We start from the raw sequence: 115,343 nt of genomic DNA, 5'->3' as shown, positions 1-115,343 counted from the left end.
GCAAAGACGCCGATCGTCCAGATGAGCCAGGCGCGGGGAGCAGTCACTCCTCAATTATGCCCGCCAACGGTTCAAAGCTGATTTATTGAGGCGAGTCTTTACGCGCCAGATATGCCTCCACAGCCGCTCCGATGTCCTCGGCGTTGGGCAGTTCGTCGTTCTCATCGGCGAGCAACGAACGCCGGACGATGCCCTCGGATTTTTCGTCGTACCGGGCCTCCAGGTTGGCGACTACAGCCTGCACTTCCTCGGAGGCTTCAATCTGCTCCGCAATCTGCCGGCCTACTTCCCGGCCGGCTTCCCGAAGCCGGTCAGTGGGAAGCATTAGGGATGTGGCCGCGCCAAGGTACTCCAGCCCTGCCACCGCCGCTGGAGGATATTCGGCCTCAGCCAGATAGTGGGGCACGTGAATGACATAGCCAGCAACATGGCGTTCAGCCTCGGTGAGCCGGAGTTCAAGGATATGGCCAATGGCGGCGGGGACTTCGACCGTTGGCTTCCAGCTCGAGATACCTTCGATGAGCTCGGGCCGGTTGCCGTGAACGGTTACTCCCACCGGGCGCGTATGCGGTACGGGCATGGGAATGGAGTGAATCCAAGTCACCAGGTTGACGTCGAGTTTCTCCACGATTCCCACGACGGCACGGGAGAATCGCTCCCACTGCAAGTCGGGTTCGAAGCCGGCGAGCAGCAGGAAGGGCTGGCCCAGGCCGTCCGTGAGCTTGTAGAGCGCCAGCTTGGGTGCCTGATAGTCCTGCAAATGGTCTTCGACGAAGCTGATGTGGGGGCGCCGTGAGCGATAGTCGATGAGCTGGTCGGCGTCGAACATGGCTACCACTTCAGCGTCGAGTTGGTCCAGGAGTTCCGCGTTGATCTGCCTGACTACATGACCGGCATCGGCAAAGCCCGTGAAACCCATGACCATATTCAGCCCCCGCAGTTCCGGGCTGTGGAAAATCTCGATGTTGCTCGCATAGAGCGCCTCGGGGTCCAGGAGGGAGCCGGATATCCGTTCAAACACGGCATGTTCCTTTCGCAGTGGCAAAGTTCGGTGCCCCCATGCACCCCTGGTCATGGCGTCGCTAACGCCATGATTGCGGTGTGGGGACTCTGTGTCTCTTTGTACAACGCTGCACGTCCAGTAGGCATTCCTGCCCTTGGTGTGCCGCAGCTCTCATTTAATTGCTGTCAGCAGCCTGCGAGAGACTACGATCGAAACGGGCCGACGTCCTTTTGCGACGCTTGACCTGAAGACCAAGGCCGCCGTCGGAACAGGACGTCGGGCGCGTACCGGGGCAGGCCCGCCAAACATGCGGCCCCGCCATGCAATGCAGAGAGAAGTGAGGAAACATCCTCGTGGTCAAGACTACTGACATCATCCTCGGCGTCATCGCCAAGGACCTGAAAAAGTCACCCAGCGACGCACTTGTGATCGGAGTTGCCCAGGGCTCAGACGGACCAGTGCTGCTGGAAAACCCGCTGAGTGCCAAGGCCGCCGAATCCGTGGAGGGGTCACTGAAGCTCCTTGGAGTCTCGGGTGCGCCCGACCAAGCGCACCGCCTTCCGGGTTTGCCGGAAACGGGCTCAGGGATCCTGGTCCTGGCAGGCGTGGGCAAATTGTCCGAGGACGGCACCATCCCTGAAGAAGCGCTGCGCCGGGCAGCCGGGTCCGCCGTCAGGCAACTTGCCGGAGTCCCCTCAGTGACGTTGGCGTTCCCGACGACGTCCGTCACCGACGTCGCCGCAGTCGCCGAAGGTGCCGCCATGGGCGCCTATTCCTACACCGAACACCGTTCCAGCAAGGACGGGCTCAAGGATCCGGTTGCCAAGGTTCTGATCGTCACCGGCGTTGACGCCAAAGCTGCCCAACCTGCACTTGACCGGGCAACAGTCGTGGGCAGGGCCGTCAACGCAACGCGTACGCTCGTGAACCAGCCGCCCAGCCACTTGTACCCCGAGTCATTCGCCGAATCTGCCAAGGAACTCGCAAAGGGTCTTCCCGTAAAGGTGACGGTCTGGGACGAAAAGCGCCTGGAAAAGGAGGGCTTTGGCGGCATCCTCGGCGTTGGCAAGGGTTCAACCCGTCAGCCCCGCCTGGTCAAGGTCGAATATGCTCCGGCAAAGGCCACCCGGAAGATCGCGCTCGTTGGCAAGGGCATTACCTTCGACACCGGCGGTATCTCCATTAAGCCCGCCCTCGGCATGGGCGACATGAAGAGCGATATGGCGGGCGCCGCCGTCGTTCTTAATACTGTCCTTGCCATCGCCTCCCTCGGCCTGCCTATCAAGGCAACCGCTTGGCTTTGCATTGCGGAGAACATGCCGTCCGGCGCCGCCCAGCGACCCGCTGACGTCCTTACTGTCTATGGCGGAAAGACAGTCGAGGTCCTGAACACCGATGCCGAGGGCCGCCTGGTCATGGCCGATGGCTTGGTGGCCGCGAGCTTGGAAAAGCCGGACGCAATCATCGACGTCGCAACACTCACAGGTGCCCAGCTCATCGCACTCGGATTGCGCACGGCAGGAGTGATGGGTTCCGATTCGGTGACGGCAGCGTTGAAGTCCGCCGCTGACAGGGCCGGCGAGCTTGTCTGGCCGATGCCGCTCCCTGAGGAACTGCGTCCCAGCTTGGACTCCCAGGTTGCGGACCTTGCCAACATTGGCGAGCGTAACGGCGGAATGATGACAGCCGCCGTCTTCCTGCGTGAATTCGTGGGCAAGAACGGCGACGGCCAGCAGATCCCCTGGGCCCACGTCGATATTGCCGGCCCATCCTTCAACAACGGCAGCCCCTACGGGTACACGCCGAAGCAAGGAACCGGATGCACAGTCCGTACCTTGGTGGCCTACGCAGAGGATCTGTTGGCAGCCTCCGCGTAAGTAACCCACTCCACTGCGGTTGCAACGGGCAGTGCGGGTAGAGCGGATGCGTCCGCGCTACCCGCACAACCCCGGAATTATGCGGCGTGTAGCGCTGTGTCACAAGTGAACGTGAGTCTGGACACAAGCGCTCCACAAACGCCCGTGGAGGGTGGAGCATGGGTAGGTGGTTCGCTAAGGTGAACTCGATAGTCACAAATGCAAGAGAACTTAGGTGCTGGCATAATCACGGCAGAACAAGTTCCAAAGACCCGATGACACGCAGTCCCGTGTCATCATTCACGCGAGGGAGCGTTTTAGTGGCCGATCAGGCAACTGCGCAAGAATTCGACATCCTGGTACTCGGTGGCGGCAGCGGCGGCTACGCCACCGCTTTGCGGGCCGTACAGCTTGGGTTCACCGTTGGCCTTGTGGAAAAGGCAAAGCTCGGCGGAACCTGCCTGCACAATGGCTGTATCCCCACCAAGGCACTCCTGCACTCGGCTGAACTGGCCGATCACGCACGCGATTCCGCCAAGTACGGCGTGAACGTCACGCTCGACGGCATCGACATGTCTGCCGTGAACGCGTACAAGGACGGCATTATTGCCGGCAAGTTCAAGGGCCTCCAGGGACTCATCAAGTCCAAGGGCATCACCGTCATCGAGGGTGAAGGCAAGCTTCAGGGCAACAACACCATCGTCGTGAACGGCACCGCGTACACGGGCAAGAACATTGTCCTGGCAACCGGTTCGTACTCGCGCTCCCTCCCGGGCCTGGAAATCGGCGGCAGGGTCATTACCTCTGACCAGGCCCTCACCATGGACTACATTCCCAAGAGTGCGATCGTCCTGGGTGGCGGCGTCATCGGCGTCGAATTCGCTTCCGTTTGGAAGTCCTTCGGCGTGGACGTCACCATCATCGAAGGCCTGCCCTCCCTGGTTCCCAACGAGGATGCCTCCATCGTCAAGAACCTGGAACGCGCCTTCAAGAAGCGCGGCATCAAGTTCACCACCGGCATCTTCTTCCAGGGCGTGGAACAGAACGACGACGGCGTCAAAGTCACCCTTGTGGACGGCCAGACTTTCGAAGCCGAGCTCCTGCTCGTGGCAGTCGGACGTGGTCCGGTCACTGCCAACCTCGGTTACGAAGAAGCAGGTCTCACCATCGACCGCGGCTTCGTTATTACCAACGAGCGCCTCCACACCGGTGTTGGCAACATCTATGCAGTCGGCGACATCGTCCCCGGCGTCCAGCTCGCACACCGCGGCTACCAGCAGGGCATCTTCGTGGCCGAGGAAATCGCCGGCCTGAACCCAGCGATCGTCGAAGACATCAACATCCCCAAGGTCACCTACTGCGAACCTGAAATCGCAACGGTCGGCTACACCGAAAAGGCCGCCAAGGAAAAGTTCGGCGACGACCAGGTACAGACCCAGGAATACAACCTTGCCGGCAACGGCAAGAGTTCCATCCTCGGTACCGGTGGCATCGTGAAGCTCGTTCGCCAAAAGGATGGCCCCGTCGTCGGCATCCACATGATCGGCTCCCGCATGGGTGAGCAGATCGGTGAAGCCCAGCTCATCGTGAACTGGGAAGCCTACCCCGAGGACGTGGCCCAGCTGGTCCACGCCCACCCCACCCAGAACGAAAGCCTGGGCGAAGCCCACCTCGCCCTCGCGGGCAAGCCGCTCCACGGCTAAGTCTTTACCCAAGACAAACGGATGGGGTGCATGCGGCGGAATCTGCCGCATGCACCCTGCCCGGACCAGCAGAATTCATCCGCACAAAAGATCAATAAGGAGAACGGGGACGACATGTCTGAATCCGTTAACTTGCCCGCCCTCGGTGAGAGTGTCACCGAAGGAACCGTCACCCGCTGGCTCAAGCAGGTTGGTGACCGGGTAGAGATCGACGAGCCGTTGCTCGAGGTTTCCACCGACAAAGTAGACACCGAAATCCCTTCTCCGATCGCTGGCGTCATCGAAGAAATCCTCGTCGCTGAAGACGAGACTGCAGAGGTTGGCGCCCCCTTGGTACGCATCGGCGACGGCTCCGGCTCCGCCGCACCGGCTACTGAGGAAGCACCCGCCGCTCAGGAAGCACCCGCTGCTGCCGAGCAGACTGCTCCCGCAGAAGAGGCTCCCGCTGCCCCAGCTGCTGAGGAACCCCAGGCTGAAGCTCCTGCCGCTTCCGGTGGCGAAGGCCACGAAGTAACCCTCCCCGCCTTGGGCGAGAGCGTTACCGAAGGCACCGTCACCCGCTGGCTCAAGGCTGTCGGTGACACCGTGGAGGTGGATGAGCCGCTTCTTGAGGTTTCCACAGACAAGGTCGATACCGAGATTCCCTCCCCGGTTGCAGGCACCCTGCAGGAAATCCGCGTCAACGAAGACGAAACCGCCGAAGTTGGATCGGTTCTGGCTGTTATCGGCTCCGGCGCGGCAGCCCCCGCCGCTGCTCCGGCTCCCGCGGCTCCTGCCGCTGAAGCTCCGGCCGCTCCTGCCGCTGAAGCTCCGGCCGCACCGGCACCTGCTGCCGCACCCGCTGCTGCAGCACCTGCCGCTACGCCGGCACCTGCTGCTACACCTGCTCCGGCTGCTGCCGCACCGGCTCCCGCTGCTGCACCGGCAGAAGCCGGCTCGTCTTCCGAGTCCGGTTACGTCACTCCCCTGGTGCGCAAGCTGGCAAACCAGCAGGGCGTTGACATCGCATCTGTGTCCGGCACCGGCGTCGGTGGCCGCATCCGCAAGCAGGATGTCCTTGCCGCTGCCGAAGCCAAGCAAGCCGCAGCTGCGCCGGCCGCAGCGCCTGCTGCAGCTCCTGCCGCCAAGTCCGCAGCACCCGTTGTTGCTTCCTCCCTGCGAGGCACCACCGAAAAAGCTCCGCGTATCCGTCAGGTCATCGCACGCCGCATGCGCGAGTCGCTGGAAGTCTCCACCCAGCTGACCCAGGTGCACGAGGTCGACATGACCAAGATCGCCAAGCTCCGCCTCAAGGCCAAGAACTCGTTCCAGGCCCAGAACGGCGTGAAGTTGACGTTCCTCCCGTTCATTGCCAAGGCTGTGGCGGAAGCACTGAAGCAGCACCCCAAGCTGAACGCTGCCTACGACGAATCCAAGCAGGAAATCACCTACCACAACGCCGAACACCTGGCGATTGCGGTAGACACCGACAAGGGCCTGCTGGTTCCGGTCATCTCCGACGCCGGAAACCTCAACCTCGCAGGCCTCGCAGGCAAGATCGCTGACGTCGCAGGACGCACCCGTGATGGAAAGATCGGCCCGGATGAGCTGTCCGGCGGTACGTTCAGCATCACCAACATCGGTTCTGTTGGCGCCCTGTTCGACACCCCGATCATCAACCAGCCGCAGGTCGGCATCCTGGGTACGGGCGCAATCGTCAAGCGCGCGGTCGTGGTGGCCGACGAAAACGGCGACGATTCGATTGCCATCCGCTCCATGATGTACCTGTCCCTCACGTACGACCACCGTCTGGTGGACGGCGCGGACGCTGGCCGCTTCCTCCAGACCCTCAAGGCCCGCCTTGAGGAAGGTGCTTTCGAAGCAGATCTTGGTCTCTAAGCCCAAGCGTTAGCAGGGACCCTCCTCACCGAGGGCGCTCTGGTCAACCAGGCGGGGCAGGCTCCGGGGAAACCCGGTAGCCTGCCCCGCTTCGTTGTTGTCCCAGACCGTTTTGTCCGCCGCGCTGTTTGCCTGCCTAAGCGTGGCTTTGCTACGGGACGTAGAAGCAACTGGATAAGCTGGGGCCATGAGTATTCTCTTCAGCATCCTTGTGTTCTTGCACATCGTCGGCGCAGCCATGATTGTGGGCTACTGGATCGCCACCATCAAGACGCCTACCGTCCACCCCCGCCAGCGGGATGGCGCATTCCTTCAGCTGCTCACGGGCATTGCCATGATGGGCCTCCTGCCACTGATGCCGGATGCCCATCCCAACTACTTCAAGCTCGGTATAAAGTTCGCCATCGGCGTGGCTGTTGCTGTTCTGGCCGTCATCGGCTCCCGCAAGGTCAAGAAGGGCGAGCCAGTCTCCACCGGTCTCGCTCACGGCGTTGGCGGACTGGCCTTGGTGAACATCGCCATCGCAACACTCTGGAACTGAAAGTACGCGGAAGCAGCCCATCCGCCTTTGCCGGGCGGGTAGGCTGCTTCCTTCAAGGCAAGCCAGGGGTCACAATCCACTGACAGCGGAATGACAGTGCAGCGCAGCGCGCAAATCCATAGGATTGATCCCGGTGGCATCCGGCGATGGCTGGTTGCCGACGCACAAACGACCCCAAGGAGTGGACATGGCAGCAACACGCACCGCACACACGGTTTGGAACGGCAACCTGATCGAGGGCGCTGGCAACACGACGCTGGATAGCTCAGGCTTGGGCACCTTCGATGTCACTTGGAAGGCACGCACCGAGCAGTCCGGTGGCAAGACAAGCCCGGAAGAACTGATCGCTGCAGCGCACTCCGCGTGCTTCTCCATGGCCTTCAGCAACGAGCTTGCACAGGCGGGCTTTACCCCTGAAGAAATCCAGACCAAGGCCGACGTGACCTTCGTCCCCGGCACCGGTATCACTGGCAGCCACCTGACGATGACCGCCAGGATCCCCGGCATTTCCGAAGAGGATTTCCGCCGTATCTCCGAAGCGGCAAAGACCGGTTGCCCTGTTTCCGGCGCGCTGGCCAGCATCGACATCACGCTGGACGCAACGCTGGCCTCGTAGCGTCGGGCACCGCTTCACAGCACTAAGACAGCATCAAAGCAAAGGCCCCGCTGCCTCTCCCGTCAGGGAAGGCCGCGGGGCCTTTCGCTCGTTCCCAGCTCAGCGCACTGGAACTACGCAAAGTTGGCGCTGGGCTGCTAGCCCTGTTGCGGACGCGCGGGCAACGGCGCGGGCCGCACCTGGCGGTAGCCTTCACGCAACGGCGGGCGGTCCGTAGGTAGCTCCTGGATCATCTCCTTGAGGGCACCAATGCCATACTCGAGTTGCGGGTCGCTGCCTGCTGCATAGGCATGCGGGGGGAAGAGCACCTCGATATCCGGCTCCACGCCACGGTTTTCAACATCCCAGCCGATCCCACCGCCAAACCACGTGGCGTAGCGGGGCTGCGTCACCCCGGTACCGTCGGCCAGCGCAAAGCGGTTGTCAATCCCCACAACGCCACCCCAAGTCCTTACGCCAATGACCGGGCCAATGCCCCTCAGTTTGGATACTTGGGTGATGATGTCGCCATCTGATCCAGCAAATTCATCTGCCAGGATAATCACTGGACCCCGGGGAGCATGGTGCGGATAAGTCCGCGGCTTCTCGCCACGCGGCATACTCCACCCAGTGACCTTCCGGCCAATAAGCTCGGCCACGAGCTGTGAAGTGTGGCCCCCACGGTTGCGCCGTACGTCTACGATCAACCCGTCCAACGCGGTTTCCGTATCGAGGTCACGATGCAGCTGTGCCCAACCATTGGCCATCATGTCAGGGATATGCAGGTAGCCGAACTTACCGCCGGATGCCTCCCGTACTGTGCGCCGGTTGGCCCGGACCCAGTCCTGGTAGCGCAACCGCTCCTCGTCCCGGATGGGGACAACGGCAACGCGGCGCTGGGCACCCGCAGCTGCGCCATGTCCTGGGCCATTCAAGAGTGTCAATTCAACGGTTCGTCCCGCTGCACCCACCAATTGCATGGCAGGCGTCAGCGCCGCGGAAAGCTCGACGCCGTCAATCGCCAGGAGGACGTCGCCCACCTTGGCATCCGCGCCCGGACGCGTTAAGGGCGAGGTTGCAAGAGGATCGGAAGACTCGCCAGCCAGGATTCTGGTGATCTCCCAGCCTTTGCTGCCGAGCTGAAACTCAGCGCCAAGCCTGCCTTGACCATTGCGGCCAGGTTCAGTCACAGCTGCGGGCCGCACATAGGCATGCGAGGTTCCCAGTTCGCCGTGGATCTCCCACAACAGGTCCACGAGGTCGTCATGGGACCCCAACCGGTCCACGATCGGACGGTAGCGTTTGTAGACGGAATCCCAGTCCTGGCCAGCCATGTCCGGCGCCCAGAAGAAGTCCCTCTGCAAGCGCCATGCTTCATCAAAGGCCTGCCCCCAGGCAGCCACGGGATCCAGGATCACGCGGATCCTGTTGAGGTCCACTTTGACCAGTTCCCCGGATTCCTCGTCCACCTTGCGGTCTGACGGGACTGACATGATCTGCTTATCAAGGACATAGACAACCCTCTTGCGATCACCTGACAACCGGTAGCTGTCCACAGCAGCGACGAGGGTGGTTTCCTTGCGCTTGGCAAGGTCAAAGCGCACCAGGGCGGGGGCTGTCTTCTTATCCTGCAGAGTGCCCTTTCCTTCGCCGGTGACACCGGAAAGCTCAGTATCGAGCCACAGCAGCGCCCCGTCACCGGCAGCAAGTCCGGAGTAGTTTCCCTGTGGCACGGGAACAGTGATGACGCGGTGTGCCAAGCCTTCCGCGTCCACGCGCACAACTGGCGCGTCGCCGTCGTCGTGCTTTGCCGTTGTGGCTTGTACGTCCTCAAGGGTGTCCACGGACGGCCCAAAAGGAGACGGCGTGTCAGCGGCAAGAGCCAGCAGGTACGGCTTGATGGGGCTTGGGAAGGAAAGGTCGAACGAATGGCCGTCATAGACGGGATCGAAGCTCCTGTTGGACAGGAACGCCAGGAACTTCCCGTCGGGGGTGAATCGGGGTGATTCATCGCAGAAGCGTCCGTCGGTGGCATCGATGATGCCGGTGTCGGATGCCGAAGGCCTTGCCAGGCGAAGTTTGCTTCGGGAACCGAAGGACGTCACCGGCTCGGACCAAGCAAGCCACTGCGAATCAGCAGACCACGACAATTGATCCACGCTGCCTTCGCCGATACTGACCAAACGAGTCAATGCCCCGGAGACAGTGTCAGCTACGAAAACGTCTCCAAAAGCCGTGCCGATGGCCAGCCAACGGCCATCGGGGCTGGCCTCCAGCGCGCTCGTCCTTGTTGGTGCAGGGAACTCCAGACGGAGATCGTCCGCTTGGTCTTCCCGTGTGGCTGCGACCGGTACCGCCGTTTCCCCCACGGTGTCTGGTGAGGGGTCCGCATGGGCGGCTTCATCAGAGGGTTCGTCCGCCTGGCCTATATTCACCGATTGGTTGGCTGGCTGGTTTGCGGCGGAACCTTGCCCCAGGACGTTGGCTGCAGAGACCGGCTTAGGAAGACCGTCGGCATCACTTGAAACAACAGCGGGTTCCACGGCCTTCGGCACCTCAACAACTCCGGACAAGCGCGCGGCGATGCGCTTGACGTACAAAGCCTCCACTCCCCCGTGGTCGGCCACGTAGGCGATCCGACCATCCGTCAACGGACGCGGAAGGCGGGCCCGGACGCCCGGCGTCGCTTCGGCCACCCGCGATGGGCCGTCCTTATGGCGAAGCCAATGGATGGTGCCATGTGCCTCTACCGCACTGGCTGTTCCTGCAACGTTCGGAAATACGTCGCCCAAATGCTCAGATGCTTTCAGTGGGGCGGGACGCCGCGCCGGTGATGCAGAACCGAGCGTGATCTCCAGCTTCACAGCTTCAGCATCGGCATCGGCATCGAGCGAGGGCAGGATCCAGAGCTCACCGGCCGATTCGAAGATAATCCGCTGGCCGTCCGTGCTGGCGTGCCGAACATAGAAATCCTCATGGTCCGTGTGGCGGCGCAGTCCTGAACCATCAGTAAGAACGGAGTAGAGGTTTCCGTAGCCTTCGTGGTCTGAAAGGAAGGCGATGCGCCCCTTGACCCATAGCGGGTCAGTCAGGTTGCCCTCAATTTCGGGGATCAAGCGTTCGAACTCACCATTGCCGTCTGCGTCGATCCACAACTTTCCGGCAGTGCCACCCCGGTAGCGCTTCCACCAAGCCGGTTCCCGGGAAAGAACACTCGCCAGGACAACGGGCTTCTCGTCACCGATTTCTGGTCCGAAGGCAACGCCCTCCACCGGTCCGAAAGGAAGTTCGACGGCGGCACCTCCCTCCAAGGGAAGGCTATAGGCGTACGTGTGGCGGCTCTCGGACTGCTGGAACGCGCTGGTCACCAGAACGTTTCCAGCAGGCGTGAAACCCTTGACCCGGGTTGTGGTGTGTCCAAAATAGCTCAGCTGCTTATACCCGCCACCGTCGACGTCCGCGGTGACAACCTCCGGTGAGGTACCAACAACAGCAGTCCACACGAGCCGCTTGCCATCGGGAGTGAAGCGTGGGTTCCTTGCCGGCATTTGCTGGGACGAAACACGCCAGGCCCGGCCGCCTGAGACGGGGGCGATCCAGATGTCATCTTCGGCCACGAACGTGACCAATTCGCCATGCACATGCGGGAAACGGAGGTAGCTGGAGGAGGTCATTGTTCGATCATAGTCAAGAGGCACGGTGTCAAGAGGCACCCGCCCCGCGCTTCGCACGCTGTTTCTGACTCATGCGTGGGTCGTGATGAGATGAGTCATGCGAATCGTAATGTCCGGAGCCTCAGGGATGATCGGGACGGCATTGTCGGAGCACTTGAAAAGTGCAGGTGACGACGTCATCCGGCTGGTGCGGCGGCCTGCAAAGACTGACGACGAAAGGACATGGGATCCAGCCGCGGGAGACTTGGACGAGGCTGTCCTGGAAGGCGCGGACGCTGTGGTGAACTTGTCCGGCGCCGGCATAGGCGACCGCCCCTGGACCAGGCGCAGAATTGCTGTCCTTCGTGACTCGCGCCTTCAGACCACCCGGACGCTGACTGCGGCCATGCGTCGCCTTGGCCAGCCGAAGTTGTCCTTCGTCAGTCAGTCAGCGTCCGGCTACTACGGCGCCTCCCGGCAAGGCCTCCTCCGCGAGGACTCGGGTCCAGGTGCGGGAGTGCTGGGCCCGCTATGCGTCGAATGGGAGCAAACTGCCAGGACCGCTCCATCCAGCGTGCGGGTGGTGATACCCCGGACCGGAGTTGTCCTCAGCACTTCTGGCGGTGCGCTCGGACCGTTGCTTCCGCTGCTCAAGGTTGGGCTGGGTGGACCCTTCGGAAATGGGCGGCAATTCTGGCCGTGGATCACCCTTGCCGACGAAGCCGCTGCCCTGGCCTTCCTCGTCAAGTCCGATCTGGAAGGTGCGGTCAATGTATGCGCCCCGGAAAGCGCAGACGTCAGCACGATCGTCGAGCGGCTTGCGAAAGCGTTCCACCGCCCAGCCTTCGTACGAATCCCACGGCCCGCCCTTCGACTTGTCCTTGGCCAGCTTGCTGACGAACTGGTCCTGGCGAACCAAAGAATGGAGCCGGTAAAGCTTGCCGCCGCTGGATTTCACTGGCAACACCCCGGGCTCGATGAAGCCATGGAGTGGCTGACGGACAGCCCTTCCAGCTGAACCGTTCCGAACCCCCAGACGGCCACACCCACGTCAAGGAAAGTCTCTGACATGACCCCTAACCGGGACCGAGAATCTCCGAGATGCTCCACTGCCCTGCCAACCTGACAAGGACGAGACGCAACTGTTGGGCCTCCCCGGCGGGCTGGGACTTCACCAAACGATCCGACCGGTCGCGCTCCTCGTAGCCGGAGGTCGTTGCAGTCAGGGCAACGACCGCGCGATCAACCTCGTGGGGGCCCAGCACCGATACACTGCTCAAGCTGGTGGTGAGTCCGGCAAAGTGGATACCCTCAGCCCCTAACTGCTGCTTCAACGTCTCATCCGCCGCTTGGGCAGGTGAGCCTGCTGCGTTGACGTTTGCAAGCAATTCAAGACGATCCAGCCCCAGCGCCATATCGCGCACGGCCGATAACGCGTGCACGGCGATTATCGGATCCTCAGAGCGGAGCGCCTCCAAGTGCGTGTCCGGAATGGGCTGGTCGGCTTGGGGAGCTTGGATCGCTGTCCCGGAAATTACTACGGACGTCGAACCCGACGCGGGCTCTTGGACTCCCAGCCAGAAGGCCCACCCAACCGCACCAACCGACACTCCCGCAGCCACCAGCAAGCCGACCCGAATGGCTATACGTGGCCCACGCTGCGGTTTCCTTTTTCGCGTTCGCCGTTCGGGACGCGGAGTCATTACTGTCCGCAAGGGCCGGAGCCGCAAGACAGCCGAAGCCAATGGACTCCTGCGCTGAGGTCGTCCCCCGGCCTGCCGCCGCGTAAGCAGCTCCGGAATCACCGAGGAATGGACGGACCCAGCCAAATCCACAGGCTGTGCCGCAGCGCTGCGATAAACAGCTGTTCCCAGCTCCCGGGCGGTGGGACGCGCCCGGGGATCAGGATCCAGTCCCGCTTCAAGGGCAGCGGCGAGCCCTTTGGGGACATCGGGGACCAAGAGAGGCAGTGGTGGACGGTGCTTGGCGATCTCCGGCGCCATGCCCGTCAAGCAATACCACCCAAGCGCCGCCAGCGAATAGACGTCCCGTTCCGGCTGCAAGGCTTCTCTGGCTCCATCACCAGGGCCGCCCTGGGCGGAAACAGAAGTATCAACAAAGCCGTCGGTGCCGACGTCGAGGCTTTGATTCTCCTCCCCCACAACGCCAGCCACGCCAAGATCCGTCACCAGAGGCTTACCTTGTGCCGTAAACAGCACGTTGCCTGGGGAAATATCCCCATGGGCCGTTCCCTGGGCATGCAGGTAAGCCAAGACCTGGGCAACAGGGGTCAGTACCGTGACAGTTTCCCCGACGCTCAGCTGACGTCGCGCCTTCACCAGGTTCGTAAGGGAACCTCCTGCCGCGAAATCCATCACCAAGCCCAAACTGCCCCGTGCTTCGCCACCCAGTTCCACCACATCATGAATCCGGATGAGGTGTTCGTGCCTAAGCGCCGACAGGATCCGAACCTCGCGGAGGGCAGTTTCACGATTGGCTCCCCGCTGGCTGCGCTGATCCCCCTGGAGCGCGCCTGTGACGCATTTGATGGCGAAGCGGGCACCGTCCTTGTCCCTGCTGGCGAGCCAGACCGCCGAGGACCCACCACTGCCCAGGTGGCGTGATGGCGTGTATCCCGGTATGCGCGGGACCGACGTGGCAGGAGCATCCGTAGTTTCCATATCCAAGGTCTACCGGATGATCCGATTTCCCGCAGAAGTTATCCACAGGTAGCTGCGGGTTGCGGCGCAGGAAAGCTACGCCGACGGATGCGACTGAGAGGTTCACCACAAAATCATGGTGAGTGACCTGCTGGGTCTAAGCTTGAACCCATGACTCTTGAGTTTTCACAGCTGGGTCTTGCCCCGGATTTCGTTGATTACGTGCAGGGCTGGGACCTACAGCGCGAGATCCACAACAAAGTTGTTGCCGGCGAGAAGAACAGCACCGTCCTCCTCCTTGAGCACTCCGCCGTCTACACGGCTGGCAAGCTCACCGAAGACCACGAACGGCCCTTTGACGGTACCCCCGTGGTCGCCGTGGATCGTGGCGGCAAGTTAACGTGGCACGGCCCGGGACAACTCATCGCCTATCCGATCCTCAAGCTCAAGAACCGCGCGGGAATCCGGGACTACGTCGAGCGGCTCGAAGCAACCATGATCGCCGTCATGACGGACTATGGAATCCCGGCAGTCACCGTGAAAGGCCGGGCAGGCGTATGGATCCTCGCCGATGACAAGGGTCCGGACCGGAAGATTGCCGCGATCGGCATCCGCGTCCTTGACGGTGTCACCATGCATGGTGTCGCCATCAACTGCAGCAATGACCTCGCGCCGTACGCGCAGATTATCGCGTGCGGAATCACCGACGCCAGCGTCACCACCATGTCGCTGGAGACTGGCCGGACCATCAACCCGGCAGACATCGTTGACCGCTTCGTGGAAGAGTTCCGCAAGCATGAAGAAGCACTCGTTTCCACCCCAGAAGGAGCACTCCAGTGACCCTGGCACCTGAAGGCCGTAAGTTGCTGCGCGTTGAGCAGCGTAATTCGGCTGTCCCGGTTGAACGCAAGCCCGAGTGGATCAAGGCCAAGGTCCAGATGGGGCCGGAGTTCGTCGGGTTGAAGAACCTGGTGAAGAAGGAAGGCCTGCACACGGTCTGTGAGGAAGCCGGCTGCCCGAACATTTTCGAGTGCTGGGAAGACAAGGAAGCGACGTTCCTGATCGGCGGGTCCGAATGCACCCGGCGATGTGATTTCTGCCAGATCGATACCGGCAAACCCTCCCCGGTGGACATGTTCGAACCCACCAAGGTGGCCCGGTCCGTGCAGGCCATGCAGCTGCGCTACGCCACCGTCACCGGGGTGGCCCGTGATGACCTGGCCGATGAAGGTGTCTGGCTGTACGCCGAAACGGTCCGCAAGATCCACGAACTGAACCCGGGCACCGGGGTGGAGCTGTTGATCCCGGACTTCTCCGGCAAACCCGAATACATCGCCGCGATCTGCGATTCCCGGCCCGAGGTGTTCGCGCACAACGTCGAGACCGTGCCCAGGATCTTCAAGCGGATCCGACCGGCGTTCCGGTACGAACGCTCCCTGGATGTCATCACCCAGGGCCGGGACCTGGGCATGGTGACCAAGTCCAACCTGATCCTGGGCATGGGCGAAACCCGCGAGGAAATCTCCGAAGCCCTGCGGGACCTGCACGCGGCCGGGTGTGATTTGATCACGATCACCCAGTACCTGCGCCCCTCCGAACGGCACCTTCCCGTGGACCGGTGGGTCAAGCCCCAGGAATTCGTGGACCTGCAGCACGAGGCCGAGGAAATCGGGTTCCTCGGTGTCATGTCCGGGCCCCTGGTGCGATCCTCGTACCGGGCGGGGCGCTTGTGGGCCACCGCGATGCGCAAGAAGGGCTGGGAAATCCCCGCCGCCCTGGCCCACATCGAGTCCTCCGGCACCACCCGCCAGGAAGCCTCCACCATCCTCGCCGCCCACGCCTGAACCCAGGTCGGCAAACACTTCACCAGCAACACCATGAAGCAGTACCGAAAGGGCCGGATGCCAAGCGTAATGGCGTCCGGTCCTTCGACGTACATCACGTAGAATTAAGGCACTATGGCGAATTCCTCTGATTCCAGCAAATCGACCCCCTCGGCCGACGCCCCCAAGCGTGGGCTGTTCCAGCGCAAGCCCAAGGAAGCCAAGGCCAAGAAGCCGAGCCAGCTGAAGCAGATCGCTGAAGTCTTCAAGATGACGCGGCGCAATGATCCCCAGGTCGTGTGGATCATGCTGCTGGCATTCCTGGCGGTAGTTGCCGTGGCCTTCCTTATCGGCTACCTCTTGGAAAACTGGGTTACCGGTCTCATCATCGGTATTCCGCTGGGTCTCCTGGCCGCCGTCTTCATCCTCTCCCGTCGCGCAGAGAAGGCTGCCTTCGCGCAGATCGAGAACCAGCCTGGTGCATCCGGCGCGGCCCTCGGTACCCTACGTCGCGGCTGGGTCACCCAGGATCAGCCTGTAGCGGTTAACCCGCGCACCCAGGACGCCGTGTTCATGGCAATTGGTCGTCCCGGCGTCGTTTTGGTCAGCGAAGGTCCCACGCATCGTGTCAAGCCGTTGGTGGAAGCCGAGCGCAAGCGCCTCTCGCGCATCCTGCCCAACGTCACCATCCACGTCCTCGAATCCGGTCGCGGCGAGGGCCAGGTGCCATTGAACAAACTCGCCAAGACCATGGGCAAGATGAAGAACGAACTCACCAAGGTGGAGGTCAACGCTGTTTCCAAGCGCATCAACTCCCTTGGTACCCGCCTGCCGATCCCCAAGGGCATTGACCCCTATAAGGCGCGTCCGGACCGCAAGGCTGCACGCGGACGCTGATTGTCCCTAGGCGCTTGAATGCACCAACGAAAAACCGCCCCTCTCCCGAAGGAGACGGGGCGGTTTTTTATTGGTGTTTGCTAGCTTATGGGGGTGGGCCCAACCGGTGAGGAATGAAGACGCTACATCCGGATGAGGATCGTGTTCATGGCTTTATCGTGAAGTCCGCGCTGGTCCGGATCAAAGATGACTGCGGGGATGACCAGGCACAGGAGCAAGGTACGCACAACCGCGGCAAGCGGGCCTGCGGGGCCTCCCCCCAAGCGGACCACATGAATGCCGGCAATCCTGTGGCCGATGCTGTAGCCGAGGGTGCCGATCAGCAAGATCTGCTCCGCGGCAAAAATTCCGAGCGTTGCCCACTGGTTGCCGCCAAAAGCGAAATTGCTAATGACAAGTGCAATCGTCCAGTCGATCACTATGCCTAGGATTCGTCGCCCAGCCCGCGCCATGGAGCCTGGTCCGGACTCAGGAAGGCCGAGTCTCTCACCCGGATATTTGGAGATGCCGGACGTGTCCGGCCCGCTCAGCCAGGAGCCTATGTCTTTTCGATCAACCACCCTCCAAGCCTAACGGCTTGCGGACGGACAGACCGACGACGAAGGCCACCTTTCATGCCTGCCCTTGCGCATGTATGGCGCCAAAGTGTTCGCCCACTGGACCCGCGTGGACCTGACACCGGAAAGCCGACTACCGTTTACACAACAGATCATTCTGTAACCTGCCCGAAACAATACTGACACTCCCGGGAAATCCCATCTCCCTAAGGTGGTATGAGTTGCTAGCCACCGCGGCAAGGGGAATTTTTTGTGTCTCCGGGCCTCCGGCATGGGCTGGCTCACGCGGCCTTCCGGGCCTGTTACTTGATATGCATAAGGAGCATAGATGTTCAAGACTGCGGACGAAGTCCTCAAGTTCATCAAAGACGAAGACGTCAAATTCGTCGATATCCGCTTCACCGACCTTCCGGGCGTCCAGCAGCACTTCAACGTGCCGGCGAAGAGCGTAGACCTCGACTTCTTCGTGAACGGTCAGCTCTTCGACGGATCCTCCATCCGCGGCTTCCAGGGCATCGCTGAGTCCGACATGCAGCTCATCCCGGATGTGACCTCGGCATTCATCGACACATTCCGCATTGAGAAGACGCTTGCGCTGAACTTCTCCATCGTGAACCCCCGCACTGGCGATCCTTACCACCGCGACCCCCGTGGCGTAGCCGAGAAGGCTGAAGCTTACCTGGCCTCCACCGGTATCGCAGACACCGCGTTCTTTGCTCCCGAGGCCGAGTTCTTCGTCTTCGACAACATCCAGTACCAGTCCTCCCCGCAGGGCAGCTTCTACAAGATCGACTCCGAAGAAGCCCACTGGAACACCGGCCGCAAGGAAGAGGGCGGAAACCTCGGCTACAAGACCCCCGTCAAGGGCGGCTACTTCCCGGTTTCCCCCACGGACAAGCAGGCTGACCTCCGCGACGCCATGTGCGTTGAACTGGACAAGGCCGGCCTCGAGGTCGAGCGCTCCCACCACGAAGTTGGCTCCGCCGGCCAGGCAGAGATCAACTACAAGTTCACCACGCTGACTGCAGCTGCTGACGATCTCCAGAAGTTCAAGTACGTCATCAAGAACACCGCAGACGCATGGGGCAAGTCCGTAACCTTCATGCCGAAGCCAGTCTTCGGTGACAACGGCTCGGGCATGCACTGCCACCAGTCGCTGTGGAGCAACGGCGACCCCCTGTTCTACGACGAAAAGGGCTACGCTGGCCTCTCCGACACCGCCCGCTGGTACATCGGTGGCCTGCTGAAGCACTCCTCCGCAGTCCTCGCCTTCACCAACCCGACGGTCAACTCGTACCGCCGCCTGGTCAAGGGCTTCGAAGCTCCGGTCAACATGGTCTACTCGCAGGGCAACCGTTCTGCTGGTATCCGTATCCCGATCACGGGCTCCAACCCGAAGGCCAAGCGCATCGAATTCCGCGCTCCGGACCCCTCGTCCAACCCGTACCTGGCCTTCGCTGCCCAGCTGATGGCCGGCATTGACGGCATCCGCAACCGCATCGAACCCCCGGCTCCCATCGACAAGGACCTCTACGAGCTCCCGGCCGAGGAAGCCAAGGACATCCCCAAGGCTCCTGGTTCCCTCGAAGAAGCCCTCGAGGCCCTGCGCGAGGACAACGAGTTCCTGCAGGCTGGCGGCGTCTTCACCCAGGACCTGATCGACACCTGGATCGAGTACAAGTACGAGAACGAGATCCGTCCGCTGTCACTGCGCCCGAACCCGTACGAGTTCGAGCTCTACTACGGCGTCTAGCAACACCGGCGGCTAAGCAAGGTTTAGCCGCAGGGAGTCCATAGAGATTCCGAAATAAGGAGGGTCGGCAACAGGTTTTAAAACCTGTTGCCGGCCCTCCTTTATTGCTGCCGCTGCTTACTACTCGGATTCTTTGCCCTGATCCCGGTCGCGGATGTTCTTTCCGAACTCGTCCAGTTTTTCCCTGACGGCCTTTGCGGCATCAGCAAGACCTTTTTCGGCTGTGCTCAGAGGATCCAATTGGAGGTACACGTCCCGATCAATAGGGAGGTCATACTCATCCTTCAGATGCGTACCGCCGGAGACGCCATCAAGCGATAGGTACACAAGGGCCTCAGTTCTTGCGATGCCCGCAATCGTCCCAAAGACAACAGTGAAATCATTGGGCTGAAAGCTTATGGACTGGCCCACATGGCGGCGATCCAACTCTCCAGCAGGAATAGCCTTCTCAAACGAACTTCCGTTGTATTCCATGTACTTCTCCTAAGCATCGAGAGTAGTTACGGAACCGAGTCTATAAGGCTTTTCAACGGACGAACCAGCACCTTGTCTATGGTCTTTAGTGCCTGGTTTTCGGGACTTCTCCAGGTTGGTGGGGGGCTGCGCAGTCCGCGCAAAACACCCGATCGGTTTCTTCACCGCAGCACTGACAGCGGTGAACCAGTGCCGCTTGTTCAATCACATAGGTTGTCATAGCAAATATCGTGCCTATCAGGGGCAGGTCAGGGCACGAGTAGTGTGTACTCGTTTTTTACCCTTCCGGCACAGCCAACTACTTGGTTCTGGAGGGGCCCAGCCCCTCCGGGGCACCAGCAGCCAACAGTGAATGGCCCTGAGCTCCCCCATCATCTTGCCGCCATTCGGCGTCAGCAAAAGTGGCGAAACAGCGGCGGCAAACATAAACGTCGCCGCGGCCATGCCGGGAGGACCAGTGCGGCCCGGCCTGCTCGCAGCGAAAGCACAACGCATCTGAGAAGGCTGCACCCTCTGAATCCCGACTGACTGTCACGCGAGAATCCTAAGGGACAGCAGGCCCGGACGAACAGACCCAGGCCAGGCCGGGTTCCTGTCGCCCGGTATAGTGCTACTGCTTCCCGTACTTCTTATGTACCGCCTGCTTTGTGACCCCGAGGCAAAGTGCGATTGCCTCCCACGACAAACCGGCCTGCCTGGCTGCACGTACAAGGGAAGCCTCGGCCCTGCCAACTTCCTTGTGAAGTTCAGCTACGGCATACAGCGCTTCCGCAGGCCCCATGCCGTCCATCGATCCAACAAGTGTCTTCATTCTGTCCACCTCCATGGCGTCAACCATAGTTGACGCCCTGGAGTGGCGTCAACGATCGTTGACGACAGCTCCCCGGGGACCAAGCGTGAGCATCCTCAAAAAGCCTTGTACATGATGCGCTGCGGGCCCGAGTTGCCGCCGAGGTACCGTCCGCAGTCAACGAAGCCGGCCTTTGCATAAGCTGCAAGACCCGCAGGGTTGCGCTCGTTAACAGAAAGCACGACGCCGGCCTGGCCGCCACCCTGCCTCGCCGTCAACTTGCGAGCCTCCTCCACGGCAGCCTTGGCCGCCAGCACACCGAGGCCGCGGCCCTGGCTTTTCGAGTCGATGAGGAAACCCCTGAGAAGCCATGCGGACTCGTCGTCCGGCCATCCTGCAAGGCGCGCCGCTCCCCATTGGAGTGTCAGGACGCCCACGCCCTCCCCGTTGGCCTCGATCACATAGGGAGAGCGGGATTCTTCTTCAAGACTGATCAGCATCATACGAAGCGGGTCGCCGACGAAGTCAGTTTGATCAGCCGCCAAGGCCATTTCCGCCACCGCGCCCAGTTGGATGGCGCGCGCGTCATCGTCCAGCATTTTGAGCGGTATAAGCCAAACGCTCGCCAACGCAGTACGATCCCGAGGGAAGACGTTCAGCTCCGGGTCATCATCGGGCATTCCAGGCCTCAATTACCGTAGAACTCTTTTTCGAAGACAGCCCGGGCACGCCGGCTCAGGCGCAGGTAGTCCTCCTCGAACTGTCCTGCGGCTCCAGGCTCGTAACCACACCAGCGCGCCACAGCTTCAAGATCCCTCCGCGACGATGGAAGTACGTCCGATGCCCGGCCTGTCACGATGACGTTCGCCGAGCGGATGCGGCTGGCGAGCTTCCACGCCTCACGTAAGAGTCCGGCGTCGTCCTTGCCAACAAGCCCAAGGTCCTCGGCCGCGGCAAGCGCCTCCAGCGTGGACGTAGTGCGCAACGCAGGCTGCTTGCCCGCGTGCTGCAACTGGATGAGCTGGACAAGCCATTCAACATCGCTTAATCCACCGCGGCCAAGCTTCACATGGCGGGCCGGATCAGCGCCTCGAGGCAGCCGCTCCGATTCCACGCGGGCCTTGATGCGCCTGATCTCCCTGACATCCTGTTCGGCGAGCTCAGCCGGGTAGCGGATGGGATCAATAAGCCGAAGGAAGTCCGCTGCCAAGTCGTCTGAACCGGCCATGGGACGCGCCCGCAGCAACGCCTGCGCTTCCCATATCAGTGACCACCGGCGGTAGTACTCGGCATAGGAATCCAAAGACCGGACCATGGCGCCGTTCTTGCCTTCGGGCCGCAGGTCTGCGTCCACCATCAACACCCGCTCGGCCATGATGGCGGGCTTGAGCGGCTGGGTGAGAAGGCTGGAGACTTTGGCGACTATCGCGGTCGCCTGCTCCTGCGCTTCCTCATCGCTGAATCCAGGCCGGGCGCGGTGAACATACATGACGTCAGCGTCTGAGCCGTAACCGATCTCGCGGCCACCCTGCCGGCCCATGGCCACCACCAGAACCTCCGTTTTCAGAGGATCGGACTGGGTAGCGATTGCTTCAGCCACGTGAAGGGCTCCGAGCACGGCAGCCCGGTCTGTTTCGGCCAACGCCAGTCCCACGGCGTCTTGGTCAAGCAAACCGGCACTATCGGCAATCGCGGTCCGCAGAATCTCCCGGCGACGGATCAACCGGATGAGGCGCATGGCACTCTCCGGATCCGGATGCCGGGACAATTTAGACCGGATTTCCTGCCATTGCGCCTCAAAGGGGATGGGAGCCAGGTCCTTGTCGCTGCCAAGCCACGCCACGGACTCCGGTGAGACTTCCAGGAGGTCCGAAATGAGCCGTGAATTGGCCAGTACCTGGCAGAGGCGTTCGGCTGCCGCCTGGGAATCACGAAGCATCCCCAAATACCAGTGCGTGGTGCCCAACGCTTCGCTGACCCGTCGGAAGGCAAGGAGCCCGGCGTCGGGATCCACGCCTTCGGCAAGCCAGCCAAGAAGAATGGGCAACAGTTGCCGCTGCAGTGCCGCACGTCGGCTTACACCGGCAGTCAGCGCCTCAATGTGACGCATTGCGCCCTGGGGATCGAGGTAGCCGAGGGCGGCAAGACGGCCCTGGGCTGCTTCCGGGCTCAGCTTGGCGTCTTCGCTGCTGAGTTTCGCGGCGGTATTGAGCAGCGGCCGGTAGAAAATTCGCTCGTGCAGTTCCCGAACGGACCGTTTGGTTTTCTGCCAGGTCGCCATTAGCTGGTCAGGATGGGGGCGCTCAAGCGAGAAGGGCCCCAGGACAGCCTTCGCCAATACCCGCTGGGCATCCTCCGCCACGGGCATGAGGTGCGTCCGGCGCAACTGGAACAATTGAATCCGGTGCTCCAGAAGCCGAAGATAACGGTACGCGTTGTCGAAACCGGCGGCATCGGCACGTCCGATGTAGCCGCCGGCGGACAATGCCGCGATGGCCGAGGTGGTGTCGCGGCAGCGAAGAGACTCGTCCGACTTGCCGTGAACCAGCTGCAACAACTGGACGGTGAATTCGACGTCGCGCAGCCCGCCACGCCCAAGTTTGATCTGCCGCTGTTCCTCGGCAGCCGGAATGTAATCCGTGACCCGGCGCCTCATGGCCTGGACGGACTCGACGAAGCCATCACGGCCAGCAGATGCCCACACGAGTGGCTCGACGGCCTTTTCATATCGTTGGCCCAGCTCGCGGTCGCCAGCAATCGTCCGGGCCTTCAGCAGCGCCTGGAATTCCCAGCTCTCAGCCCACCGGGCGTAGTAGCTCAGGTGCGAGGGCAGCGTCCGCACCAGGGGCCCTGACTTTCCTTCCGGGCGAAGGTTGGGATCTACTTCCCACAAACCCGGTTCAGGTGCCGACGAGGAAATCGCCCGCGAGATGCCGGACGCCAAGGCGGTGCCGATCGTCGCGGCGCGGGCGTCGTCCAGATCCTCTGCCTCGATGACGTAAATGACATCGACGTCGGAAATGTAGTTCAGCTCGCGGGCACCACATTTGCCCATGCCAATGACTGCGAGCCCGACGTCGGCAACCTCCGAGGCGTCGAACTGGGCAGCCGCCTCGGCCCGGGAAACGGCAAGGGCAGCTTCAATGGCGGCCCCAGCGAGGTCTGCAAGCTCTGCACCCACGGCGGGCATGAAGTCTTGCGGCGACGCAGCGCAGAGGTCCTTGATGGCAAGCTCTGTTAGCCCGCGGCGGTAGGCCGTCCGCAGGGCCGCGTACGCCGGAAGCCCCGTCAACCCAGCCACTGGACGCTGCGCACCGGGCTCGGCCTTGACCGAACGAAGAAGCAGGGACCTGAGCTCTTCGCTTGATGCCGGGAGTGGCTCCGGGCTAACCCGGACATTAAAAACGTCCAGATGCTCCGGCCTGCGCATGAGGAACTCACCCAGCGCCTCCGATGCCCCCAACAGCCGGTACAGGGATTCGCTCGTGTCCGGGTCAGCGCCAGCCAACTTTTTGAGGCCGGGGTTCTTCTCAATCAGCCGGACAAGTGATTGCAACGCGGTATCCGGGCTCGCCGCCAAGGAGAGCCCGGCGAACAAGGCGTCCTGTTCGATGCCTTCAAGTTCCGGGGCAGCAAGAAAACGCTCACCCTTTTCCAGGTCACTGAATCCGGCTGAGATGAGCCGACGTGCAAGGCTCATTGGCCCTGCCTACAGAATGCCGAGGTTGCGCTGCAGCTCGTACGGCGTGACCTGGAGGCGGTAGTCCTGCCATTCCGCGCGCTTGTTGCGCAGGAAGTGTTCGAAGACCTGCTCGCCCAGGATCTGGGCCACCAGCTCCGATTCCTCCATGGCACGGATGGCATCGTGGAGGCTGGCCGGCAGCGGAGCGTGGCCCATGGCTTTGCGCTCTGCGGAGGTCAGCGACCAAACGTCATCTTCGGCAGCTGCCGGAAGTTCGTAACCTTCCTCGATACCCTTCAAACCGGCGCCCAAAAGGACGGCATAGGCAAGGTACGGGTTGGTTGCGGAGTCGATGCCGCGGTACTCGATGCGCGCCGACTGGCCCTTGCCGGGCTTGTACAACGGCACACGCACCAACGCGGAGCGGTTGTTGTGGCCCCAGCTCAGATAGCTCGGTGCCTCACCGCCGCCCCAGAGCCGCTTATAGGAGTTCACGAACTGATTGGTGACTGCGGTGAATTCAGGAGCGTGCTTGAGGATACCGGCAATGAATTGGCGGGCAGTCTTGGACAGCTGGAACTCGGCGCCGGCTTCGAAGAATGCGTTGGTGTCCCCCTCGAAGAGCGAGAAGTGTGTGTGCATTCCGGAGCCCGGGTGGTCCGTAAACGGCTTGGGCATGAACGTGGCATACGTCCCCTGCTGCAGGGCAACTTCCTTGATGACCGTGCGGAAGGTCATGATGTTGTCCGCAGTCTGCAGGGCATCCGCGTAGCGAAGGTCAATCTCGTTCTGGCCCGGCCCGCCCTCGTGGTGGCTGAACTCCACCGAGATACCCACCGATTCCAGCATAGTCACCGCGGTGCGTCGGAAGTCCTGCGCAACACCACCAGGGACGTGGTCGAAGTAGCCGCCCTCGTCAACCGGGACGGGCGCACCATTGGGGCCAAGCTCCTTTGACTTCAGCAGGTAGAACTCGATTTCAGGGTGCGTGTAGCAGGTGAATCCCATATCCGCGGCCTTGGCAAGGGTCCGCTTGAGGACGTTTCGGGGATCTGCTGCTGAGGGTTCCCCGTCCGGCGTCAAGACATCACAGAACATCCGGGACGTTTGTTCGGTCTCACCGCGCCAAGGAAGGATCTGGAAGGTTGAGGGGTCAGGCTGTGCCAGCATGTCCGACTCAAAAACCCGGGCAAGGCCCTCGATCGCTGAGCCATCGAATCCCAGGCCCTCTTCGAAGGCACCTTCAACTTCTGCCGGAGCCAGAGCCACGGACTTCAGTGAACCCACGACGTCGGTGAACCACAAGCGTACGAAGCGCACGTCACGCTCTTCGATCGTCCGCAGAACGAACTCTTGCTGGCGGTCCATAGGGCCTCTTTTCCGGTTCGGTGTCCATGCCGCAGTTCCCAGTCATTGAAGCCACGGCAGCTCAGACTTCACTCTACTAAGCATTCGGTGGGAATGCCGCCGCAGTAGCTGCGCGTAACACAGCGTTTACAAACGTGACCCTTGGCACACTGCTGGCAGGCGTCGTCGGCACGGCTTAGGCTCTATCCATGGCCCCAAGCAACCTTCCTGAGTCCACCACGCCCGCCGAAGTCCCCGCGCCCTACGGCAACGGTCCCGCGGCGGCCGCCCAGGCACCGTCAGTTGGCGCCAAGAAGCAGGTCAGCAGGGTGCGCATCCATCATCTTCAGCAGGCCAAGGATAACGGCGAGCACTTCGCTATGCTCACCGCCTACGAGCAATACACTGCTGAGATCTTCGACCAAGCCGGGATCGAAGTCCTCCTGGTGGGCGATTCCGCCTCAAACAACGTCTTCGGCAACGAGACCAGCCTTCCCGTCACAGTGGACGAGTTGCTGCCTCTGTGCCGGGCGGTGAGCCGTTCAGCCAAGCGCGCCCTGGTGCTGGCTGACCTGCCGTTTGGCAGCTACGAGGTTTCAACTGAGCAGGCGGTCGCCACCGGCGTCCGTTTCCTCAAGGAAGGATTGGCCCACGCGGTCAAAATCGAGGGCTCTGCCTACTATGCGGAGACTGTGAAGGCCATGGTCCAGGCCGGCATTCCTGTCATGGCCCACATTGGATTCACTCCCCAGAGTGAACATTCCCTGGGTGGCTACCGGGTCCAAGGCAGGGGCGATGACGCCCAGCGGCTCATCGATGACGCTGTGGCCTTACAGGACGCAGGCGCTTTCAGCGTCCTCATGGAGATGGTGCCCGCAGATACTGCTGCTGCCGTCGATGCCGCGCTGCGCGTACCGACTGTAGGCATCGGAGCCGGCAAGAGCACCACGGGCCAAGTGCTGGTCTGGCAGGACATGGCCGGACTGCGAGGGGGCAAGATGGCGAAGTTCGTCAAGCAGTATGCAGACCTTCGCACGACGCTCACGGATGCCGCCGCGGCCTTTGGAGCGGACGTCAGATCGGGAGAATTTCCCGGACCTGAGCATTCCTTCTAGCTACGTCCTGGCGACCTAGTCATCGTCCTGGGCGTCCCAGGCATCGTTGCGTTGCTTGACCTTTTCCAGCGCGTGCTCTGCTTCTTCCCTGGTCTTGTAAGGGCCAATCAGCTGTGTCCAATCGGACATGGCGTCCTCTTCGATCTCATGCGTCTTGACGTTGTACCAGTACTCCGTCACGTTTCCTCCTCGTCCCGGTTGCCCTCAAACGCGTAACGTTGGCGGAGTCACGTGGGCCCAGCCGCGCTTTGTTACTTGCGTCTCTTGTGTGCCTTATATGATCAATCTATGCCTTCTCTTGCTTCGACCGCACCCATCGGCACGCTCACTCCGGGAATCATCAGCCCTGAACGGCCCGTCCCGGCGTCGATCCCCCGCCCCGAGTACGTCGGCAAGAAGGCACCCAGCAAGTTCACCGGCTCCGAAGTGAAGTCAGCGGAGACCATCGAGAAGATCCGTATCGCCAGCAGGATCGCTGCCCAGGCCATCGTTGAAGTTGGCAAGCACATCCAGCCCGGCGTGACGACGGACCAGTTGGACAAGATTGGCCATGAGTTCCTTGTGGACCACAATGCCTACCCCTCCACGCTGGGCTACCGGGGCTTCCCGAAGTCCCTCTGCTCTTCCCTCAATGAAGTTATCTGCCACGGCATCCCCGATTCCACGGTGGTTCAGGATGGGGACATCCTGAACATTGACATCACCGCTTTCATCGGCGGAGTCCATGGGGATACCAATTACACTTTCCTGGTTGGCGACGTGGACGAGGAATCCCGTTTGCTGGTTGAGCGTACGCAGGAGTCGCTCAACCGGGCCATCAAGGCCGTGGCCCCCGGCCGCGAAATCAACGTAATCGGTCGCGCGATCCAGTCCTACGCCAAGCGCTTCGGCTATGGCGTGGTTCGGGATTTCACTGGCCACGGTGTTGGTGAGGCGTTCCACACAGGCCTCATCATTCCGCATTACGACGCAGCCCCGGCGTACAACACCGTGATCGAGGCAGGCATGGTCTTCACCATCGAACCCATGCTGACCCTTGGCACCATCGAATGGGATATGTGGTCCGACGACTGGACGGTTGTTACCAGGGACCACAAGCGCACGGCCCAATTCGAGCACACCCTGCTGGTCACCGAGACCGGCGCGGAAATCCTGACCCTTCCCTAGCTTTCCGGAAGGTCAACCGCAGCCCCGGGCGGCTGCGCCATGCCCACCCCTCCTGCCATGATCGGAATTGCATTGTCCAAGAAGGATGAGAAGACCCACAAGAACGCGCCGCTGATCGGAATCGACATCGGCGGCACGGGCATCAAAGGCGGCATCGTCGACCTCAAGAAGGGCAAGCTGATCGGCGAACGCTTTCGCGTTCCCACGCCACAGCCCGCCACTCCCGAGGCAGTAGCCGAAGTTGTGGCAGAGATCGTCAAAGAACTTTCCAGCCGCCCCGACGCCCCTGCCGCGGATTCCCCCGTGGGTGTCACCTTCCCGGGAATCATTCAGCACGGTGTGGTCAACTCTGCCGCAAATGTGGACAAGTCCTGGCTGGGCACCGACATCGACAAGAAGTTCACTGACCGTTTAGGCCGCCCCGTCGAGGTCATCAACGATGCCGACGCCGCAGGTCTCGCAGAGGCCCGCTATGGCGCAGGCGAGGGCGTGGACGGCACCGTCCTGGTCATCACGCTCGGGACCGGCATCGGCTCCGCCTTCATCTTCAACGGCCAATTGGTGCCCAACGCCGAGCTCGGTCACCTTGAGGTTGACGGATTCGACGCCGAAACCAAGGCGTCAGCCGTGGCCCGCGAACGCGATGGCTTGAGCTGGGACGAGTACGGCGTCCTGCTCAACCGCTACCTGCAGCACGTCGAGTTCCTGTTCTCCCCGGAACTTTTCATTATCGGCGGCGGCATCTCCAAGCGCTCGGATGAATATTTCCCGCACCTGCAATTGCGCACCGAAATTGTCACCGCCAAGTTGAAGAACGACGCCGGCATCGTGGGCGCTGCCCTTGAGGTCGCTCTGCACCACAAGCTAGCCAAGTAGCTGAAGTTGCCTGTGGACTACGACGCCATGCCCGGAATCGCGATCGTCACGGGTGCCAGCCGCGGAATTGGCGCGGCAGTTGCAAACGCGGCGGCACGTTCCGGGTATGGCGTAGTGGTCAACTACTCGTTGGACGCCGAGGGTGCTGATGCAGTGGTTGAGGACATCCACGCGCAGGGAGGTAGGGCGCTGGCCGTGCAGGCCGACGTCAGCCAGCCCGCCGACGTCGGGCGCTTGTTCGATGCTGCCGCAGCTTGGGGGCCATTAACAGCCGTCATCAACAATGCGGCCATTACGGGCAACCGGATCGGAACACTGGCAGAGGTGCCTGCCGAGACCGTGCAGCGCGTCATGGACGTGAACGTGGCAGGCATGATTTTCATGTGCCAGGAAGCGGTCCGAAGACTCTCTACCGACCACGGCGGTCCGGGTGGTTCGATCATCAACATTTCCTCGACCGCAACAAAGGCCGGTTCCCCCGGGACATGGGTTCACTACGCGGCGTCGAAAGGTGCGGTGGACGTTTTGACGGTGGGCCTGGCCGCGGAAGTGGCAAAGCAGGGCATTCGTGTCAACGCTGTGGCTCCCGGCAGTACCAACACCGGACTCCACGCAGCCGCAGGAATGCCCGACCGCGTAGAACGGCTCAATCCAACCATTCCCATGGGCCGGGGGGCTGAACCTGAAGAGGTGGCGGCGGCTGTGATGTGGTTAATGTCCGGCGAGGCCGGCTACATTACTGGAGCAGTCCTCCCGGTGTCCGGCGGCCGCTAAAGCTGGCTTTTCTCGGAGCCTTTGGCTTCCTTGGCCCCGGCTTTGGCGTGGGCCTCGGCCTCATGCCGCAGCAAGGATATTGCGGATTCGAAGTCTTCGAGCGACTCGAATGCTTGATAGACGCTGGCAAACCGCAGGTACGCCACCTCATCCAGTTTCCGCAGGGGACCGAGAATGGCAAGGCCTACTTCGTGGGCATCGATTTCAGCGGCACCCGAAGAGCGGATGTTCTCCTCGACTTCCTGCGCCAGCATGGCCAGATCGTCTTCGGTGACGGGGCGGCCCTGGCACGCTTTCCGCACACCGCTGATGACTTTGATGCGGCTGAACGGCTCCCCGACTCCCGAACGCTTGATGACGGACAGGCTGGTGGTTTCCACCGTGGTGAAGCGTCGCCCGCATTCAGGGCATTGCCGGCGGCGCCGGATGGAAGTTCCGTCGTCAGCCATGCGGCTATCAACGACGCGCGAGTCAGGATTCCGGCAGAACGGACAGTACACGCTGGGCCTCCCCTGATCAGTTCCGGCCCGCGTTACACCGGCAGGGTGCCGGAAACGCAAAGGTGCCGGAAGATTCTCTTCCGGCACCAGTTTACGTTCGATGACACCGTAATGACAAGCTTGTAATTACTACATGTAGTGGTAATGACCCGTATATGTAGTGGTCAGGTCCCGTTTAGCCTGTGAGGGTTCCGATGTCAGCTTCGTCCGCTGAAGCGGATCCTGACCGCATCCCCATGTCCTGGAAGGTCCTCAGCTCCGGCCAAACTCACGATGTGGCCACTGACTTGCTCCAGAGCCGTACGGTTGTAGTTGATGACCTGCACTGCGCGCAAGAAGGTGGTGACGTTCAGTCCCGAGGAGAAGGCAGCGGTACCGCTGGTGGGCAACACGTGGTTGGATCCTGCACAATAGTCGCCGAGGCTCACGGGGCTGTAGTCCCCCACGAAAATGGCGCCCGCGTTGCGGATCCGCGCCGCCACGGCCGGTGCGTCCGCCGTCATGATCTCAAGGTGCTCTGCGGCGTAGGCATTGCACACCGCAATCCCCTGCTCCAGGTCATCCACCAGCACCACACCCGATTGCGGACCGGAGAGTGCCTCAAGGACGCGTGCGCTGTGCTTCGTGGCGGCTGCTTGCCGTGCCAATTCACCCACGACGGCGTCCGCCAGGTCAGCGGAGTCCGTCACCAGGACAGAGGCGGCCTTGGGATCGTGCTCGGCCTGGCTAATGAGATCGGCAGCCACCAGTGCGGACTGGGCAGTGGAATCGGCCAGGATAGCGATCTCGGTAGTTCCTGCCTCGGAGTCGATGCCAACGACTCCCTTCACCAGCCTCTTGGCAGTGGCGACGAAAATATTGCCAGGTCCCGTGACGAGATCCACAGGCTCGATAGGAGATACTCCCTCCGAACCGGGGACGCCGTAGGCAAACGAAATGATCGCCTGGGCACCGCCAATCGCGTAGACCTCATCGATTCCCAGCAGCGCTGCCGCCGCGAGGATGGTGGGGTGCGGAAGTCCGCCGAAGTCCTTTTGAGGCGGCGAAGCCAAGGCGATGGATTCGACACCTGCAGCAACGGCGGGAACGACGTTCATGATCACCGAGGAGGCCAGGGGCGCGAGACCACCCGGGACATACAGCCCAACACGCCCCACGGGAATCCAGTTCTGGCTGACAACCGCGCCAGCAGCCAAAGCGACGTCAACATTGGCTGGACGCTGCTGATCGGCAAACTGCCTGGCCCGGCTGATCGACTCTTCCAACGCGGCGCGGACACTGGGATCAATGTCAGCCAAGGCCTTGGCAAGCGCCTCGGCCGGTACCCGCGGGTGGGACTGTTCAACGCCGTCGAAGTTCCTTGCAAGTTCGGTCAGAGCGGCAAAACCGCGGCTGCGAACGGCTCCCATAATGTCCAGGACCCTCTGTTCCGCATCTGCCATCGTCTGATGCTTCGCCCTGGGTACAGCAGCGCGCAGCTCAGCCAGCGAGAGGTGGCGGCCGCGGAAATCGATACTGCGGAAATTCAAGGATGCAGCGGCAGGGGCGGAGGTATCCGAAGAAGTGGTCACCCGGCTATTTTACGGGCTTCCTGGAAAGAACCCCGAACAGCGCCAGTACGAACGTCACGAACGCGATAGCGCCGGGCCACAAGACGAGGACGGCGTAGGAGCGAAGAGTGAAACCGTAGTCGGCACCCAGGGAAGGGTCCGGAGCGGGTCCCCATAGCTGCGCTGCAACCAAGCCAACCGCCCAGGCAATCGCTGCGGCGGCCGCGCCCCCTGCCAGTGCCAACGCCAACCGCCTGCCGGCCCCCGCCCCCTGGAGCTTTCCGTCGAGCACAAGGCCGGTGACACACCCGGCCACCAACATCAGCCCGGCAAGGACCAAGTCGCGCGGCAACCATGAATCAGGGTTTGCAGGATTTGCGAGTTCGGGGTTGCCCGAGACCACGTTTCCCCCGCCCGGCGCCAGGATCCACCAGAGAATGCCCATGACTACCCCCGCTGCCGCGGGTAGGACAAGCCACAGGGAGTCCCGCGAACGCCAAGGAGTTGCGGCGTCGGGCTGGATTTCCGCGGGAACGTGCACAGTGGGCTGAGTCATGGAACTCACATTAACAAAGGTTCACGTGTGCCCATTAAAATGGAGAAGTGGGGCACAGGGAGGAATACCCTGAGAGGAAGACGCCCCCGACCCCAGTTCCAGGAGATTCATCAACGTGGCAAGTGAACTATCCGGCTTCGAAAAGACGTTCAGGGAAATGTTCCGCCGCCATGCCGCCGGGGTGGCCATCATCACAGCCAACCTCAATGGCAAGCCCTTCGGCTTCACTGCCACCTCCGTTGCATCCCTGTCCGCCGAACCGCCACGTTTCACCTTCAACATGGCCCGAAGCTCAAGTTCCTGGCCGGCCATCGCCAATGCCAACTACATTGGCGTGCACATGCTCGGACTGGAGAACCAGGCGCTGGCAGATCGCTTCGCGAAGACGCGGGACCGCTTCGAGGGTGACCACTGGGAGCCAGGTCCGTTCGACGTGCCCATTCTCAAGGACGTGGCAGGTTGGCTGGTGGGAAAGATCCAGATGCGGTTGTCGTTTGAGAACAACGCTGTGGTGGTCGTGGAAGTCGTGGACGGCCAGGTGGGCGACGACGGCGCTCCCCTGCTCTATCACGGTGGCGGTTACAGCCAGCCGAGGCCCCTGGACTACGAAATCTAGCCTTCTCCAGGGGATTCCGGCCCTTCCAGTGCGCTAATTATCCAGGCAGGCCGGACCCAGCAGGACTTTCAGGTCGCCAAAGAGCGATGGGCTGGGGTTGACCCGCATGTGCACGGGAAGCCCCATGACCTCAACTTTGGTGTCCCCCATGAGCTTGAGCCGGACCTCGGAGTTGCCCCGATGCGTCCGCAGCACATCCCGAAGGTCAGTAACCACTGCTTCGGTGGCCTTGAACGTTGGAATAGTGATCACCACCGGCCCGTTCACACTCTCACTGAGGTCCGGCACCGAGAGTTCCATGCAGTTCAGCGTCACGGCTCCGTCGTCCCTGCGCTGCAGGCGGCCCTTGACCACCACGATCAGGTCTTCAGCCAGGACGGAGGCGATGGGCCCGTACACCTGGCCGAAGAACATGACCTCCATGGAGCCGCCCAGGTCTTCAATCTCGGCACGGGCGTAGGCGTTGCCACTGGCCTTGGCGATCCTGCGGCTCAACGAGGTGATCATGCCCGCGATGGTGACTATCGCGCCGTCGTGCGGTCCGTCTTCGGCGATGATCGAGGTAATGGACTGCTCGGCATGCTGGCTGAGGACGCCTTCCAAGCCCTGCAAGGGATGATCCGAAACATACAGGCCCAGCATGTCGCGCTCGAAGGACAGCTTGTCCTTCTTCTCCCATTCAGGAAGGTCCGGAATTTCCGTAGTCAGCGAAGCTTCAGGTTCCTGGTCCTCGAAGCCGGCGAAGAGATCGAACTGGCCGATTGCCTCGTTGCGCTTGAGGGTGATGACGGAGTCGATGGCCTCTTCGTGGATCATGGCCAAAGCACGGCGATGGTGTCCCAGTGAGTCGAAGGCGCCGGCCTTGATCAAGGATTCGATCGTGCGCTTGTTGCAGACCACTGCAGGGACCTTCATCAGGAAGTCCTTGAAGGAGGTGTAGCTGCCTTCGGTGGTCCGCGCAGAGACCATGGCTTCCACCACGTTAACGCCGACGTTTCGGATGGCCCCCATACCGAAGCGGATGTCCGTTCCCACAGGAGTGAAGTTCAACGAGGATTCATTGACGTCCGGCGGAAGAACGGTAATGCCCATCCGGCGGCACTCGTTGAGGTAGATAGCCGATTTGTCCTTGTCGTCACCGACGGACGTGAGCAGGGCAGCCATGTACTCGGGCGCATAATGGGCCTTCAAGTAGGCAGTCCAGTAAGAAATGACCCCGTAGGCGGCCGAGTGCGCTTTATTGAACGCGTAGTCGGAGAACGGAAGCAGAATATCCCAGAGCGTCTTAACGGCGGCCATGGAGTAGCCGTTGTCCTGCATACCTTGGGAGAAGCCGGCGAACTGCTTGTCCAGCTCCGACTTCTTCTTCTTGCCCATGGCACGGCGAAGGATATCGGCTTGGCCCAGCGAGTAGCCGGCAAGCTTTTGCGCCACCGCCATAACCTGTTCCTGGTACACGATCAGGCCGAATGTCCCGCCCAGGATTTCCTTGAGCGGTTCTTCCAACTCCGGGTGGATGGGAATTACTTCCTGGATCCCGTTTTTGCGCAGGGCGTAGTCGGTGTGGGCGTTGGCGCCCATGGGTCCAGGCCGGTACAACGCGAGAACTGCGGAGATGTCTTCAAAGTTGTCAGGCTTCATGAGCTTGAGGAGGGACCGCATGGGTCCACCATCGAGCTGGAACACGCCCAAGGTGTCACCGCGCGCCAGGAGCTCGTACGACGCAGCATCGTCGAGTTCCAGGTTTTCCAGGTCCAGTTCAATGCCGCGGTTCATCTTGATGTTTTCCAGGGCATCCGAAATGATCGTCAGGTTTCGAAGGCCCAGGAAGTCCATCTTGATCAGGCCGAGGCCTTCGGACGTCGGATAATCGAACTGGGTGATGACCTGGCCGTCCTGGAAACGGCGCATGATAGGGATGACATCAATGATGGGATCCGAGGACATGATGACGCCGGCCGCGTGCACGCCCCACTGGCGCTTCAGTCCCTCAATACCCAGCGCGGTCTCGAAGACTTTGGCGGCCTCGGGATCCGTGGCGATCAGCTGGCGGAAATCTCCTGCCTCGCTGTAGCGCTTGGACTCGGGGTTTTGGATATCTGCTAGCGGGATGTCCTTGGCCATGACGGCGGGCGGGAGCGCCTTGGTCAGCTGCTCTCCCATGCTGAACGGGTAGCCAAGCACGCGGGAGGAGTCCTTGAGCGCCTGCTTGGTTTTGATGGTTCCATACGTGACGATCATCGCCACGCGCTCGTCGCCGTACTTCTTGGTGACATAGTCGATCACCTCGGAGCGGCGGCGGTCATCGAAGTCGACGTCGAAGTCAGGCATCGAGACACGGTCCGGGTTGAGGAAGCGTTCGAAGATCAGGCCGTGCTGGAGCGGATCAAGGTCAGTAATACGCATGGCGTAGGCCACCATGGAGCCTGCACCGGAACCACGCCCCGGACCAACACGGATCCCGTTGTTCTTGGCCCAGTTGATGAAGTCGGCGACCACCAGGAAGTACCCGGGGAAGCCCATGGAGGTGATGACCCCGAGCTCGTAGTCAGCCTGCTTGCGCACCTTGTCCGGCACGCCCTGCGGATAGCGGTAGGCCAGCCCTTTGTCCACTTCCTTGACCAGCCAGGAGGTTTCGTCCTCGCCCGGCGGGCAAGGAAAGCGCGGCATGTAGTTGGCGTCGGTGTTGAAGGACACCTCACAGCGTTCTGCAATGAGCAGCGTGTTATCGCAAGCATCCGGGTGGTCGCGGAAAAGCTCACGCATTTCCTGCGGGGATTTCAGGTAATAGCCGCTGCCGGAGAAGGCAAAACGGGACCCGCCATTATCGTAGGTGGGCTCAAGGAGTGTGGAACCGGACTGAATGGCCAGCAGTGCCTCGTGGGCCTTGGCATCGTGCTCGTGTGTGTAATGGAGGTCGTTGGTGGCTACCAACGGAAGGTTCAGGTCCTTGGCCAGCCGCAGGAGGTCCCCTGTGACACGGCGTTCAATGTCCAGGCCGTGGTCCATCAGTTCGCAGAAATAGTTCTCCGCACCAAAGATGTCCCTGAACTCTGCCGCGGCCTCCAGCGCTTCGCGGTACTGGCCAAGCCGAAGGCGTGTCTGGACTTCACCGGACGGGCAGCCCGTCGTGGCAATGAGCCCCTCGGAGTACGTATTGAGCAGTTCCCGATCCAGGCGGGGCCACTTGCCGAAGACGGAATCCAACGAAGCAATGGACGAAGCCCGGAACAGGTTCCGCATGCCCACGTTGTTGTAGCTCAAGAGCGTCATGTGGGTGTAGGAACCACCACCTGAGACATCGTCTTTGCGCTGGCTCTCATCTCCCCAGCGGACGCGTTCCTTGTCACCCCGGGCCGTACCAGGGGTTACGTAGGCTTCTACGCCGATGATCGGCTTGATGCCCTTGTCCGTGGCCTTGCGCCAAAAATCGAAGGCACCAAAGAGGTAGCCGTGATCAGTGGTGGCCAGGGCGGGCATCCCCAGGCGTTCGGTTTCATCGAACAGCTCACCCAGCCTGGCCGCTCCATCCAGCATGGAGTATTCGGTGTGGGTGTGCAGGTGGACGAACGAATCATTGCTGGAAGTCACCACGACAGTCTACCGTCCCGCCCCTGACAAAATGCGGAACCCTTGGAGCGGGCTGGCTCCGAGGGATTGCCTAGGCTGAGCCCGTGGCCAGCAGGTCCAAGGCGTACTGAAGGTCCGCTGGGTAGTCGCTGGTGACTTCCACCCACTCGCCCGTCCGCGGGTGCGTGAAGCCCAGTTGCCGTGCATGAAGCCACTGCCGGGTCAGTCCCAGGTTTGCCGCGAGGCGGGGATCAGCACCGTAGGTGAGATCGCCTGCGCAAGGGTGCCGCAACGCAGAGAAGTGGACTCTGATCTGGTGCGTCCGGCCCGTTTCCAGGTGCACCTCAACCAACGTAGCTTTACCAAAGGCTTCCAAGACCTCGTAGTGGGTCACCGACGGCCGGCCATCTTCGATAACCGCAAAGCGCCAGTCGTGGCCAGGGTGGCGGCCGATCGGGGCATCAATAGTGCCCTCAAGCGGATCCGGAAGTCCTTGGACAACCGCGTGGTAGACCTTGTCCACCGTGCGCTCCTTGAACGCCCTTTTCAGGACTGTGTAGGCATGCTCCGTCTTCGCCACAACCATCACGCCGGAAGTGCCGACGTCGAGCCTGTGGACGATGCCCGCACGCTCGGGTGCTCCCGACGTCGAGATCCGGTAGCCGGCTCCAGCGAGGCCGCCGACCACCGTGGGTCCCACCCAACCAGGCGATGGATGCGCCGCCACTCCCACTGGTTTATCGATGACAACGAATTCCTCGTCATCCAGCAGGATCTTCAGGCCTTCCACAACTTCCTCCACGACTTCCAGGGGATCCGGCCGCTCGGGAACCGTGACGTCCAACACCGCGCCCGCAACGAGCTTAGCTGACTTGCCGAGAGCCGTACCGCCGCTGGTGACGTTGCCTTCGGCAATAAGCAGCGCCGCAGCCGAACGGGAAATGTCGAGCAACCGTGCAAGCCCGGCGTCAGCGCGCGCGCCTGCAAGGTCCTCAGGCACCACAACCGGCTCACTCACCGACGATCTCCTCGCTGGAGCCCGGAGCCGGCTTGGCTGGCTTCTTCGGTGATGCCACTTGCCGGGTGCCATCCATGCCCACCCCGCGCAGGGTCAGCAGGCAAATGATGACAACGCCGGACACCACAGCTGAGTCGGCGATGTTGAAGATCGCAAAGTTCGGTACCTGGATGAAATCCACTACATGGCCCATGGCGAAGGACGGTTCACGGAACAAGCGGTCGGTCAGGTTGCCCAATGCACCGCCGAGCAGCAACCCCAGCGACAATGCCCACCAAGCGGAGCCGAGTCGCCGCAACTGGAAAAGGATGGCAACGGACACCCCGGCCATGACGATCGTGAAGATCCAAGTGACGTTCTCACCAATGGAAAAAGCTGCCCCTGAATTCCGGATGTAGTACCAGTGCAGCAGTGGTGGCAGCACTGGAATGCGCTCACCTTCTGACATGGTGCTGGTCACCCAGAGCTTGGTGAGCTGATCAAAGGCATAGGCAAAAACTGCAAAGCCGGCAAAGAGCCACAGCATTGCAGGACGCCATTTCCGGACGGGAAGTTCCGGCAGCGATGCGTCGTCGGTGAGGTCGTCAGTCATAATGCTTTCGTTCGTGGAGCGTTGCGGGCTGCTGGCAGGGTGTTAACAGCAAAAGCCGGTGGCGGAGGAGTCCCCAGCCACCGGCTTTCAGAATACTTGCTAAACGTCAGCGGTTGCTTCGCCGACCTCAGGGGCAGCGACGGAACCACGGGCGTCGAGGTCGCGCAGCTGGCCCTCGATGTATGCCTTCAGGCGTGAGCGGTAGTCACGTTCGAAGCCACGGAGCTGCTCAACCTTGCGCTCCAGGACCGAACGCTGCTGCTCAAGGGCGCCAAGGATCTTACGGGACTTCTCCTGGGCGTCGTTGACCAGGCTGGAAGCCTCGATCTGCGCCTCGGCGATAATCTTTTCCTTCTGCTGTGCACCGTCGGCAACGTGTTTGTCGTGCATCTGCTGCGCCATGGCCAGCAGGCCTGCAGCGGACTCAGCGGTAGGCGTAACACCATTGCTGGGGGCCGGTGCCTTGGCGGCGGCAGCCGCAGCGGCCTGCTCGGCTTCCTTCTTCTTGGCAGCCTCAGCAGCCTTCGCTTCGGCTTCCGCCTTGGCCTCGGCTTCCTTGTCCACCTTGGCCGGAGCCGGAACCTTCTCGACGACCGGAGCCGCAGCAGTTGCCGCGGGCACAGCCGAGCCAGCTTCGCCGAGCTTCTTACGAAGTTCGTCGTTCTCCTGGTTCAGGCGGCGCAGTTCAACCACGATCTCGTCGAGGAAGTCATCTACCTCGTCCTGGTCGTAGCCTTCGCGGAACTTGGTCGGCTGAAAGCGCTTGTTGACAACGTCTTCTGGCGTCAAAGCCATCTGGTCACCTCGTTGGTCTAGTTAGTCAGTAGGCCTTCCGGCCGTTCAAAACTACGGTACCTAAATATCATCTGGTTCCTCCAATTCAACACCATCGTGTTGAATTGGAGAATTTGCGGCCTTCGGACCCTCACGACCCCCCCCGGTTCCGCGGTACAGCCTCACCGCGCAGCTACGCCAGGCCGCTGCTCACCGCCATGGCAATACTCACGGCGATAATCAGGATCAGGAAGCCCAGGTCCAAGGAGATTCCACCCAGTTGCAGTGGCGGTATCAACCTGCGAAGCCTCCTCAGGGGCGGGTCCGTCACAGAGTAGACAACATGGGCTGTTACCAACGCCACACCGCGGGGCCGCCATTGTCGGGCGAACATCTGGACCCATTCGAAGATCAGCCTGATGATAAGGGCAATGAAAAACAGCAACAACACAATATAGATAAGGCCGAAAACAATGCCCACGAGTTAGCTCAGATCTCCCACTTGTTCCGGAATGCCGATCAGTCCCTGCTCTTAAAAAGCCGATCGGTCCTTACTATTGCAACACAGATGCCAGGCAGGTTGACCCGCCTGGCATCCTCGTAGCGATGGTTCTTAGCTCTGGTTGAAGAAGCTGGCCTGCGTTTCGCTGGCCTTCTTGTCGTCCCCGATGACTTCAACATACGACGGCGACAACAGGAAGACCTTATTGGTTACCCTCTCGATGCTGCCATGGAGGCCAAAGACCAACCCGGCCGAGAAGTCCACCAGACGCTTGGCATCTGCCTCGCCCATGTCGGTAACGTTCATGATCACGGGAATGCCATCCCGGAAGCTCTCGCCAATGATCTTGGCGTCGTTGTAAGAACGCGGATGAACTGTGGTGATCTGCCTCAAGCCCGAGGCATCTTCGCGGCTCGACGCCGCACGCTTAATGGGTGTCACGGGTGCGCGGTATTCCTCTTCGGCGTCAACAGTGGGCATTTCACGGACAACTTCCCGGACGGGTGCAGGCGCTCGGCGCTCTTCCCGGTCCTGTGCCTGGGGGCGTTCTTCGTCGTGGTGCGCGACGGCCTGCTCAGATTCGTAGTGTTCATCGCCGTCGGCGAGCCCAAGATAGATCATTGTCTTGCGCAGAGCGCCAGCCATGGTGCACTCCTATCGTTTCTGCAGTAGGCGGGCCGCCATGACTTGACATATTGGAACCCCGGCCCGTCATTCCAATACTTTGACGCTACCCCACGGCCGGACGCGAACCGAGAATATCGGAGCCAATTCTCAGGTGTGTCGCCCCAAACTTGATAGCCGCCTCAAGGTCCTGGCTCATCCCCGCCGATACCCCTGAAGCCTCCGGATGATTGGCGCGGACTTCCGCGGAAACAACCGCAAGTCGTTCAAAGGCCGCTTCAGGATCGGCGCCCAGCGGGGCCACGGCCATCACGCCAGCAAGCTTCAGTCCGGGCGAGGAAGCGATCTTTGCCGCCAGGGATTCCACTTCCGAGGGGCGGGCACCACCGCGGTGCGCCCCGGCGTCGTCGTCCAAACTCACTTGGATGTAGCACTCAAGGTCATGGCGCCCAGTGAGGTCCTTTTCACGGGCGACAGCCTTTTCAAGTGCCTCGATCACCTGGGGACGATCTACTGACTGCACCGAGTAGGCGTATTTAGCCACTGATTTCGCTTTTTTGCTCTGCAACTGGCCTATGAAGTGCCAGCGGACGTCCAGATCCGCGAGTTCGGCGCTTTTGCCTGCAGCCTCCTGGTCCCGGTTCTCGCCGAAATCCCGGACGCCCAGCGTAGACAGTCGCCGGACATCAGCTGCCGGGTGGAACTTGGTCACGACGATCAGTCCTGGCAGATCCACACGTCCCGCCGCAGCCGTCGCCGCGGAAATCCGTGCCTGAACAACCTCAAGCCGCCGGGCGAGTTCAGTGGTGCGGGCGTCCGAAGCTGCAACGCCGGACAGGGCGTCGTCGTGTCCAAGGCTAGTCATGCGTCCACACCAAACCTGCGAATCGCCCCGTACGGGAATCCCGCCGGTGGGAAAAAAGGGACTCATTTTCCAAGGTGCATTCCCCGGAGTACTCAACGGTGACGCCAGCTTCGGCCAGCTGGGCACGAACACCGGCAGGAAGGTCCAATGCCGGCGTTCCCCACGACGTGCTCGACCAGGCAGCAGGTGCCACCGCGGCAACTTCGTCGCGAAGCTGCTCGGGAACCTCATAGCAGGAGCCACAAATAGAAGGCCCCAGCCAGGCACTGATATTCACGGCACCGAGTGTGCGCATCTCGTTGACGGTTGCGGGAACAACGGCCGAAGCGACGCCCGGACGTCCTGCGTGCGCGACAGCGATGATGGGACCGCGATCGCCTGCATCTCCAACGAGGACCACGGGAACACAGTCAGCCACCATGACGGACAATGGCTGGGCAGCTTGGTTGCCCGAAGGCGTTGAAACCATTGCATCCGCAGTGGGACCGGGACCGTAGCTCGAAATAAGCGCGACCTCATTGCCATGAACCTGGTCCATGTACTGAAAGCTACGATTGCCCAGATTTGCGGCATCGTCCAACCGGGCACGACGCGCGGTCACATCGCCGGGGTTGTCCCCCACATGCAGGGCCAGGTTCCCGGCGCCTGTGTCCGTGAAGGCAACAGAAACGCCGGGCTGTACTTCATTGCGCCACCAAAACACCGGATATCGACTCTCAATGCCCGCTTACTTCAGGAAATCGGGAACGTCGAGGTCATCCGAGCGACTGCCCGACAGGTCCGGCTCCACAACGGCTGGAAGGTCGACGTCGAAGCCTGAGTCCGCGGGAAGCGCCGACGGACGCTGCTGGCCCCAGTTGCTCAGCCCTGCGGCGCCGATGCCTGCAGTTGCATGCTGCGGCGCGTTTGCGTTGGACGGAGCCGTGCTTGGCGCAGCAGGACGCTCGGCAGGCACGGGGTTCTGCGCGGGACGCGACTGGTCCATGGACGGTGAGGTTGCCTTGACGTCGTCGAATCCGGCGGCAATGACAGTGACACGGGCTTCGTCGCCGAGGGCGTCGTCGATGACCGCACCGAAGATGATGTTCGCCTCCGGGTGCGCCACTTCCTGCACCAAGCGGGCCGCCTCGTTGATTTCGAACAGGCCGAGGTCTGAACCACCCTGGATGGAGAGCAGCACGCCATGCGCGCCGTCGATGGAGGCCTCCAGGAGGGGCGAGGCGATGGCCAGCTCGGCAGCCTTCACTGCGCGGTCTTCGCCACGGGCGGATCCGATACCCATGAGGGCGGAGCCGGCACCCTGCATGACGGACTTGACGTCGGCGAAGTCGAGGTTGATGAGGCCCGGGGTGGTGATGAGGTCCGTAATGCCCTGGACACCGGAAAGCAGTACTTGGTCAGCTGAGCGGAAAGCGTCCAGGACGGAGACGTTGCGATCGCTGATGGACAGGAGTCGGTCGTTGGGGATGACGATCAGAGTATCGACTTCATCACGCAGGGCGTCGATACCGGCTTCGGCGGAGCCAGCACGACGGCGGCCCTCGAAAGTGAAGGGGCGGGTCACCACGCCGATGGTCAGCGCACCCAGGGAGCGGGCGATGCGCGCGACAACAGGGGCTCCACCGGTGCCGGTGCCACCACCTTCGCCGGCCGTCACGAAGACCATGTCAGCGCCGCGGAGAACTTCTTCGATCTCGTCGGCGTGGTCTTCAGCGGCCTGCTTGCCGACCTCGGGGTTGGCTCCGGCGCCAAGGCCGCGCGTAAGCTCACGACCGACGTCGAGCTTGACGTCGGCGTCGCTCATGAGGAGCGCTTGCGCGTCAGTGTTGATGGCAATGAACTCGACGCCCCGGAGGCCGACCTCGATCATGCGGTTGACTGCGTTCACGCCACCGCCGCCGATGCCGACGACCTTGATGACGGCCAAGTAATTCTGCGGTGCTGCCACGTTTCGTGCCCCTTGCTTGTGTCCTATAGCGAAACTGATCGAGTCCAACTTGAATCCTTGGACCTTAACCCTCTAGTTGAAGGTTATAGTTATGTCAAGTAACTCTACTGCGACGGTATTTCCTCCGCTTCGGACATGCAATGACCGCTTGCGCGTGTCGCTTGATTGTCGCGAAATAAGGTCACCGAGGCCCGCAGGTTACGTGCTCAATGCTCTTTATTTGGTGAATGGATGCCGGGGCACGCTGACGTCGTAGACGTTCACGGGAACTTTGGGATCCGGCGGCATCTTCAATAGTGCCTCAAGCGCCTTCGCCTTCAGTTCCTTGTCCTCGGCATTGCCCCACACTACCGTCTTTCCGTCCACCAGTTTTAGCTCAACGGCATCAGGAGACGCAGCAGATGCGGTGGACATCCTGGCGAGCACATCGGCCGGCAAAGTGTTCAGGACAGCTGCAATTGCTTTGAACAACCCAGTGTTGGTGGCACCTGCGCCGGCGTCGATCAGGGGCAGCGCCACCGCTGACTGATCCTGCGTGGCTCCGAGCTGAACTCCATCTACATCCACCATCACGAATGAGTCGCCTTGCTTCAACAGGGCCACGGGTACGCGCTCATTGACGTGCACCAGCAATTCCGACGGCGGCCTTGCCTCCACAGTTGCCGAACGCACCTGGACCAGGGGCTTCAGGAGCTCATTGACTTCCTGCTCGCTCACCTGCGGCAGCGGCTTGCCCTCCATTCCTGACAAGGCCTTCTGCACGTCCTCAGGAGTCAGCAGCTTGGTGCCGTCCACTGTGATGGTGCAGACCGCGAGCACGGGCGAATAGATGGCACCCGCTATGAGCACCGCGACGACAGCCGTAACGATGGAGAGCGTCCACAGCAAGAGCCTGCGCTTGCGTTTGCCCTTCGGCTCCGGAAAGGCAATGACATTGTCCGCGCTGTTTTTTGGGGAAGGCTCAACGGACCGCTGGGCGGTGATGACGCTTTCCGTGGAACCACCGGCCGGACGGCCCTTATTCTCCCGACCGGAGTCTGCGGCGGGCTTGAAGGTTGGCTTGCGGGTGCTAGCCACCCAACGCCTCCACAATCACCGGGCCGTAAGCAGTGACATCGCCGGCTCCCACGGTCAGCACTATGTCACCCTCACCAGCGGCCGCCACAATAGCTTCCACAGCTTCGTCACCGGAGACCAGCCGCCCTTGGGAGAGCCGGTCAGCAATCAACGAACTGGTGACGCCGGGGATGGGGTCTTCACGGGCAGGGTAGATGTCCAGGACCAGCGCCGTGTCAGCAGCATCCAGAGCCGATGCAAACTCCGCAGCGAATTCCCGAGTCCGGGAAAACAAATGCGGTTGGAAGAGAACGTGGACCTTGTTGCCGCCAGCCACAGAACGGGCAGCGGACAGGGCGGCACGCACTTCGGTTGGGTGATGGGCGTAGTCGTCGTACACACGCACACCCCTCCCCTGCCCTTTGAGTTCAAAGCGCCGGGACGCGCCGGTGAAGTGTCCAAGCGCCGTAGCCGCCGTCACTGGCGCCACGCCAAGCTCCAGGGCGACGGCGAACGCGGCAGCGGCATTCAGCGCGTTGTGCCTTCCGGGGACCTGCAGGTTCAAGGTATAGCTGGCTCCATCAACCGCTACCGACACATCACCCGGACCGCCGTCGCCTAGGCGGATATCGGCGTCGTCGCCTGTCCCGTACGTCAGCACACGCGTGGTTCCCTTGGCGGCCGTCCGCTCCGCCAACGCGCGGGCGCCCGCGTCGTCCGCACATGCCAGGAGGAGTCCGTGGGGCGGCAGGAGCGCTGCGAAGTTATCGAACGAGGCGAAAACAGCTTCAGCGGTTCCATAGTGGTCCAGATGGTCCGCTTCCACATTGGTGACGACGGCGATCAGTGGACGGTAGTTGAGGAACGAGCCATCCGACTCGTCCGCTTCAGCCACGAAGATGTCCGAGGATCCGTGGTCCGCGTTGACTCCCAGCGCCGGGACGTTGGCGCCAATGGCGAACGAGGGATCCAGTCCTGCTTCCTTGAGCAGGACCGCAACCATGGAGGTGGTGGTGGACTTGCCGTGCGTACCGGCGATGGTGACCACCCTGTGGCCGTCCATGGTCGCAGCGAGTGCCTCGGAACGGTGCAGCACGGGCAAACCGGCCTGACGTGCCGCAGACAACTCAGGATTGTCCGCACGGATTGCGGAGCCGGCAACAACAGTCTGGGCGTCCCCCAGATTGCCGGAGTCGTATCCCACGGCAATACGGGCACCTGCTGTAGCCAGGTCATGCATGACCGGAAGGTCCTTGGCGTCAGTACCACTCACGGGAACACCGCGGGCCACCATGATCCGGGCGATGGCAGACATTCCCACCCCGCCGATGCCGATGAAATGTACTCGTCCGAGGGACTCAAGTGGTGCAATCGGGTGCGTCATGCGGCTACCGCTTCCAAGACAAGATCAGCCATGCGCTGATCGGCGTTTCTGATGCCAAGGGCCTCGGACCTGCGGGCCATTTCGTCCAGCCTGCCGCGATCCGATACGAGTGGAATGAGTTCTTCCTTGAGCCATTCCGGGGTGAATTCTTTGTCCAGGACCATCAGCGCTCCGCCAGCCTCCACCAGGGCAGCTGCATTAAGGGCTTGCTCACCATTGCCGATGGGCAAGGGCACGAACACCGCAGGAACCCCTACAGCTGCCACTTCGCTGACCGTTGCGGCTCCGGCCCGGGCGAGCAGGATGTCTGCAGCGGCGTAGACATCCTCCATTCGATCCACGTACTCCACCTGCCGGTACCCGTCAGAGGCGAGGAGTCCGCCGTCGTTATCCAGAACAGCCTTGCCGGTACCGGTGATATGCAGTGTCTGGATCCCCGCAGCTGCCAGCGCGGGCAAGGCAGCAGCCACAGAACGGTTGATGCTTAGTGCTCCGGAGGACCCACCAGTCACGATCAAGGCAGGACGGTCCGGATTGAGGCCCAGCGAAGCCTTGGCAGCAGGCGCGGCCATAGAGCGGTCCAGCCCTGAGATAGCGCGACGCATCGGCATTCCCACGTGGCGGGCGCCGCGCAGGCGCGTACCGGCAAACGCCACGGCAACATGGCGGCTGAACCGTGCACCCACGCGGTTTGCGAGCCCCGCCTTCATGTTGGCCTCATGGATCACGATGGGCGTACCGCGCCTGCGGGCCGCCAGGTACATGGGAGTGCAGACGTAGCCGCCCACACCCACCAGGACATCGGCCCGGGCCTCATCAAGGATTCGTTCCGCTTGCTTGACGGCGCCCCGCAAGCGCCCCGGCAGCTTCAGGAGATCAAGGGACGGTTTTCGTGGCAACGGGACGCGGTCAATAGTGGCGAGCTCGTATCCGGCCGCCGGGACAAGCCTGGTTTCCAAGCCCGACGGCGTGCCGACAGCCAGGATGGCAGCTTCCGGACGCTTTTCCTTGATTGCATCCGCGATGGCCAGCAAGGGACTGACATGGCCGGCCGTGCCACCGCCTGCAAGCACGACGGACAACGGCTTGGACGCATGGGGGGAATCTGAAGTCATGAAGTGCTATTTACGCTTTCGTGCGGTCTTGGACAAACGACGCGGCAAGAGCCGGGGACGCTGCTGTGGTGGCAACTGTCCGCGGGCCAAGGACAACACTACGCCCACGCCGCACAGCGACATCACCAAGGCCGAGCCACCTGCAGATATGAAAGGCAGCGGGACACCGATCACTGGAAGCAGCTGGGTCACCACTGCCATGTTCATGCTTGCCTGTCCCAGGAGCCACACCATAATGCCACCAGCGAGCGTGCGCTGGAACGGATCGGTCTGCCGGACAACGACGCGGAAAATGGCGATGCCAAGGATAGCGAACAAGACCAGGACCACAAGGGTGCCCACCAGTCCCAGTTCCTCGCCGATGATGGCAAAGATGAAGTCGTTGTGGGCCTCAGGAAGCCAGTTGTACTTTTGCCGGCTCTGTCCCAGCCCAAGTCCGGTCCAACTGCCCTGCGCCAGCCCATACATGCCGTTGGTGGACTGATAGGTGAAGTCGGAATCTGCGGTGCAGGAATCCCCTGCCATGCCCAGCCAGGCTGTCACCCGGCAGATCCGGTTTGGACTGATGATTGTCATGGCTGTAGCGCCAAGGGCGCCGGCGACGCCCGCAATTGCCAGCATCTTCGTGGGAACCCCGGCAAAGTACAACCCCGCGGCCACAATGGCCATGACAACGATTGCGGTGCCCAGGTCGTTGCCCACGAGGATCAGCCCAAGGACCAGGCCAGCCCCTGGGACCACCGGTATGATCACGTGCATCCAGCGATGCAGGTACTTCTCCTTGCGTGCCAGGACCGCCGCTATCCAAACACAAAGAACCAGCTTCGAAATTTCCGAGGGCTGGATGCTGATGCCGCCGATGTCGATCCAGTTCTGGTTGCCCAAGGTGCTGCGACCGAAAACCTGCACAAGTACCAGCAAGACCACAACGGCACCGAGTCCCCACCAGGACAGCCTCTTCATCCAGCTGACGTTGGTCCGGGAGATCAGGTACATCGCCACAAGTCCAACGACGCCAAACATCGCCTGCTTCAATGCATCGGCGTACGGAGACTTACCTTCGGAGATCGCCTCCACACTGGAAGCAGAGAGCACCATCATCACACCGATTGCGGTGAGGGCCAGGGCGCATCCAAGAATGAGGTAGTACGTGGAGCTGTTGGGCGCTTTGCTCTTGCCCTCCAGGCCTTCCCAGAAGGAGCGGACGTGGCCCCGAAGCCGGGCTGGTTTCTTGTGGGCAGCCGGCGAAGCCTCGGCTCCGACGTCCCCGGAAGCCTTGCCGCGGCTGCGGGTGGGCGTGCTGACCATTGTTACTCCTCGGTGGTCTTTGCCTGCCCTTCCACGAGCTCGCGTACTGCCTGGACGAAAGCGTCGCCACGGTGAGCGTAGGAAGAGAACTGATCCATGGATGCAGCCGCTGGAGCCATGAGCACGGTGTCACCTGGCTCCGCCACGCTGGCCGCTGCCCTCACAGCCTGGGCCATGATGGTCTCACCAAAAATCGGCGAGGAGGCGTTCCCGTCTGCGGTCTGCACACTTTCAGTGTCGCCCTTGGGCTGGGCTATCACGGGGACATCCGGTGCGTGTCGCTGGAGGGACGCTTCCAAGGCCTCCGTGTCAGTACCGATGAGCACTACGGACTTCAAGCGGGGAGCGTGTTCCTTGACGAGGTCATCGTAATTGACGCCCTTGGAGAGCCCCCCTGCGATCCACACCACATTGTGGAAAGCTGAAAGAGCGGCCGACGCAGCGTGGGGGTTGGTGGCCTTTGAATCGTTGATCCACAGCACGTCGTCCTGTTTGGCCACGAGCTGGATACGGTGCGCACCGGGCAGATAGTTAACCAGGCCCTGCTTCACGGAGGCAGGGTCAACCCTATAGGCACGGACGAGGGCCGCGGCGGCCAAGGCATTGGCCACCATGTGGCGAGGTGCCACTGGCCCAAGATCGGCAATGGACGCGAGTTCGGCGGCTGAGTTTTTCCGCTCTTCGATAAACGCGCGGTCAACCAGCAATCCGTCCACGACGCCCAGCATGCTGATGCCAGGGGTGTTCGTGGTGAATCCGACCGCGCGGCAGCCTTCAACGACGTCCGCGTTCTCTACCATGCGTTCGGTTTCAATTTGATCGGCGTTGTAGATGGCAGCCTTCTGCGTGTTCTCGTAGACCTTCGCTTTATCGGCAAGGTACGACGCGTACGAGCCATGCCAGTCCACGTGGTCCTCGGCGACGTTCAGGCATACGCTGGCCACCGGTGACAACGAATGGCTCCAATGCAACTGGAAGCTTGAGAGTTCCACCGCAAAAGCGTCGTACTCCACCGGATCCCTGAGCGCGTCAAGGATGGGCGTACCCACGTTGCCCACGGCAATGGCTTTGAGTCCGGCCGCCTGCAGCATGGACTCGGTCATCCCCACCGTGGTGGTCTTACCGTTGGTGCCGGTGATGGTGAGCCAATCAGCGGTCTTCCGGCCGGCCCGTTCGCGGACGCGCCACGCCAATTCGACGTCGCCCCATACGGGAATGTGCTTGCGTTTGGCAGCGGCCAGCAGGGCTTGGTCCGGGCGCCAACCCGGCGAGGTCACAATGAGCTCCGGCTTCTCGCCGTCAATGAGGGGAAGGAGCTTCACGGCCTCTTCGCCCAGAAGCACATCCACTGCACCCACGATTTTCAAAGTGTCGGCCTGCGCCTTTGCTTTCGCCGTGGTCGAGGCATCCACCACCACAACTTTTGCACCGAGTTCGATAAGGGTGTCAGCGGCAGCAAAACCGGACACGCCAATTCCGGTCACCACCACCCGCAAGCCACGCCAATCAGCATCCCAGCTGGTGAGATCCTTCAGGCGGTCGTTGGCCGACGGCGCGCTCTCCTGGCTTGCGTTCACAGCAGCACCACCCATTCAGCGTAGAAGATTCCAAGGCCTGCGGCCACGAAAAGCCCGGCAAGGATCCAGAAGCGGACAACAACCGTGACCTCTGCCCAACCCTTCAGTTCGAAGTGATGTTGCAGTGGGGCCATCTTGAAGACCCGTTTGCCACCTGACAGTTTGAAGAAACCCACCTGGATGATGACGGAAAGGGTGATCAGGACGAACAAACCACCGATGAAGGCCAGCAAAAGTTCCGTGCGGGACAGGATGGCAAACGCCGCGACAGCGCCTCCGATTGCCAGGGAACCAGTGTCTCCCATGAAGATCTTGGCCGGCGATGTATTCCACCAGAGGAAGCCCACCAAAGCAGCGCTCAGGATAGCCGCCAGGAGCGCCAGGTCCATGGGGTCGCGTACTTGATAACAGCCGCTGCCCGCCTCACGGGGCGAACCACAGGCCTGGTTGTTCTGCCAGATCCCCATGATCGTGTACGCGCCGAACACCATGATGGATGCTCCCGACGCTAGGCCATCCAGGCCGTCTGTGAGGTTCACGCCGTTGGTAGCCGCCGTGATGATGAGGTTGGACCAAACGACAAAAAGAATTGCGCCCAGGATGGTCCCACCGAAAGCAAGATCAAGCCAGGGGATGTCACGGACGAGGGAAATCTGCGTGGAAGCCGGACGGAGCCCGTCCTCGTTGGGAAACTGCAGCACCAGAACGGCAAAAATGATGCCAACGGCGGCTTGCAGGATCAGCTTGGCGCGGGCGTTCAGGCCCAAACTGCGCTTGTTGGAAATCTTGATGTAGTCATCCAGGAAGCCAACGAATCCCATGCCTACCATGAGGAACAGCAGAAGCAGCCCGGATGCGGAGGGTCCCGCGGACCGTGGATTCATCATCCACATGATCAAGTGGGTCACGAAATAGCTGATCAGAACCGCGGCAACAACCACGGTTCCGCCCATGGTGGGCGTGCCGCGCTTGGTGTGGTGCGAGGTTGGGCCGTCGTCGCGGATGAACTGCCCATAGCTCTTGGCCACCAGGAACCTGATGAACAGGGGCGTTCCTATCAGGGCTAACAGAAGGGCGACGCCGGCGCCGATCAAAAGTGCAATCACAGCAGCTCGTTCCCTTCGCTTGCGACATCTTCAGCCGCGCTTTCCCCGGTGGGCTCGGCCCGTGGGGGTAATGCTATCCGATCGCCCAAATGCCTCAGCCCCACTCCATTGGAGGACTTGAACAAGACCAGGTCGCCGGGTTTCAGCTCCCTTTGCAGGAGTTCGTAAGCTTCCTCGGCGGTCTCCGTGAACGAACATTCGTCCCCCCAAGAACCTTCCTGGATGGCCGATATATAAAGGGCCCGGGCTTCGCGTCCCACCACCACGAGTCTGGAGATGTTCAAGCGCACAACCTGCGTTCCCACGGCAGTGTGCTCGCGGATGGAATCCTCGCCGAGCTCCAGCATGGCGCCAAGGACGGCCCAGGTCCGCCTGCCCTGGCCGAGATCAGCGAGTGTGCGCAGAGCAGCCCGCATCGACTCAGGATTGGCGTTGTACGCGTCGTTGATGATGGTGACACCATCCGGGCGTTCGGTTCGTTCCATGCGCCACCGGCTGGCCGCGGACTGGGAACTAAGCGAGGAAGCAATGTCTGCCGCCGGGATGCCCGCGGCAAATGCCGCAGCAGCGGCAGCCAGCAGGTTCGTCACGTGATGGCCGCCGATCAGGCGGCTTCGGACAGGAACGGAAGGGCCGCCGTCGGGCAGTACAAGATCAAACTCGGGGTGGCCTTCAGCGTTGACCGCAACATTGCGGGCTTCCACGTCTTCGTTCGTCGCGGGAGAGGCACTGAAGCCCAGAACTTTGGCCCTGGTGCGGGTCTTCATGGCGGCAACGCGGCCGTCGTCCAGATTCAGGACAGCCGTGCCGTGCTCACTGAGCCCTTCAACGAGTTCGCCCTTGGCCGTGGCGATGTTTTCGACACCGCCGAATTCCCCGGCGTGGGCGGTGCCCACCACCAGCACCACACCAATATCGGGCTGCACCATCCCAACGAGGTACTTGATGTGCCCGATACCAGTGGCTCCCATCTCAATGACGAGGTAACGAGTGTCCGTATCGGCAGCAAAGACCGTCAGGGGGACCCCAACCTCACCGTTGTATGAGCCCCGCGGAGCTACCGTGGGCCCGGCTTGGGACAACACGCCGGCGAGTAGGTCCTTGGTGGTGGTCTTGCCGGCGGAGCCGGTAATGCCGATCACTGTAAATTCCTCGCCGCGCTGCTCCCGGGCAGAGCGGATGCGGCGGACTGCTTCGGCAGCAAGGGCTCCCATGGCGAGCACCGCGTCATCAACAACGACGGCGGGATACGGCTTGCCGTCGGCGTCGGTGACGTCGCGCTCGGCCAGCACCAGGACGGCACCCCGCTCGAAGGCAGCGTCAACGAAGTCATGACCGTCTGCGTGCTCGCCGGGCTTCGCGACGTAGAGCGAACCAGGAGTAACTTCACGGGAATCAGTGACGACGGAAGTGGGCGCGATGTCCCCGTCTCCGGTTAAACGGCCATGGGTGATGTGGGCGATCTCCGCCGCAGTAAGTGCAATCATCTCGGTTTAGGACTCTATCCGCTGGTCCGTTGAAACGCTGAATCCCCTGGATGTCAAGGCGGTCCGCAATTCCACTCTGTCGTCAAGTGCCAGGTTGACGCCCTTGACCTCTTGCCATACCTCGTGGCCTCGACCTGCAATGAGGATAGTGTCCTTCGGGGTGGCATACTCCACTGCGAGTCGAATGGCGGCATCCCGCGGCGAGGATTCGATGATTTCACAGGTCAAGTTCCCTGCCTCACGGGCGGCATAGGCACCTGCCAGGACCTCTGACCGGATAGCTGCCGCATCCTCATCGTGGGGGTCGTCGTCGCTGATGATGACAATGTCCGCCAAGCGTGCCGCGATGGCGCCCATCGTAGGACGCTTGCTTTGGTCCCGTTGCCCGGTAGCCCCGAACACCACGATCACGCGGGAGCCTTCTTCGCGGGACCGGACGGCCTGCAGCGCGAGGGCCAGGGCATCCGGATTGTGGGCAAAGTCCACCACAGAGGCCGGCGCCGCGGAGATGAGCTGCATTCGTCCAGGAACGGCCACGGTAAAGGGATCATGCGCGTCGAGTGCGCTCTGGAGGGTCTCTACATCGACGCCTGACGACAGGACCATGATCGTGGCCAGGGCCGCGTTCGCCACATTGAAGTCACCCGGCAAGCCAGTGTGTACGCGCAGGACGCGGCCGTCTGTGTGCCGCAGTTCAAAATCGGTGCCGAGTCCGCGGGCGATGGTTGAGGCAACGGACCAATCGGCAGGGGTGACTCCTGTCGTTGCGGTAAGTGTTGTGACCGGAATGTCCGCTGTTCGCGCCAGGTTGCGGCCCCACTCGTCGTCGACCATCACCACTGCGTGGCGTGCCCGTCCTGCGGTGAACAGCTCAGCTTTGGTGCGGAAGTACTCTTCCATGCTGCCGTGCAGGTCCAAGTGGTCCTGGGTGAGGTTCGTGAACCCGGCGACGTCGAACATCACGCCATCCACGCGGTGATAAGCAACGGCGTGGGAGGACACCTCCATGGACGCCGCCTCCAGCCCACGTTCCCGCATCAGGGCAAGCAGTGCATGGACGTCAGTGGATTCCGGTGTCGTCAACAGGCTCGGAATGGGATCTCCCCCGGCCAGGATTTCTATTGTTCCGATGAGCCCCGGGGTTTTTCCCAAGGCACGGAGCAAGGAGTTGATGAAGTACGTTGTGGTCGTCTTACCGTTGGTCCCGGTTACTCCAAACAGCGTCGGGAACCCGCCGTCGTCCGGCTGGCTGCGGTAGATCAGTGCAGCCAAACGCCCGACGACGGTGCGCGGCTCGTCGACGATCAGGACAGGTACGGGTTGCTCGCCTGCCAGGGCAACCTGCCGTGCCCCGGCATCGTCCGTGACTACGGCGACGGCGCCAGCCTCTACCGCCTGCGGGACGAAGTCGGCGCCATGGCGCGAAGCCCCGGGCAGTGCCATGTAAAGGTCACCAGGTTCAATGGCCCGGGAGTTCAGCGAAATCCCCGTCACTCCCCTGGTGTCGCCGTCCGCCGGGACGGCCACCCCCAGGGCTTCTGCGAGGGTCGACAAAGGCACTGCAGCCACAGACGCCGGGCGGAAGCCGGATGTGCCGGTCTCCGGCGTCTCGGCGTGGGAAGCGGCCTCATTGTGCTCTGACACGTGGTTCTCCGTTGATGCTCGGTGGAACGACCGGCTTGGGGCCAGCGGCGCCCAGCCGGTAGTGATGGATCAAATTCTTTGGCCGAAACAGACGCCCAAGAAGCTTACTTGACGAACTGCGGCAGGTGCGCAGGGGTGCCGGTTGATGGCGGCACGTTGTAGGTCCTGAGGACCTGGGACATGACGGAACGGAACACGGGACCATTGGTGATGCCGTAGATATTCCCCTTGGGCCGCTGCAGGACGACCTCTACGATGAACCGCGGGTCATCCATGGGCGCCATGCCCACCATCGAGGCCGTATACCCGTCAAAGCCGGCGAGTCCATCTTCGCGTGGTGCCTGTGAGGTACCCGTCTTGGCGCCCACCCGGTAGCCATCAATGGCCGCGTCCTTGATCTGGCCCTCGGTCACTGCGCTTTCCAGGATGTCCCGCATTTGTTGCGCTGTTTCCTTGGACACCACCTGCCGGGACTCCTTGGCCGGAACCTTCTGTTCTTCCCCCTCGGGGGTGATGTAGCTGTCTATGAGCCTGGGCTGCAACATCACGCCACCGTTGGCAATCGTCTGGAAGGCCCGCACGGTCTGCAGCGTGGACTGCGAAACTCCCTGACCAAACAGGACCGTGTATTGTTGGCGTTCATCCCACTGATCAGGCTTGGCGAGGATACCGGTCGCTTCCGCGGGGAGGCCGATATCCGTTTGTTCTCCAACACCAAACTTCTTCAGCCATTCGTAGCGCTGCTCTTTGCTCAGCCTGCTTCCCGCCATCACGGTGCCGGTGTTCATGGACCAGCCCAGGATTCCGGCCAGCGTGCGTTCTTCGGTGCCGTGCTCGAACGCATCGGTGAACGTCTGGCCGTCAATGGTGTAGGACGGCGGGATGGTGAAATGGTCCAGCGGAAAGGACTTGCCCTCCTCGATTACGGCAGAGGCAGTGATCATTTTCTCGACTGATCCGGGCTCGTAGGCGGCCGTTACAGAACGCACACCCCGGTCCTTGGCATCAACTTTCCCGGGATCGTTGGGGTCCGGGGCATTCGTGTCGGCCAGGGCAATAAGGTTGCCCGTCTTGGTGTCGATCACAATAATCGAACCCCACTCGGCGTTCATCTTGTTGACCTGGCTTTGGATAGCCTGCTGTGCAAAGTACTGGATGTCCGTGTTGAGGGTCAGCTTGACGTCGCTTCCGTCCACAGCCGGCGTGAGCTCGTCAGTGGCAACGGGAATCCTGAGGCCATCGGCGCCAATCTCGAATACGCGCTTGCCCTCGGTACCGCGGAGGATCTGGTCCTGGGTTTGCTCGATGCCCGCCTGGCCTGTGGTGCCGTCCTGAAGGAAACCCACCACTCCGCCTGCCACGCTGCCGTTCGGATAGACACGCTTACTGACGCCTTCGGCGGCAACACCGGGAATGTGCAGCTTGGAGATGCGGTCTTCAAGCTCGGGTTTCACATCCTTGGCCACCGTGAAGTACTTCTTGTCACCAGTGAGCGACTCCCTGACCTTGGCGGGATCGGCCCCCAGGAGCGAAGCCAGTTCGGAAATGCCCTGGTCCCGCGGGATAGTCTCTACTTCTTCAGTCTTCTCGTTGTAGCGCTTGAACTCAGCGGTAGCGGTGTTCAGGACCTGATCCACAACAATGTTGTAGCGGATCACACTGCTGGCCAGGACAGTACCGTTGGCGTCCAGGATCCTGCCGCGTTCGGCCGGCAGTACCTGTGGCGTGAGACGGTTCGCAAGGGCAGCCTCGGCCATGCCACCGACATCAAGGCCTTGCACCATGAAGAGTTTCCCGCCCACCACCAACAGCAGTGTCAGCATGATGCCAAGACCAACCCGGAGCCGCTTCCTCGCCGCCGGCACCTTCGTCTTTTTTGATTTGCCGGGGTTTTGCGCCACGTGGATTCCTTGCTGCTGGCCTTGCGTCGGTGATCTTGTGGGCTAGTGCCCTGGTGCCTTCTGCTGGGGAGCGGGAACGGATCCCCCGTGAAGCTCCGCAGGCGAAGACGCGGGGGTTGCCGGCTTTGCAGCTGGCGCGGCCGGTGTGGCCGCGGGCGCTGCAGGGGTTGCCGGTTTGAGGTTTTCCAACGGATCCTTGGTAGTCACCGAAGGCACCACATCAAGCTGGCCAGCAACGGCCGGTGGGGCAATCACGGCCGCGGGGTTGTCTCCCTTGACAGCCGGGGTTGCCTTTCCGGTGACCGTCATGGTGTTCACATCGATCTGGCCCTTGACGGTGGACTGTACCATTCCCAATTCTGCAGCCTTTGCGGCCAGATTCTGGGGAGCCTCGAAGTTCTGCTTCTTCTGTGTCAGGTCCTGGTTTTCCTTGTTGAGCGTGGCTGCTTCTGCTTTGAGCTGCACCAAGCGGTACTGGGCTGTGGATACAGAAATGTTAAGGACGAGCACCGTCAGCAGGGCGGCCGCCATCACCACGAAGCACAAGACCACAAAGGGAGTGCGCCGCTTCGCGGGGGCGCTGCGCACAAGCGAAAGCGGCGTACGCGCCTTTCGGCCGACGTCGGGCTTGCCGGCTGGGGCCGGGAGCGCCCTGGCCGTGTTGCCTACCAAGGAGGGCAGTGTCTTCGCTGCGGCGGTGCTCATGCGACTCTCCTTGGCTTGATGCGCTCCACGGCCCTGAGTCGGGCAGACGCCGCGCGTGGGTTCTCGGCAATTTCTGCGGCCGTAGGCACTTCCGTGCCTTTGGTCAGCGTTTTCAATTCGGGTTTATGTTCTTCGAGTTCAACGGGGAATCCGAGCGGTGCTGAGGACTTGGATCCGGCCTGGAAAACAGACTTTACGATCTTGTCCTCCAGGGAGTGGTAGGACATGACCACAATCCGCCCGCCCAGGGCAGTCGCTGCGACAGCGGCTGGAATAGCCCGTTCCAGGACGTCGAGTTCTTCGTTGACCTCGATACGCAGTGCCTGGAAGGTCCGTTTGGCCGGGTGGCCACCGCTCTTGGCTGCGGCAGCAGGTACTACACCGCGGATTTGCTCAACGAGTTCTCCGGTGGTGGCGAATGGCTTCTCGGCCCGGGCAGTGACGATCCTGTTCGCAATCCGTCCGGCAAACTTCTCTTCGCCCCACTTGCGGATGATACGAACGAGCTCTTCTTCGCTGTAGTTGTTGACGACGTCTGCCGCGGTTTGCCCCCGGCTGGTGTCCATGCGCATGTCCAGCGGAGCATCGTAGGAGTAGGCGAAGCCACGCTCCCGTTCATCCAACTGCAAGGACGATACTCCGAGGTCCATGAGGATGCCGTGGACTTCAGCGATGCCGAGATCGGCCAGGACGTCCTCGATTTCGTCATAGACCGCGTGAACCAGATCCGTGCGGTCCGAGAAGGGTTCCAGCCGCGCGCCAGCCAACGCCAAGGCTTCCTCATCGCGGTCGATCCCCACGAGGTGCAGATCAGGGAAGCGTTGCAGCATGGCCTCGGAGTGGCCGCCCATCCCAAGCGTCGCATCGATAACGATCGGCGTCTCGCCACGGCTCCGGGCTGCTTCGAAGCCAGGGGCGAGCAAGTTGATGCAGCGGTCCTTCAGGACGGGCACGTGGCGCTCAGATGTGGGCTTTGCCGCGTCCTGCTCTTCCACGTTGCCTCCTCTTTCCTCAATCGCTTGCATTCAGTTCCTTGGACCGGATCCCCATCCGCGCCTATCGTTCCGCCGGCCTGGCTCAGGGGAAGTTGAGTCAGGAAGACAGTTCGATGGGCGGCTGGAGATCCCATCCAAGGACCGGGGCCAGGGCCCCATTTCCGGTTAGATGAAACCGGGGAGGTTGTCATCGTCGGTCTCCGAGAAGGCTGCTTCCTTCTCGGCGAGGTATTCATTCCAAGCCTCGGCATCCCAGATCTCTGCGCGGGTACCGGCACCGATAACTGCCAATTCCCGGCCGAGCCCTGCATAGGCCCGGAGCGCCGGCGGAATCGTCACGCGCCCCTGCTTGTCAGGTACCTCGTCAGAGGCCCCAGACAGGAAAACCCGAATGTAGTCACGAGCCTGCTTGGAGGACAGTGGTGCCTCCCGCATCGATTCGTGAATGCGCTCGAATTCCCTCTGGCTGAAGACGTAAATGCAACGTTCCTGACCCCTTGTGAGAACCAGGCCCTCGGCAAGTTCCTCACGGAACTTCGCGGGAAGTATGATCCGGCCCTTTTCATCAAGGCGTGGGGAATGGGTGCCAAGAAACACCGGCCCACCGCCCCTCAGTCAAGGTGCCCGTTCATACCCAACACTGCCAATACCCTCTTATGCGCTCCACTTTACTCCACAAAGCCCCACAGTCAACGCACGATGGGGTGTTTCTCCACCACTTTGAGTTTCCGAAGGCGCGTTATTGCACGGATTCAAGGGCGTGGTGGGAAGTGGAGGGCAAAGGAACGCCTGGGGCATGGCTCTATGGGCGGCCGAGGAAATCAGGCCCGGGATGGTCGCGTTGCGGATCCAGAGTGGGCTGGCAACCTCGAAGGGGGGTGGAAAGTGGAGGACACAGGGTTAAACGCAAAAAGACCCGTAAAGGGTCCTTTGTGTCCCCTGCAACCCAGGGGCATGCACCATTTGTCGGCGCAGGTTATCGGCGCAGCTTATTAAGGAATCGTCGCTTGGAAAGGATCCAGGGCCGGGCTAATGCTGGCGGACACTCAATTGTCGTCGCGGCGGCGCTCGTCCCAGCGCTCCTCAAGATTGCTCATGAACGAACTCTTGGACTTTGACTTTCCGGCCTTCGCTTTCCGGGTCTTACCGAACGCCGCGCCCCTAAGAGTCGCAAAGTAGACACCTGCGCCCATCACCACGAAGCCGAGGACACCAACGAAGATCTGTTGGAGTGACACGCCGACCAGCAGCAAGAGGATGCCTGCGATGGCACCAAGGACACCAATTATCACGTGCCGGGTTGACCAGCTGCGGATGGGATCCGAACCCATCGTGTTGGCAAACTTCGGATCGTCCTCATGAAGCTGCTTCTCAAGTTGCTCAAGCAGCTTCTGTTCATGCTCCGAGAGGGGCATCGCGACCTCCTTTAGTCAGCCAGCGTCTGGACGAATCGCGGCCTGTGCGTCTGTTTCCAAAACGATCGGGCCACGAAAAGCGTTCCCAAAAAATTTCCGCTTTATTAGCGGACATCCTGGGACCGACTGCTCTCAGGAAACAGCTGTCCAGACGATCTAAATATCTGTACTAATTAGGATAGTTTGTCAGGCGCTGTTCTGAAAGACGCTCGGAGGGCGCCTGGGCGGGCATCGCGGGGGTCATTCGACGTCAGGAGTCTTGCGCGGATCCAGGAGCCTGGCCGGGAGCAACGTTTTGGAGCCGAAGCGTTCCGCAACGCGGTCAAGGGCCTGCTCCGCGGCCCTCCAGTTGTCATCGCGTCGATCAAGGCTGAGCTGCATGGACGCTTGGCCGGCCGGTTCCAGTTGCTCCGCACGGACACCCACAAGACGAACGCTCATGGATCGTGGCCCCAAGGATTCCAGCAGTTGCACGGCAACCTGGTAAATGAGCTGGGCGCTGTCAACGGGAGTATGCACGGTCCGGCTGCGGGTCACAGTGGAAAAATCGGCGTATCGGAGTTTCAAGGCTACGGTTCGGGCCAGCATCCCGGAACTGCGCAGCCGCGCTGCCGTGCGATGGGACAACCTGAGGAGCTCCCTGTGCAACAGGGCGTCGTCTGCCGAATCTGTGGCAAAAGTCTCCTCCGCCCCGATGCTCTTTTCCAGCCTCGTAGGAGTGACCGGCCTGGGATCTATTCCCATCGACAGCCTGTGCACGTGCTCTCCGCTGGCGCCAAGGACCTTTTTCAGCGATGCCACAGGCGTAGCCGCTACGTCGGCCACTGTCCGGATGCCTAGGCGTGCCAGCACCTCGGCCGTCTTGCCGCCGACGCCCCAGAGCGCGCTGACCGGCAAGCTGTGAAGGTACGGGATAGTGTCCTTGGCGTCGATCTGGAGGATGCCATCCGGCTTGCAACGGGTGGATGCGATCTTGGCCACAAACTTGGTTCCGGCAATCCCCACTGAAGCGGTGATACCAAGTTCAGACCGAACACGACGGCGGATGAGATGTCCGATGTCCAAGGGAGATCCGAGACGGCGGATAGCCCCACCAACGTCGAGGAACGCCTCGTCAACGCTCAAGGGTTCCACGAGTTCCGTGATGGAGGCGAAGATCTCCATGAGCTGCGCCGAAACCTCGTAGTAGAGCTTGTGGCGCGGGTGGATGATGACAGCGCCCGGGCACATCCGCATGGCAATGGCCATGGGCATTGCTGACTTCACACCTGTGGCCCGGGCTTCGTAAGACGCCGACAAGACGACCGAGCGCTCAGCAGGGAAGCCTACGATCACGGGCTTTCCACGCAAGTCCGGCCGGCTACGCAGTTCCACGGAAACGAAAAAGGCGTCCATGTCCACGTGCAGGATGCTGGTTCGCCGCTGTTCCCGCAGGGCGTCGTGCGCGCTGCGGGCTGGTTCGCTGGCCGCGCTTTGGGCGCTACCGAATGCTTCCTGCCTCACAACGGCAATACTATGCCCGGCCACTGACTAAACTGGAGGCACAGTCCCCCGTCAGCCCAAGGAAGGATACCCCTGTGAAGCTCTTTGGAACTCCTCGATCGCGAGGGTTTGCCCTGCTCGCAGCGAGTGTCGCCCTGGCGGTTTCCGCCTGTACTCCGCCCACCAGCAGCCCGGCGGCCCCATCCGCATCGGGGAACTCCTCTGATTCCTCCACGGCCGCGCCCTCTTCCCCAGCCTCTGCATCATCCTCGTCACAGGCTCCCGACACGTCCGCGTCAGCGGGACCCGTGCCTGGCGCAACGGCCACGGTGGGCGCCTTGGTCCCGGGCTTTCCGGAACAGCTCATCCCGGTGATGCCCAAGACGTCCGTGCGCTCCAGCAGCTTTGACAAAAACGTATCTCCTGCCACCGTTGCCCTCGTAGGAACGGTCAAAGCTCCGCCGGAAAGCGTGGTGGATTACTACAAGACCTCGCTTGAAGCACAAGGGTTCAAGGTTGTTCCGGGCCCCGAAGCCGTAGGCAACGTCACGTCGATCGACTTCATCCGCGGTGACGGTGAAACGGTCAACGTCTCGGTGAGGCAAAAGGAAGGCGTTTCCACGTTCACCATCGGCGCCAACGTGGCGGCCGGGTCAGTCAAGTGACGCCGGTTTCCCAACTCCACACGGAGCAAGTCGAGTTTATTTCCGGCGTAGCCGGGAAACTGAATGAGTTCCTGGCGGTCCAACAGGACATGATGGCTACGATTTCCCCGGACGTCGCTCCCCTCATGGGGTCAATATCAAACCTCGTCACAGGCGGAAAACGGCTTCGTGCGCTGATGTGCTACTGGGGCTGGCGGGGTGCGGGCGGTCCCGCCGCTGACGCGGACATCCTGACGGCTGGCTGCGCTTTGGAACTTTTCCAAGCCGCGGCCCTCATCCATGACGACATCATTGACCGTTCCGATACCCGGCGCGGGGGTCCCAGTGTGCACCGTCGCTTCAGCCAACTCCACGAGGCGAATGGATGGGCCCTGGACAACGAACGCTTCGGCCATGCCGCGGCGATCCTGACCGGGGATTTGTGCCTTTCCTTCAGCGAGGAATCCTTCACGGAAATCGGCCCCAGGGCAGCCGCAGGAAGCGAAGCACGCCGTATTTTCAACCTCATGCGGGCCGAGGTAATGGCCGGGCAGTACCTGGACATTCTCGAGGAAGTAGCCGGTCCTGTACGTGATCGCGCGGGTTCCGTGGAGCGCGCCACCTCGATTATTCGCTATAAATCCGCAAAATATTCCACCGAGCACCCTCTGGCACTGGGTGGAGCGTTGGCAGGCGCATCCGAGGATCTGTTGAAGGCATACTCGGCATTTTCACTGCCCTTGGGCGAGGCGTTCCAATTGCGCGATGATGTCCTGGGAGTTTTCGGGGACCCGGAGACAACGGGAAAACCTGCGGGCGATGACCTTCGCGAGGGCAAACGGACAGTGCTCGTTGGATTTGCCATTAACCTGGCTCCCACGGATCAAGCCACGTATTTGGACGAAATGCTGGGGAAACCGAATCTGGGTGAGGACGAAGTTTCCACAATCCGCAACATCATGGTCGACTGCGGAGCGCTTGATGCCACAGAGGCCCTTATTGACGATCTGAGTGACAAAGCCTTCGCCGCCTTGGAACAGCTGCCGCTGGAAGAATTACCGCTCACAGCATTGCGCCAACTGGCTGAGGCAGCTGTCAGCCGGGCTGCTTGACGGGGCTTTTTCAGGCGTGGGACGACGACGGCGGTCAAGGACCGCCGTCGTCCGCTGTTTAACTGCTTATGACGGAATCCAAGCTGCCGGCTAACCGGCTACCAGGCGAGGGACTGAGTTACCAGGCGAGAGACTGGGCGCGACGCCGAATCTCCGTCTTGCGTCCTTCGCGCAACGCATCCACAGGCCGTCCCCGCAATGAATCGTCAGGCGTAAACAACCACACGATAAGTTCTTCGTCGTTATAACCAGCATCGCTAAGAACCGCAATGGTTCCCTTCAAGCTGTCTACGACGTGTCCATCCTGAATAAACAGCGCCGGAATCGAGCGGATATTCCGCTCTCCCCGCCTGATAGCCACCAGCGCACGCTCATCCAACAGTCCATGGACTTTGGTGATGGAAACTCCCAACAGCTCGGCGACATCCGGCAGCGGCAACCAGTCGGAAACAAGGCTTTCTACATTACTCACGGAACAAGGTTGCCACGCCGGGCTGCCAGTCGCCTAGCCGGAGTACGACGGCGGTCCCGCGGTGTGGGAGAAAGTCGCCTTTTCAGAGGGATGAATTCGGCGAAGAGATTTCCAAAGTGCAGGAATTGTTGTGCCGAATGAATAAGTGTGAGAGATTCACACTGATCACACTTGCAACATTGATAACATCAGTCACATTGGCAACACTGGTAACAGCGGCAACACAAACTATTCCCGCTGCTGAGATGAGGACACACTCCATGACGACGCCCCGCTCGCCGAAACGAACCATGAGCATGCCGGTAATTGCGGCAACCACGGCTGCGCTTCCCGCCGTGGTTTTGTCCTCGCTTGCCTTGGCCCAGCCAGCCACGGCCGCACCGGCACCCCAGCCCCGCAAGATTCCCGCTACGCTCGCTGCAGCCATGAAGGCCCAGGCCACCAAAGTGGGCACTGTGATTCCCGCCCAAGCGGTTCCGGCAACGCTTCCTGCCGCGCTGCGGCCCATGGCTCCGTCCGTACCGGACACATACAAGATCGTCCGCGGAGACACCATCAGTGCCATTGCACGCCGCTTCAACCTGGACACATCCGCTGTCCTGCAGTTGAACAAGCTCACTGCAACAACGCTGATTTACCCTGGCCAGACCATCAAACTCACTGGCACTGCCCCGGCCGCCCCTGACCAGGCGCCCGCACCCGCGCCGAGCGCACCTTCAAATGCCACCACCTACACAGTGGTTCCGGGCGATACGCTGGGCGCGATCGCGGCCCGGCACGGTGTCCCCCTGTCCAGCATCTTCAGCTGGAACAATCTCAGTGGAAGCTCCATCATCTATCCCGGCCAGAAGATCAAGGTCAGTGGCGGCTCTGCACCTTCGGCTCCCCCTGCTCCTGCCCCCGCTCCGGCACCCGTGGCCGCTCCCGTAGCCAGTACGGGCTCTTACACCATCAAAGCGGGCGATACACTGAGCTCCATTGCATCGCGTCACAACGTTTCGTTGTCAGCGCTGATGAGCGTCAATACAGTTTCGGCAACGACGGTCATTTACCCCGGACAGAAGCTCACCATCCCCGGCAGTACGTCACTGCAGCCTGCCGGGGACATTAAGCCCCTGGTGCCGAGCTCCTTCCTCGGCTTTACGTACCCGCCCGCTGTTGTCAGCTCCGCCAACGAGAACAAGGCGCTGCTGAACGCTTCGCCTGTCCCAAGCCGGGATGAAATGAAGACAATCGTCGCTGATACCGCCCGCCGCATGGGAGTCAGCCCCTCATTGGCACTTGCCTTCGCCGAGCAGGAATCCGGCTTCGACCAGCGCGCGGTCTCACCCGCCAACGCCATTGGAACCATGCAGGTCATTCCGTCCTCGGGCCAATGGGCATCCGATTTGGTGGGCCGCAAGCTCAACCTCCTGGATCCATATGACAATGCCACGGCCGGCGTCGCCATCATCAGGGCACTCATCGCCACAAGCAAAGACCTCGACAACGCCATCGCCGGTTACTACCAGGGCCAGTACTCGGTCAGCAAGTACGGCATGTACGACGACACCAAGCGCTACGTCGAATCGATCAAGGCCCGGCAACGTACTTTCGGCTAGGCCGTACCCAAGCACCTTCGGACGAGGCCCGGATCCTTCGCGGATTCGGGCCTCTTCCCTGCCTCGTTTAGGATCATATGGTGCAGGAACCAACGCAGGACCACCTCATCGGGACCACGGTGGACGGGCGCTACCACGTCCGCTCACGCCTTGCGAGGGGTGGCATGTCCACCGTTTACCTGGCCACGGACCAGCGCTTGGAGCGCGACGTGGCCCTCAAAGTCCTGCACCCGCACCTGGCCAATGACGAGACGTTCCTGGAACGGCTTAGCCGCGAGGCCAAGGCCGCCGCGAGCCTGTCCCATCCCCACGTTGTCAGCGTGCTGGACCAGGGCGAAGACGGGCATATCGCGTATCTGGTGATGGAGTATGTCAAAGGCCATACGCTCCGCGACGTCATCAACCAGCAGGGTGCACTTCCACCGCGTCTGGCCCTCGCTCTGATCGATCCCGTCATCGAAGGTTTAGCGGCAGCCCACGGATCAGGACTCATCCATCGGGACATCAAGCCCGAGAACGTGCTCATAGCCGACGACGGCCGGATCAAGGTGGGTGACTTCGGCTTAGCCAGGGCTGTCACGGCCACCACAAGTACTGGCGCCTTGATCGGCACGGTGGCGTACCTCGCTCCCGAGTTGGTGCTTGGCAAGCCCGCTGATGCCCGCAGCGACGTCTACTCAGCGGGCATCATGCTCTACGAAATGCTCACAGGCAAGCAGCCATATGCTGGTGAATCCCCGATTCAGGTTGCTTACCAGCACGTCAATGCCGCAGTTGGCCGCCCCTCCGAGGCTGCTCCCGGTCTTGCCGAGGACCTGGACGAACTTGTGCAGTGGTGCACTGCTGTGGACGCCGAAAACCGGCCTGTGGACGGCTCCGCCCTGTTGTCGGAACTGCGCCACATCCGGACCACGCTAAGCGACGAGCAACTGGATCACAGGCAGCCGTCCTCCCGGCCTCTCTCCACTGCCGCCGCCGTTGAGGCAGCCGCCCCGCGGGAGAATCCCACCGAGGCCCTTGCCACTACAGCATCACCCACCGAATTCATCCCACACCAGAGCAACCCGACAACCGTGATGGCAGCGTCTGCGCGGCAACCACGTAACGCCGGGCTCGCCCTTCCGGGTGTGGACGATGACCTGCGCCAGCCTGGCAAACGGGAGCAGAAAAAACTGGAGCGGCAACAGGCTAAAGACCAAGCCAGGGCTGCTGCCACCCCGGTGCGGCCCTTGCGTGAAGGCAATCCCAGGCGACGCGCCGTTATCTGGACAGTCGTGATCGTGATCCTGGCGCTGCTCGCAGGATCTGCCGGCTGGTTCTTCGGCATGGGGCCTGGATCTCCAGGCACCGTTCCCGATGTCAAGAACAAGACGGTAGCCGAGGCCCAACAACTCCTGCGCACAGCGGGATTCCAGTCCGAGCCCAGGGACGTATTCGACGACGACGTCCAAGCCGGACTCGCCGTCGGAACTGAACCCAAATCCGGGGAAGTGGTACGTAAATTTCAACCCATTGCCCTTTTCGTTTCGAAAGGCGCACAACTCTTTGCACTGCCCGGGCTGACAGGCGGGACCCTGGATCAAGCAAAGACCGCCCTGAACGCCGCCCAAATGACCCTCGGCAATGTCACCGAGGCTTTCGACGAAAAGATCCCCGCGGGCAGTGTCATCTCCCAGGACCCTGCCCCGGGGAAAGAAGTCCGCCACGGTACGCCGGTATCCTTGGTTGTTTCCAAGGGACCCCAGCCCATCCCCGTTCCCGATGTTCGGGGTTTGCCGCAGGATGCTGCCGTGAAAGCAATACAGGATGCCGGGTTGAAGGCCGTTGTCGCTCCGGAGACAGTCAACGACAAATCAGTTCCCAAGGGTGCTGTTGTGGCACAGTCCCCTGGCAACGGCACGCTCGTCCGCGGCGAAACAGTGACCTTGACGGTCTCCAAGGGACCCAAGCTGGTGAGGGTTCCCAGCTTTATCGGCAAGCAGGCCAAAGATGCTCAGAAGGATCTGGAAAAACTGGGTTTCGACGTAAAAATCAATGCAATTCTGGGCGGCTTCTTCGGAACTGTGCGAGACCAAAATCCAGTAGACACCGAGATCCCGGAAGGCTCAGTCGTCACCCTGACCGTGGTCTGATCCAGGACAAAGACAGAAGAGGGGGCGGTCCGGATCGATCCGGACCGCCCCCTCTTCTGTAGAGTTCACCATTCCTACCGCTTGGACAGGGCTCCTGCGACCAGGAAGGCCATCTCAAGTGACTGCATGTGGTTCAGGCGCGGATCGCAGACAGACTCGTAACGGTCGAGGAAAGCGTCCTGGTCGATGGGGTCTGCACCGCCGAGGCACTCAGCGACGTCGTCGCCGGTCATTTCGACATGCAGGCCGCCAGGAACCGTGCCCAGGGAGTGGTGTACCTCGAAGAAGCCACGTACTTCATCGATGACGTCGTCGAAGTTACGCGTCTTGTACCCGTTTGGCGAGGTGACCGTGTTGCCGTGCATCGGGTCCGTCACCCACAGGACCTTGGCGCCGGAAGCGGTAACGCGCTCGACGACGGCCGGCAGCTTTTCGCGGATGTTGGTGGCCCCCATACGGGTAATGAATGTCAGGCGCCCCGGTTCGCGGTTCGGGTCCAGCTTGTCGATAAGGCGGAGGGCATCGTCGCCGCTGGTGGTGGGGCCGAGCTTGACCCCAATGGGGTTCCGCACACGGGAAAGGAAGTCCACGTGGGCATGATCGAGTTCGCGGGTCCGCTCGCCGATCCAGAGGAAGTGCGCGGAAGTGTCGTACGGCAGGCCCGTGCGCGAGTCAATGCGGGTCAGCGCGCGTTCGTAGTCGAGCAGCAGTGCCTCGTGGCTGGCGAAGAACTCAACCCGCTTGAGGGCCTCGAAGTCAGCGCCACAAGAGTCCATGAACATGATGGCACGGTCAATGTCACGGGCAAGGGACTCGTACCGGGCATGTGCCGGGTTCTCAGTAAAGCCCTTGTTCCACTGGTGGACCAGCCGAAGGTCCGCGAAGCCACCCTGGGTGAATGCCCGGATCAGGTTCAGTGTGGATGCCGACGTATGGTAAGCCTGCAGCATCCTGCCGGCGTCGTGCGCGCGGGACTCGGGCGTGAAGTCGTAGCCGTTGACGATATCTCCGCGGTACGCGGGAAGCGTCACGCCGTCGCGGGTTTCATCGTTGGACGAGCGTGGCTTGGCGAATTGGCCGGCCATGCGGCCCATCTTGATAACCGGCATCGCCGCACCGTACGTGAGTACGACGGCCATCTGGAGGATCGTCTTGACGCGTGCGCTGATCTTGTCCGCCGTAGCGGCCTCAAAGGTTTCTGCGCAGTCTCCCCCCTGCAGGAGGAAAGCCTTGCCCTGGGCGGCCGCAGCCAAGCGCTCCCGAAGAACGTCAACTTCGCCGGCAAATACCAAAGGCGGAACGACGGAAAGTTCCTTAACGGAGGCCTTGAAGACTTCAGAGTCAGACCACGTGGGCTGCTGGGAAATCGGCAGGTCCCGCCAGGCGTCGAGACCGGGGTAATTTGCAGCCCCACTCTGGGCGGTGCTGGCGAGTGGGTCTACTACGGGGGGTGCGGTGTTCGCGGTTAGCTCAGTCACCCTTAAAGAGTAGTAGCCTCCGCCAAAGTTGGGGCACTGCAGGCGTAACTGTCCCTGCCGGATGCGTCACAGTCCCCCGCTGGCTGCTCCCCCGTCTTCCTTGGGTCCGTCCTTGTCATCAGCGATGTCCGAGGGAGCCTCCTCGGCTGCTTTTACTTTCCCAACAGTCCCGGGTCCTTTGCCATCCATCCGGGCCTTGACCACAGCTGCATACTCGTCCACATACTCCTGGCCGGAAAGCCGCATCAACTCGTACATGATTTCGTCGGCTACGGCCCTTTGAATGAGCCGGTCATCTTCCATGCCGTAATAGCGGCTAAAGTCCATGGGCTGCCCAAAGATCACACCGATACGCCTGATGCTGGGCAGCCTCTTGCCAATGGGCTGGACCTTTTCCGTGCCAATCATGGCCACCGGCACTACAGGGACACGGGTCTGGAGAGCGAGCCGGGCAACACCCACCTTGCCGCGGTAGAGCTTGGCGTCCGGACTCCGGGTGCCTTCGGGATAGATTCCCAAGAGCCCGCCGGAATTCAGGACGTCCTTCCCGGCCTGCAGCGATAGCTCGGATGCGGCTCCGCCGGAACGGTCCATCGGCAGTTGGTTCGTCAACCTGAAGAACAACGCAGTCAAGCGGCCCTTAATGCCCTTGCCCGTGAAGTATTCGGACTTGGCAAGGAAGATCACGGGCCGATCCACCATCAGGGGAAGGAAGATGGAGTCCGAAAAGGACAAATGGTTGGACGCCAGGATCGCCGGGCCGTTTTCGGGGACGTTGTCCAGCCCTTTGACCCATGGCCTGAACAGGAGTTTGAGAACAGGACCAAGAAAGATCCTCTTCATGACCCAATAGAACACGTTTGTCCTCTCACGGCCGGTTTACGGGCGTCCTTCCGGCCAAGCCGGCGGCACTCAACAGCAACCCTACTCCAGTGAGAAATGTCGGGAAGAGTGACACGATGGAGCCATGACGGAACGCAACCAACCAGCCGCGCCGCTCGCCTTCCACCATCCCGGCCATGGAGCCAACGCGTCCACCGGAGTGGCCATCTGCCACGGGTTCACAGGTAGCCCGCTGAGTGTCCTGCCTTGGGCCGAGTATCTGGCCGGGCAGGGCTTTTCCGTTTCAGTGCCTTTGCTTCCCGGCCACGGAACCAGCTGGCACGATCTCGCCACCACACGCTGGCAGGATTGGTACAGGACATTTGAGCGAAGCTATCTGGACCTTGCCGGCCGGACTGAAACGTGTTTTGTGGCAGGCCTGTCAATGGGCGGTGCCGTTGCCCTCCGCGTCGCTTCCCTGCACGATGTTCCGGGCTTGGTCCTGGTGAACCCGGGGTTGAGTTTCTACGATCGCCGGGTCAGGTACGTCGGAGCACTCAAGTACGTCATGCGGACCACCTCACCCATTGAGGAAGAAAAGCCGACGGCGGCCCCCACTGAGGACGGTGACTACTCAAAGACGCCTTTGAGGTCCGTGCACGAACTGAAGAAGCTCTTCCGCCAGGCAACCCGCACCCTCCCACAAATTCAAGCACCGGCGCTTGTCTTCAAATCTTCAGTGGACGGTGTCATCCCGCCCAGTTCCGTAGCTATGATCAGCAGGCATATGGACCCATCACGACTCAAAGTGGTGACGCTCCCGGCCAGCGGGCACGTGGCCACGTTGGATGTGGATGCACCCACCATCTTTGAAGAATCGGCGGAGTTTTTCCGTCAGCATGCCGCGGACAGAGTAGCCTCAGAGTCATCATGAAAATGCTTCCCGATTTCTCCCCGTTCCTCAGCAACTGGACTGGCTCAGGCCCCCGGGTTGGCGTCGTCATGTCACACGGGTTTACGGGAAGCCCGCACAGCGTCCGGCCTTGGGCCGAGCACCTGGCCGCGGCAGGATATGCCGTCAGGGTTCCATTGCTCCCCGGGCACGGAACTACCTGGCAGGATATGGCGACGCGTTCATGGCGTGAATGGCACCGGGCCGTTGACGATGCCTACAGGGAACTGGCAGGCGAATCTGATTTCGTCTTCGCAGCCGGACTGTCCATGGGCGGAACACTGGCCCTGCGCATTGCGGCGACACGGCCCGTGGCTGGCACCATTGTGGTCAACCCGGGCCTGGTACTCGATGACCCTCGGGCTGTCATCGTTGCGGCCCTCAAGTACGTCCTGAAGAGCACTCCGGCGATCGCCAATGACATCTTGAAGCCGGACCAGGACGAAGGGGCATATTCCCGCACTCCGGTTGCAGCGGCCCACGAGTTGAAGAAGATGTACAAGGATACTGCCGCGCTACTGCCCCGCATTACTTCGCCTGTGCGGGTCTTTCGCTCCACGGTGGACAACGTCATCTCCAACGCCAGCCTCGAGTTCCTCCGTGCACGGGTCCAGGCGCCCGTTGACGTCACCTACCTCAGCAACAGCCATCATGTTGCGACCCTGGACAACGACGCCCCTGAAATCTTCACGGGAACTGTCGACTTCATCCAAAAGACCATGGCGGCGCTGGCCGGCAACGGGTCTTCCCTTGAAAAGGACAAAGCCGATGAACAGGCCTGATCCCAACTCTGCCGATCAGAGCGCCAACAAAGATGACGACGCCGTCTGGTTGGATTTAGTGGCCCGGCTGGAAGCGACGGAATCCTTACCGCTCGGAGAGGCCTCCGAACCGGGTCGGCCGGAAATGGGCCAGACAGGAGCGGGGCCAGCCAGGGAAGACGCCCCAAAGGCCTTTAGGGACTTTGATCCGCTGGGACTGTCCTCTCCCGCCACGGCTCCAGCGTCCGATGCCCGGACGCCACAAGGGGAAAAGGAACAATCAGACGGCAGGCCCCTGGGTCCCCGCGATTTCGAGGCGGACGACGACGACGGCGCCTTCGTGCCCGAGGAGCCTCCCAGCCTGGTGGGAACCGAGCCGCTGACCATGCTGGCATGGATCGGCGCTGTGGGCGGCCCTCTCGCCCTGCTTTTTACGGCGATGTTTTGGCGTTCGGCACCGTTGCTGGCCATCCTTGGCATAGTGGTGGCCTTTGCAGCTTCCGTGGTCTACCTGATCATGCGGCTACCGCATGAGAAAAACGAGGACGACGACGGCGCCCGCATCTAGCTGGGCACCCGCTTGATTGTGGTCTTTCCCAGCTGTGGTCTTTGCTAGCTGTAGGCACGGCCACTGACCCTGGAAAGGTCAGCAGCGCCGATCATGCCTGCACGGGGCCCAAGAGCCGCGAGCTCAATCCTTGCCATCGGACGGAATCCACGCCCCGTCAGGTTTCGGGCGAATGCCTCACGGGCCGGTCCGGCAAGCAGGTCCCCTGCGTCGCACAGTCCGCCGCCGATCACGAACATGCCGGGATCCAGTGCCGCCGCCAGGTTGGCCAGCCCCAAGCCCAACCATTCACCTTGGTCCGCCAACAGTTCCCTTGACGTAGAGTCCCCGGCAAGCGCCAACGCGGTAACTGCAGCACCGGTAATGCTCTCTGCCACACCGCCTGCCCGCTCAAGGAGTGCGCGGCCTTCGGGCGAGTTGGTTCGCACCAATTGGCGGGCCTCACGGCCAAGGGCGTTGCCTGACGCGTATTGCTCCCAGCAGCCACGGTTGCCGCATTCGCAACGGTGCCCGCCGGGGAAAATGATCTGGTGGCCAAATTCGCCAGCCACGCCGTAACGACCGCGTTCAACCCGCCCGTCCATCACCATTGCACCGCCGATGCCCGTGCCCAACGTGATGCACACCAGGCGGCTCTCACCCTGCCCGGCGCCAAAGCGCCACTCCGCCCAGGCGGCCGCATCGGCGTCGTTCGTTAGCAAAACCGGCCGCCTCAACAGCTTCTGCAGGCTTTCCCTCAGGGGCTCGTTGCGCCAGGCAAGATGCGGACTGAACAGGACCGTACCGCCGTCGAGGTCCATCCAACCTGCCGCGCCAATACCCACCGAGGCAATCCGGTGGTCCGCGCTGAGTTCGTCAACCAGTTCCACGATGGTCTGCTCCACGGCCCGGGGATCGGCGCCGGGCGTGGACCTGCGTGCCTCGGCAAGGATCCGCCCCTCGGCGTCAACTACGCCGGCAGCTACCTTGGTGCCACCGATATCGATGCCGATGGCCAGCCCACGCCTGCCCAAATGGCTCCTGCGTCCAGCCCAGGGAACGTCCTTCAAGGCAGCGACGGGTGGCCGGGGCCGGGCACGGGAACTGGACCGTAATGAAGGCATCCCAACATCCTATTCTGCCGGGCCCAGGCAGAATGCCGTCGGAAGCGCTGGACGGCGCCAAGTTGCTCGAAACGGACGGTCATCCGTAAAGTTACTCGCCAGTAGGTGAAATAGGACACACCTCCGCGAGTGGGCATACTAGAGTGAAAGCAGCCCCTCGCGGCCCGTGCATATCAAAGGAGCTACCGTGCGTGAATTCAGTGTTCCGCCTCTTGTCAATGTTGCCCCTGAAACCAACATCACGGACCTCGTCGTCCGCGAAGCCGCCAAGGCTTCCAACCCTGCACTCTTCGCCAAGCTGGACAGCAATGCCCAATGGCAGGACATCCGTGCCACGGATTTCCTTGCCGACGTGAAGGCCTTGGCCAAGGGCCTTATCGCCAGTGGTGTGGGCGCCGGCGACCGCGTCGGCATTATGTCCCGGACCCGTTATGAGTGGTCGCTGGTGGACTTTGCCATCTGGTTCGCAGGAGCCGTTTCCGTCCCGATTTATGAGACCTCTTCCCCATCGCAGGTGGCCTGGAACCTGGGCGATTCCGGTGCCGTGGCCGCTTTTGGTGAGGCCGCCCACCACGAGGACATCATCCGTCAGGCCGTCGCAGCCGAAGACATACAGTCAGTGGCCAACGTCTGGCAGCTTGAGGGTGCCGGCCTTGATGCCCTTCGCACCGCTGGCACCAGTGTCACCGATGAGGAACTGGAGACGCGCAGGTCCGCCGCAGGCCTGACAGACCTGGCCACCATCATCTACACCTCCGGAACCACAGGCAGGCCCAAGGGCTGCGAACTGACCCACGGAAACTTCGTGGAGCTCTCGGAGAATGCCCGTGCGGCACTGGGCGAGATCATCAACGAGTCGGCGAAGACCATCATGTTCCTCCCGCTGGCCCACGTCTTTGCGCGCTTCATCTCCGTCCTGGCCGTTGCAGGGGGCGTCAAAGTTGCCCACACTCCGGATATCAAGCATCTGCTGGCCGATCTGCAGAGCTTCCAGCCAACGTTCATCCTTGCTGTGCCGCGTGTCTTCGAGAAGGTCTACAACTCGGCGCTGACCAAAGCCGAGGACAGCGGCAAGGGCGCCATCTTCCACCGTGCAGTGGACACGGCGATCGAGTACTCCAAGGCGCGCCAGGCCGGTTCCCTGGGTCTGGGGTTGAAGCTGAAGCATGCGGTGTTCGACAAGCTCGTCTACGGAAAGCTCCGCGACGCCATGGGCGGACATGTGGCGCACGCTGTCTCCGGTGGCGGCCCCTTGGGCGAACGCCTGGGCCACTTCTTCCAAGGCATCGGCCTGCAGATCCTGGAGGGATACGGCCTGACGGAAACCACGGCACCCATCTCGGTCAACACACCCTCGATGATCAGGATCGGCACCGTGGGCGCCCCACTTCCTGGCAATGCAGTCAAGATCGCGGACGACGGCGAAATTCTCGCCAAGGGTGTCTGCGTCATGCGTGGCTACTACAAGCGCGAGGATCTTACCCAGGAAACTTTTGCCGACGGGTGGTTCCGCACCGGGGATATCGGCGAGCTCGATAGCAATGGCTTCCTCAAGATCACCGGCCGTAAGAAGGAAATCATCGTCACGGCAGGTGGAAAGAACGTGGTTCCAGCGCTGCTGGAAGACCAGATCCGTGCAGACGCCCTCGTTTCCCAGGTCCTGGTAGTGGGCGACAACCGTCCGTTCATCGGTGCTTTGGTGACCCTGGATGAGGAGGCGTTGCCGGGATGGCTGGAACGCCATGGCGTCCCAGCAGGTACCACCTTGGAGGAAGCTGCCGGGAACCCGGTAGTACGGGCTGCCATCCAGGACCTCATCAGCAAAGCCAACCAGTCTGTCTCCCAAGCCGAGGCGATCAAGTCGTTCCGGATAGTCCCTGCGGACTTCACGGAAGCCTCAGGCCACCTCACTCCGTCGCTGAAGGTCAAGCGCGCGCAGGTCATGAAGGACTTTGACGCCGTGATCGAAGAGATGTACTCGGCGCCCCGGCCGCAGTAGTCACGACGCACCGCAAACGAAAAAACCCCTTCCGGAATTCCTCCGGAAGGGGTTTTTCATTGGTGGATCGTTAGCCGATCACCAGCAGCAAATCGCCGCCCTGGACCTGCTCCACCGAGGAGATGGCCAGGCGGGAGACCGTGCCGGCCACCGGCGTCGTGATGGATGCTTCCATCTTCATTGCCTCGATCGTGGCAACGGTATCGCCGGCGTTGACCACGTCGCCTGCCTTGACGGTAACCGTGACCGCCCCCGCGAACGGGGCTGCAACCTGCCCGGGCTGCGCTGGGTCGGCCTTCTCTGCGGCCTTGACGTTGCTCACCACGGAACGGTCGCGGACAACCACCGGACGCGACTGGCCGTTGAGCGTACACATCACTGTACGCATGCCCTTCTCGTCGGCTTCGGACACGGCCTCAAGCTGGGCGATCAGCCGCACACCCTTCTCCAGCTCGATGACGTGCTCAGCGCCGCGCTGCAGGCCGTAGAGGTAATCGCGGGTGTCCAGCACGGAGATGTTGCCGTAGGTCTCCACGCTCTTGAGGTAGTCCTTGGTGGGACCTGCGAAGAGCAACCGGTTCAGGGTGTGCTGGCGGGTCTTCGAATCACCCTTCAGCGCGGCGCTGTCCTCTGAACTGATCTCCACGTCCCGGACCTTGACGCTGCGGCCTTGGAGGGCCTTGGTACGGAACGGCTCGGGCCAGCCTCCCGGGGGGTCGCCGAGCTCGCCGGAGAGGAAGCCGATGACAGAATCCGGGATGTCGTAGTTCTGCGGATTCTCGTTGAAGTCTGCGGGATCCGCGTTAAGCCCAACGAGGTGCAGGGCAAGGTCACCCACCACCTTGGAGGACGGAGTCACCTTGACCAGGCGGCCCAGGATGCGGTCTGCCGCCGTGTACATGTCCTCGATGGCTTCGAACTGCTCCCCCAGCCCCAAGGCGATGGCCTGCTGGCGAAGGTTGGACAGCTGGCCCCCAGGGATTTCGTGCTGGTAGACACGGCCTGTGGGACCTGGCAGCCCGGACTCGAACGGCGCGTAAACGCGTCGGACCGCTTCCCAGTAGGGCTCCAGTGCACCGACGTTGGCAAGGCTCAGCCCGGTGTCGCGCGGTGTATTGGCCAAAGCCGCAACGAGAGCGGATGCCGCAGGCTGGCTGGTAGTGCCTGCCAGGGAAGCAGAAGCGACGTCGACGGCGTCGACTCCGGCTTCCACGGCTGCCAGGAGTGTTGCGAGCTGGCCACCGGCGGTGTCGTGCGTGTGCAGGTGCACCGGGAGATCGAAGCGCTCACGCAAAGCCGAGACGAGCTTGGCAGCCGCAGCGGGACGCAGGAGGCCTGCCATGTCCTTGATGGCGAGGATGTGGGCACCGGCGTCGACGATCTTCTGGGCAAGGTCCAGGTAGTAGTCGAGGGTGTACAGGTCCTCATTTGGGTCAAGGAGGTTGCCCGTGTAGCAGAGTGCGACCTCTGCGACGGCGGTTCCGGTGGCACGCACGGCCCGTATTGCCGGGGCCATCTGGTTGACGTCATTGAGGGCGTCAAAGATGCGGAAGATGTCAATGCCGGTAGCCGCGGCCTCGTTGACGAACGCCTCGGTCACCTCTTCCGGGTAAGGCGTGTAACCAACGGTGTTCCGTCCACGGAGCAGCATCTGGATACAGGTGTTGGGCAGCGCCTGGCGCAAAGCAGCCAAGCGGTCCCAGGGGTCCTCGCCAAGAAAGCGGAGCGCGACGTCGTACGTTGCACCACCCCAGGCCTCCACGGAAAGCAGTTCCGGCAGCAACGCAGTGACGGCCGGGCCGGCAGCCACGAGGTCGCGGGTACGGACACGGGTAGCGAGCAAGGACTGGTGGGCGTCACGGAACGTGGTGTCCGTAACGGCGACTGCCTGCTGCTCGCGCAGCGCTTTCGCAAAGCCCTCAGGACCGAGCTCCAGCAGCTTCTGGCGGGAGCCTGACGTGGGTACCGGGCCCTCGACGACGGGCAGCTTGTTGGCGGGATCGGAGTGGACCGTCAGCTCGCCGTTGGGCTTGTTCACCGTGACATCAGCCATCCACGTCAGCAGCTTGGTGCCGCGGTCCGCGGAGATGTGCGACTTGAGCAGCTCAGGCCGCTTGTCGATGAAGTCCGTGGCTACATTGCCGGCGTTGAAGTCCGGATCGGCCAGCACGGCCTGCAGGAATGGAATGTTTGTTGACACGCCACGGATCCGGAATTCGGCCAGGCCGCGCCGCGCACGGGCAACTGCAGCCGGGTAATCGCGTCCACGGCATGTCAGTTTGACGAGCATGGAATCGAAGTGCGGGCTGATCTCGGCACCGGAGTAGACGGTGCCGCCGTCGAGACGCACGCCTGCGCCACCTGCAGAACGGTAGCCGGTGATCTTTCCGACGTCCGGGCGGAAGCCGTTGGCCGGATCCTCCGTGGTGATGCGGCACTGCAGCGCGGCACCCTTGATGGATACCGTCTCCTGGCTAAGGCCAAGGTCAGCGAGGGTCTCCCCCGAGGCAATACGCATCTGCGCCTGCACGAGGTCCACATCCGTGATTTCTTCGGTCACAGTGTGCTCAACCTGGATGCGCGGGTTCATTTCGATGAAAACGTGCTGGCCGGCGCGCTCACCCTCGGTGTCCACCAGGAACTCAACCGTTCCCGCGTTGACATAGTTCAGGGCTTTGGCGAAGGCCACCGCATCACGGTAGAGCGCCTGGCGGATGTTTTCATCCAGGTTGGGCGCGGGCGCGATTTCCACTACCTTCTGGTGGCGGCGCTGCAAGGAACAGTCACGTTCGAACAGGTGCATTACATTGCCTTCGGCGTCCGCCAGGATCTGGACTTCGATGTGGCGCGGGCGCAGCACCGCCTGTTCGAGGAACATCGTGGGATCGCCAAACGCGGCATCGGCCTCGCGCATGGCGGACTGCAGGGCCTCAGGAAGAGCTTCGCGGGTCTCCACGCGACGCATTCCACGACCACCACCGCCGGCAACAGCCTTGGCGAAGATCGGGAAGCCGATTTCGTCGGCTGCCGCAATCAGCTCATCGAGGTCCTTTGAAGGCTTGCTCGACTTCAGCACCGGGACACCAGCCTTGCGGGCAGCTTCCAAGGCAGCAACCTTGTTGCCTGCGAGCTCCAGGACCTCCGCGGGCGGACCCACGAAGGTGATTCCCGCGGCCTTGGCTGCACGCGCCAGGTCCGGGTTTTCCGAGAGGAAACCATAGCCGGGGTAGATGGCGTCGGCGCCGGCTTCCTTGGCGACGCGGACAACCTCCTCGACGTCCAGGTAGGCGCGGACGGGGTGACCCACCTCGCCGATCAGGTAAGCTTCGTCGGCCTTCTGCCGGTGGATCGAGTTGCGATCCTCATGCGGAAAGACGGCTACGGTCTTGGCGCCCAGTTCATAACCAGCGCGAAACGCCCTGATCGCGATTTCGCCGCGATTGGCCACCAGAATTTTCGAAAACATACTTCTCCTGCATCATTGCGGGTGGATCGGTCGGTGGTCACAGTGTGTAGTGCCGCCAGCATCAAACACAAATCTTTGTGGCAACCATCACAATGGAATCGTCATCTGGGCTGTATATGCGTGCGCGCGACTCCCCCTCGTGCTAATGCCCGCAGCATCCTCCGGCGCCCGGGCGCGTAGAAAGCGGGATTCCACGGCCCCGCCCCATATGATGTTGGAGGGGCTTCGGCAAGCCCCGGCTCCGGCGGTCCCGGAGCGGAAAACAGCGCGATACGGCAACCGGCGTTAGGTTTTGGGTTTTCAAGTGCAAGTAGTCAGCATCAGCAGCCTCAAAGGCGGAGTGGGAAAGACGTCCGTGACCACCGGCCTGGCGTCCGCGGCCCTCGCGGCCGGCATTCCAACCCTCGTGGTGGACCTCGATCCCCATGCGGACGCGACCACGGCACTCGGCGTCCAGCGAGGCGAGCAGTTGGACATTGGCCGCATGCTCAAGAGTCCCCGGAAAGCCAAACTCCCCGAGAACGTCGCCAGCAGCAGCTGGGTCTCCAACGGTTCCAGTGGCGGCAAGCTTGACGTGGCTGTCGGTTCGGCTTTCACGGGCATCTATGATCGCCCGGACCTCGGCCGACGGGACCTTCGCAGGCTTTCGGCCGTTCTTGCAGGGACCACCAACTATGAACTGATTCTTGTGGACTGCCCTCCCTCGCTCAACGGGCTCACGCGCATGGCATGGAGCGCGAGCGACCGCGTAGTACTCGTGGCCGAGCCCGGTCTGTTCTCCGTGGCCGGCACGGAACGAACCATGCGCGCCATCCAGTTGTTCCGGCAGGAATTCGCTCCCCACCTGGCGCCAGCGGGAATCGTCGCCAACCGCGTTCGCACTGGGTCAGCCGAGCACACCTTCCGGCTGTCCGAGATGGAGTCCATGTTCGGCGAGCTGCTCCTGACCCCGCACATTCCGGAACAGGCAAATTGGCAGCAGATCCAAGGCGCAGCGCACTCCGTGCACCACTGGCCAGGCGATTCCGCCAAAAACTCCGCAAAACTTTTCGACGCCCTCTTGCAGAGCCTGCTTCAGGGCCAAACCAGCTCGCGGGCTCGGCAGCAGCGCTAACCCGGAACACACCAGCCATACAACGTGAAGAAGCCGCCCCCTGTATCCGGGGGCGGCTTCTTGCGTTACTAAGGCTTCTTGACGTTACTCAGAGATCCAGTCCGCCGTTTTTAGCCGATGCGGCGTGCAACGCGCCGCTTACTCAATTCGTCGTCCGGAAAGGACTGCTCTGCGGCGTGCTCGCTTGGAAGCGCGGCAAGGCTTCCCTCGACTTCCCGCCATACACGTCCCACCGCTATGCCAAAGACACCCTGTCCGCCTTGCACGAGGTCAATGACTTCGTCGGCAGAGGTACATTCGTAGACACTGGCGCCATCGCTCATCAGCGTAATCTGCGCAAGGTCTTCAACGCCACGCTCGCGAAGATGCTCAACGGCGGAGCGGATCTGCTGGAGGGAAACACCGGTATCAAGCAGACGCTTGACTACCTTGAGCACCAGAATGTCGCGGAATCCATAGAGACGTTGCGAGCCGGAGCCCGCAGCACCACGAACGGCCGGCTCCACCAAGCCCGTGCGTGCCCAATAGTCCAGCTGACGGTACGTGATACCTGCAGCCTTGCAGGCAGTCGGCCCGCGGTAGCCCGCGTCCTCGTCCAGCACTGGCAGGTCCTCTGTGAAGAGCAAACCTTGGGCGCCGGATGCGGGCGCAGCAATGCCGGTCGAGGCCTGCTTCAGCTCGCCTGCTTCGCCTTTCGGACTCACGTGACCTCCTTGTTCTCAGTTCCCTTGGGGACGGTGCGTACCACTGATCACAACGCCGAAATTCAGCCGTGTAATTCCCACAAGTCGGCACCTTCCAGTGTGACTTGCGCGGGCAGTGTATGCAACGGGAACTTGATACCTTCGACGTTAGGCCCGGGAGGGCCCAGGGTCAAAGACCCCGGGCCCAAAATCCGGTCGTGTCGAAAGTTTCACCCTCAACTTTAGGCTTAGGGTGATTCAGCCTTCGAAATCCTCAGGTTCCACGTCGTCCAGGAACTCCCGGAAGCGCCGCATTTCACGTTCCTCGTCCACACTGGGATCCGGCTCTGAATCTTCGCCTTCATCATGCTCAGTGATCCGGACGCCGGCTTCCTCCATCACTGCATCAGCGCACCAAATGCGGCATTTGGCCCGCAATGCAAGCGCCAACGCATCGGAAGCGCGCGAACTAACTACCGTGCCGTCGTCGAATTGCAGCTGCCCATAGAAGATGTTGTCTTCAACCGCCACGATGTTGACGCTGATGATTGAGTGCCCCAGGGACTCCACAACGTCAATCAGGAGATCGTGGGTCATGGGTCGCGGTGGAACAACACCTTGCTGGGCCAGGGCGATGGCACTTGCTTCCGGTGTTCCGATCCAGATGGGGACGTGCCGCTCCCCCTTGATTTCGCGAAGGAGGACCAAGGGCTGGTTGGACGGCAATTCGATCCGGACGCCGACAATTTCAACTTCGATCATCAGGAGTCCATCCGGGAGATACGGTCGTGGACGAGCGCCCTGTGCAGCGTCAGGCACAGTTCGCTGATTTCACGCGCTGCCTCGGCGGCCCGTGCTTGGGAGGCTGCGTCACGCCTGGACGTCAAGGGCGCAACCGCTCTTTCCACCAGGCCGAACTCACGCTCGGCCGCAGCCTGGAACGGCCGGAGGTGGCGAGGCTCCAAACCGTGACCCTCCAACTGGACGCAAGCACGTGCAACCTGGAGGGCGTGTTCGTCGAACTTCCCGCCAACGTGGCTGATCAGCCCGAAGCTCAGGAGCGACTCCAACAAGGGCACACTCGCACCCGATTCGGCCCGGAGTTGCTCCTCGGTCAGGGCGCGCGCACGGCCTTGGATTTCCGCAGCCATCTCCGACGAAACCACCCGGGGCGAAACCGTGACGCCCGGAGGCAGGTTCTCTGGCCGCTCCCCGCGATCAATCGCGTCCAGGTAATCCTTGATGACTTTCAGCGGCAAGTACTGGTCGCGCTGAAGTGCGAGGACAAAACGGAGCCGCTCAACATCACTGTCCGCGTACTGCCGGTATCCTGCGGGGGTCCGCTTTGGATTAATGAGGCCCTTTTCCTCAAGAAAGCGGATTTTGGACGCGGTCATCCCAGGGAAGTCATCGCTCAATTGAGCCAGGACTTCCCCGATGTTCAGGACCTGCGGTCCGCGACGTTCCGGCTGGGCCATTGCCACAGGCAAGTACCCCGGGGTCAGACTTGGCCCGCCGGGCGGCCAGGGCTCAAGTAGTAGGTCAGTCGGAACTTGCCGATCTGGACCTCATTGCCACTCTTCAACTGCACCCGATCCACGCGGTCGTGGTTCACGTAGGTTCCGTTGAGGCTGCCCATATCCACGAGTTCGAAGCCCGTGGGGGTTCGGTGGAATTCCACGTGCTTGCGGGACACCGTGACGTCATCCAGGAAGATGTCGGCGTCGGGGTGCCTGCCGGCCGTAGTGGTATCAGCATCCAGGAGGAACCGGGCTCCTGCGTTTGGTCCGCTGTGCGCGATGAGCAAGGCAGAGTCCGGCGGAAGGGCATCAACGGACGCACGCTCTTCGGGTGCAAGCCTGGGTGCAACGCTGGGCTCGTCCCACGTTGGCGTGATGCTGATCGAGGTGGTCTCCGACGTGGGTTGCTCTTCCGCGCCCTTCCCGACATTGGCTTGATTCTGTTCGCCGCCAACCATGGAATTTCCTCCTCATCCGCCGGCAGTTCCAAACCCTGCCAGCCACTTCCGCCTCCCGGTACCGCCGGGCAAATCGGTTGCTGGCCCGCCTTCCCGCGTCCTTGACTAAAAGAATGCAGCCGGGCGGGCCAGATAACTTTAGCCTACCTGTTGTTCGTACTCCGATGCACTGAGCAGGGAATCCACTGCATCGGCTTCTGCCAGCTTTACTTCAAAAAGCCAACCATCGCCGTAAGGATCGGAGTTGATCAGTGCCGGATCCTGGTCCAAAGAATCATTCCGGTTAATGACTTCTCCGCTAACCGGAGCATAGATATCGCTGACGCTCTTGGTGGATTCAACCTCGCCAACAACTTCATTCCCGGTGATCTTGGTCCCGGGTTCGGGCATCTGGGCGTAAACAACGTCACCCAGGGCGTCCTGCGCGAAGTCGGTGATACCAATCCGCACCACGCCATCGGCGTCAGGGGCAGAAACCCACTCATGCTCTGCGGTGTAGGAAAGATCGGCTGGAATATTGCTCATGGGTCGCCTTTCATCGGGACATTTACGGATCTCGACGGCGGCCCGGGCATCCGGCCACCGCTGAAAGTATAGGCACAATTCCCCTGTGCCTGATGAGGTCTCTGCCATGATTGACCCATGACTGAACAAGCACAAGTACCAGCTCGGAAAAAACGCAATTGGGGCGTAAAAATTATTCTGATCCTGGTGGCATTGCTTGTCGCTGTGGCTGCCTACTTCATCCTTGGCGCCATTCTGCCGCGTTGGTGGTCCGACGTCGTAGCGGGGCAGATCCGGCGGGACCTCGGCGCGAGTGTACTGGTGGGTATGTTTTACGGCTTCGTCTTTACCTTCATTCCCCTCGTGGTGGCGTGGCAGGCAACCCACAAGGCTGTCTCCTGGCTTTGGAAGATCGTCATCCTGTTGGCCGCCGTCGCCATCGCAACGCCGAACCTGCTTACGGCCGGCATTGTGTTCGGTTCCACCGAATCTGCGCACGCCGGCCAGCGAACCTTAAGTGTGGATGCCGGCTTCTTCACCACGTGGACCGCGATCTCGGCCGTGGCGGCTGCTGTGATTTTTGTGGTGGTGACTGTTCTTTGGGCCCTGTGGCGTCGGCGGGGTAAGCAGATGAGGACGCTGAAGCAGGCGGAGAACGAACGCACCCGCGCTGCCAAAAGAGCAGAGCAGGAAGCCCGGGACAGCACTCCTCAGGCATAAGCGGCCCTGAGACGCTGAAAAGCCCGCCGTGGAACGTTCAAACCGTTCCACGGCGGGCTTTCACTTTCCCGTGGACATCGTCAGGAGACGGGTGCACCCTGGAGTTCGCGTTCGACGTCGGGCGTGGTCTTTGCTGTGGCAATTCCCTTGCGCTTGGCTGCTGCGGCGGCAGCAAGCATGACCAGCAACGCGGCCACAGTAATCGCGGCTCCTGCCCAGATGGGCGAGGTGTAGCCCAGGCCAGCCGAAATGGTGACCCCTCCGAGCCAGGCGCCCAGCGCATTACCCAGATTGAACGCGCCAATGTTGGCACCGGATGCCAGCGTGGGAGCGGAGGAGGCAAAGTGCATCACGCGCATCTGCAGCCCGGGGACAGTAGCGAAACCGAAGCCGCCCATGAGGGTCAGCGAGACCAGGGTTGCGATGCTGCTGGACGCGGTGAGGGCAAAGAAGCCCAGGACCAGTACCAAGCCGGCAAGGATAATCACGAGTGATCCGTCCAGGTTTTTGTCGGCCGCCTTCCCACCAAGGAAGTTGCCGACGAACAGTCCGCCGCCGAAGAGCACCAGCAACCACGGGACGGCGCCCGGCTCAAACCCGGAAACTTCCGTAAGCGTGAAGGCTATGTACGTGAACGCGCCGAACATGCCGCCAAAGCCCAAAATCGTCACCAGGATGGAAAGCCAGACTTGGCCGGATTTGAAGGCACCCAGTTCGCTACGGAGGCCCTTGGTTTGCTCAGTACTCCCCCTGGGCACCATCAGCGCGATACCAAGCAGTGCAAGCACTCCTATTCCGGTGATGGCCCAGAACGTCGAACGCCAACCAAAGTTCTGGCCGAGGAGAGTACCGAAAGGAACGCCAAGGACGTTGGCAGCAGTAAGTCCAGTGAACATGATGGCAATGGCACCGGCCTTTTTGCGTGCGGGAACCAGGCTGGCTGCCACCACCGAGCCGATTCCGAAGAACGCACCGTGACACAACGCCGCAATGATGCGGCCCACAAGCATCGCCGTGTACGAGTCGGCGATGGCGGAGAGGAAGTTGCCGAGGATGAACAGAACAAGCAGTCCAACAAGGACGGGCTTGCGCGGAAGCCTGGTAACGGCGGCAGTCACCAGGAGGGCACCAACCGTAACGCTCAGCGCATAGCCGGAAATGAACCAGCCTGCCGAGGCCTCGCTCACCTGGAAATCTGCCGCTACTTCCGGCAGAAGGCCCATGATGACGAATTCGGTTAATCCGATGCCAAATCCGCCAAGGGCGAGGGCGATCAACCCTGCGGGCATATGGAACTCCTTAAATGGGTGGCTCCCAAAAGCAAAGTGGATGTGCGCCTCGGGGAACCCGTAGAATAATAGTTGCAGACGCTGTATATATAGTTGCACACGCTAGATAATTGCGCAAGCAACTACTTTCGGTCGCCTGCATTGACACGCAAACCAAGGCAGGAGCACAACAGGCATGGGCATCAAGGATGACGCCGTAGAAGTACGGGCACAGGGTTGGCGCACCCTCGCTGCCCTGCACGGAAGCATCGAAGCAGAACTCGAGAAGGCCCTCCAGGCTTCCACCGAGCTCTCGGTGGTGGAATACACGGTTCTTGACGCCCTGAGCCGCCAGGACGGGTGGCACATGCGCATGCAGCAGCTTGCCCGCGCCACGGCTCTTTCCAGCAGCGCAACCACCCGCCTGGTCAACCGCCTGGAGGACCGGGGGCTACTGACGCGGATCCTCTGCGCGGATGATCGTCGCGGGATCTACACCGAGCTAACGGTCGCCGGCCAAAAGCTGCTTGAGGCGGCAAAGCCTGTGCACGATGAGACCCTGGCGTCGGCCCTGGAAGCCGCCGAGCAAGTTCCGGAACTCGAACCCCTGGTGCGCGCACTGGGAGCGCTGCAGAAGGCCTAGGCAGGCGCAAAACCCGGTCTTGTTCGCTGAACTCGCCGTACAACGTCGAGTTCAGCGAACAAGAGCACACTTTGTTGCCGATAGCCCTGAGCCGGGGCCACTCGCTCGTTAACGACCAAAGGCCGGAACCCCGCGTTTCCGCGTGATTCCGGCCTTATTGGTCGGGCTGACAGGATTTGAACCTGCGACCCCTTGACCCCCAGTCAAGTGCGCTACCAAGCTGCGCTACAGCCCGCTGGTTCCACCGTTCTCCGCCCAGGTTTTCCTCCGAAGAGTCCCACCTAAGCAGTCCGGCCGAACCACCTCCAAAAGCTTACACGAAGTTGGAGGGTGCCAATGCCATCAGAGCCAAAGTCGGCTGTGATGCCCGTCTCATTTAGCGCTTCTTGCCGCGCTTCTCACGAACGCGCATGTTGACCTCGATGGGCGTGCCTTCGAAGCCGAACGTTTCGCGCAAGCGGCGGGTGATGAACCGGCGGTATCCGGGATCCAGGAAGCCAGTGGTGAACAGCACGAATTTCGGCGGGCGGCTGGAAGCCTGGGTGCCGAAGAGGATACGCGGTTGCTTGCCACCGCGAACCGGGTGCGGGTGAGCAGCTACCAGTTCACCGAGGAAGGCATTCAGGCGGCCAGTGGGGATACGGCGGTCCCAGCTTTCCAGCGCAGTATCCAAGGCAGGAACCAGGCGGTCCTTGTGCCAACCGGTCTTCGCGGAAATGTTCACTCGCGGAGCCCACTCAACGTGGGCCAGGTCCTGCTCAATTTCACGCTCGAGGTAGCGGCGGCGTTCGTCGTCCAGCAGGTCCCATTTGTTGAACGCGAGCACCAGGGCACGGCCGGATTCAATAGCCAACTGCAGAATGCGGACATCCTGTTCGCTGAGGACCTCGTCCACGGCGAGGAGCACGACGGCGACCTCCGCCTTTTCGAGCGCGGCCTGCGTACGCAGTGACGCGTAGAAATCGGCGCCCTGTGCCATGTGCTGGCGGCGGCGGATACCTGCGGTATCCACGAAGCGCCACGTGCGGCCGCCAAGTTCAATGAACTCGTCTACGGGGTCCCGCGTTGTGCCGGCCAGCGGATCAACCACCACGCGCTCGGAACCTGCCAACTTGTTCAGCAGCGAGGACTTTCCGACGTTTGGACGGCCGATCAGGGCGATGCGGCGCGGTCCACCGGAACGCTCCACGCCCTCCACCAGGGAAAACTCGGGCAGGGTGTCCATAACGTGATCCAGGAGGTCGGCTACGCCGCGGCCGTGGAGGGCGGACACCGGATAAGGCTGGCCGAAACCAAGGCCCCACAATGCTGCGGAGTCAGCTTCCTGTGCGAAGTCATCCACCTTGTTGGCCACCATGATGACCGGCTTCTTGCTCTTGCGCAGCATCTTCATGACGCCTTCATCCGTTGCAGTCGCACCAACGGCGGAGTCCACGACGAAGAGAACAGCGTCGGCAAGCTCAACGGCCATCTCGGCCTGCTCGGCAACACGGGCGTGGATGCCCTTGGCATCGTGTTCCCATCCGCCGGTGTCTACCAACGTGAAGTTGCGGCCGTTCCAACGTGCGGAGTACATAACGCGGTCGCGCGTAACACCCGGGGTGTCCTCAACGACAGCTTCACGGCGGCCCAGGATGCGGTTGACCAAGGTGGACTTGCCCACGTTGGGACGGCCAATGATGGCAAGCACAGGATCCAGCTTGAGGGGACCTTCGTCGCCTTCGTCGTCGTAATCGCCGCTAAGCAGGGCAGCGTCGTCTTCGTCGAGGTCGTAATCATCCAGGCCCGCCCGGAGGGTGGCCGCACGGAGTTCGGCCTCTTCATCGTCCAGGGCAGCCAGGTTCTCAGCCACCTGGTCGGTGCCGGTGGGCGTGTATTCGTCGTCGCCGGCTCCGTGGAGGCCGGATTTTTGAGTCGTATCGCTCATTGCACGTTCCTTAATGGTGGTCTGCCGGCGTCCCGGCTACTTCTGTTTGGCGTTGCTGCGGTGCGGATGGTCCGGACGGAGGTTCCCGGGGAAGGCCCTGCCCTGTGGTCCTGACTGCATCCTGGACGTGTCCGGCCAGTGCATCGCGGATTGCCGCAGCCGCCCTGTCCATTGAAACACGCCCCGGTTCGCCCTTCCGGCGCTGCACCGTGAGGGGTTCGCCGAAGCTGACATACAGCCTGCGGCGGGGCTTCGGGATATGGTCCCGGTGCTCGTCGCCCTTGCGGGTTCCGAGGATCGCGACTGGTATGACGGTGGCCCCGGAGTTGATGGCGAGCCAGGCGACACCATTGCTGATGCTGTCAGCGGAGCCGCTCCCCCGGGTGCCTTCGGGCAGGATCCCAACGCAACGGCCGGCGTCGAGCAACTGCTTGCCCACGTGCAGTGCGCTGCGGTCACCGCTTCGGTCCACGGGAATCTGCCCTGATCCCTTGAGGACGCGCCCCAGGAATCCACGGAACATCTCTTTCTTGACCAGGATGTGCATGGGACGCGGCGAAGCGCCAAACATCACGGGACCGTCCAAGAAGCTGATGTGGTTGCCCGCAAAGATCACTGGACCGGCGGCGGGTATGTTGCTCTTGCCCGACACGACCGTCCGATAAATGACGTGATCCAGGATCCAGCCAACGGGACGGCTCCATATGCGTGTCCACTTGGCTGGAAGGCCGAGCGCAGGAAACTGCTTATTAGTCGCCATAGATGACCTTGCTAACGATCGCCAGGGCCGTTTCCACTGTTTCCTCAAAGTCCAGGTCCGAGGAATCGAGCGTCACAACGCCGTCAGCCGCTTGGGTGAAGTTCACCACCGTGGAGTCCTTGGCATCGCGCTGGGTCACCTGGGCGGCAAGCTGTTCCTTGCTTTGCGTCCCGCCCAACTGGATACCACGACGCCGGAGCCTGGCCTCTTCGCTTGCGGTCAGGAGCATGCGGACCTCGGCGTTCGGGGCAACCACAGTGGTGATATCGCGCCCCTCCACCACCATCCGGTGATGGTGCTGGTCGATGAGCTGTCGCTGGCGGCGGATCAACTCCGTGCGGGCACCCAGCGTAGTAGCGACTGCGCTCACGGAGGACGAAATCAAAGGATCACGGATTTCATCGGTAATGTCCGTGCCGTCTACGGCCACATATTCGGTAGCGGTGCTGGTGCTGATTTCCAGGGGCATGACCTTGGAAGCCTGCTCCACCGCAGCGCCGTCCTGGAGGTCGAGTCCTGTTTTGAGGCAGTACCACGTGAGTGCGCGGTACATCGCACCGGTATCCAGGTACGCCAGCTTCAAGCGCCGGGCAACTTCCTTGCTGACGCTGGACTTGCCCGACCCCGAGGGTCCGTCGATCGCGATCACGAGCGGCTTGCCGGGGCGTGCGACTGTCTCCGGCCCAAAGAATTCACGCGTCATTACTGGAGTACCCGCCATCCACGGTCGGTCAAGGCTTCAACAAGGAGGTCGTGCTTGCTCGGCAGGACTGAGAGCTCCACCATGCCCACGTTCTGGCCCGATGAATGATCGAGCCGGAGGTCTTCGACGTTCACGCCGATCTCGCCAATTTCGGTCAGGAGCTGCGCGATCTGGCCGGGCTTGTCATCCACGAGGATCGTAAGCCAGGAATACGCTTGTGGAGGCCCACCGTGCTTGCCCGGAATCCGGGCCTGCCCCGCGTTGCCTTCACTGATGAGCTGGGCGAGATCCAAACGCGCTCCGGGTGCACCTGGCGCTTCCAAAGTCCCGATCAAGCGATTCAGGTCCTCACGAACGCCGTGCAGGATGGAAACAACCTTTTCCGCGTTGCCACCCAGTATCTGCACCCACAGGGTGGGATCACTGGCGGCGATGCGGGTGGTGTCCCGCAACCCGTTTCCCGCCAAGGACAGGGCATGCAGGGGTGTCCCCTGCAAGCGGCTCGCCAGAAGCGAAGACATGATTTGGGGCAGATGCGATACCAAAGCCACCGCTTCATCGTGCTCATCAGCGGTGAACTGGGAAACGATGGCCCCCAGGTCCCCTGCCAGCGAACGTGCCGTTTGCAGTGCGTCGGTGTCGGTTTCCTCCGTTGGGCAAACCACCCACGGCATGGACGTGAAAAGCTCGCCCCTGGCTGCAACCGGCCCCGACTTTTCCCGGCCCGCCATCGGATGGGTCCCCACGTACCTGGCCAGATCCACGCCGCGCTCCCGCAATTGGGACTGGATCGTGGCCTTGACGCTGGCAATGTCAACGACGACGGCGGACGGGTAGTCTGCCAGGGCCTTCTCCACGACGTCTGCCGTCACGTCAGGCGGTGCAGCGACAACAACCAACTGAGGTTGCTCGTCAAGCTCAGCCAACGGCCGGCCAGCACCAATGTCCACCGCGACCGCCTGGTTAGTCGGCGAGGGGTCGAAAAGGAAAACGGGAACGCCACGTCCGCGCAGGCCAAGGCCAATGCTGGCTCCAAGCAGGCCTGTACCGAGAACGACGACCGGGCCATCGAGATGGCCCCGGCCGTGCGAGCGGAATGCCGACATGCCTTAGAGCCCCACAGATGCCAGTAGGTGACCGACTTCCTGCCTACCGAGGTTGCGGATGCTTCCTTGGCGCTGGTCTCCCAGGCCAATGGGACCGATCTTGACACGGACAAGACGCTCCACCGGGAAACCAACAGCATCGAACATACGGCGAACGATGCGGTTCTTGCCCGAGTGCAGGACAACCTCAATGAGGACGTGGCCAGGGGTGGAGTCAACAAGCCGGAAGGAATCCACAGTTGCCAAACCGTCTTCAAGCTCGACGCCGGACTTCAGCTGCGCGCCGACGCCCTGCGGGAAGGGGCCGCGCACCTGAACCAGGTACGTCTTGGGCACCTCATACGAAGGGTGGGTCAGGCGGTTGGCGAGTTCGCCGTCGTTGGTCAACAACAGCAGGCCTTCAGTGGCGACATCCAAACGCCCGACGTGGAAGAGCCGTTCACCCTTGGCGTTCTTCAGGAAGTCGCTGATGCACGGCCGGCCCTCGGGGTCTTCCATGGTGGAAACAACGCCCTTGGGCTTGTTGAAGACCATGTAGACGAGGGTTTCGTCGAGCTGGATGCGGATACCGTCAACGTGGATCACGGCGGTTTTGGGGTCGACACGCATGCCAAGCTCGGTGGTGACCTGGCCATCGACCTCGACGCGGCCTTCGAGGATCATTTCTTCACACACGCGACGTGAAGCCACGCCGGCCTGCGCCATGACTTTCTGCAGGCGCACGCCGTCGACATCATGGAGGTCCGACTGCGGGACTTCCTGGCGTGGACCGCGGTTGCGGGCGGGCTTGCGGATGGGGCCCAGGTTCTGGCCGAAGCGTTCGCTGCCAAAGGCCTTGGAGCCGTATTGCTTGGCGGGCTTCGCCTTGGGCTTCAACGCACCAGGCGTTCCAGGAGCCTTGCCGAAGCCGGGCTTGTTGGAGCCTGGCTTACGGAAGGGCTTGGCAGGCTTGGAGGCCTGACGAGCGTCGTAGCTGCCAGCAGTTGTGGGGTTGTCCGGATCGAAGGGAGCCGCTTCCCGAGGCTTGGCAGCCTTGAAGGGACGGCCTTCGCCCTGGTTGAAGTTGCGCTTTCCAGCGCCGGCGCTTCCGCCGCGGCCGGAGAAGCCGCCGGCGTTGGAGCGGCCTGTGCCGCCCCTTGCCTCATTGCGTCCAGAACTGTTGCGTCCCGAACCGTTACGTGGTGAACCCTGGCGTCCCGCCTGTGTCATGACCCGTCCTTGTTAGTAATAGCCGGCATTCGGTGCTGCAATCAACACTAGCCAGCCGGGCAGACATCGTCTGCCCCTTGTTGCCGTGGCACCGTGCAGCGGTGCCGTGAATCAGTATGTAGTTCTCGTGCGTTGCCGGCTTACATCCGGCTGGCGTCGTAGTACTCGTCGATCCCTTCCAAACCCGGAAGGTGCGGCGAGAGCTGGGGCAGTTCTGCCACCGAGCCGATTCCCATCCGTTCCAGGAAGTATGAGGTTGTCCTGTACAGCACAGCCCCTGATTCGGGATCGTTCCCGGAGTCTTCGATCAGACCACGCTGGGTTAGGGTCCGGACCACAGAATCGACGTTGACGCCTCGAATTGCAGAAACCCGGGCCCTGGAGACCGGTTGCCTGTAGGCAATGACCGCCAAGGTTTCAAGCGCTGCCTGAGTGAGCCTGGTGGTCTGCCCCTCGAGGACGAACCTGCCCACGATGTCCGCAAAATCAGACCGTGAATAGATCCGCCACCCACCAGCGACGTTCCGCAATTCAAAACCCCGGGGGGCAGAGCTGGCAACGGCAAAGCCGACAGCATCCACGTCCGGGGCTTTAACAGTATAGCCGCTATACTCCCGCTGCAGGTCCTGCAGCAAATCCTCGACGACGGCGACCGTTACGTTCAAGCCCGCAGCCAACTCCTCCGAGGTGGCCGGCTCGTCGATGACCATGAGCACAGCTTCCAACGCTGCCCGTGCCCCGCCGGGCAAAGTTTCAAGCTCAGCAAGGCCGGCTTCGGCCATGTCCTGCTCAGTCACTCGCTGTCCCTTCGCTCGTTTCCTCGTACTCTTCGCTCAGGTTCGAACTGTCCCATTCGGCGACGTCTCCGCTCCACCTAACGGTCAGCTCGGCCAAGGGACCTGCCTGTTCGAAGGCCACAACCCTGTCCCGGAACATCTCCAGCAAGGCCAGGAACCGGGCCACGACAACGAGGGTTGTCTCGGCGTCCGCTATCAACGCGCGGAAGGAAAGCGGGGCTCCACGTTGAAGCCGGTATCCGATGATCTCTGCCTGCTCCTTGACGCTGACCGGTGGCGCGTGGAGGTGGTCCAATCCCACCTCTGCAGGCGCCGCGTCTTTCGGTTTCAGCGCCTTGGCGGCAAGCTCCGCAAATTGTTGGGGGGTGTGCCGCCACACGAGTTCCGGCAGCAGCGCCGCGAAATGGCCTTCCAGCGCCACCTGGCGCGGGTATCTCCGGTCTTCTTGTTCGAGCGTTTCACTGATGAGACCTGCTACCTGCTTGAACGCCTTGTACTGGAGCAAGCGGGCGAACAGCAGATCCCGGGCTTCCAGGAGCGCAATATCTTCCTCATCCTCTACTTCGCCAGCGGGAAGGAGCCGGGCAGCTTTCAGGTCCAGGAGCGTGGCGGCAATCACCAGGAATTCGCTCGCCTCGTCCAACGCCCAGTCTTCCCCCAGTTCCTGGAGGCGGCGGATGTACTTGATGAACTCATCGGTGACCGTGGCCAGCGCCACCTCGGTGATGTCCAGCTTGTGCTTGGATATCAGGCCCAGCAGGAGGTCGAACGGCCCCGTGAAGTTTGCGAGCCGAACCTCAAATCCCGCCTTACGGGCGTCGGAAGTGCCGGCGTCGGGTGTTTTTTCCGGACTTTCCGCCTCGGCGAGTGACCGTCCCACGTGTTCGCTACGGCGCGCCGCCGCGCGAGATAAGTTCCTTTGCGAGGCGGCGGTAGGCGTCTGCACCGATGTGGTTGCCGGCATAGCTCGTAATAGGCTCAGCGGCGACGGTTGCGTCCGCGAACTTGATGGAACGCTTGATGACGGTCTCGAAAACTTTGTCGCCGAACGCCTCCACGAGGCGCGAGATAACTTCGCGGCTGTGCAGGGTGCGGGCGTCGTACATGGTGGCGAGGACCCCGTCCACCTGCAAGCGCGGATTCAAACGGTCCTGCACTTTCTCGATGGTTTCCACGAGGAGCGCTACTGCGCGAAGTGCGAAGAACTCGCAGATCAACGGAATGATGACGCCGTGGGCGGCTGTCAGCGCGTTGACCGTCAGCAGGCCCAGCGATGGCTGGCAGTCGATCAGCACGACGTCGTAGTCATCTTCAACCCTCTTGAGCGCGCGGTCCAGGACTTGCTCGCGCGCCACTTCGTTGACCAGTTGAACTTCAGCCGCGGAGAGATCGATGTTTGCGGGCAGAAGGTCCACGCCTTCCACTCCGGTCTGCTGGATGGCATCGCGGATGTCCACTTTGCGGTCCATGAGGACGTTGTAGACGGTGAGGTCGAGTTCGTGCGGATTGGCGCCGAGCCCGGCAGATAGGGCACCCTGTGGGTCAAAGTCCACCAGGAGCACACGCCGGCCGTATTCCGCGAGCGCCGCCGCAAGGTTGATGGTGGACGTGGTTTTGCCCACGCCGCCCTTCTGGTTAACCATGGCAATGACCCTTGCAGGGCCGTGGGAGGCAAGCGGAGCGGGTTCCGGAAAGTCGCGGTGAGGACGGCCAGTGGGCCCCATGATGGCGTCTTCCAGATCGAGCTCGGTGTCTCCCAGCGTAGCTGTTCCCCGTTCGCTGCTCACGTATCTAACCACTCTTTCGACGACGATCTTCCCTGCCGCTGTTCCCCTGGGTACAGCGCTGCTACCCACCTAGGCTACAGCCCCCGACACGGCATTTCGGGGAACTTGACTTTCGCTGATCTTTGAGCCTTTACCCTCTAGTTGAGGTCGAAGGTTAGGAGCTTGGGCCTTGTTTCTTTGGCTTGCTCGGCGAACGGCAAAGGACCGACACCCTGCATGGGTGCCGGTCCTTGTTGCTTTGTATCGCGTGAAGCCGATCCTGCTAGATGGCTGCCTTGTGGCGGGTTTCAGGTTCCGGAGCCACCTCAGCCTCTGCGCCGTGGGCGATCATGGTCGTCTCGTCGAACGGTTCACTGCCGGAGAGGACTCGCTCCACCTGGTCGTTGTCGATTTCCTTGACCCAAGTGCCGATCAGAACGGTGGCAACGGCGTTGCCGGTGAAGTTCGTCAGTGCACGGGCTTCTGACATGAAACGGTCGATGCCAACGATCATGCCCACGCCGCCCAGGAGCTCGGGCTTGTGTGCCTGCAGGCCAGCGGCAAGCGTTGCAAGGCCGGCTCCGGTGACGCCTGCGGCGCCCTTGGAAGCGATGATCATGAACACCAGCAGCGAGATCTGGGCACCCAGGTCCAGCGGCGTACCCATGGCGTTGGCGACGAACAAGGAGGCCATGGTGAGGTAGATGGCCGTGCCGTCAAGGTTGAAGGAGTAGCCGGTGGGTACTGTCACGCCGACAACCGGCTTGGAGACACCCAGGTGTTCCATCTTGGCGATGAGGCGGGGCAGGGCTGCCTCGGAGGAGGACGTGGAGAAGATGAGGAGGTATTCCCGGGCCAGGTACTTCATCAGCTTGAAGATGTTGACGCCGGCCACCGCACGGAGCAGGGAGCCAAGGATGACCACGATGAACACGGCGCAGGTGATGTAGAACGCCAGCATCAGTGTGAACATGCTGAGGATTGCCTGGGCGCCAGTGGCACCAACGACGGCGGCGATCGCACCAAAAGCGCCGACTGGAGCCAGCCACATGATCATGATGAGGATCCGGAAGACAAGGCGCTGTCCGTGGCCGATTGCGGTGAGGATCGGGGTGCCCTGCTTACCCATCTTCTGGAGCGCGAAGCCCACCAGGATGGCTGCCAGGAGCGTGGGCAGGACGGGAATGTCGCTGGGGATGATACCCATAAGGAAGTCCACGGTGCTGTCCGTGGCCGCTTTCTTGTTGGGATCGTACGGAGTCAGCTTCAGGCCTTCACCCGGGTGGATGAGGTTGCCGACAACGAGGCCGATAGCCAATGCGAAGGTCGACATGGCCACGAAGTAGCCGAGTGCGAGTCCGCCGACCTTTCCGACGGTGGCAGCTTTGGCGATGGAACCGATGCCAAGGACGATGGTGCAGAAGATGACCGGAGCGATCATCATCTTGATGAGCTTGATAAAGCCGTCCCCGAGCGGCTTCAGGGACTTTCCAACCTCAGGGAACAGCAGGCCGACCACAGCACCGAGCACTACGGCCAGGATGACCGCGATGTACAGGTAATGCGACTTGTCGAGCCCCCTGCGTCCACCGGTGGCGGCTACTGCCGACTCTCCTCGTTGAGAGGTCATGGGATTCTCCTTCTGGATACTGTGTAAGGCGCTGCGGTCCTGCACTTGTGTCCAATCCGCTGCCCTTGTGTGATATCCATCATTCAGCCACGGGTGACACACATCACCGTTGCGGTCATATTGGTCATGGGAGGCCTACTTGTTTCATCGCTGGAGCATCGCGCGCCGCTTGTTCGTGGCAAACCTGCTGTTCGTGCTGGTGCTGACGGCTGTCTTTGGTGCGTTCTCGGTACTGGAGGCGCGGGACAGGGCATACGAGGATGCGGGCAGCCGGATGCTTGCGATCGCAACGTCCATTGCCAACAACCCCCTCGTATTGCAGGCGGCGGCAACTTCTGATCCGTCGGCAATATTGCAGCCCTATGCGCTGGAGGTCATGAAGGACGCCGACGCGGATTTCATCACCATCATGGCTCCCGACCGGACCCGATGGACCCATCCACGTCCCGAAGAGCTGGGCAAGCCCTATATCGGCACGATCGAGCCTGCCCTTCGAGGTGAGACTTTTACTGAAGTCACTGCCGGCACATTGGGGCCCTCCGTCCGGACCATCGTGCCTGTGAAGGACTCCGGTGGAACCGTCAAGGCCTTGGTGGCTGCAGGCATCACCGTAAGAACAGTGGATACCGATGTCGCCGAAAGGCTGGGAGTGATTGGCGGCATCGCGCTGGTGGTGTTGTTCTTTGGCTCCATAGCCTCCTGGCTGCTCGGACGTTACCTGCGATCCGTGACGCGGGGCTGGGGTCCGGAACAGCTCGCGCAGCTCTTCGCCTACTACGAATCAGTCCTGCACTCCGTCCGGGAAGGCGTGATCCTGATCGATACCCGGGGAAAAGCAGTGATGTACAACGATCAAGCCGCGGAGCTGCTGGGGCTGGAACCTTCCGAGGCCGACCGCTCCCCCGATGATGCTCCCAAGCTGTCCGATCTCCCCTTCGATGGGAGCCTGCGAGCGCTTTTCGAATCCGGCAGGCCGGCCCACGATGAAATCCATTTGACTGGTTCACGGATCCTGGTGGTAAACCAGGCCCCTGCCGTGGGCCCGGTTCCTGCCCGCAGCCGGCAAAAGCCATCGGTCTATGGCACCGTGGCCACCATTCGTGACCGCACCGAGATTGAGTCCTTGGGAACCGAGCTGGAAACAATGAAGACTCTCTCGGATGCGTTGCGGGCCCAGACCCATGAACACGCCAATCGCCTCCACATGATTGTTTCCCTTCTTGAGTTGGGCCGCACTCCGCAGGCGCTGGAGTTCGCCACGAAGGACCTGGAGCTCAGCCAGCAGCTCACGGACGACATGCTTGCGTCGGTGGATGAACCGGTGATGAGTGCTTTGGTGATGGGCAAAGCCGCCGAAGCGCATGAGCGCGGAGTCGAACTGGTGGTTCGGACATCGGGGAGTTCGGGTGTCCGTGGTCTGGAAATCCAGGACCTCGTGACGATTCTGGGAAACCTCCTGGACAATGCCATTGATGCAGCGGCGTCCGGTGAGATGCCCCGAAGGGTGGAACTGGACGTCGAAGCCGGTGCTGCTGCTGTCGAATTCACCGTTCGGGATTCCGGACCCGGCATTGATCCTGAATCGATTGATGACGTGTTGCAGTACGGGTACAGCACCAAGTCGTCCCAAGACGATCCCCGCGGAGCCCATGGCCGCGGGGTTGGCCTTGCCCTGGTGCGGCAGGCTGTCCAGCGGCTGAACGGTACTATGACCATCAGCAATCCAGGCGGCGCCCAGTTCCATGTTGTGCTGCCCGCACCCATTCCCGAGGAAGAGTAGGCATGACAGACATCCGCGTCCTGGTGGTCGAGGACGAGCCCATCGCCTCGGACGCCCACTCCATTTACGTGGGCAGGCTCCCAGGGTTCACGCTGGTGGGAACGGCTCCGGATGGTCAGTCTGCACTGCGCATCCTTGGCGAATTCGCTGCCTCCGGCTCGCCCGTGGACCTGGTCCTGCTTGATATGAACCTGCCGGACCTCCATGGGCTGGATGTTGCCCGACGCATGCGCTCGGCGGGAGTCTTCGCCGACATTATTGCCATCACGGCCGTCCGTGAACTGAACATCGTGCGCAGCGCCGTTTCCATCGGCGTCGTGCAGTATTTGATCAAGCCATTCACTTACGCAACCTTTGCCGACAAGCTGAACAGCTACCGCACTTTCCGTGACCAATTGGCGGGCTCGGTGTCCGGCATCTCCAAGGCCGGTGCTTCGCAGAACGATGTGGACCAGGCCTTCGCGAGTCTTCGGGCACCAACGGAACTACCACTGCCGAAGGGTCTGTCCGGTTCCACACTGGAGTCGGTAAAGGATTTTGTCCGCGCCCGGCAACAAGCGGTATCCGCGAGTGAAGTCATGGATGCCTTGGGAATGTCGCGGGTCACGGCCCGCCGGTACCTTGAATACCTGGCGGACGCCGGGACGGTTACCAGGGCGCCGCGGTACGGAACACCAGGCCGTCCGGAGAACGAGTACGGCTGGAACCGGGGCTAGCCTTCTGCCGTAGGAACGGCTCCCGCAGTAAGCTGGAGCCGAACCCGTGGAGAGCCCATGTCCCAACAGCTGCAGCAACTTTCCGAGGCCCGCGAAGCCTTTGCCCGTGGGGAATGGGACGTGGCACGGCGAAGTCTGGAACGTGCAGCCGCGGACGCTCCCCTCAGCTGGCCGGACCTTGAGATCCTGTCCCGTTCCGTCTGGTGGCTGGGAGACGTTCAACGCTCCATGTCCCTCTCAGAGGAGATCTTCCATCGCTTGGATGACGAACACCAGACGCAGGCCGCGGCCCGGACGGCACTGACGCTGTCCATGCAGTGGGGCATACGCGGCAACCTCGCAGTTTCTTCGGCGTGGCTCAATCGTGCGCGCCGGCTGCTGGAGAATATGCCCGAGGTGCCCGAACACGGCTACTTGCTCTATCTGGAGGCCAATGACGCAATGAACCTGGAAGGCGATCCGGTCCCGGCCCTCGCCGCCTCGGTTTCCCTCAAGGAGATGACCCGGAGGCACGATTCACCCGAATTGGCCAGCTTTGGGTACATGTTGTCCGGCTTGGCGGCGGTTCGGACAGGACAGTCCGCGCGAGGATTCCAGGACTTGGACGAGGCCATGCTGCCTGTGATGGCGGGGCAGGTTCCGGCAGAGTGGGGCGGAGACATTTACTGCTCCATCATCCACCTCTGCTACGAGATGGCTGACTTTGCCCGGATGCGCGCGTGGACTGACGCGCTGGCCACGTGGTGCGCCGGACTTTCCCAATCCTTCATGTACAGCGGGATATCGCGCGTTCACGAACTTCAATTGCTCGGCACTGAGGGCAATTGGGGACAGGTTGAGGCTGAGATGCCCCACGAAGCCGAACGCCTCCGCAACGCTCACGGCTGGATCGCTGCCGACGGCTACTGTGAACTGGGTGAGATCCGTCGGCGCCGGGGCGACGTGGCCGGCGCAGAGTCCGCCTTTGCCCTGGCCCGCGGGCTGGGGCTGGATGCGCAACCAGGCCGTGCCCTGCTACTTGCCGATGCCGGAAAGACAGACGCCGCCATAGAGGCGCTTCGGGCTGCCTTGGCGGACCGCGGAACACTGGGGAGGGCCAGCCTTCTATTGCCCCTGGTGGAACTGCTGGCTCCCCGGGATCCCGGCGCGGCTGCCACCCATTGCCTGGAGCTCGAACAGACCGCTTCTTTCTACGGGACCCCCGGTTTCCTGGCCTGGGCGCACCATGCGCGTGGTGCCGTGCTGATGGAGGAGCGGCGTTGGCCTGAGGCGATCAATGAGCTGGAATCCGCAGCACAGACCTACCGCTCCCAACACATGCGCTACGAACTGGCACGGATCCACGAACGCCTGGCAACTGTCCGGGGTGCCCTGGGTGAAACCGGCCGCGCAGAGGCCGAGCGCGCCACCGCGGCCGCCATCCGGAACCAGCTCGGCGCCAAGCACATTTCCTGGACCCGGCCTGCCCAAGAGCCCGGCGGCCTGACGTCCCGGGAAGTGGAAGTACTGGGCTGCGTCCTGGCTGGTTCCAGCAACCGGCAAATTGCCAAGTCGCTGACTATTTCAGAAAAAACAGCCGGACGTCATTTGGCCAACATCTTCACCAAGATCGGCGTAACTTCCAGGACGGCCGCCGCCGCTTGGGCGCACCAGCACGGGATCTCCGAGCGGCCTGGAGCGTAAGCTGGCGTTCGCTCGGGTCCTGCATGGTTCGACCCACGCCCGCCGAAAAAATGCAGAAAATGCCCGAAGAAGCTCGTAGGGACACGAATCTACCGTGGGGATTGGGACAACAGGCCGGAGCCGCCGGCCCCCTGAAAACCAAGGAAATACCATGGAGACCACCCAGCCCGGGAAGTATGAAACGGCGACGATGCCCGGAATGTCACTTGAAGAAGCGAGGCAGGAAGCCACCGGCAGGCTGATTGACATCCTGAACAGCTCATCCATCGGACTGCTCATTGCCGTGGGCCATCAAACCGGCCTGTTTGAGACCCTTGCCTCGCTGCCCCCTGCGACAAGCCAACTTATAGCGGACGCTGCAGGAGCACATGAGCGTTACGTCCGCGAATGGTTGGGAGGGATGACGACCGCAGGGTTCGTGCACTTCGAACCCAGCGATTCAACGTACTACCTTCGTCCTGAATTTGTTCCGGTTCTCTGCGGGACCGGAACGGAAAACCTGGCCCGTACACTGCAGTATCTCCCCCTGATGGGTGAGGTGGCTCCCAAGATCGTCAAGGCGTTCCGGGACGGCGGTGGAACAAACTACGGTGACTACCCGCAGTTCCACCACATCATGGCCTCCGAAAGCGCTGCAGTGAATGACGCCTCGCTTTTGGACTCGATTCTCCCGTTGACTGGCTGCGAAGGTGCCTTGCAGGCAGGAATCGCCGTGGCGGATATTGGCTGCGGCGAAGGGCATGCAGTAAACCTACTGGCCAGCACTTTTCACCACAGCACTTTCACGGGATACGACTTCTCTGACGAGGCGCTGACTGTGGCGCGGGCCGAAGCGGCAGCATCGAAGCTTCCAAACGTCCAGTTCACGCTCAGGGACGTAACCCGGCTTGAGGCAGAAGGCCAGTACCACCTCGTAACAGCCTTTGACGCCATCCACGACCAAGCCCATCCTGCCCAGGTCTTGCGAAACATCTACAAGGCACTGAAGCCCGGAGGAACCTTCCTCATGGTGGACATCAACGCCTCCAGCAACCTGGAAAAGAACGCCGACCTGCCGTGGGCCTCCTTCCTCTACACCATCTCCACTTTCCATTGCATGGCCGTCTCCCTGGGGCAGGGCGGGGAAGGCTTGGGAACCGTGTGGGGCAAGGAACTGGCAGCGGCGATGATCCGTGAAGCTGGCTTCAGCAGCGTGGAAGTCAAGGAACTCGAGGAAGATCCGTTCAACGTTTACTACGTTGCCAATCGCTAGCAATGTATACATAAACAGACAGTTGAGTCCCTATTGCTGTAAATTGCCGGGTTTATGTATACACTAAAGTCATGCGCGCCAGTGATCGGGCCTACGCGGCTCTCCGTGAAGACATCATTGAGTGGCGCCTGCGGCCGGGAACGGTTCTGGCCGAAGTAGAACAGTCCGAACGGCTGGGTGTCTCCCGGACGCCGGTCCGGGAGGCGTTGGGCCGGCTCACCGCAGAAGGACTGACGACGGCGGCAGGTGGGCGCGGCGTCGTCGTTACCGATATTTCCCTGGACAGCATCGATGAATTGTTCGAGCTGCGCGAAACGCTGGAGGTCAGGGCAGCAGCTCTGGCTGCCCAGCGAGGAGAGCCGGGCGTTTTTGCCGAACTGCAGGCCCAACTCCTGAGGGCGCCGGATCTGCTCAGCGAGAAGGATCCTGCACGTCACGAGTATTACGCGTTGGTTGGCCGTCTGGATGAGGCTATCGACGCGGCGATCTCCAACTCCTACCTGGCCAATGCCATGCGGAGCCTTCGCGTCCACCTGGTCCGGGTGCGCCGGCTGGCCGCCGATGACGCCGCCAGGCTTCACGCCGCGGCTGCCGAGCATGCCGCCATCGCTGAAGCGATCGCCGCAGGCAACCCGCGGCTGGCCGAAGCCGCCACCACACTTCATCTGCACCGAAGCCTTACCCACGTCAAGGCCGCTCACGTGGCCCGCTAGAAACCCTCATTAGAAGGAGCACCATGGTCAAGAACAACCACGTCCGTGTTTACAAGTCCGAAGAGAACCTGCCCCGTGAGGAGCAGTTGGCCCACAAGATCGCTGTGGTCGCCGCCGACCCCGTAGAGGTCACCCCCGAGGTGACGGATATGGTGATCAACCGGATCATCGATAACGCCTCGGTGGCCATCGCGTCGTTGAACCGGGCACCGATCGTCGCAGCACGTGCCCAGGCATTGACGCATGGGCCGTCCGCGAACGGCAAGGGTTCTGCCGTGTTCGGTATCACGGAGCGGGTGTCCCCGGAGTGGGCTGCGTGGGCGAACGGTGTGGCGGTGCGTGAGCTGGATTACCACGACACTTTCCTGGCCGCTGATTACTCCCACCCCGGGGATAACATCCCGCCGATCCTCGCCGTCGCCCAGCACGTGGGCTCCAACGGCAAGGATCTGGTCCGGGCCATCGCTACCGGCTACGAGATCCAGGTGAACCTGGTCAAGGCCATCTGCCTGCACAAGCACAAGATCGACCACGTCGCCCACCTCGGCCCGTCCGCCGCGGCCGGTATCGGCACCCTGCTGGGCCTGGACGTGGAGACGATCTTCCAGTCCGTCGGCCAGGCCCTGCACACCACCACCGCCACCCGGCAGTCCCGCAAGGGCGAAATCTCCACCTGGAAGGCCCACGCCCCCGCTTTTGCCGGGAAGATGGCCGTCGAAGCAGCGGACCGGGCCATGCGTGGACAAACCTCCCCGGTGCCGATCTACGAAGGCGAAGACGGCGTGATCGCCTGGATGCTCGACGGCCCCGACGCCTCCTACGAGGTCCCGCTGCCGCTGCCCGGGGAAGCCAAGCGCGCCATCCTGGACACCTACACCAAGGAACACTCCGCCGAGTACCAGGCCCAGGCCTGGATCGACCTCGCCCGCAAGCTCCACAAGGAACACCCCGAAACCACCGACCCGGCGAACGTGGCCTCGGTGCTGATCAAGACCAGCCACCACACCCACTACGTGATCGGTTCCGGTGCGAACGATCCCCAGAAGTACTCCCCCACCGCGTCGCGGGAAACCCTGGACCATTCCATCCCGTACATCTTCACCGTCGCATTGCAGGACGGTACCTGGCACCACGTGGACTCTTACGCCTCAGAACGTGCCGCCCGACCGGACACCGTGGACCTCTGGCAGAAGGTCACCACCGTGGAGGACCCGGAATGGACCCGCCGGTACCACTCCCTGGACATCGCCGAGAAAGCCTTCGGCGGTTCTGTGGAAATCACCCTCACGGACGGAACAGTGATCACCGACGAAATCGCCGTCGCCGACGCGCACCCGCTCGGTGCCCGGCCGTTCGCCCGCGAGCAATACATCAACAAGTTCCGCACCCTCGCGGCCGGACTCGTGGAGGAAGCCGAGATCGAACGGTTCCTCACCGCCGTCGAACGCGTCACCGAACTCGGCGAAGGCGGACTGGACCAGCTCAACATCACCGCAGCGCCCGGCGTGATCAACCTCAACGCAGCGCCGAAGGGACTGTTCTAGATGCTGTACTCCACCACCACCCCCGAACAGAAAAGACTCAAGCTCCGCGAGCTGCTGAACTCCGGCACCGTGCAGCAGTTCCCGGGGGCGTTCAACCCGCTCTCGGCACGACTGATCGAGGAAAAGGGCTTCGCCGGGGTCTACATCTCCGGCGCGGTCCTGGCCAACGACCTCGGCCTGCCCGACATCGGCCTGACCACCCTCACCGAAGTCGCCACCCGCGCCGGGCAGATCGCCCGCATGACCGACCTGCCCTCCCTCGTGGACGCGGACACCGGCTTCGGTGAACCCATGAACGTGGCCCGCACCATCCAGGAACTCGAAAACGCCGGCCTGGCCGGCTGCCACATCGAGGACCAGTTCAACCCCAAACGCTGCGGCCACCTCGACGGCAAAAACGTCGTGGACATCGACACCGCCACCAAACGCATCCGCGCCGCGGCAGATGCCCGCCGAGACCCGAACTTCCTCATCATGGCCCGCACCGACATCCGCGCCGTCGAAGGAATCCAAGCAGCACAAGACCGTGCCCGCGCTTTGGTCGACGCCGGCGCCGACGCGATCTTCCCCGAAGCCATGGCTGATCTGAGCGAGTTCCAGGCCATCCGCGACGCTGTGGACGTGCCCATCCTGGCCAACATGACGGAATTCGGAAAGTCCGACCTCTTCACCGTGGACCAGCTCCAAGGCGTCGGGGTAAACATGGTCATCTACCCCGTCACCCTCCTCCGCATTGCCATGGGCGCTGCAGAGCGTACGCTGGAATCGATTAAGGCTGCGGGGACCCAAGAGGCACAAGTGGAAAACATGCTCACGCGTGCGCGCCTCTACGAACTCGTGGATTACGAGGCATACAACCAGTTCGATACCGGCGTTTTCAACTTCCAGGTTCCTGGCATCCGCTAGGTCCGGGAATCACCAAGGGGACAGCAGGCATTCCGGCAACCCGGGGCGCTTGCACTATGAACGAAGGAGTTCAGCATGGCTGCTGAAGACATCAAAAAAGGCCTTGCCGGCGTCGTGGTGGACTACACCGCCGTCTCGAAGGTCAATCCGGACACCAACTCGCTGCTATACCGCGGATACCCGGTCCAGGAACTGGCCGCGAAGTGCAGCTTTGAAGAGGTTGCCTACCTGCTATGGAACGGCGAACTGCCCGACGATGCCCAACTGGCTGAATTTGTTGCCCGCGAACGCGCCGGGCGTGCCCTGGACCCGGTGGTCAAGTCAGTTATTGACACGCTGCCCACCACCTCGCACCCCATGGACGTGTGCCGAACGGCTGCTTCCGTGCTGGGAGCCCGGCACGAGCTGGCCGAAGATTCATCCCCCGATGCCAACATGAAGAAGGCTATCGATCTCTGGGCTGCGATGCCTGCCGTGGTCGCCTACGACCAGCGCCGCCGTCGCGGCCAGGACGTTGTTGAGCCCCGGGAGGACCTGGACTACTCGGCCAACTTCCTGTGGATGACATTCGGCGAAGACCCAGTGGACGAGGTTGTGGAGGCCTTCAACGTCTCGATGATCCTCTACGCGGAGCACTCCTTCAACGCCTCCACCTTCACAGCCCGCGTGGTCACCTCCACACTCTCGGACCTGCACTCGGCCGTGACCGCAGCTATCGGCGCCCTCAAAGGCCCGTTGCATGGCGGGGCCAACGAAGCCGTCATGCACACCTTCGACGAGATCGGCATCCGCAGCGAAGAATCCATGGAAGAAGCCGCCGTACGGGCCCGGGCATGGATGGAAGACGCCCTGGCACAGAAAAAGAAAGTCATGGGCTTCGGGCACCGCGTCTACAAACACGGCGACTCCCGCGTGCCCACCATGAAAGCGGCCTTGGACAAGATGATCGCCCACTACGGACGGCCCGAACTCCTGGGACTCTACAACGGACTCGAACAAGCCATGGACGAAGCCAAGGCCATCAAACCCAACCTTGACTACCCCGCCGGACCCACGTACCACCTCATGGGATTCGACACCCAAACGTTCACCCCGTTGTTCGTTGCCAGCCGGATCACCGGCTGGACCGCCCACATCATGGAACAGTTCGCCTCGAACTCCCTCATCCGACCGCTCAGCGAATACAACGGACCGGAAGAGCGGCACGTGCCGTAGCTTCCTGGCACTTGGTAGCGGTGGAAGCATACGACGGCGGGCCGGTCACCGAAAGGCGACCGGCCCGCCGTCGTATGCTTGAAAGCCTGTTTTCTAGTCGGTTCCGACCCAATCAATGGTGTGAACTTCGGCAACGCTCTCGTTATCGGCAGCCAAGTCCACTCGAACTGCGATCCGCTGCCCCGAAATCATGGCGGGCAGCCAATGCTCGGCGTCGGCCCACATGCGTTCCACCGGTAGCTTGGACACCGGGAACCATTCAGGCGCAATCTCGTCGCTCTCGGACGGTTCGCCCACCCAAGCACGCGTCAGGTACACGGTGGTGTACATGTTCCATTCGGGCCTGGCAGGGAACACGAAATCGATGATGCCGGCGGGGATCAGGTCTGCGGCTTCGACCACCACGCTGATTTCCTCCATGACCTCGCGGCACACGGCCTGCAGTGCCGTCTCCCCCGGCTCCACATGCCCACCCACGCCCACCACTTTCCCACGCCCAAAACCGGTCTTCTTGGTACCGAGGAGTACGTGTTCCCCGTCCACGCCGTCACGGAGGAGGAAGCACAGTGTCACATGGGCTGCTGTCATGCTGCCTACCTTAACCCGATCACCTGTACCAGTGGTGCCATTGCCACAGTCCGCCCAATTGCTACAGTGAGCCCATGAACGAAGGTGGGGGCGAAGCGCGTGCCGGGACACAGGCACAAGCACAGGCCGTCAACCATGAGGTGAAGTCCCAGGCCGGCGAAGATGTCGAAACAGCTCCTTTGGCCGAGGCCCCATCACACACCAGGGCCGGGCAGGAGCGCGACGCCTGGCTGCCCCGCTGGGTGGTGGCGCATCCGCTCTACGCCGGCTGGGCCTGGACAGTGGTATGGGCCGGACTCATTGTCCTGGATGAGGTGGTGGATCTGGCTGGATGGACTTGGTATTTGCTGGTCCTGGCAGCTGCCCTGCCAACGCTGCTGTCCACGCTGGCCGTGCTGCACGCCACCCCTCGCAGCCACCTCAAGGCAGTGGACGCCACTGTCCTGGGCCATTTCTTCGTCCGCTTCCTCGCCCTGGTGGTCGCCTTCATGGTGTGGGCTGCCTCCGTGGTGATGAGTGCTTCCATCTCGACCACGGTGCAAACCGTCATCGGCGACTCCGAAAAGGAGGTGACCGCACTCGGCTTCAACCTCATGCTGGCCTCGGTCCCCCTGGTGCTCTCTGTCCTGTGGATGGCGTTCATCGTGCGGTGCGCCTGGTTCCTCCGCCGGCTACGCGGTTGGCGGCAAATACCGTTGAAGACGCGGGTACCCAAAAAGTTCCTTAAGGGACAGCCGCGGTTGAAGCGCGTGGTGGTGGGGCTGGCCCACCCAGGGCTTTTGCTCGTGGCCGGTTTGGGGACGTCACTGCTGGCATTGTTCGTCGATGCCGTGGAGCTGACGTTCAGCGTACTGGAATAGCGGCAACGTCAGCCGAGCGCCCGGGGATGGGCAGCAGCGTAAACTTCCCGCAAGGTATCGGCGGTGACCAAAGTGTAGACCTGGGTGGTGGTAACCGATGCGTGCCCCAACAGCTCCTGGACTACGCGTACGTCCGCCCCGCCTTCCAGAAGATGCGTGGCAAAAGAGTGCCGCAAGGTGTGGGGTGATACATCCTTGGTGATGTTTGCCTTCTCTGCAGCAGCTTTGAGGATTGTCCAGGCACTTTGCCTGCTGATCCTGCCGCCACGGGCGTTCAGGAACAAGGCGGGAGTGCCCTTGCCCTTGGATGCCAGCAGCGGCCTTCCGCGGACCACATAGGCTCCGACGGCGCGTGCACCGTAAGAGCCCAAAGGAACCAACCGCTCCTTGGAACCTTTGCCGAAGAGCCTGACTATTGCAGGTTCGCCGCCGGCGTGCTCCAGGGATACGTCGTCGACGTCCAGCCCTACGGCCTCGCTGATGCGCGCACCGGTGGAGTAGAGAAATTCAAGCAACGCCCGGTCCCTCAGCCCCGTCGCCGAGTCCGAACCCGCAGCTTCTAGGATCCGCGTTACTTCACCAACGCTGATGGCTTTCGGAAGCCGTTTGCCCGGCATCGGCGGGTGGACATCACTGGCGGGATCCGACGTCGTGGTTCCTTCAAGGGCCCAAAACTTATGGAGTCCGCGAACGGCCACAATGGTCCTGGCGGCGGAGCGGACGCCGAGGGGCGCAGCGCCATCGGAGCCGTCGGACAACGCCTGGGCGAAGGCAGTCACATGATGCCGAGTGATGTCTCCGGGCCGTTCCACGCCTTGGCCAGCCAGGAAGTTCGAATATCGGGCAAGGTCACGACGATAGGCAGCCAAGGTGTTGGCTGCCAAGCCGCGTTCCACCCCCACGTGCTGGAGGTAGTCCGTAACTCCGCGATCGATGCGGTTGGCAGTACGGGTGGCGGCCTCGGCCATTCTCAGCGCTGGCTCGGGTGCGCGGGCCACGGCGCGTCAGCGGGCCGCAGGCTGGAAAAGCCATCGGCCTTCGCGGCGGCGGCCGCAAGGATTCCCAGGACCGCGGACGGATTGTGCAGGCGGCCTTCAAGGACGGCTTTCACGGCATCGTCGAGCGGAATCCAGTGGAACTCAATTTCTGACTCTTCGTCCGTGCGGACATGCAGGTCAGCCTCGGGAACAGCGCTCAATCCACGAGCCAGATAAATCCGAACAGCCTCGCTGGACGATCCCGGAGAGTTGAAGAAGTCCACCAGGACATTCCACGTGGCCGCAACAAGATCAGCTTCCTCGGCGAGCTCCCTGGCGGCGCCCGCCACGAACTCCTCGCCCTCAACGTCCAACAAGCCAGCCGGGATTTCCCAGAGGTCCATACCAACGGGGTGCCTGTACTGCTTCAGGAGCAGGATTTCCCCGTCAACGTTCATCGGCAGCACGGCCACCGCCCCCGGGTGGTCGATGTAGTCCCGGACCAGGGTGTCCGTGTCCTCGCTGAGCTGGAAGGAGTCGCTGACCACATCCCAGATACGGCCTTCGTAGACCTTGCTGGTGGACAAAAGACGGCGCGGGCTCGGCATATCCGAAACCTGCCTTGAGGTGCTGGGGGTTTCAGAAATGCCGGGCATCGCGCCGTCCTTCGTTAGTGCTTGCGTTTTACCTGTTACTTGGCAGCTACTGCACGGGCGCCGGTCTTGGTCCCCACGACGCTGCCTTCACGACGCTCCAAAGCTGCCTTCACGAGGCCTGCGAAGAGCGGGTGCGGACGCGTCGGGCGGGAGCTAAGCTCCGGGTGTGCCTGCGTAGCAACGTAGTACGGGTGCACTTCGCGGGGAAGTTCAACGTACTCAACCAGCTTGCCGTCAGGAGAGGTACCCGAGAAGACCAAGCCCTCTGCCGCGATTTGGTCACGGTACTTGTTGTTGACCTCGTAGCGGTGGCGGTGGCGTTCGCTCACTGAAGTGGCACCGTACGTCTCTGCGACAACGGAGCCCTCGTCGAGCTTGGCTTCGTAGAGGCCCAGGCGCATGGTGCCGCCGAGGTCTCCCTTGCCTTCCACAATGTCCAACTGTTCTTCCATGGTGGCGATGACCGGGTATTTGGAGTCCGGCTCAAACTCGCTGGACGAGGCGCCTTCCAAGCCAACCACGTTGCGCGCGTATTCGATCACCATGCACTGCAGGCCCAGGCACAGGCCCAAGACCGGGAGCTTGGATTCACGGGCGAACTTCAGTGCACCCAGCTTGCCTTCAAGGCCACGGATACCGAAGCCGCCCGGTACGCAAATGGCGTCGACGCCGGCGAGGGACTTGGTGGCGCCAGCGAGGGTTTCGCATTCGTCAGAGGGAACCCAGCGGATCTTGACTTTGGCTTCATTCGCGAATCCACCTGCGCGGAGGGCCTCGGTCACCGAAAGGTAGGCATCCGGAAGATCGATGTACTTGCCAACCAGGGCGACTTCGACCTCATGCTTGGGGTTGTGGACAGCTTCGAGCAGCTTGTCCCACTTGCTCCAGTCAACGTCCTTGAACGGCAGGTCCAGCGCACGGACGATGTAGGAGTCCAGGCCCTGGGAGTGCAGCGTCTTGGGGATGTCATAGATGCTGGGTGCGTCAGCAGCGTTGACCACGGCATCGATATCGACATCGCACATGCGGCCGATTTTCTCGCGCATGGCGTCCGGCACTTCGCGGTCCGAACGGATCACGATGGCTTCGGGCTGGATACCGATGGAACGAAGGGCTGCCACGGAGTGCTGCGTAGGCTTGGTCTTCAGTTCCTGGGAAGGACCGATGTACGGAACCAGGGAAACGTGGAGGAAGAAGACATTGTTCCGGCCGATGTCCTGGCGCACCTGGCGGGCCGACTCAAGGAAGGGCTGCGATTCGATGTCACCAACCGTGCCACCGATTTCGGTGATGATGACATCCGGCGGGTTCTTGCCTTCGGCGGGAAGGCGCATGCGGCGCTTAATTTCATCCGTGATGTGCGGGATGACCTGAACGGTGTCTCCAAGGTACTCACCACGGCGTTCCTTCGCGATGACCGTGGAGTAGATCTGGCCCGTTGTGACGTTGGCCGAACCTTCGAGGTTTTCATCGAGGAAGCGCTCGTAGTGTCCGATGTCGAGGTCAGTTTCGGCGCCATCATCAGTCACGAAAACTTCGCCGTGCTGGAAGGGATTCATCGTGCCCGGATCCACGTTCAAATAGGGATCGAGCTTCTGCATAGTTACAGACAAACCGCGTGCCCGCAGCAGGTGGCCGAGGCTGGAAGCCGTCAGACCCTTACCGAGCGAGGACGCCACACCACCGGTGACGAAGATGTGTTTGGTCGTCTTGGACGAGCCCGGGAACCGGGAATTTACACGGGAATTTGATCGCTGCACCACGGAATTCGAGCTTATCATCAATTACGCCTTCCAAGCGTCCGTCCGGATTCCCCAAATGGTCAATGGTTGCCCAAGACCATGCCTGCAATCAAGAGCCGGGCGGGGCCAAGTGCACGGATGTGATAGTGGTCGCAGTCCGGCGCCAGCCGCCTGGCCTGAAATTCCTAGGCCTTCTGGGGAAGCAATTTCGCGTCGTCCAACAATTCCTGCGCGTGCGCCTGGGCAGATTCTGAGTCTTCCTGCCCGGCCAACATACGGGCAAGCTCCTTCACGCGCTCGTCGTCGTCCAGCAGTTGCACATCGCTGGAGGTGAATCCGGTGGACGTTTTTCCGTCGGCGCCCCGAACTGAGGTTTTGGTAACCCGGATGTGCTGGTCAGCGAAGGCAGCAACCTGTGGCAGGTGCGTCACAACGAGGACCTGGACGTGGCGGGCCAACATGGCCAGCCGGCGCCCGATCTCGACGGCAGCCCGTCCGCCGACTCCGGCGTCCACCTCGTCAAAGACGAATGTCGGCACAGGATCCACCGCAGCGAGGACTACCTCGATGGCAAGCATCACCCTTGAGAGTTCACCGCCGGAGGCTCCCTTGCCCAGTGGGCGCGCCGGAGCGCCGGAGTGTGGCTGAAGGAGGAAGGCGATCTCGTCCGTTCCCCAGGGGCCAAGCGATCCGCTGTCCTCGATTTGGATGATCAACGTGGCATCCGCCATGGCCAATGCCTTCAACTCCGCACTCACGCGGGCGGAGAGGTCCTTGGCCGCCTTGAGCCGGGCCTTGCTGATCGCTGCGGCTTGCTTGCGCAGGGTAGCTTCGGCCGAAGCTACTTCGGCATCCAAGGACTCGATGCGGCTTGAATCGTCCTGCAGCTCGTCCAAACGCACACGGGCCGTGGCCGCCCACTCCAGCACTTCATCGATGCTGGGGGCGTACTTGCGGATCAGTTTGGCCAAGGCCGCGCGGCGTGCCTCGATTTCAGAGAGCCGCTCCGGGCCTTCGGTGTCCAATGCGGCTTGGTAGCTGGACAAGTCAGCGGCGATATCGTTCAGCAGGAAGCCAACTTCGGCAAGGCGTGCGGCAGCGGCCCCCAACGCCTCATCATGTTCTGCAACATGCTCCAGCGTCCGCTTGGCGGCATCCACCATCGATGTGGCATCACCGGCATCCCCGAATTCCTCCGCGATGAGCGACTCATGTGCAGCCGCGGCCGCCAGCCGGAGTTCCTCAACATTTGCAAGCTTCACGGCTTCAGCTTTGAGGGTCTCATCCTCACCAGGCTGGGGATCCACGTCATCGATCTCTTTGAGCGCCGCGTCCAGCGACTCCGCCTCACGAAGCCGTTCCCGCGCTTCGCTGCGAAGGGTCTCCAACTCCGCCTGGATGGACTTCCAGTGGTTGTACAGGCCCTGGTACTCCTCCAGGCACTTGGCCAGTGGTGCACCAGCGAAGCGATCCAGGGCGTGTCGCTGTGCGGTAGCGCTTTTCAGCCGGATCTGATCCGACTGGCCATGCACCACTACCAGGCTCTCGCCAAGTTCGGCCAGAACCCCCACCGGTGCCGCCCGTCCCCCAACGTAAGCCCGGCTGCGGCCATCGGCACCAACGGTGCGGGCCAGCAGGAGTTCAGCGACGCCGTCGAACTCCTCCGCCTCACCGCCGGCCTCCTTGGCCCGCTCCACCGCGCTGTGGCCAGGATCAAGCTTCAGGACCGCCTCCGCGGAGGCAGATTTAGCGCCGCTCCGGACAGCGCCCGCATCCGAACGGGCACCCAGGAGAAGCCCGACGGCGGTCACCACCATGGTCTTGCCAGCACCGGTTTCACCGGTAACGACGCTGAGGCCGGGACCTAGCGGGAGGGCGGCATCAGTAATGACACCGAGGTCACGGATTCGGAGTTCTTCAAGCATGCTTCACTTCGCATTCGTGGGGTCGGATGGCTCACCGTGCCCCGGGTTCAGGGATGTTTCAGCGTTGCCGGGGCCGCTGGTGTCCGCGGGACCGCCCGCCTCCCGGGGAGTGGGCAAAGGAGCCGGTGAAAGGGTTCGGATCACGGGGATGGGGCCGGTGTGGACTTCCCCTGACCGGGGAGCCGGACCCCGCCAGCCGTGGATGGGGAGCTGGAACTTGCGCACAAGCCGTGCTGAGAAAGGAGTCCTGTGCGTCCGTGCCAGGCGTACAGGCGTGGCTGAGCGGGTCACCTCGACACGTGCTCCCGGAGGCAAGTCGACGGAACGCCTGCCATCACACCAAAGGACTCCTAAGGCATCGGTCCGGTTCATGATTTCCACGGCCAGCTTCGATCGCGGAGACACCACCAAAGGTTTCGCAAAAAGGGCATGGGCGCTGATCGGCACGATGACGAGCGCTTCCACTTCAGGCCACACCACCGGCCCACCAGACGAAAACGCGTACGCCGTTGATCCCGTTGGCGTCGCAAGGACCACGCCATCACAGCCGAACGACGTCAGCGGGCGTTCATCCACCTCGGTAACGACTTCAAGCATCCGTTCCCGGTTGGCTTTCTCGATAGCGGCCTCGTTCAACGCCCAGGTATGCCAGATCTTCTGGCCCTTGATCCACACCTGGACATCGATGGTCATGCGCTCTTCAACGGTGTACTGGCGGCTCGCGATCCACTCGACCGTTTGGGCCAGGTCAGCACGTTCGCTCTCTGCAAGGAAGCCCACGTGGCCCAGGTTGACGCCCAGCAAGGGAACGTCCACCTCCCGGACCAGTTCCGCCGCGCGCAGGATGGTTCCATCGCCACCCAGAACCATCACCAATTCCACGTCTTCCAAACTCACGTCGTCATGGAGGATCTCAATGGGGGTATCAACGGCACCAAAGAAACGCTCGACATCTGCCAATTCTGACTTCTGGAGGACCGGCACCAGGCCCGACGAGTGCAGCTGCGTACAGGCATCCCACGCCGCCCGGAGCGATTCCTCCCGCCCTGTGTGGGCAAGGACAAGTACATGCCTGCTCATCGGGTTCTGCTTTCTAGTCGTTTGGCCAGAGGTTCTGTATCAACGCAGCAACGTCCTCGTCCCGCTCTTCGATCTTAGGCAACACAGCGGACATCCTGCGCTTCATCCACAGGAAGTACTCAACATTTCCGTCCTGGCCCGGGAGTGGACTTGCCGCCAGGCCAAGAAGTTCCAGCCCGGCATCAACTGCAGCGCGGGCCACTTGGGCAACCGCCCGGCGTCGTTCATTCTCGGAAGATACGACGCCCGTGCGACTTAGCCGTTCCTTGCCGACTTCAAACTGCGGCTTGACCATCAGGACAAGGTCTCCGCCAGGTTCCGTGCAGGCAGCAAGCGGGCCCAGAACCAACGTCAGGGAAATGAAGGACAGATCGGCAACGGTCAGGGCCACGGTGCCGCCGATCTGGTCCGGCGTCATGTACCTGACGTTAAGCCCCTCATGGACCACCACCCGGGGATCATTACGAAGGAGCGGCACCAGCTGGTCATGCCCGACGTCGACCGCAACTACTTGCGCGGCTCCTTGCCGGAGCAGCACATCAGTGAAGCCGCCAGTGGAGGCTCCGGCGTCCAGGCACCGGCGGCCGGATACGGCGACCACGGGAAACGCTGCCAGCGCGCCAGCCAGCTTGTGCCCGGCGCGGCTCACGTAGATGTCCTCAAGGTGGGATTGGACGTCCAGGTCTGTACCGGCGTCCACTTGCTGGGCCGCTTTGGCGAAGACAACCCCGCCTGAACTCACCTTGCCGTCGCTAATGAGCTTGGCAGCATGCGTCCGGGACCTCGCCAGCCCACGCGCGACGAGTTCCTGATCAAGTCTTGCCATTCGCTAATTTTCGCCTTCCGGGCGGGTGGCAGTGGTATCCCGGTTGGCAGCGGGCGGCAGGCCAGGCTCGGCATCCAGAGCCTCCAGGAGGGAATCATGAATTGCTGCGTACAACCCGGCATGATCGGCCACCGGAGCGCCATGAACGGCCTCCAGCAAGCTGAGGGCACGGTCCACCGGGGCATCGCCGGTGGAATCCAGAGCCTCCGGCCAGTGCGCAGCGGTCCGTTCAGCCTCAGCTTCCGTGACATTGTTGGGCTCAGTCATCGCACCAGTCTAATGAGTTCGCCATTCCAGCTCCGGCGCTTGGGCCACAGCGGTGTCCGGGACCGCAGCCCACCACGCGGCACACGCCGCCCGCCACGCGTCGAGGTCATCCTTGTGCCCCGTGAGCGTGACCTTGCCGTCCTCGGCAATTGCTGATGCTGCACCGCAACGGAAGGTGCCGGCGTCGCTGACGATTTCCGGGTAAGGATTGTAAAGATCACCCAGATCGGCCAACAGGTAATCGGGACGCTCTTCCGTCCGTGCTGCCAGAATCGTTAGCGCGGTATCGACGCCGGTGAGTACCGCCGCCGTCGCAAAACCCGCCCGATTGCCGCCCAGGATGTCCGTGTCCAAACGGTCCCCCACCACCAAAGGGCGAGCGGAGTTCAGCCGCTTGGCAGCAGCGTGGAACAACGGTGCTTCGGGTTTCCCGGCCACCAACGGCGTCTTGCCCGTTGCGGCCGCAACTGCGGCGACGAGAGTACCGTTGCCAGGAGCCATACCGCGTGCCTGCGGGATGGACATATCCGTGTTGGTCGCGAACCATTGGGCGCCACCGGCAACAACATAGGAGGCCTCAGCGAGGTCCTTCCAGCCGATCTCCGGGTTGAAGCCCTGCACAACAGCCACCGGCGACTCCGCTGCACTGTGCACGGGCTTGAGGCCCACGAGTTCGATCTCGTGGGCCAACGCCGCACTGCCAGTGATAAGCACGTGAGCCCCCGCAGGCAGCATGGAAGCAAGCAACTCCCCCGCAGCCTGCGACGAGCTGACCACCTGGTGATCCTCCGCGGGCGCACCAAGTTCCCGCAAATGTGCGGCAACCTGGGCGGGAGTACGCGAGGCATTGTTCGTCACGTAACCCAACCCGACGCCTACTGTCTCCAGTCGCTGCAGCGACTCCACAGCCCCGGGAATGGCATGGGGACCTGCATAAACCACACCATCAAGATCGGAAAGTACAGCGTCAAAGGAGGAAATGAGTGAATCAGCCATGCTGGGAGTCAGTGCCCTGTTCCTCGGCGGGTTCCGCGTGGGAAACGGATTCGTCCGGCTCTTCCTCTGTTTCTTCTGCTTCGGCTTCGTCAGCCTCTTCTGCTGAATCGATGTCCGATTCGGCGTCGTCAGACTCGAAGTAATCCGACTCGACATCATCAATGTCAACGTCGTGTTCGGCATCTGCGGCAGCAGCCTCAGCGATCACCGATTCGCTTTCGGACCTAACGACGTCGGAATCCTCGCCGCGCTTCTCGAAACGCGGCTTGCGCGCAGCTGCTGCTTCTTCCTGCTCGTCCCAGCCGAGGTCAAGAATTTCCGGCTCGGCGAAGTCGCCAACACCCAAGGCATTCTCGGCAACCACTGCCTGACGAGCCCACTTTTCGGCTTCCTCAGTGCGACCCACAGCCGTCAATGCTTCCGCATACGCACGGAACAGGCGGGGGCTGTAGGAGAACGCACGGTTAATGTCCAGCTGCGGGATCTCAAGTTCGGCAACGGCAGCATCAAGCTGGTTGAGGTCCGCACGGGCGCCCGAAGCCACAATCGCCAGTTCTACCTTGCCCGGAGCATCCAGGTCCTGCGCTTCGGGAGAGCGGACCATGTCCAGTGCACGGTCCGGGCGGCCAAGGCCACGCTCGCAGTCCGCCATCACGGGCAGGTGAACGTTGGACCCGCTGATGCGGCGGTACGTACGGAATTCGCGGAGCGCTTCGCCATAGTGACCGGCAGCGTACGCCGTCAAACCAACAGCTTCCCGAACAGCCGAGAGCCGGCCACCCCTGCGGCTGGCAGCCAAGGCGTGCTGGAAGGCCAACTCGGGCTCGATGTCGATCAAGCGACCAGCCATGACCAGGTGCTTGGCAACCCAGCCTGCGCTCTGCTCTTCGAGGGTCTTGATCTGATGCCCGGTGGCGCGGTCAAGTTCCTTACCCGTGACATCCTCATCGATCTCGGGAGAACGCTCGCGGTCAGGACGGTTGGCGCTGCGAATGTCCTTCGCGTTGGGAACCCGGGCCGGACGCTCTCCCCAGGAGCTCGCGCGGTCACTGTTGAAGGGACGACGCTCGCCCCCACGCTCGGGACGGTCACCGAACGGCTTACGCTCGCCACGGTCACTGTTGTAGGGACGACGCTCATCACCATCACGACGCGGGCCATCAAAGTTCCGGGGGCCACGCTCAGGGCGGCTGCCGAAGGGCTTACGGTCACGATCGCCACCGAAGGAACGACGCTCGCCTCCACGCTCGGGACGGTCACCGAACGGCTTACGCTCGCCACGGTCATTGTTGTAGGGACGACGCTCACCATCACGGGCCGGACGGTCACCGAAGGGCTTACGCTCACCACGGTCATTGTTGAACGGACGACGCTCACCGTCACGGGCCGGACGGTCACCACGGTCACCAAAGGGCTTACGATCACCACCGAAGGGACGACGCTCACCATCACGGGCCGGACGATCTCCGAAGGGCTTACGCTCTCCACGGTCATTGTTGAACGGACGACGCTCACCGTCACGGGCCGGACGGTCACCACGGTCACCAAAGGGCTTACGATCACGATCGCCACCGAAGGGACGACGCTCACCATCGCGGGGCGGACGATCTCCGAAGGGCTTACGCTCACCACGATCATTGCTGAACGGACGACGCTCACCATCACGGGCCGGACGGTCACCACGGTCACCAAAGGGCTTACGCTCACGATCGCCGCTGAAGGAACGACCCTGCTCGTTGCCGTCGCGATTCCCCCTGGAACGGAATCCGCGGGGATCTCCACCGGAGTTGTTGTTGGGGCGGAAAGAACCGCGGTCACCGCGATTCCCGCCAAAGTTTCCGCGGTTGCCGTCGCGATTGCCGCCGTTGTGCTCAGCCATGGTGGATTCCTCCTGTTGCGAGCCGACCACTGGCGCGTGCGTAGTCGCTCATAACCCTTATTTCGTTGTCACGCCGTCTGCAGCACGGGGCTGCCGACTCGTATGTCTTATGCAATTCTAGGCGACAGCGCCTCAGGCGCCGAACATCAGGGCAGCTCCACGGGCGTCCCGTGGCCAGTCTCACAGCGTTGTTGGCGCTGTATCTTCTGGTGGTTAAAGTGGGGAAGCCCCGACCGTGGTGGTCGGGGCTTCCCGTTAATTGTTGTCCGGCGGTGTCCTACTCTCCCACACCCTCCCGGGTGCAGTACCATCGGCGCTGTGGGTCTTAGCTTCCGGGTTCGGAATGGGACCGGGCGTTTCCCCCACGCTATGACCGCCGTAACCTT

Annotated in this window: 103 protein-coding genes, 1 tRNA gene and 1 rRNA gene (1 of these 105 running past the window's edge); 36 read left to right on the top strand and 69 right to left on the bottom strand. The window is 62.0% G+C overall.

Annotation, left to right across the window (positions count from 1 at the left end; translation table 11 throughout):
• Positions 1 to 47, bottom strand: partial view of an MFS transporter gene (locus KSW38_RS04080; protein ID WP_216923039.1) — the beginning only. 1,315 nt of this gene lie to the left of the window's left edge; only the first 47 of its 1,362 coding nucleotides appear in the window; its start codon is at positions 45 to 47; its stop codon lies beyond the left edge, outside the window.
• Positions 48 to 82: 35 nt separating this feature from the next.
• On the bottom strand, positions 83 to 1,021 hold the full coding sequence (locus KSW38_RS04075; RefSeq protein WP_216923036.1) for a proteasome assembly chaperone family protein: 939 nt from the start codon (positions 1,019 to 1,021) through the stop codon (positions 83 to 85).
• 335 nt (positions 1,022 to 1,356) lie between these two features.
• Between KSW38_RS04075 and KSW38_RS04070 the strand changes: the two genes are divergently transcribed.
• The 5 genes from KSW38_RS04070 (at position 1,357) to KSW38_RS04050 (ending at position 7,597) form a co-directional block, all read left to right on the top strand.
• Positions 1,357 to 2,880: a leucyl aminopeptidase gene (locus KSW38_RS04070; protein WP_216923034.1), complete on the top strand. Its 1,524-nt coding sequence runs from the start codon at positions 1,357 to 1,359 to the stop codon at positions 2,878 to 2,880.
• Positions 2,881 to 3,179: 299 nt separating this feature from the next.
• Positions 3,180 to 4,562, top strand: coding sequence for a dihydrolipoyl dehydrogenase (gene lpdA, locus KSW38_RS04065; RefSeq protein ID WP_216923032.1), 1,383 nt, complete (start codon positions 3,180 to 3,182; stop codon positions 4,560 to 4,562).
• A gap of 114 nt (positions 4,563 to 4,676) precedes the next feature.
• A complete protein-coding gene (gene sucB / locus KSW38_RS04060; RefSeq protein WP_216923030.1) occupies positions 4,677 to 6,440 on the top strand; it encodes a 2-oxoglutarate dehydrogenase, E2 component, dihydrolipoamide succinyltransferase in 1,764 nt (587 codons plus the stop codon).
• Between the two features lie 187 nt (positions 6,441 to 6,627).
• Positions 6,628 to 6,981, top strand: coding sequence for a hypothetical protein (locus KSW38_RS04055; RefSeq protein ID WP_216923028.1), 354 nt, complete (start codon positions 6,628 to 6,630; stop codon positions 6,979 to 6,981).
• Positions 6,982 to 7,168: 187 nt separating this feature from the next.
• The gene (locus tag KSW38_RS04050) at positions 7,169 to 7,597 is read left to right on the top strand and encodes an OsmC family protein (protein ID WP_216923026.1); all 429 of its coding nucleotides are present in this window, start codon (positions 7,169 to 7,171) and stop codon (positions 7,595 to 7,597) included.
• 137 nt (positions 7,598 to 7,734) lie between these two features.
• Here the strand turns inward: KSW38_RS04050 and KSW38_RS04045 are convergent, their stop codons facing one another.
• Positions 7,735 to 11,250: a S41 family peptidase gene (locus KSW38_RS04045; protein ID WP_216923024.1), complete on the bottom strand. Its 3,516-nt coding sequence runs from the start codon at positions 11,248 to 11,250 to the stop codon at positions 7,735 to 7,737.
• Positions 11,251 to 11,347: 97 nt separating this feature from the next.
• Between KSW38_RS04045 and KSW38_RS04040 the strand changes: the two genes are divergently transcribed.
• Positions 11,348 to 12,247 carry a TIGR01777 family oxidoreductase gene (locus KSW38_RS04040; protein ID WP_216923022.1) on the top strand — a complete coding sequence of 300 codons (900 nt, stop codon included), beginning with the start codon at positions 11,348 to 11,350 and terminating at the stop codon, positions 12,245 to 12,247.
• Between the two features lie 58 nt (positions 12,248 to 12,305).
• Here KSW38_RS04040 and KSW38_RS04035 read toward each other — a convergent pair whose 3' ends face one another.
• Positions 12,306 to 13,910, bottom strand: coding sequence for a serine/threonine-protein kinase (locus KSW38_RS04035; RefSeq protein ID WP_216923020.1), 1,605 nt, complete (start codon positions 13,908 to 13,910; stop codon positions 12,306 to 12,308).
• Positions 13,911 to 14,060: 150 nt separating this feature from the next.
• Between KSW38_RS04035 and lipB the strand changes: the two genes are divergently transcribed.
• The 3 genes from lipB (at position 14,061) to KSW38_RS04020 (ending at position 16,609) form a co-directional block, all read left to right on the top strand.
• Positions 14,061 to 14,729 carry a lipoyl(octanoyl) transferase LipB gene (gene lipB, locus KSW38_RS04030; protein ID WP_216923018.1) on the top strand — a complete coding sequence of 223 codons (669 nt, stop codon included), beginning with the start codon at positions 14,061 to 14,063 and terminating at the stop codon, positions 14,727 to 14,729.
• Entirely contained in the window at positions 14,726 to 15,733 is a 1,008-nt protein-coding gene (gene lipA / locus KSW38_RS04025; protein ID WP_216923016.1) for a lipoyl synthase, read from the top strand. Before lipB ends, lipA begins: the two co-directional genes overlap by 4 nt.
• 114 nt (positions 15,734 to 15,847) lie before the next feature.
• Entirely contained in the window at positions 15,848 to 16,609 is a 762-nt protein-coding gene (locus KSW38_RS04020; protein ID WP_216923014.1) for a DUF4191 domain-containing protein, read from the top strand.
• Between the two features lie 122 nt (positions 16,610 to 16,731).
• Here KSW38_RS04020 and KSW38_RS04015 read toward each other — a convergent pair whose 3' ends face one another.
• The gene (locus KSW38_RS04015; RefSeq protein ID WP_216923012.1) at positions 16,732 to 17,169 is read right to left on the bottom strand and encodes an RDD family protein; all 438 of its coding nucleotides are present in this window, start codon (positions 17,167 to 17,169) and stop codon (positions 16,732 to 16,734) included.
• Positions 17,170 to 17,494: 325 nt separating this feature from the next.
• Here KSW38_RS04015 and glnA point away from each other — a divergent pair, with 325 nt between their 5' ends.
• Positions 17,495 to 18,919 (top strand): type I glutamate--ammonia ligase, encoded by a 1,425-nt coding sequence (glnA, locus tag KSW38_RS04010; protein WP_216923010.1) that lies wholly within the window; start codon positions 17,495 to 17,497, stop codon positions 18,917 to 18,919.
• A gap of 120 nt (positions 18,920 to 19,039) precedes the next feature.
• Here the strand turns inward: glnA and KSW38_RS04005 are convergent, their stop codons facing one another.
• From KSW38_RS04005 to KSW38_RS03985, 5 genes are all read right to left on the bottom strand, one after another.
• Entirely contained in the window at positions 19,040 to 19,393 is a 354-nt protein-coding gene (locus KSW38_RS04005) for a hypothetical protein (protein ID WP_216923008.1), read from the bottom strand.
• 610 nt (positions 19,394 to 20,003) lie between these two features.
• Positions 20,004 to 20,219 carry an AsnC family protein gene (locus KSW38_RS04000; protein WP_216923798.1) on the bottom strand — a complete coding sequence of 72 codons (216 nt, stop codon included), beginning with the start codon at positions 20,217 to 20,219 and terminating at the stop codon, positions 20,004 to 20,006.
• 80 nt (positions 20,220 to 20,299) lie between these two features.
• Positions 20,300 to 20,782 (bottom strand): GNAT family N-acetyltransferase, encoded by a 483-nt coding sequence (locus tag KSW38_RS03995; protein ID WP_428982355.1) that lies wholly within the window; start codon positions 20,780 to 20,782, stop codon positions 20,300 to 20,302.
• A gap of 89 nt (positions 20,783 to 20,871) precedes the next feature.
• Positions 20,872 to 23,883, bottom strand: coding sequence for a bifunctional [glutamine synthetase] adenylyltransferase/[glutamine synthetase]-adenylyl-L-tyrosine phosphorylase (locus tag KSW38_RS03990; protein ID WP_216923004.1), 3,012 nt, complete (start codon positions 23,881 to 23,883; stop codon positions 20,872 to 20,874).
• A gap of 9 nt (positions 23,884 to 23,892) precedes the next feature.
• The gene (locus tag KSW38_RS03985) at positions 23,893 to 25,233 is read right to left on the bottom strand and encodes a glutamine synthetase family protein (RefSeq protein WP_216923002.1); all 1,341 of its coding nucleotides are present in this window, start codon (positions 25,231 to 25,233) and stop codon (positions 23,893 to 23,895) included.
• Between the two features lie 188 nt (positions 25,234 to 25,421).
• Between KSW38_RS03985 and panB the strand changes: the two genes are divergently transcribed.
• Positions 25,422 to 26,327: a 3-methyl-2-oxobutanoate hydroxymethyltransferase gene (gene panB / locus KSW38_RS03980; protein ID WP_216923000.1), complete on the top strand. Its 906-nt coding sequence runs from the start codon at positions 25,422 to 25,424 to the stop codon at positions 26,325 to 26,327.
• Between the two features lie 15 nt (positions 26,328 to 26,342).
• Here the strand turns inward: panB and KSW38_RS03975 are convergent, their stop codons facing one another.
• Positions 26,343 to 26,507: an SPOR domain-containing protein gene (locus tag KSW38_RS03975; RefSeq protein ID WP_216922998.1), complete on the bottom strand. Its 165-nt coding sequence runs from the start codon at positions 26,505 to 26,507 to the stop codon at positions 26,343 to 26,345.
• A 108-nt stretch (positions 26,508 to 26,615) separates the two neighbouring features.
• Here KSW38_RS03975 and map point away from each other — a divergent pair, with 108 nt between their 5' ends.
• The 3 genes from map to KSW38_RS03960 all read left to right on the top strand — a co-directional run bounded on the left by map (position 26,616) and on the right by KSW38_RS03960 (position 29,144).
• Positions 26,616 to 27,494 carry a type I methionyl aminopeptidase gene (map, locus tag KSW38_RS03970; protein WP_216922995.1) on the top strand — a complete coding sequence of 293 codons (879 nt, stop codon included), beginning with the start codon at positions 26,616 to 26,618 and terminating at the stop codon, positions 27,492 to 27,494.
• A 72-nt stretch (positions 27,495 to 27,566) separates the two neighbouring features.
• Positions 27,567 to 28,370 carry a polyphosphate--glucose phosphotransferase gene (gene ppgK, locus KSW38_RS03965; RefSeq protein ID WP_275964115.1) on the top strand — a complete coding sequence of 268 codons (804 nt, stop codon included), beginning with the start codon at positions 27,567 to 27,569 and terminating at the stop codon, positions 28,368 to 28,370.
• A gap of 27 nt (positions 28,371 to 28,397) precedes the next feature.
• Positions 28,398 to 29,144 carry an SDR family oxidoreductase gene (locus KSW38_RS03960; RefSeq protein ID WP_216923796.1) on the top strand — a complete coding sequence of 249 codons (747 nt, stop codon included), beginning with the start codon at positions 28,398 to 28,400 and terminating at the stop codon, positions 29,142 to 29,144.
• Here KSW38_RS03960 and nrdR read toward each other — a convergent pair.
• The 3 genes from nrdR to KSW38_RS03945 all read right to left on the bottom strand — a co-directional run bounded on the left by nrdR (position 29,141) and on the right by KSW38_RS03945 (position 31,750).
• On the bottom strand, positions 29,141 to 29,644 hold the full coding sequence (nrdR, locus tag KSW38_RS03955) for a transcriptional regulator NrdR (protein WP_216922993.1): 504 nt from the start codon (positions 29,642 to 29,644) through the stop codon (positions 29,141 to 29,143). The two genes, KSW38_RS03960 and nrdR, sit on opposite strands and share 4 nt — an antisense overlap.
• Before the next feature lie 197 nt (positions 29,645 to 29,841).
• Entirely contained in the window at positions 29,842 to 31,215 is a 1,374-nt protein-coding gene (hisD, locus tag KSW38_RS03950) for a histidinol dehydrogenase (RefSeq protein ID WP_216922991.1), read from the bottom strand.
• A 4-nt stretch (positions 31,216 to 31,219) separates the two neighbouring features.
• Entirely contained in the window at positions 31,220 to 31,750 is a 531-nt protein-coding gene (locus KSW38_RS03945) for a hypothetical protein (protein WP_216922989.1), read from the bottom strand.
• Between the two features lie 115 nt (positions 31,751 to 31,865).
• On the opposite strand from KSW38_RS03945, the gene KSW38_RS03940 reads away from it, so the two are divergent.
• On the top strand, positions 31,866 to 32,366 hold the full coding sequence (locus KSW38_RS03940; RefSeq protein ID WP_308169282.1) for a flavin reductase family protein: 501 nt from the start codon (positions 31,866 to 31,868) through the stop codon (positions 32,364 to 32,366).
• 33 nt (positions 32,367 to 32,399) lie between these two features.
• Here KSW38_RS03940 and dnaE read toward each other — a convergent pair whose 3' ends face one another.
• From dnaE to dinB, 23 genes are all read right to left on the bottom strand, one after another.
• Positions 32,400 to 35,957: a DNA polymerase III subunit alpha gene (dnaE, locus tag KSW38_RS03935; RefSeq protein WP_216922987.1), complete on the bottom strand. Its 3,558-nt coding sequence runs from the start codon at positions 35,955 to 35,957 to the stop codon at positions 32,400 to 32,402.
• A 70-nt stretch (positions 35,958 to 36,027) separates the two neighbouring features.
• Complete coding sequence (locus KSW38_RS03930) at positions 36,028 to 36,954, bottom strand: RluA family pseudouridine synthase (RefSeq protein ID WP_216922985.1); 927 nt, start codon at positions 36,952 to 36,954, stop codon at positions 36,028 to 36,030.
• Positions 36,947 to 37,546 (bottom strand): signal peptidase II, encoded by a 600-nt coding sequence (lspA, locus tag KSW38_RS03925; RefSeq protein ID WP_216922983.1) that lies wholly within the window; start codon positions 37,544 to 37,546, stop codon positions 36,947 to 36,949. The genes KSW38_RS03930 and lspA overlap by 8 nt, the downstream gene beginning before the upstream one ends.
• Before the next feature lie 99 nt (positions 37,547 to 37,645).
• Positions 37,646 to 38,341, bottom strand: coding sequence for a DivIVA domain-containing protein (locus KSW38_RS03920; RefSeq protein WP_216922981.1), 696 nt, complete (start codon positions 38,339 to 38,341; stop codon positions 37,646 to 37,648).
• A gap of 172 nt (positions 38,342 to 38,513) precedes the next feature.
• A complete protein-coding gene (locus KSW38_RS03915) occupies positions 38,514 to 38,801 on the bottom strand; it encodes a YggT family protein (protein ID WP_216922979.1) in 288 nt (95 codons plus the stop codon).
• Positions 38,802 to 38,933: 132 nt separating this feature from the next.
• Complete coding sequence (locus tag KSW38_RS03910) at positions 38,934 to 39,467, bottom strand: cell division protein SepF (protein ID WP_216922977.1); 534 nt, start codon at positions 39,465 to 39,467, stop codon at positions 38,934 to 38,936.
• 85 nt (positions 39,468 to 39,552) lie between these two features.
• Complete coding sequence (locus tag KSW38_RS03905) at positions 39,553 to 40,311, bottom strand: YggS family pyridoxal phosphate-dependent enzyme (RefSeq protein WP_216922975.1); 759 nt, start codon at positions 40,309 to 40,311, stop codon at positions 39,553 to 39,555.
• On the bottom strand, positions 40,304 to 41,014 hold the full coding sequence (locus KSW38_RS03900) for a purine nucleoside phosphorylase YfiH/LACC1 family protein (protein WP_216922973.1): 711 nt from the start codon (positions 41,012 to 41,014) through the stop codon (positions 40,304 to 40,306). The genes KSW38_RS03905 and KSW38_RS03900 overlap by 8 nt, the downstream gene beginning before the upstream one ends.
• 24 nt (positions 41,015 to 41,038) lie before the next feature.
• The gene (ftsZ, locus tag KSW38_RS03895) at positions 41,039 to 42,259 is read right to left on the bottom strand and encodes a cell division protein FtsZ (protein WP_216922971.1); all 1,221 of its coding nucleotides are present in this window, start codon (positions 42,257 to 42,259) and stop codon (positions 41,039 to 41,041) included.
• Positions 42,260 to 42,475: 216 nt separating this feature from the next.
• Positions 42,476 to 43,336, bottom strand: coding sequence for a cell division protein FtsQ/DivIB (locus KSW38_RS03890; RefSeq protein ID WP_216922969.1), 861 nt, complete (start codon positions 43,334 to 43,336; stop codon positions 42,476 to 42,478).
• Positions 43,329 to 44,699 (bottom strand): UDP-N-acetylmuramate--L-alanine ligase, encoded by a 1,371-nt coding sequence (murC, locus tag KSW38_RS03885; RefSeq protein WP_216922967.1) that lies wholly within the window; start codon positions 44,697 to 44,699, stop codon positions 43,329 to 43,331. Before murC ends, KSW38_RS03890 begins: the two co-directional genes overlap by 8 nt.
• Positions 44,696 to 45,814 carry an undecaprenyldiphospho-muramoylpentapeptide beta-N-acetylglucosaminyltransferase gene (murG, locus tag KSW38_RS03880; protein ID WP_216922965.1) on the bottom strand — a complete coding sequence of 373 codons (1,119 nt, stop codon included), beginning with the start codon at positions 45,812 to 45,814 and terminating at the stop codon, positions 44,696 to 44,698. Before murG ends, murC begins: the two co-directional genes overlap by 4 nt.
• Before the next feature lie 6 nt (positions 45,815 to 45,820).
• Complete coding sequence (ftsW, locus tag KSW38_RS03875; RefSeq protein WP_216922963.1) at positions 45,821 to 47,122, bottom strand: putative lipid II flippase FtsW; 1,302 nt, start codon at positions 47,120 to 47,122, stop codon at positions 45,821 to 45,823.
• Between the two features lie 2 nt (positions 47,123 to 47,124).
• Positions 47,125 to 48,714: a UDP-N-acetylmuramoyl-L-alanine--D-glutamate ligase gene (murD, locus tag KSW38_RS03870; RefSeq protein ID WP_216922961.1), complete on the bottom strand. Its 1,590-nt coding sequence runs from the start codon at positions 48,712 to 48,714 to the stop codon at positions 47,125 to 47,127.
• The gene (gene mraY / locus KSW38_RS03865) at positions 48,696 to 49,805 is read right to left on the bottom strand and encodes a phospho-N-acetylmuramoyl-pentapeptide-transferase (RefSeq protein ID WP_216922959.1); all 1,110 of its coding nucleotides are present in this window, start codon (positions 49,803 to 49,805) and stop codon (positions 48,696 to 48,698) included. The genes murD and mraY overlap by 19 nt, the downstream gene beginning before the upstream one ends.
• Positions 49,802 to 51,292, bottom strand: a complete 1,491-nt coding sequence (locus KSW38_RS03860; RefSeq protein ID WP_216922957.1) for a UDP-N-acetylmuramoyl-tripeptide--D-alanyl-D-alanine ligase — start codon at positions 51,290 to 51,292, stop codon at positions 49,802 to 49,804. Before KSW38_RS03860 ends, mraY begins: the two co-directional genes overlap by 4 nt.
• 6 nt (positions 51,293 to 51,298) lie before the next feature.
• Positions 51,299 to 52,936: a UDP-N-acetylmuramoyl-L-alanyl-D-glutamate--2,6-diaminopimelate ligase gene (locus KSW38_RS03855; protein WP_216922955.1), complete on the bottom strand. Its 1,638-nt coding sequence runs from the start codon at positions 52,934 to 52,936 to the stop codon at positions 51,299 to 51,301.
• A 104-nt stretch (positions 52,937 to 53,040) separates the two neighbouring features.
• Complete coding sequence (locus KSW38_RS03850; protein WP_216922953.1) at positions 53,041 to 54,837, bottom strand: peptidoglycan D,D-transpeptidase FtsI family protein; 1,797 nt, start codon at positions 54,835 to 54,837, stop codon at positions 53,041 to 53,043.
• A 42-nt stretch (positions 54,838 to 54,879) separates the two neighbouring features.
• Positions 54,880 to 55,542 (bottom strand): cell division protein FtsL, encoded by a 663-nt coding sequence (ftsL, locus tag KSW38_RS03845; RefSeq protein ID WP_216922951.1) that lies wholly within the window; start codon positions 55,540 to 55,542, stop codon positions 54,880 to 54,882.
• Entirely contained in the window at positions 55,539 to 56,567 is a 1,029-nt protein-coding gene (gene rsmH / locus KSW38_RS03840) for a 16S rRNA (cytosine(1402)-N(4))-methyltransferase RsmH (protein WP_216922949.1), read from the bottom strand. Before rsmH ends, ftsL begins: the two co-directional genes overlap by 4 nt.
• Positions 56,568 to 56,702: 135 nt before the next feature.
• The gene (mraZ, locus tag KSW38_RS03835; RefSeq protein WP_216922947.1) at positions 56,703 to 57,134 is read right to left on the bottom strand and encodes a division/cell wall cluster transcriptional repressor MraZ; all 432 of its coding nucleotides are present in this window, start codon (positions 57,132 to 57,134) and stop codon (positions 56,703 to 56,705) included.
• A gap of 449 nt (positions 57,135 to 57,583) precedes the next feature.
• On the bottom strand, positions 57,584 to 57,952 hold the full coding sequence (locus KSW38_RS03830; RefSeq protein WP_216922945.1) for a DUF3040 domain-containing protein: 369 nt from the start codon (positions 57,950 to 57,952) through the stop codon (positions 57,584 to 57,586).
• Between the two features lie 240 nt (positions 57,953 to 58,192).
• On the bottom strand, positions 58,193 to 59,455 hold the full coding sequence (gene dinB, locus KSW38_RS03825) for a DNA polymerase IV (RefSeq protein WP_216922943.1): 1,263 nt from the start codon (positions 59,453 to 59,455) through the stop codon (positions 58,193 to 58,195).
• Positions 59,456 to 59,742: 287 nt separating this feature from the next.
• On the opposite strand from dinB, the gene KSW38_RS03820 reads away from it, so the two are divergent.
• Entirely contained in the window at positions 59,743 to 60,099 is a 357-nt protein-coding gene (locus KSW38_RS03820; RefSeq protein ID WP_308169281.1) for a hypothetical protein, read from the top strand.
• A complete protein-coding gene (locus KSW38_RS03815; protein WP_216922938.1) occupies positions 60,096 to 61,190 on the top strand; it encodes a polyprenyl synthetase family protein in 1,095 nt (364 codons plus the stop codon). Before KSW38_RS03820 ends, KSW38_RS03815 begins: the two co-directional genes overlap by 4 nt.
• Before the next feature lie 118 nt (positions 61,191 to 61,308).
• Here KSW38_RS03815 and KSW38_RS03810 read toward each other — a convergent pair whose 3' ends face one another.
• Positions 61,309 to 61,662 (bottom strand): Rv2175c family DNA-binding protein, encoded by a 354-nt coding sequence (locus KSW38_RS03810; protein WP_216922937.1) that lies wholly within the window; start codon positions 61,660 to 61,662, stop codon positions 61,309 to 61,311.
• 260 nt (positions 61,663 to 61,922) lie between these two features.
• Here KSW38_RS03810 and KSW38_RS03805 point away from each other — a divergent pair, with 260 nt between their 5' ends.
• Positions 61,923 to 63,263: a lytic transglycosylase domain-containing protein gene (locus KSW38_RS03805; RefSeq protein WP_216922936.1), complete on the top strand. Its 1,341-nt coding sequence runs from the start codon at positions 61,923 to 61,925 to the stop codon at positions 63,261 to 63,263.
• Positions 63,264 to 63,340: 77 nt separating this feature from the next.
• Positions 63,341 to 65,395, top strand: a complete 2,055-nt coding sequence (gene pknB, locus KSW38_RS03800) for a Stk1 family PASTA domain-containing Ser/Thr kinase (protein ID WP_216922935.1) — start codon at positions 63,341 to 63,343, stop codon at positions 65,393 to 65,395.
• 74 nt (positions 65,396 to 65,469) lie between these two features.
• Here pknB and KSW38_RS03795 read toward each other — a convergent pair whose 3' ends face one another.
• Complete coding sequence (locus tag KSW38_RS03795) at positions 65,470 to 66,873, bottom strand: class II 3-deoxy-7-phosphoheptulonate synthase (RefSeq protein WP_216922934.1); 1,404 nt, start codon at positions 66,871 to 66,873, stop codon at positions 65,470 to 65,472.
• Positions 66,874 to 66,939: 66 nt separating this feature from the next.
• Positions 66,940 to 67,731: a lysophospholipid acyltransferase family protein gene (locus tag KSW38_RS03790; protein WP_216922933.1), complete on the bottom strand. Its 792-nt coding sequence runs from the start codon at positions 67,729 to 67,731 to the stop codon at positions 66,940 to 66,942.
• A 109-nt stretch (positions 67,732 to 67,840) separates the two neighbouring features.
• Here KSW38_RS03790 and KSW38_RS03785 point away from each other — a divergent pair, with 109 nt between their 5' ends.
• From KSW38_RS03785 to KSW38_RS03775, 3 genes are read left to right on the top strand one after another with little or no spacing between them, the layout of a single operon-like run.
• Positions 67,841 to 68,629, top strand: a complete 789-nt coding sequence (locus KSW38_RS03785) for an alpha/beta hydrolase (protein ID WP_216922932.1) — start codon at positions 67,841 to 67,843, stop codon at positions 68,627 to 68,629.
• Positions 68,626 to 69,429, top strand: a complete 804-nt coding sequence (locus KSW38_RS03780) for an alpha/beta hydrolase (RefSeq protein WP_216922931.1) — start codon at positions 68,626 to 68,628, stop codon at positions 69,427 to 69,429. Before KSW38_RS03785 ends, KSW38_RS03780 begins: the two co-directional genes overlap by 4 nt.
• Positions 69,416 to 69,976, top strand: a complete 561-nt coding sequence (locus KSW38_RS03775) for a hypothetical protein (protein WP_216922930.1) — start codon at positions 69,416 to 69,418, stop codon at positions 69,974 to 69,976. The genes KSW38_RS03780 and KSW38_RS03775 overlap by 14 nt, the downstream gene beginning before the upstream one ends.
• Positions 69,977 to 70,020: 44 nt before the next feature.
• Here KSW38_RS03775 and KSW38_RS03770 read toward each other — a convergent pair whose 3' ends face one another.
• On the bottom strand, positions 70,021 to 71,079 hold the full coding sequence (locus tag KSW38_RS03770) for an ROK family protein (protein ID WP_216922929.1): 1,059 nt from the start codon (positions 71,077 to 71,079) through the stop codon (positions 70,021 to 70,023).
• A gap of 187 nt (positions 71,080 to 71,266) precedes the next feature.
• Here KSW38_RS03770 and KSW38_RS03765 point away from each other — a divergent pair, with 187 nt between their 5' ends.
• Positions 71,267 to 73,078, top strand: a complete 1,812-nt coding sequence (locus KSW38_RS03765; protein ID WP_216922927.1) for an AMP-dependent synthetase/ligase — start codon at positions 71,267 to 71,269, stop codon at positions 73,076 to 73,078.
• Between the two features lie 70 nt (positions 73,079 to 73,148).
• Here the strand turns inward: KSW38_RS03765 and KSW38_RS03760 are convergent, their stop codons facing one another.
• Complete coding sequence (locus KSW38_RS03760) at positions 73,149 to 76,544, bottom strand: pyruvate carboxylase (RefSeq protein WP_216922925.1); 3,396 nt, start codon at positions 76,542 to 76,544, stop codon at positions 73,149 to 73,151.
• A gap of 304 nt (positions 76,545 to 76,848) precedes the next feature.
• Here KSW38_RS03760 and KSW38_RS03755 point away from each other — a divergent pair, with 304 nt between their 5' ends.
• A complete protein-coding gene (locus KSW38_RS03755; protein ID WP_216922924.1) occupies positions 76,849 to 77,658 on the top strand; it encodes a ParA family protein in 810 nt (269 codons plus the stop codon).
• Between the two features lie 110 nt (positions 77,659 to 77,768).
• On the opposite strand, the gene KSW38_RS03750 is transcribed toward KSW38_RS03755, so the two are convergent.
• The 5 genes from KSW38_RS03750 to gcvH form a co-directional block, all read right to left on the bottom strand.
• On the bottom strand, positions 77,769 to 78,362 hold the full coding sequence (locus KSW38_RS03750; RefSeq protein WP_216922922.1) for a MerR family transcriptional regulator: 594 nt from the start codon (positions 78,360 to 78,362) through the stop codon (positions 77,769 to 77,771).
• Between the two features lie 237 nt (positions 78,363 to 78,599).
• The gene (locus KSW38_RS03745) at positions 78,600 to 79,103 is read right to left on the bottom strand and encodes a bifunctional nuclease family protein (RefSeq protein WP_216922920.1); all 504 of its coding nucleotides are present in this window, start codon (positions 79,101 to 79,103) and stop codon (positions 78,600 to 78,602) included.
• The gene (gene ftsR, locus KSW38_RS03740) at positions 79,103 to 79,819 is read right to left on the bottom strand and encodes a transcriptional regulator FtsR (protein ID WP_216922918.1); all 717 of its coding nucleotides are present in this window, start codon (positions 79,817 to 79,819) and stop codon (positions 79,103 to 79,105) included. The genes KSW38_RS03745 and ftsR overlap by 1 nt, the downstream gene beginning before the upstream one ends.
• Before the next feature lie 23 nt (positions 79,820 to 79,842).
• The gene (locus tag KSW38_RS03735) at positions 79,843 to 80,319 is read right to left on the bottom strand and encodes an FHA domain-containing protein (RefSeq protein ID WP_216922916.1); all 477 of its coding nucleotides are present in this window, start codon (positions 80,317 to 80,319) and stop codon (positions 79,843 to 79,845) included.
• Positions 80,320 to 80,457: 138 nt separating this feature from the next.
• Positions 80,458 to 80,844 (bottom strand): glycine cleavage system protein GcvH, encoded by a 387-nt coding sequence (gcvH, locus tag KSW38_RS03730; RefSeq protein WP_216922914.1) that lies wholly within the window; start codon positions 80,842 to 80,844, stop codon positions 80,458 to 80,460.
• Positions 80,845 to 80,961: 117 nt separating this feature from the next.
• Here gcvH and KSW38_RS03725 point away from each other — a divergent pair, with 117 nt between their 5' ends.
• Positions 80,962 to 81,543, top strand: coding sequence for a hypothetical protein (locus KSW38_RS03725; RefSeq protein WP_216922912.1), 582 nt, complete (start codon positions 80,962 to 80,964; stop codon positions 81,541 to 81,543).
• Between the two features lie 80 nt (positions 81,544 to 81,623).
• Here KSW38_RS03725 and KSW38_RS03720 read toward each other — a convergent pair whose 3' ends face one another.
• Positions 81,624 to 82,832 carry an MFS transporter gene (locus tag KSW38_RS03720; RefSeq protein WP_216922910.1) on the bottom strand — a complete coding sequence of 403 codons (1,209 nt, stop codon included), beginning with the start codon at positions 82,830 to 82,832 and terminating at the stop codon, positions 81,624 to 81,626.
• Between the two features lie 175 nt (positions 82,833 to 83,007).
• Between KSW38_RS03720 and KSW38_RS03715 the strand changes: the two genes are divergently transcribed.
• Positions 83,008 to 83,454, top strand: coding sequence for a MarR family winged helix-turn-helix transcriptional regulator (locus KSW38_RS03715; RefSeq protein ID WP_216922909.1), 447 nt, complete (start codon positions 83,008 to 83,010; stop codon positions 83,452 to 83,454).
• Positions 83,455 to 83,612: 158 nt separating this feature from the next.
• Here the strand turns inward: KSW38_RS03715 and KSW38_RS03710 are convergent.
• From KSW38_RS03710 to KSW38_RS03665, 10 genes are all read right to left on the bottom strand, one after another.
• Positions 83,613 to 83,689: transfer RNA gene (locus KSW38_RS03710), tRNA-Pro, on the bottom strand.
• A gap of 141 nt (positions 83,690 to 83,830) precedes the next feature.
• Positions 83,831 to 85,381 (bottom strand): ribosome biogenesis GTPase Der, encoded by a 1,551-nt coding sequence (gene der, locus KSW38_RS03705; protein WP_216922908.1) that lies wholly within the window; start codon positions 85,379 to 85,381, stop codon positions 83,831 to 83,833.
• Positions 85,382 to 85,391: 10 nt separating this feature from the next.
• Complete coding sequence (locus KSW38_RS03700) at positions 85,392 to 86,141, bottom strand: lysophospholipid acyltransferase family protein (protein WP_216922907.1); 750 nt, start codon at positions 86,139 to 86,141, stop codon at positions 85,392 to 85,394.
• Positions 86,131 to 86,844 carry a (d)CMP kinase gene (gene cmk / locus KSW38_RS03695; protein WP_216922906.1) on the bottom strand — a complete coding sequence of 238 codons (714 nt, stop codon included), beginning with the start codon at positions 86,842 to 86,844 and terminating at the stop codon, positions 86,131 to 86,133. The genes KSW38_RS03700 and cmk overlap by 11 nt, the downstream gene beginning before the upstream one ends.
• Positions 86,844 to 87,950, bottom strand: coding sequence for a prephenate dehydrogenase (locus KSW38_RS03690; protein ID WP_216922905.1), 1,107 nt, complete (start codon positions 87,948 to 87,950; stop codon positions 86,844 to 86,846). Before KSW38_RS03690 ends, cmk begins: the two co-directional genes overlap by 1 nt.
• 3 nt (positions 87,951 to 87,953) lie before the next feature.
• On the bottom strand, positions 87,954 to 89,159 hold the full coding sequence (locus KSW38_RS03685; protein ID WP_216922904.1) for a pseudouridine synthase: 1,206 nt from the start codon (positions 89,157 to 89,159) through the stop codon (positions 87,954 to 87,956).
• A gap of 140 nt (positions 89,160 to 89,299) precedes the next feature.
• The gene (gene scpB, locus KSW38_RS03680) at positions 89,300 to 89,941 is read right to left on the bottom strand and encodes an SMC-Scp complex subunit ScpB (protein WP_216923794.1); all 642 of its coding nucleotides are present in this window, start codon (positions 89,939 to 89,941) and stop codon (positions 89,300 to 89,302) included.
• A 7-nt stretch (positions 89,942 to 89,948) separates the two neighbouring features.
• Positions 89,949 to 90,836: a segregation and condensation protein A gene (locus KSW38_RS03675; RefSeq protein WP_216922902.1), complete on the bottom strand. Its 888-nt coding sequence runs from the start codon at positions 90,834 to 90,836 to the stop codon at positions 89,949 to 89,951.
• Between the two features lie 7 nt (positions 90,837 to 90,843).
• Complete coding sequence (locus tag KSW38_RS03670; RefSeq protein WP_216922900.1) at positions 90,844 to 91,743, bottom strand: ParA family protein; 900 nt, start codon at positions 91,741 to 91,743, stop codon at positions 90,844 to 90,846.
• A 262-nt stretch (positions 91,744 to 92,005) separates the two neighbouring features.
• Positions 92,006 to 93,352: a cation:dicarboxylate symporter family transporter gene (locus KSW38_RS03665; RefSeq protein WP_216922898.1), complete on the bottom strand. Its 1,347-nt coding sequence runs from the start codon at positions 93,350 to 93,352 to the stop codon at positions 92,006 to 92,008.
• Positions 93,353 to 93,491: 139 nt separating this feature from the next.
• Between KSW38_RS03665 and KSW38_RS03660 the strand changes: the two genes are divergently transcribed.
• The 8 genes from KSW38_RS03660 to KSW38_RS03625 all read left to right on the top strand — a co-directional run bounded on the left by KSW38_RS03660 (position 93,492) and on the right by KSW38_RS03625 (position 103,161).
• A complete protein-coding gene (locus KSW38_RS03660; protein ID WP_216922896.1) occupies positions 93,492 to 95,132 on the top strand; it encodes a sensor histidine kinase in 1,641 nt (546 codons plus the stop codon).
• 2 nt (positions 95,133 to 95,134) lie between these two features.
• Positions 95,135 to 95,848 carry a response regulator gene (locus KSW38_RS03655; protein WP_216922894.1) on the top strand — a complete coding sequence of 238 codons (714 nt, stop codon included), beginning with the start codon at positions 95,135 to 95,137 and terminating at the stop codon, positions 95,846 to 95,848.
• A gap of 57 nt (positions 95,849 to 95,905) precedes the next feature.
• Positions 95,906 to 97,531 carry a helix-turn-helix domain-containing protein gene (locus KSW38_RS03650; RefSeq protein WP_216922892.1) on the top strand — a complete coding sequence of 542 codons (1,626 nt, stop codon included), beginning with the start codon at positions 95,906 to 95,908 and terminating at the stop codon, positions 97,529 to 97,531.
• A gap of 151 nt (positions 97,532 to 97,682) precedes the next feature.
• Entirely contained in the window at positions 97,683 to 98,783 is a 1,101-nt protein-coding gene (locus KSW38_RS03645) for a class I SAM-dependent methyltransferase (RefSeq protein ID WP_254186070.1), read from the top strand.
• A gap of 71 nt (positions 98,784 to 98,854) precedes the next feature.
• The gene (locus tag KSW38_RS03640; RefSeq protein WP_216922889.1) at positions 98,855 to 99,496 is read left to right on the top strand and encodes a GntR family transcriptional regulator; all 642 of its coding nucleotides are present in this window, start codon (positions 98,855 to 98,857) and stop codon (positions 99,494 to 99,496) included.
• Between the two features lie 23 nt (positions 99,497 to 99,519).
• Positions 99,520 to 101,040 carry an MmgE/PrpD family protein gene (locus KSW38_RS03635; RefSeq protein WP_216922888.1) on the top strand — a complete coding sequence of 507 codons (1,521 nt, stop codon included), beginning with the start codon at positions 99,520 to 99,522 and terminating at the stop codon, positions 101,038 to 101,040.
• Positions 101,041 to 101,946: a methylisocitrate lyase gene (gene prpB, locus KSW38_RS03630; RefSeq protein WP_216922886.1), complete on the top strand. Its 906-nt coding sequence runs from the start codon at positions 101,041 to 101,043 to the stop codon at positions 101,944 to 101,946.
• A 75-nt stretch (positions 101,947 to 102,021) separates the two neighbouring features.
• The gene (locus KSW38_RS03625) at positions 102,022 to 103,161 is read left to right on the top strand and encodes a bifunctional 2-methylcitrate synthase/citrate synthase (protein WP_216922883.1); all 1,140 of its coding nucleotides are present in this window, start codon (positions 102,022 to 102,024) and stop codon (positions 103,159 to 103,161) included.
• A gap of 93 nt (positions 103,162 to 103,254) precedes the next feature.
• On the opposite strand, the gene KSW38_RS03620 is transcribed toward KSW38_RS03625, so the two are convergent.
• The gene (locus tag KSW38_RS03620) at positions 103,255 to 103,749 is read right to left on the bottom strand and encodes an 8-oxo-dGTP diphosphatase (protein WP_216922881.1); all 495 of its coding nucleotides are present in this window, start codon (positions 103,747 to 103,749) and stop codon (positions 103,255 to 103,257) included.
• 74 nt (positions 103,750 to 103,823) lie between these two features.
• On the opposite strand from KSW38_RS03620, the gene KSW38_RS03615 reads away from it, so the two are divergent.
• A complete protein-coding gene (locus tag KSW38_RS03615) occupies positions 103,824 to 104,609 on the top strand; it encodes a hypothetical protein (protein ID WP_254186069.1) in 786 nt (261 codons plus the stop codon).
• Positions 104,610 to 104,617: 8 nt separating this feature from the next.
• Here KSW38_RS03615 and xerD read toward each other — a convergent pair whose 3' ends face one another.
• The 9 genes from xerD to KSW38_RS23330 all read right to left on the bottom strand — a co-directional run bounded on the left by xerD (position 104,618) and on the right by KSW38_RS23330 (position 113,928).
• A complete protein-coding gene (xerD, locus tag KSW38_RS03610; RefSeq protein ID WP_216923792.1) occupies positions 104,618 to 105,577 on the bottom strand; it encodes a site-specific tyrosine recombinase XerD in 960 nt (319 codons plus the stop codon).
• A gap of 2 nt (positions 105,578 to 105,579) precedes the next feature.
• The gene (locus KSW38_RS03605; RefSeq protein WP_216922879.1) at positions 105,580 to 106,242 is read right to left on the bottom strand and encodes an NUDIX domain-containing protein; all 663 of its coding nucleotides are present in this window, start codon (positions 106,240 to 106,242) and stop codon (positions 105,580 to 105,582) included.
• A 35-nt stretch (positions 106,243 to 106,277) separates the two neighbouring features.
• A complete protein-coding gene (pyrG, locus tag KSW38_RS03600; protein WP_216922878.1) occupies positions 106,278 to 108,023 on the bottom strand; it encodes a CTP synthase in 1,746 nt (581 codons plus the stop codon).
• A 146-nt stretch (positions 108,024 to 108,169) separates the two neighbouring features.
• A complete protein-coding gene (gene recN / locus KSW38_RS03595; protein ID WP_216922876.1) occupies positions 108,170 to 109,909 on the bottom strand; it encodes a DNA repair protein RecN in 1,740 nt (579 codons plus the stop codon).
• Positions 109,910 to 109,912: 3 nt separating this feature from the next.
• Positions 109,913 to 110,989 carry an NAD kinase gene (locus KSW38_RS03590; protein ID WP_216922873.1) on the bottom strand — a complete coding sequence of 359 codons (1,077 nt, stop codon included), beginning with the start codon at positions 110,987 to 110,989 and terminating at the stop codon, positions 109,913 to 109,915.
• A gap of 13 nt (positions 110,990 to 111,002) precedes the next feature.
• Entirely contained in the window at positions 111,003 to 111,815 is an 813-nt protein-coding gene (locus tag KSW38_RS03585) for a TlyA family RNA methyltransferase (RefSeq protein ID WP_216922872.1), read from the bottom strand.
• A gap of 3 nt (positions 111,816 to 111,818) precedes the next feature.
• Entirely contained in the window at positions 111,819 to 112,082 is a 264-nt protein-coding gene (locus KSW38_RS03580; RefSeq protein WP_216922871.1) for a hypothetical protein, read from the bottom strand.
• Positions 112,083 to 112,091: 9 nt separating this feature from the next.
• The gene (locus tag KSW38_RS03575; protein ID WP_216922870.1) at positions 112,092 to 113,078 is read right to left on the bottom strand and encodes an HAD-IIA family hydrolase; all 987 of its coding nucleotides are present in this window, start codon (positions 113,076 to 113,078) and stop codon (positions 112,092 to 112,094) included.
• Positions 113,071 to 113,928 (bottom strand): tetratricopeptide repeat protein, encoded by an 858-nt coding sequence (locus tag KSW38_RS23330; protein WP_223948590.1) that lies wholly within the window; start codon positions 113,926 to 113,928, stop codon positions 113,071 to 113,073. Before KSW38_RS23330 ends, KSW38_RS03575 begins: the two co-directional genes overlap by 8 nt.
• Before the next feature lie 6 nt (positions 113,929 to 113,934).
• Between KSW38_RS23330 and KSW38_RS23325 the strand changes: the two genes are divergently transcribed.
• Positions 113,935 to 115,011: a hypothetical protein gene (locus tag KSW38_RS23325; RefSeq protein WP_254186068.1), complete on the top strand. Its 1,077-nt coding sequence runs from the start codon at positions 113,935 to 113,937 to the stop codon at positions 115,009 to 115,011.
• A gap of 210 nt (positions 115,012 to 115,221) precedes the next feature.
• On the opposite strand, the gene rrf is transcribed toward KSW38_RS23325, so the two are convergent.
• Positions 115,222 to 115,338 (bottom strand): 5S ribosomal RNA (gene rrf, locus KSW38_RS03565).
• Positions 115,339 to 115,343 lie beyond the last annotated feature (5 nt).

The organism is Paenarthrobacter aromaticivorans (genome assembly GCF_019038615.1).
In the GTDB taxonomy this organism is placed as follows: Bacteria; Actinomycetota; Actinomycetes; order Actinomycetales; family Micrococcaceae; genus Arthrobacter; species Arthrobacter aromaticivorans.
Note: the sequence above shows the minus strand (reverse complement) of the source record. Positions and strands in the feature narration are given on the sequence as shown.

Bases quoted from the DNA above. Each gene is read 5' to 3' on its own strand.
- KSW38_RS03580 (WP_216922871.1), bottom strand. From the start codon at position 112,082: ATGACTGAGCCCAACAATGTCACGGAAGCTGAGGCTGAACGGACCGCT.
- KSW38_RS03635 (WP_216922888.1), top strand. From the start codon at position 99,520: ATGGTCAAGAACAACCACGTCCGTGTTTACAAGTCCGAAGAGAACCTG.
- prpB (WP_216922886.1), top strand. From the start codon at position 101,041: ATGCTGTACTCCACCACCACCCCCGAACAGAAAAGACTCAAGCTCCGC.
- KSW38_RS03990 (WP_216923004.1), bottom strand. From the start codon at position 23,883: ATGAGCCTTGCACGTCGGCTCATCTCAGCCGGATTCAGTGACCTGGAA.
- rsmH (WP_216922949.1), bottom strand. From the start codon at position 56,567: ATGCAAGCGATTGAGGAAAGAGGAGGCAACGTGGAAGAGCAGGACGCG.
- KSW38_RS04000 (WP_216923798.1), bottom strand. From the start codon at position 20,219: ATGGAGGTGGACAGAATGAAGACACTTGTTGGATCGATGGACGGCATG.
- KSW38_RS03745 (WP_216922920.1), bottom strand. From the start codon at position 79,103: ATGATCGAAGTTGAAATTGTCGGCGTCCGGATCGAATTGCCGTCCAAC.
- pknB (WP_216922935.1), top strand. From the start codon at position 63,341: ATGGTGCAGGAACCAACGCAGGACCACCTCATCGGGACCACGGTGGAC.
- KSW38_RS03645 (WP_254186070.1), top strand. From the start codon at position 97,683: ATGGAGACCACCCAGCCCGGGAAGTATGAAACGGCGACGATGCCCGGA.
- KSW38_RS03590 (WP_216922873.1), bottom strand. From the start codon at position 110,989: ATGAGCAGGCATGTACTTGTCCTTGCCCACACAGGGCGGGAGGAATCG.
- map (WP_216922995.1), top strand. From the start codon at position 26,616: ATGCCTTCTCTTGCTTCGACCGCACCCATCGGCACGCTCACTCCGGGA.
- KSW38_RS03805 (WP_216922936.1), top strand. From the start codon at position 61,923: ATGACGACGCCCCGCTCGCCGAAACGAACCATGAGCATGCCGGTAATT.
- KSW38_RS03760 (WP_216922925.1), bottom strand. From the start codon at position 76,544: ATGTTTTCGAAAATTCTGGTGGCCAATCGCGGCGAAATCGCGATCAGG.
- der (WP_216922908.1), bottom strand. From the start codon at position 85,381: ATGAGCGATACGACTCAAAAATCCGGCCTCCACGGAGCCGGCGACGAC.
- KSW38_RS03715 (WP_216922909.1), top strand. From the start codon at position 83,008: ATGGGCATCAAGGATGACGCCGTAGAAGTACGGGCACAGGGTTGGCGC.
- KSW38_RS04055 (WP_216923028.1), top strand. From the start codon at position 6,628: ATGAGTATTCTCTTCAGCATCCTTGTGTTCTTGCACATCGTCGGCGCA.
- KSW38_RS03725 (WP_216922912.1), top strand. From the start codon at position 80,962: ATGACTGAACAAGCACAAGTACCAGCTCGGAAAAAACGCAATTGGGGC.
- scpB (WP_216923794.1), bottom strand. From the start codon at position 89,941: ATGGCCGAAGCCGGCCTTGCTGAGCTTGAAACTTTGCCCGGCGGGGCA.
- ftsR (WP_216922918.1), bottom strand. From the start codon at position 79,819: ATGGCCCAGCCGGAACGTCGCGGACCGCAGGTCCTGAACATCGGGGAA.
- KSW38_RS03910 (WP_216922977.1), bottom strand. From the start codon at position 39,467: ATGGCTGGCGCTCTGCGCAAGACAATGATCTATCTTGGGCTCGCCGAC.
- KSW38_RS03575 (WP_216922870.1), bottom strand. From the start codon at position 113,078: ATGGCTGATTCACTCATTTCCTCCTTTGACGCTGTACTTTCCGATCTT.
- KSW38_RS04045 (WP_216923024.1), bottom strand. From the start codon at position 11,250: ATGACCTCCTCCAGCTACCTCCGTTTCCCGCATGTGCATGGCGAATTG.
- KSW38_RS03700 (WP_216922907.1), bottom strand. From the start codon at position 86,141: ATGGCGACTAATAAGCAGTTTCCTGCGCTCGGCCTTCCAGCCAAGTGG.
- cmk (WP_216922906.1), bottom strand. From the start codon at position 86,844: ATGACGCGTGAATTCTTTGGGCCGGAGACAGTCGCACGCCCCGGCAAG.
- KSW38_RS03945 (WP_216922989.1), bottom strand. From the start codon at position 31,750: ATGACTCAGCCCACTGTGCACGTTCCCGCGGAAATCCAGCCCGACGCC.
- KSW38_RS03620 (WP_216922881.1), bottom strand. From the start codon at position 103,749: ATGACAGCAGCCCATGTGACACTGTGCTTCCTCCTCCGTGACGGCGTG.
- KSW38_RS03625 (WP_216922883.1), top strand. From the start codon at position 102,022: ATGGCTGCTGAAGACATCAAAAAAGGCCTTGCCGGCGTCGTGGTGGAC.
- pyrG (WP_216922878.1), bottom strand. From the start codon at position 108,023: ATGATAAGCTCGAATTCCGTGGTGCAGCGATCAAATTCCCGTGTAAAT.
- KSW38_RS03830 (WP_216922945.1), bottom strand. From the start codon at position 57,952: ATGCCCCTCTCGGAGCATGAACAGAAGCTGCTTGAGCAACTTGAGAAG.
- KSW38_RS03860 (WP_216922957.1), bottom strand. From the start codon at position 51,292: ATGATTGCACTTACTGCGGCGGAGATCGCCCACATCACCCATGGCCGT.
- KSW38_RS03985 (WP_216923002.1), bottom strand. From the start codon at position 25,233: ATGGACCGCCAGCAAGAGTTCGTTCTGCGGACGATCGAAGAGCGTGAC.
- KSW38_RS03960 (WP_216923796.1), top strand. From the start codon at position 28,398: ATGCCCGGAATCGCGATCGTCACGGGTGCCAGCCGCGGAATTGGCGCG.
- KSW38_RS04040 (WP_216923022.1), top strand. From the start codon at position 11,348: ATGCGAATCGTAATGTCCGGAGCCTCAGGGATGATCGGGACGGCATTG.
- glnA (WP_216923010.1), top strand. From the start codon at position 17,495: ATGTTCAAGACTGCGGACGAAGTCCTCAAGTTCATCAAAGACGAAGAC.
- lspA (WP_216922983.1), bottom strand. From the start codon at position 37,546: ATGACTGACGACCTCACCGACGACGCATCGCTGCCGGAACTTCCCGTC.
- KSW38_RS03770 (WP_216922929.1), bottom strand. From the start codon at position 71,079: ATGCCTTCATTACGGTCCAGTTCCCGTGCCCGGCCCCGGCCACCCGTC.
- KSW38_RS03650 (WP_216922892.1), top strand. From the start codon at position 95,906: ATGTCCCAACAGCTGCAGCAACTTTCCGAGGCCCGCGAAGCCTTTGCC.
- KSW38_RS03720 (WP_216922910.1), bottom strand. From the start codon at position 82,832: ATGCCCGCAGGGTTGATCGCCCTCGCCCTTGGCGGATTTGGCATCGGA.
- KSW38_RS03780 (WP_216922931.1), top strand. From the start codon at position 68,626: ATGAAAATGCTTCCCGATTTCTCCCCGTTCCTCAGCAACTGGACTGGC.
- gcvH (WP_216922914.1), bottom strand. From the start codon at position 80,844: ATGAGCAATATTCCAGCCGATCTTTCCTACACCGCAGAGCATGAGTGG.
- panB (WP_216923000.1), top strand. From the start codon at position 25,422: ATGGCCCCAAGCAACCTTCCTGAGTCCACCACGCCCGCCGAAGTCCCC.
- KSW38_RS03605 (WP_216922879.1), bottom strand. From the start codon at position 106,242: ATGCCCGGCATTTCTGAAACCCCCAGCACCTCAAGGCAGGTTTCGGAT.
- lipB (WP_216923018.1), top strand. From the start codon at position 14,061: ATGACTCTTGAGTTTTCACAGCTGGGTCTTGCCCCGGATTTCGTTGAT.
- KSW38_RS03785 (WP_216922932.1), top strand. From the start codon at position 67,841: ATGACGGAACGCAACCAACCAGCCGCGCCGCTCGCCTTCCACCATCCC.
- KSW38_RS03735 (WP_216922916.1), bottom strand. From the start codon at position 80,319: ATGGTTGGCGGCGAACAGAATCAAGCCAATGTCGGGAAGGGCGCGGAA.
- KSW38_RS03655 (WP_216922894.1), top strand. From the start codon at position 95,135: ATGACAGACATCCGCGTCCTGGTGGTCGAGGACGAGCCCATCGCCTCG.
- KSW38_RS03585 (WP_216922872.1), bottom strand. From the start codon at position 111,815: ATGGCAAGACTTGATCAGGAACTCGTCGCGCGTGGGCTGGCGAGGTCC.
- KSW38_RS03685 (WP_216922904.1), bottom strand. From the start codon at position 89,159: ATGACACAGGCGGGACGCCAGGGTTCACCACGTAACGGTTCGGGACGC.
- KSW38_RS03995 (WP_428982355.1), bottom strand. From the start codon at position 20,782: ATGCTGGACGATGACGCGCGCGCCATCCAACTGGGCGCGGTGGCGGAA.
- KSW38_RS04035 (WP_216923020.1), bottom strand. From the start codon at position 13,910: ATGGAAACTACGGATGCTCCTGCCACGTCGGTCCCGCGCATACCGGGA.
- KSW38_RS03690 (WP_216922905.1), bottom strand. From the start codon at position 87,950: ATGTCGGCATTCCGCTCGCACGGCCGGGGCCATCTCGATGGCCCGGTC.
- KSW38_RS04020 (WP_216923014.1), top strand. From the start codon at position 15,848: ATGGCGAATTCCTCTGATTCCAGCAAATCGACCCCCTCGGCCGACGCC.
- KSW38_RS03905 (WP_216922975.1), bottom strand. From the start codon at position 40,311: ATGACTAGCCTTGGACACGACGACGCCCTGTCCGGCGTTGCAGCTTCG.
- KSW38_RS04050 (WP_216923026.1), top strand. From the start codon at position 7,169: ATGGCAGCAACACGCACCGCACACACGGTTTGGAACGGCAACCTGATC.
- sucB (WP_216923030.1), top strand. From the start codon at position 4,677: ATGTCTGAATCCGTTAACTTGCCCGCCCTCGGTGAGAGTGTCACCGAA.
- murD (WP_216922961.1), bottom strand. From the start codon at position 48,714: ATGGGTGGTGCTGCTGTGAACGCAAGCCAGGAGAGCGCGCCGTCGGCC.
- recN (WP_216922876.1), bottom strand. From the start codon at position 109,909: ATGCTTGAAGAACTCCGAATCCGTGACCTCGGTGTCATTACTGATGCC.
- KSW38_RS04005 (WP_216923008.1), bottom strand. From the start codon at position 19,393: ATGGAATACAACGGAAGTTCGTTTGAGAAGGCTATTCCTGCTGGAGAG.
- xerD (WP_216923792.1), bottom strand. From the start codon at position 105,577: ATGGCCGAGGCCGCCACCCGTACTGCCAACCGCATCGATCGCGGAGTT.
- ftsW (WP_216922963.1), bottom strand. From the start codon at position 47,122: ATGGTCAGCACGCCCACCCGCAGCCGCGGCAAGGCTTCCGGGGACGTC.
- KSW38_RS03640 (WP_216922889.1), top strand. From the start codon at position 98,855: ATGCGCGCCAGTGATCGGGCCTACGCGGCTCTCCGTGAAGACATCATT.
- KSW38_RS03665 (WP_216922898.1), bottom strand. From the start codon at position 93,352: ATGACCTCTCAACGAGGAGAGTCGGCAGTAGCCGCCACCGGTGGACGC.
- KSW38_RS03615 (WP_254186069.1), top strand. From the start codon at position 103,824: ATGAACGAAGGTGGGGGCGAAGCGCGTGCCGGGACACAGGCACAAGCA.
- murG (WP_216922965.1), bottom strand. From the start codon at position 45,814: ATGACTTCAGATTCCCCCCATGCGTCCAAGCCGTTGTCCGTCGTGCTT.
- KSW38_RS23330 (WP_223948590.1), bottom strand. From the start codon at position 113,928: ATGGCTGGTCGCTTGATCGACATCGAGCCCGAGTTGGCCTTCCAGCAC.
- ftsL (WP_216922951.1), bottom strand. From the start codon at position 55,542: ATGAGCACCGCCGCAGCGAAGACACTGCCCTCCTTGGTAGGCAACACG.
- KSW38_RS03920 (WP_216922981.1), bottom strand. From the start codon at position 38,341: ATGGCTTTGACGCCAGAAGACGTTGTCAACAAGCGCTTTCAGCCGACC.
- KSW38_RS03775 (WP_216922930.1), top strand. From the start codon at position 69,416: ATGAACAGGCCTGATCCCAACTCTGCCGATCAGAGCGCCAACAAAGAT.
- murC (WP_216922967.1), bottom strand. From the start codon at position 44,699: ATGACGCACCCGATTGCACCACTTGAGTCCCTCGGACGAGTACATTTC.